This window comes from Catenovulum agarivorans DS-2 (assembly GCF_000568405.1).
In the GTDB taxonomy this organism is placed as follows: Bacteria; Pseudomonadota; Gammaproteobacteria; order Enterobacterales; family Alteromonadaceae; genus Catenovulum; species Catenovulum agarivorans_A.
The window spans coordinates 1-115,343 of sequence record NZ_ARZY01000002.1 but is presented as its reverse complement, the minus strand read 5'-3'; the positions used below and the strand labels follow the sequence as shown (position 1 = coordinate 115,343).

At 40.9% G+C, this 115,343-nt stretch carries 88 protein-coding genes, 1 tRNA gene and 1 pseudogene (1 of these 90 running past the window's edge); 41 read left to right on the top strand and 49 right to left on the bottom strand.

From position 1 onward, the window contains the following. Positions 1-292: the 3' portion of a YqaA family protein gene (locus DS2_RS02080; protein ID WP_035012955.1), read on the top strand. 146 nt of this gene lie to the left of the window's left edge; 292 of the gene's 438 nt are visible here — the last part of the coding sequence; the start codon falls outside the window, past its left edge; the stop codon is at positions 290-292. Positions 293-298: 6 nt separating this feature from the next. On the opposite strand, the gene DS2_RS02075 is transcribed toward DS2_RS02080, so the two are convergent. Then, entirely contained in the window at positions 299-2,260 is a 1,962-nt protein-coding gene (locus DS2_RS02075) for a monovalent cation:proton antiporter family protein (RefSeq protein ID WP_035012954.1), read from the bottom strand. Between the two features lie 242 nt (positions 2,261-2,502). Between DS2_RS02075 and DS2_RS02070 the strand changes: the two genes are divergently transcribed. Together DS2_RS02070 and DS2_RS02065 are read left to right on the top strand one after the other, a co-directional pair. After that, positions 2,503-3,402 carry a GGDEF domain-containing protein gene (locus DS2_RS02070; protein ID WP_051479532.1) on the top strand — a complete coding sequence of 300 codons (900 nt, stop codon included), beginning with the start codon at positions 2,503-2,505 and terminating at the stop codon, positions 3,400-3,402. A gap of 54 nt (positions 3,403-3,456) precedes the next feature. After that, the gene (locus DS2_RS02065) at positions 3,457-3,786 is read left to right on the top strand and encodes a hypothetical protein (protein ID WP_152537524.1); all 330 of its coding nucleotides are present in this window, start codon (positions 3,457-3,459) and stop codon (positions 3,784-3,786) included. Here DS2_RS02065 and syd read toward each other — a convergent pair. Beyond that, positions 3,757-4,278 carry a SecY-interacting protein gene (gene syd, locus DS2_RS02060; RefSeq protein WP_035012951.1) on the bottom strand — a complete coding sequence of 174 codons (522 nt, stop codon included), beginning with the start codon at positions 4,276-4,278 and terminating at the stop codon, positions 3,757-3,759. The two genes, DS2_RS02065 and syd, sit on opposite strands and share 30 nt — an antisense overlap. A 48-nt stretch (positions 4,279-4,326) precedes the next feature. Between syd and queF the strand changes: the two genes are divergently transcribed. The 6 genes from queF to DS2_RS02030 all read left to right on the top strand — a co-directional run bounded on the left by queF (position 4,327) and on the right by DS2_RS02030 (position 11,997). Then, the gene (gene queF, locus DS2_RS02055; protein ID WP_035012950.1) at positions 4,327-5,172 is read left to right on the top strand and encodes an NADPH-dependent 7-cyano-7-deazaguanine reductase QueF; all 846 of its coding nucleotides are present in this window, start codon (positions 4,327-4,329) and stop codon (positions 5,170-5,172) included. Positions 5,173-5,430: 258 nt separating this feature from the next. Beyond that, positions 5,431-6,984: a GGDEF domain-containing protein gene (locus DS2_RS02050; RefSeq protein ID WP_035012949.1), complete on the top strand. Its 1,554-nt coding sequence runs from the start codon at positions 5,431-5,433 to the stop codon at positions 6,982-6,984. Between the two features lie 171 nt (positions 6,985-7,155). Continuing rightward, the gene (ppnN, locus tag DS2_RS02045) at positions 7,156-8,514 is read left to right on the top strand and encodes a nucleotide 5'-monophosphate nucleosidase PpnN (protein ID WP_035012948.1); all 1,359 of its coding nucleotides are present in this window, start codon (positions 7,156-7,158) and stop codon (positions 8,512-8,514) included. A 24-nt stretch (positions 8,515-8,538) separates the two neighbouring features. Further along, entirely contained in the window at positions 8,539-9,237 is a 699-nt protein-coding gene (locus tag DS2_RS02040; RefSeq protein WP_035012947.1) for an SDR family oxidoreductase, read from the top strand. A gap of 77 nt (positions 9,238-9,314) precedes the next feature. Beyond that, a complete protein-coding gene (locus DS2_RS02035; RefSeq protein ID WP_152537523.1) occupies positions 9,315-10,916 on the top strand; it encodes a hypothetical protein in 1,602 nt (533 codons plus the stop codon). 73 nt (positions 10,917-10,989) lie between these two features. Then, the gene (locus DS2_RS02030) at positions 10,990-11,997 is read left to right on the top strand and encodes an isocitrate dehydrogenase (protein WP_035012945.1); all 1,008 of its coding nucleotides are present in this window, start codon (positions 10,990-10,992) and stop codon (positions 11,995-11,997) included. A 55-nt stretch (positions 11,998-12,052) separates the two neighbouring features. Here DS2_RS02030 and DS2_RS02025 read toward each other — a convergent pair whose 3' ends face one another. After that, positions 12,053-12,580, bottom strand: coding sequence for a hypothetical protein (locus DS2_RS02025; protein ID WP_035012943.1), 528 nt, complete (start codon positions 12,578-12,580; stop codon positions 12,053-12,055). 160 nt (positions 12,581-12,740) lie between these two features. Here DS2_RS02025 and DS2_RS02020 point away from each other — a divergent pair, with 160 nt between their 5' ends. From DS2_RS02020 to DS2_RS02010, 3 genes are read left to right on the top strand one after another with little or no spacing between them, the layout of a single operon-like run. Then, the gene (locus DS2_RS02020; protein ID WP_035012942.1) at positions 12,741-14,117 is read left to right on the top strand and encodes a deoxyguanosinetriphosphate triphosphohydrolase family protein; all 1,377 of its coding nucleotides are present in this window, start codon (positions 12,741-12,743) and stop codon (positions 14,115-14,117) included. Further along, entirely contained in the window at positions 14,110-14,895 is a 786-nt protein-coding gene (locus DS2_RS02015) for a hypothetical protein (RefSeq protein WP_035012941.1), read from the top strand. Before DS2_RS02020 ends, DS2_RS02015 begins: the two co-directional genes overlap by 8 nt. Then, on the top strand, positions 14,885-15,310 hold the full coding sequence (locus DS2_RS02010; RefSeq protein WP_035012940.1) for a hypothetical protein: 426 nt from the start codon (positions 14,885-14,887) through the stop codon (positions 15,308-15,310). The genes DS2_RS02015 and DS2_RS02010 overlap by 11 nt, the downstream gene beginning before the upstream one ends. A gap of 5 nt (positions 15,311-15,315) precedes the next feature. Here DS2_RS02010 and DS2_RS02005 read toward each other — a convergent pair whose 3' ends face one another. The 3 genes from DS2_RS02005 to DS2_RS01995 form a co-directional block, all read right to left on the bottom strand. Beyond that, complete coding sequence (locus DS2_RS02005) at positions 15,316-16,335, bottom strand: succinylglutamate desuccinylase/aspartoacylase domain-containing protein (protein WP_035012939.1); 1,020 nt, start codon at positions 16,333-16,335, stop codon at positions 15,316-15,318. Further along, complete coding sequence (locus DS2_RS02000; protein WP_035012938.1) at positions 16,326-17,804, bottom strand: hypothetical protein; 1,479 nt, start codon at positions 17,802-17,804, stop codon at positions 16,326-16,328. The genes DS2_RS02005 and DS2_RS02000 overlap by 10 nt, the downstream gene beginning before the upstream one ends. A gap of 67 nt (positions 17,805-17,871) precedes the next feature. Beyond that, complete coding sequence (locus DS2_RS01995; RefSeq protein WP_035012937.1) at positions 17,872-18,492, bottom strand: MarC family protein; 621 nt, start codon at positions 18,490-18,492, stop codon at positions 17,872-17,874. A gap of 169 nt (positions 18,493-18,661) precedes the next feature. Here DS2_RS01995 and trmB point away from each other — a divergent pair, with 169 nt between their 5' ends. Then, on the top strand, positions 18,662-19,384 hold the full coding sequence (gene trmB / locus DS2_RS01990; protein ID WP_035013038.1) for a tRNA (guanosine(46)-N7)-methyltransferase TrmB: 723 nt from the start codon (positions 18,662-18,664) through the stop codon (positions 19,382-19,384). 10 nt (positions 19,385-19,394) lie between these two features. On the opposite strand, the gene DS2_RS01985 is transcribed toward trmB, so the two are convergent. Both DS2_RS01985 and DS2_RS01980 read right to left on the bottom strand, forming a co-directional pair. Beyond that, the gene (locus DS2_RS01985) at positions 19,395-20,798 is read right to left on the bottom strand and encodes a sugar porter family MFS transporter (protein WP_035012936.1); all 1,404 of its coding nucleotides are present in this window, start codon (positions 20,796-20,798) and stop codon (positions 19,395-19,397) included. Positions 20,799-20,889: 91 nt separating this feature from the next. Continuing rightward, positions 20,890-22,023: an ABC transporter ATP-binding protein gene (locus DS2_RS01980; RefSeq protein WP_035012935.1), complete on the bottom strand. Its 1,134-nt coding sequence runs from the start codon at positions 22,021-22,023 to the stop codon at positions 20,890-20,892. A gap of 245 nt (positions 22,024-22,268) precedes the next feature. Here DS2_RS01980 and DS2_RS01975 point away from each other — a divergent pair, with 245 nt between their 5' ends. After that, positions 22,269-23,126, top strand: a complete 858-nt coding sequence (locus tag DS2_RS01975; protein WP_035012934.1) for a substrate-binding domain-containing protein — start codon at positions 22,269-22,271, stop codon at positions 23,124-23,126. Here the strand turns inward: DS2_RS01975 and DS2_RS01970 are convergent. From DS2_RS01970 to DS2_RS20770, 3 genes and pseudogenes are all read right to left on the bottom strand, one after another. Further along, on the bottom strand, positions 23,123-25,108 hold the full coding sequence (locus DS2_RS01970; protein WP_035012933.1) for a methyl-accepting chemotaxis protein: 1,986 nt from the start codon (positions 25,106-25,108) through the stop codon (positions 23,123-23,125). The genes DS2_RS01975 and DS2_RS01970 overlap by 4 nt on opposite strands. A gap of 5 nt (positions 25,109-25,113) precedes the next feature. Beyond that, a complete protein-coding gene (locus DS2_RS01965) occupies positions 25,114-26,055 on the bottom strand; it encodes an ABC transporter substrate-binding protein (protein WP_051479531.1) in 942 nt (313 codons plus the stop codon). A 223-nt stretch (positions 26,056-26,278) separates the two neighbouring features. After that, positions 26,279-27,400, bottom strand: a pseudogene (locus DS2_RS20770) (sucrose phosphorylase). Positions 27,401-27,822: 422 nt separating this feature from the next. Here DS2_RS20770 and DS2_RS01955 point away from each other — a divergent pair. The 3 genes from DS2_RS01955 to DS2_RS20130 all read left to right on the top strand — a co-directional run bounded on the left by DS2_RS01955 (position 27,823) and on the right by DS2_RS20130 (position 34,939). Continuing rightward, entirely contained in the window at positions 27,823-31,110 is a 3,288-nt protein-coding gene (locus DS2_RS01955; protein ID WP_035012932.1) for a lipoprotein, read from the top strand. A 64-nt stretch (positions 31,111-31,174) separates the two neighbouring features. After that, positions 31,175-34,456, top strand: coding sequence for a lipoprotein (locus DS2_RS01950; RefSeq protein ID WP_035012930.1), 3,282 nt, complete (start codon positions 31,175-31,177; stop codon positions 34,454-34,456). A 312-nt stretch (positions 34,457-34,768) separates the two neighbouring features. After that, positions 34,769-34,939, top strand: coding sequence for a class IIb bacteriocin, lactobin A/cerein 7B family (locus tag DS2_RS20130; RefSeq protein ID WP_081754149.1), 171 nt, complete (start codon positions 34,769-34,771; stop codon positions 34,937-34,939). A 709-nt stretch (positions 34,940-35,648) separates the two neighbouring features. Here the strand turns inward: DS2_RS20130 and DS2_RS01940 are convergent. Together DS2_RS01940 and DS2_RS01935 are read right to left on the bottom strand one after the other, a co-directional pair. Beyond that, positions 35,649-37,706 (bottom strand): glycoside hydrolase family 32 protein, encoded by a 2,058-nt coding sequence (locus tag DS2_RS01940; protein WP_235188521.1) that lies wholly within the window; start codon positions 37,704-37,706, stop codon positions 35,649-35,651. A 105-nt stretch (positions 37,707-37,811) separates the two neighbouring features. Then, positions 37,812-40,658 (bottom strand): lipoprotein, encoded by a 2,847-nt coding sequence (locus tag DS2_RS01935; protein WP_035012927.1) that lies wholly within the window; start codon positions 40,656-40,658, stop codon positions 37,812-37,814. 318 nt (positions 40,659-40,976) lie between these two features. Between DS2_RS01935 and DS2_RS01930 the strand changes: the two genes are divergently transcribed. Further along, complete coding sequence (locus DS2_RS01930; protein WP_051479528.1) at positions 40,977-41,987, top strand: LacI family DNA-binding transcriptional regulator; 1,011 nt, start codon at positions 40,977-40,979, stop codon at positions 41,985-41,987. A gap of 92 nt (positions 41,988-42,079) precedes the next feature. Here DS2_RS01930 and DS2_RS01925 read toward each other — a convergent pair whose 3' ends face one another. Then, positions 42,080-46,882 (bottom strand): GH32 C-terminal domain-containing protein, encoded by a 4,803-nt coding sequence (locus tag DS2_RS01925; protein ID WP_035012926.1) that lies wholly within the window; start codon positions 46,880-46,882, stop codon positions 42,080-42,082. 296 nt (positions 46,883-47,178) lie between these two features. Between DS2_RS01925 and DS2_RS01920 the strand changes: the two genes are divergently transcribed. The 3 genes from DS2_RS01920 (at position 47,179) to DS2_RS01910 (ending at position 53,532) form a co-directional block, all read left to right on the top strand. Next, entirely contained in the window at positions 47,179-51,831 is a 4,653-nt protein-coding gene (locus DS2_RS01920) for a GH32 C-terminal domain-containing protein (protein ID WP_035012924.1), read from the top strand. Positions 51,832-51,992: 161 nt separating this feature from the next. Beyond that, on the top strand, positions 51,993-52,304 hold the full coding sequence (locus DS2_RS01915; protein ID WP_035012923.1) for a helix-turn-helix domain-containing protein: 312 nt from the start codon (positions 51,993-51,995) through the stop codon (positions 52,302-52,304). Then, on the top strand, positions 52,297-53,532 hold the full coding sequence (locus DS2_RS01910; protein WP_035012922.1) for a type II toxin-antitoxin system HipA family toxin: 1,236 nt from the start codon (positions 52,297-52,299) through the stop codon (positions 53,530-53,532). Before DS2_RS01915 ends, DS2_RS01910 begins: the two co-directional genes overlap by 8 nt. Positions 53,533-53,824: 292 nt before the next feature. Here the strand turns inward: DS2_RS01910 and DS2_RS01905 are convergent, their stop codons facing one another. From DS2_RS01905 to DS2_RS01865, 7 genes are all read right to left on the bottom strand, one after another. Beyond that, on the bottom strand, positions 53,825-54,205 hold the full coding sequence (locus tag DS2_RS01905; RefSeq protein WP_035012921.1) for a DUF6559 family protein: 381 nt from the start codon (positions 54,203-54,205) through the stop codon (positions 53,825-53,827). Between the two features lie 759 nt (positions 54,206-54,964). Beyond that, the gene (locus DS2_RS01895; RefSeq protein ID WP_051479527.1) at positions 54,965-56,914 is read right to left on the bottom strand and encodes a hypothetical protein; all 1,950 of its coding nucleotides are present in this window, start codon (positions 56,912-56,914) and stop codon (positions 54,965-54,967) included. Positions 56,915-57,107: 193 nt separating this feature from the next. Further along, positions 57,108-60,152, bottom strand: coding sequence for an FG-GAP-like repeat-containing protein (locus tag DS2_RS19570; protein ID WP_051479526.1), 3,045 nt, complete (start codon positions 60,150-60,152; stop codon positions 57,108-57,110). A gap of 58 nt (positions 60,153-60,210) precedes the next feature. After that, positions 60,211-61,965 carry a RagB/SusD family nutrient uptake outer membrane protein gene (locus DS2_RS01880; RefSeq protein WP_035012919.1) on the bottom strand — a complete coding sequence of 585 codons (1,755 nt, stop codon included), beginning with the start codon at positions 61,963-61,965 and terminating at the stop codon, positions 60,211-60,213. A 46-nt stretch (positions 61,966-62,011) separates the two neighbouring features. Next, entirely contained in the window at positions 62,012-65,005 is a 2,994-nt protein-coding gene (locus DS2_RS01875) for a SusC/RagA family TonB-linked outer membrane protein (RefSeq protein ID WP_051479525.1), read from the bottom strand. A gap of 141 nt (positions 65,006-65,146) precedes the next feature. Next, the gene (locus DS2_RS01870) at positions 65,147-67,237 is read right to left on the bottom strand and encodes a glycoside hydrolase family 32 protein (protein WP_035012918.1); all 2,091 of its coding nucleotides are present in this window, start codon (positions 67,235-67,237) and stop codon (positions 65,147-65,149) included. Positions 67,238-67,358: 121 nt separating this feature from the next. Further along, positions 67,359-68,363 (bottom strand): LacI family DNA-binding transcriptional regulator, encoded by a 1,005-nt coding sequence (locus DS2_RS01865; protein ID WP_035012917.1) that lies wholly within the window; start codon positions 68,361-68,363, stop codon positions 67,359-67,361. 263 nt (positions 68,364-68,626) lie between these two features. Between DS2_RS01865 and DS2_RS01860 the strand changes: the two genes are divergently transcribed. Further along, positions 68,627-69,589, top strand: a complete 963-nt coding sequence (locus DS2_RS01860) for a carbohydrate kinase family protein (protein ID WP_035012916.1) — start codon at positions 68,627-68,629, stop codon at positions 69,587-69,589. Between the two features lie 85 nt (positions 69,590-69,674). Here the strand turns inward: DS2_RS01860 and DS2_RS01855 are convergent, their stop codons facing one another. The 8 genes from DS2_RS01855 to DS2_RS01820 form a co-directional block, all read right to left on the bottom strand. Next, on the bottom strand, positions 69,675-70,403 hold the full coding sequence (locus tag DS2_RS01855; protein ID WP_160168530.1) for a carbohydrate ABC transporter permease: 729 nt from the start codon (positions 70,401-70,403) through the stop codon (positions 69,675-69,677). A 139-nt stretch (positions 70,404-70,542) separates the two neighbouring features. After that, positions 70,543-71,646, bottom strand: a complete 1,104-nt coding sequence (locus tag DS2_RS01850; protein WP_051479524.1) for a carbohydrate ABC transporter permease — start codon at positions 71,644-71,646, stop codon at positions 70,543-70,545. Then, a complete protein-coding gene (locus tag DS2_RS01845; protein WP_152537522.1) occupies positions 71,647-72,903 on the bottom strand; it encodes an extracellular solute-binding protein in 1,257 nt (418 codons plus the stop codon). It abuts the gene before it with no gap. A 184-nt stretch (positions 72,904-73,087) separates the two neighbouring features. Beyond that, on the bottom strand, positions 73,088-74,452 hold the full coding sequence (gene ahcY, locus DS2_RS01840; RefSeq protein ID WP_035012914.1) for an adenosylhomocysteinase: 1,365 nt from the start codon (positions 74,450-74,452) through the stop codon (positions 73,088-73,090). A 51-nt stretch (positions 74,453-74,503) separates the two neighbouring features. Then, a complete protein-coding gene (locus tag DS2_RS01835) occupies positions 74,504-75,505 on the bottom strand; it encodes an adenosine kinase (protein WP_035012913.1) in 1,002 nt (333 codons plus the stop codon). Positions 75,506-75,532: 27 nt separating this feature from the next. Then, positions 75,533-76,510, bottom strand: a complete 978-nt coding sequence (locus tag DS2_RS19565) for a cobalamin biosynthesis protein CobD/CbiB (protein WP_051479522.1) — start codon at positions 76,508-76,510, stop codon at positions 75,533-75,535. After that, positions 76,504-77,196 (bottom strand): 5'-methylthioadenosine/S-adenosylhomocysteine nucleosidase, encoded by a 693-nt coding sequence (mtnN, locus tag DS2_RS01825; RefSeq protein ID WP_035012912.1) that lies wholly within the window; start codon positions 77,194-77,196, stop codon positions 76,504-76,506. Before mtnN ends, DS2_RS19565 begins: the two co-directional genes overlap by 7 nt. Before the next feature lie 62 nt (positions 77,197-77,258). Beyond that, positions 77,259-77,861, bottom strand: coding sequence for a DUF2726 domain-containing protein (locus tag DS2_RS01820; RefSeq protein WP_035012911.1), 603 nt, complete (start codon positions 77,859-77,861; stop codon positions 77,259-77,261). A gap of 156 nt (positions 77,862-78,017) precedes the next feature. Between DS2_RS01820 and DS2_RS01815 the strand changes: the two genes are divergently transcribed. Beyond that, the gene (locus DS2_RS01815) at positions 78,018-78,755 is read left to right on the top strand and encodes a tRNA-uridine aminocarboxypropyltransferase (RefSeq protein ID WP_035012910.1); all 738 of its coding nucleotides are present in this window, start codon (positions 78,018-78,020) and stop codon (positions 78,753-78,755) included. Here the strand turns inward: DS2_RS01815 and DS2_RS01810 are convergent. After that, entirely contained in the window at positions 78,752-80,782 is a 2,031-nt protein-coding gene (locus DS2_RS01810) for a putative bifunctional diguanylate cyclase/phosphodiesterase (RefSeq protein ID WP_051479521.1), read from the bottom strand. The genes DS2_RS01815 and DS2_RS01810 overlap by 4 nt on opposite strands. Before the next feature lie 189 nt (positions 80,783-80,971). Here DS2_RS01810 and DS2_RS01805 point away from each other — a divergent pair, with 189 nt between their 5' ends. From DS2_RS01805 to DS2_RS01780, 6 genes are all read left to right on the top strand, one after another. Further along, positions 80,972-81,673, top strand: coding sequence for a hypothetical protein (locus DS2_RS01805; RefSeq protein ID WP_035012909.1), 702 nt, complete (start codon positions 80,972-80,974; stop codon positions 81,671-81,673). 10 nt (positions 81,674-81,683) lie between these two features. Continuing rightward, positions 81,684-81,959, top strand: coding sequence for a hypothetical protein (locus DS2_RS01800; RefSeq protein WP_035012908.1), 276 nt, complete (start codon positions 81,684-81,686; stop codon positions 81,957-81,959). A 12-nt stretch (positions 81,960-81,971) separates the two neighbouring features. Further along, positions 81,972-82,934 (top strand): hypothetical protein, encoded by a 963-nt coding sequence (locus DS2_RS01795; protein ID WP_035012907.1) that lies wholly within the window; start codon positions 81,972-81,974, stop codon positions 82,932-82,934. Next, complete coding sequence (locus DS2_RS01790; protein ID WP_235188520.1) at positions 82,924-84,333, top strand: phospholipid carrier-dependent glycosyltransferase; 1,410 nt, start codon at positions 82,924-82,926, stop codon at positions 84,331-84,333. Before DS2_RS01795 ends, DS2_RS01790 begins: the two co-directional genes overlap by 11 nt. Before the next feature lie 68 nt (positions 84,334-84,401). Continuing rightward, entirely contained in the window at positions 84,402-85,034 is a 633-nt protein-coding gene (locus DS2_RS01785) for a DoxX family protein (RefSeq protein ID WP_035012906.1), read from the top strand. Next, a complete protein-coding gene (locus DS2_RS01780) occupies positions 85,027-86,772 on the top strand; it encodes a lysophospholipid acyltransferase family protein (protein WP_051479520.1) in 1,746 nt (581 codons plus the stop codon). Before DS2_RS01785 ends, DS2_RS01780 begins: the two co-directional genes overlap by 8 nt. Here the strand turns inward: DS2_RS01780 and DS2_RS19560 are convergent. The 5 genes from DS2_RS19560 to ampD all read right to left on the bottom strand — a co-directional run bounded on the left by DS2_RS19560 (position 86,755) and on the right by ampD (position 90,003). Further along, the gene (locus DS2_RS19560) at positions 86,755-87,504 is read right to left on the bottom strand and encodes an NRDE family protein (RefSeq protein ID WP_081754147.1); all 750 of its coding nucleotides are present in this window, start codon (positions 87,502-87,504) and stop codon (positions 86,755-86,757) included. The two genes, DS2_RS01780 and DS2_RS19560, sit on opposite strands and share 18 nt — an antisense overlap. Further along, positions 87,473-88,003, bottom strand: a complete 531-nt coding sequence (locus DS2_RS20385) for a DinB family protein (RefSeq protein ID WP_035012905.1) — start codon at positions 88,001-88,003, stop codon at positions 87,473-87,475. The genes DS2_RS19560 and DS2_RS20385 overlap by 32 nt, the downstream gene beginning before the upstream one ends. Positions 88,004-88,113: 110 nt before the next feature. Then, positions 88,114-88,581, bottom strand: coding sequence for a transcriptional regulator ArgR (gene argR / locus DS2_RS01765; RefSeq protein ID WP_035013023.1), 468 nt, complete (start codon positions 88,579-88,581; stop codon positions 88,114-88,116). A gap of 13 nt (positions 88,582-88,594) precedes the next feature. Then, a complete protein-coding gene (gene ampE / locus DS2_RS01760; protein ID WP_035012904.1) occupies positions 88,595-89,434 on the bottom strand; it encodes a beta-lactamase regulator AmpE in 840 nt (279 codons plus the stop codon). Then, positions 89,431-90,003, bottom strand: coding sequence for a 1,6-anhydro-N-acetylmuramyl-L-alanine amidase AmpD (gene ampD / locus DS2_RS01755; RefSeq protein ID WP_051479518.1), 573 nt, complete (start codon positions 90,001-90,003; stop codon positions 89,431-89,433). Before ampD ends, ampE begins: the two co-directional genes overlap by 4 nt. Before the next feature lies 1 nt (position 90,004). On the opposite strand from ampD, the gene DS2_RS01750 reads away from it, so the two are divergent. Both DS2_RS01750 and DS2_RS01745 read left to right on the top strand, forming a co-directional pair. Beyond that, positions 90,005-90,523 (top strand): retropepsin-like aspartic protease family protein, encoded by a 519-nt coding sequence (locus DS2_RS01750; RefSeq protein WP_235188519.1) that lies wholly within the window; start codon positions 90,005-90,007, stop codon positions 90,521-90,523. Positions 90,524-90,569: 46 nt separating this feature from the next. Further along, positions 90,570-91,418 (top strand): DNA ligase, encoded by an 849-nt coding sequence (locus DS2_RS01745; protein WP_051479517.1) that lies wholly within the window; start codon positions 90,570-90,572, stop codon positions 91,416-91,418. 35 nt (positions 91,419-91,453) lie between these two features. Here the strand turns inward: DS2_RS01745 and ispB are convergent, their stop codons facing one another. Beyond that, on the bottom strand, positions 91,454-92,425 hold the full coding sequence (gene ispB / locus DS2_RS01740) for an octaprenyl diphosphate synthase (protein WP_035012903.1): 972 nt from the start codon (positions 92,423-92,425) through the stop codon (positions 91,454-91,456). Between the two features lie 250 nt (positions 92,426-92,675). Between ispB and rplU the strand changes: the two genes are divergently transcribed. From rplU to folA, 4 genes are all read left to right on the top strand, one after another. Beyond that, entirely contained in the window at positions 92,676-92,987 is a 312-nt protein-coding gene (gene rplU / locus DS2_RS01735) for a 50S ribosomal protein L21 (protein ID WP_016955498.1), read from the top strand. Positions 92,988-93,004: 17 nt separating this feature from the next. Continuing rightward, a complete protein-coding gene (gene rpmA / locus DS2_RS01730; RefSeq protein WP_035012902.1) occupies positions 93,005-93,262 on the top strand; it encodes a 50S ribosomal protein L27 in 258 nt (85 codons plus the stop codon). A 161-nt stretch (positions 93,263-93,423) separates the two neighbouring features. Beyond that, on the top strand, positions 93,424-94,590 hold the full coding sequence (gene cgtA, locus DS2_RS01725) for an Obg family GTPase CgtA (protein WP_035012900.1): 1,167 nt from the start codon (positions 93,424-93,426) through the stop codon (positions 94,588-94,590). A gap of 11 nt (positions 94,591-94,601) precedes the next feature. Then, entirely contained in the window at positions 94,602-95,102 is a 501-nt protein-coding gene (gene folA / locus DS2_RS01720) for a type 3 dihydrofolate reductase (RefSeq protein ID WP_035012899.1), read from the top strand. 799 nt (positions 95,103-95,901) lie between these two features. Here the strand turns inward: folA and DS2_RS01715 are convergent. The 7 genes from DS2_RS01715 to pspA form a co-directional block, all read right to left on the bottom strand. Beyond that, positions 95,902-96,750, bottom strand: coding sequence for a transporter substrate-binding domain-containing protein (locus DS2_RS01715; protein ID WP_035012898.1), 849 nt, complete (start codon positions 96,748-96,750; stop codon positions 95,902-95,904). A gap of 217 nt (positions 96,751-96,967) precedes the next feature. After that, a tRNA-Ser gene (locus tag DS2_RS01710) sits at positions 96,968-97,058 on the bottom strand. Between the two features lie 120 nt (positions 97,059-97,178). Beyond that, entirely contained in the window at positions 97,179-98,243 is a 1,065-nt protein-coding gene (gene nadA, locus DS2_RS01705) for a quinolinate synthase NadA (RefSeq protein ID WP_035012897.1), read from the bottom strand. 51 nt (positions 98,244-98,294) lie between these two features. Further along, on the bottom strand, positions 98,295-98,636 hold the full coding sequence (locus DS2_RS01700) for a 4a-hydroxytetrahydrobiopterin dehydratase (RefSeq protein WP_035012896.1): 342 nt from the start codon (positions 98,634-98,636) through the stop codon (positions 98,295-98,297). A gap of 32 nt (positions 98,637-98,668) precedes the next feature. Continuing rightward, on the bottom strand, positions 98,669-99,076 hold the full coding sequence (pspC, locus tag DS2_RS01695) for an envelope stress response membrane protein PspC (protein WP_035012895.1): 408 nt from the start codon (positions 99,074-99,076) through the stop codon (positions 98,669-98,671). After that, positions 99,060-99,308, bottom strand: coding sequence for an envelope stress response membrane protein PspB (pspB, locus tag DS2_RS01690; RefSeq protein ID WP_035012894.1), 249 nt, complete (start codon positions 99,306-99,308; stop codon positions 99,060-99,062). Before pspB ends, pspC begins: the two co-directional genes overlap by 17 nt. Before the next feature lie 14 nt (positions 99,309-99,322). Then, complete coding sequence (gene pspA / locus DS2_RS01685; RefSeq protein ID WP_035012893.1) at positions 99,323-99,997, bottom strand: phage shock protein PspA; 675 nt, start codon at positions 99,995-99,997, stop codon at positions 99,323-99,325. 225 nt (positions 99,998-100,222) lie between these two features. Here pspA and pspF point away from each other — a divergent pair, with 225 nt between their 5' ends. The 6 genes from pspF to DS2_RS01655 are packed head-to-tail and all read left to right on the top strand — an operon-like array spanning position 100,223 to position 106,527. Beyond that, positions 100,223-101,242 carry a phage shock protein operon transcriptional activator gene (gene pspF, locus DS2_RS01680; protein WP_035012892.1) on the top strand — a complete coding sequence of 340 codons (1,020 nt, stop codon included), beginning with the start codon at positions 100,223-100,225 and terminating at the stop codon, positions 101,240-101,242. Beyond that, the gene (locus tag DS2_RS01675) at positions 101,232-102,845 is read left to right on the top strand and encodes an ABC transporter substrate-binding protein (RefSeq protein WP_235188518.1); all 1,614 of its coding nucleotides are present in this window, start codon (positions 101,232-101,234) and stop codon (positions 102,843-102,845) included. The genes pspF and DS2_RS01675 overlap by 11 nt, the downstream gene beginning before the upstream one ends. Continuing rightward, on the top strand, positions 102,845-103,870 hold the full coding sequence (locus tag DS2_RS01670; protein ID WP_035012890.1) for an ABC transporter permease: 1,026 nt from the start codon (positions 102,845-102,847) through the stop codon (positions 103,868-103,870). Before DS2_RS01675 ends, DS2_RS01670 begins: the two co-directional genes overlap by 1 nt. Further along, a complete protein-coding gene (locus DS2_RS01665) occupies positions 103,863-104,753 on the top strand; it encodes an ABC transporter permease subunit (RefSeq protein WP_035012889.1) in 891 nt (296 codons plus the stop codon). The genes DS2_RS01670 and DS2_RS01665 overlap by 8 nt, the downstream gene beginning before the upstream one ends. A 1-nt stretch (position 104,754) precedes the next feature. Continuing rightward, a complete protein-coding gene (locus DS2_RS01660; protein ID WP_035012888.1) occupies positions 104,755-105,738 on the top strand; it encodes an oligopeptide/dipeptide ABC transporter ATP-binding protein in 984 nt (327 codons plus the stop codon). 3 nt (positions 105,739-105,741) lie between these two features. Then, positions 105,742-106,527: an ATP-binding cassette domain-containing protein gene (locus DS2_RS01655; RefSeq protein ID WP_035012887.1), complete on the top strand. Its 786-nt coding sequence runs from the start codon at positions 105,742-105,744 to the stop codon at positions 106,525-106,527. A gap of 97 nt (positions 106,528-106,624) precedes the next feature. Here the strand turns inward: DS2_RS01655 and DS2_RS01650 are convergent, their stop codons facing one another. The 6 genes from DS2_RS01650 to tig form a co-directional block, all read right to left on the bottom strand. Next, the gene (locus DS2_RS01650) at positions 106,625-108,514 is read right to left on the bottom strand and encodes a SurA N-terminal domain-containing protein (RefSeq protein ID WP_035012886.1); all 1,890 of its coding nucleotides are present in this window, start codon (positions 108,512-108,514) and stop codon (positions 106,625-106,627) included. Positions 108,515-108,664: 150 nt separating this feature from the next. Further along, positions 108,665-108,940, bottom strand: coding sequence for a nucleoid-associated protein HU-beta (gene hupB / locus DS2_RS01645; protein WP_016955526.1), 276 nt, complete (start codon positions 108,938-108,940; stop codon positions 108,665-108,667). Positions 108,941-109,168: 228 nt separating this feature from the next. Next, positions 109,169-111,520, bottom strand: coding sequence for an endopeptidase La (gene lon, locus DS2_RS01640; RefSeq protein ID WP_035012884.1), 2,352 nt, complete (start codon positions 111,518-111,520; stop codon positions 109,169-109,171). A gap of 221 nt (positions 111,521-111,741) precedes the next feature. Further along, complete coding sequence (clpX, locus tag DS2_RS01635; RefSeq protein WP_035012883.1) at positions 111,742-113,031, bottom strand: ATP-dependent protease ATP-binding subunit ClpX; 1,290 nt, start codon at positions 113,029-113,031, stop codon at positions 111,742-111,744. Positions 113,032-113,077: 46 nt separating this feature from the next. After that, entirely contained in the window at positions 113,078-113,710 is a 633-nt protein-coding gene (gene clpP / locus DS2_RS01630; RefSeq protein ID WP_035012882.1) for an ATP-dependent Clp endopeptidase proteolytic subunit ClpP, read from the bottom strand. Between the two features lie 98 nt (positions 113,711-113,808). After that, positions 113,809-115,107 (bottom strand): trigger factor, encoded by a 1,299-nt coding sequence (gene tig, locus DS2_RS01625; protein WP_035012881.1) that lies wholly within the window; start codon positions 115,105-115,107, stop codon positions 113,809-113,811. Between the last annotated feature and the right edge of the window lie 236 nt (positions 115,108-115,343).

The window sequence follows — 115,343 nt, the reverse complement described above, 5'->3', positions numbered from 1 at the left end:
GGGATCGGTTGTTAATTGGTACCTAGGACGATACTTACTAAAGTTTCAACATAAAAAGTGGTTTTACTTTAAACAATCTCAAATTGATAAATCACAAAAGTGGTTTAACCGCTATGGAAAATGGAGCTTACTATTTGCTTGGTTGCCTGTTGGTGGTGATGTCCTAACTCTGATTGCGGGTATGTTAAGAATTAATTTAGCCACTTTTATTCTATTGGTCGGTGTCGGCAAAACTGTCAGGTATATCAGCGTATTGTACTTTGCCCACCTGGCCCAATATATCCTGGCTTAGCGTATGTTAAGCCCCTTCAAATAAAAACCGTTCTGCGCGCTCAACACGGCGCGGAACACCCAATATAATTAACACATCCTGAGGCTGCAGTTCCATATCAGGTTCAGGGTTATAATATTCTTTGCCATCGCGTCGGAGCGCTGTGACTTCAACCCCTCTTAAAGGCAAATCTAATTCATTCAAATGCAGCCCCACTGCAAAAGCATTATCAGTCAATGTGACCGCATGCAAATACTCAACCTCACGTTCATCTTGTTTATACGAGTCGCCTCGATAAAAACCATGTAATCCATTGTAGTGGTTTTTGCGCTCACGGCGGACACGGCCAAATATGCGTTTTACAGGCACACCCGAATGCAGCATCACATGAGAAACCAACATTAAACTGCCTTCTAACGTTTCTGGGATCACCTCGTCAGCCCCTGCTTCAATTAACGCTTCCAAATTATCATCATTACCTGTTCGAACCAAAATTTTAGCGTTGGCAGCGTATTTTTTAACGAGATCGATAACCGTCAGAGATTTGTTTAAATCATCAAATGCAATAATCACCAGTTTAGCCTTTTCAATGCCAACTGCTTTTAACACCTCTACTTTTCTAGAGTCACCAAAATGTACTGGCTCATAAGCCGCTTTAGCTTCTTGCACGCGCGTTGGGTCTACATCCAACGCAACATATGGGATTGATTCTAACTTTAAAAAACGACTGACTATTTGACCTACGCGGCCAAAACCACAAATCACCACATGCTCCTGCAATTGTTCTGTTTGAGATTCTGTTGCATCTTGCTCTTGCTCTTCAGTTTGTTTAGCTAAAAACTGGGCAAAACGCGAAGAGTGATTAATTAAATAAGGTGTTATCGCCATGCTGATAACACCAACTCCGACCAGCATAGATGCTAAATGTTTACTAATCAGCCCCTGTTCTAATGCTAACGCTGCGATAACAAAGCCAAATTCCCCCATTTGACACAACATAATGCCTGCAGCCCAAGCATCCGCTTTACTTTGTTTGAAACATCTTGCGATCATTTGAATGATCAGCAATTTAATCGCCAATACGATTGCAACAAATAATATTAGCCAATGAAGTGACTGCGCCAATATTGCAATATCAAGCTGCATACCGACACTGATAAAAAACAACCCCATTAAGATGTCACGAAAAGGACGAATGTCCGCTTCCAACTGGTGTTTATACTGACTTTCCCCCAACATCATCCCGGCCAAAAAAGCCCCCAACGCCATGGACAAACCAAACAAGTGCGTAATAGCGCCGGTTAATAGCGCTACTAATATCGTGGTTAATACAAATAGCTCGTCCGAGCGGGCCTGCGCAATTTCGTTAAACAAACGCGGCAACAACCATTTTCCTACAGATATCAACAATACAAAAACCAACGCACCATTGAGCAATGCCATTAGCAAACTAGAAGCTAAGTTAACCTGACTAGCACCCGCGATAATTGGAATAACAATCAACATAGGTACTACAGCTAAATCTTGAAACAATAAGATCGACACCGCCAACTGACCGCGTTTACTTTGTAATTTGCCATTTTCAGTCAATTGCTTTATGACAATCGCGGTGGATGACAATGCCAATGCACACGCAACCACTAAGGCTGACTGCCAGTTGTAACCACTGACAAAGCAAACTAACAAAATAATCAATAAGGTTACGACGACTTGAACAAGCCCTACGCCAAACACCAACTGCCGCATGGCAATGAGCCGCGGGAAAGAAAACTCCAGCCCTAACGAAAACAACAAAAAGACTATGCCCAACTCACCAACAAAACTAATTTCTTTGGCTTCAGACAGAAAATTGAATAGTGACGGTCCAACAATAATGCCCGCGACTAAATAGGCGAGGATTGGCGCAAGCTTTAATCGACGAAAAATCGCGACTAAACCAACTGATATAGCCAACAAAAGTAAAATTTCAGAAAACAGCGTCAATTCCATCGTATGGTTATAATTCTTCAAGGAAATTAAGTTGATGTATTAATAATAGGTGAACATTTTAGCTCTGCAGGGAAATTCGCTAAAAATTACTCGTCAAATTATTGACCACACAAAAAACAAGTAAAAAGACAGCGTCAAAAACGATAGAAAAACCAACTAACCGAATGTTTTTAAATGAATTTTAATTATTGGCACTAAATTAGCAAAGAACTAAACATCAATAGCCAACAAAGAGGTGTACGGTGGACATTTTGCAAAACTATCTGTCATCAGACCAAAACACAATAAACCCTTTGCCGAGCCAGTTTCTAGAATCAGAATCGCACTATGGGATAGGTTCTTTTTCGAACCTGTCAGAGCGTTTGCATGCATCGTTAGATTTGCAGCGCATTGTGCAAGTATTTGCCGATGAAGTGGCAAAATATGTACAAATTTGCGGCGTACGCATACAAACAGAAGCGGTTACTGTTCAAACGGAGCGCTTTGTAGAAGGTATTTTTGAACATATTACTGAGCTGCATATTAACCAAAAGTCAGTGGCTATTTTGACTTATGCGTCGTATCGCGAGTTCGAACATCAAGATTTAAAGCTATTGCAAGGTTTACAGCATAAGTTAACCATGCCTGTATTCAATGGACTACAGTATTATCTATTGCAACAGCAAACCGTTAAAGACCATTTGACTCAACTCGGTAACCGTGCTGGCTTCGATGAACAATTCGACCTAGCCATAGCACGAACGCACAGAGACGGCCAACCTCTCACTTTGCTAGTAATTGATTTAGATAATTTTAAACGCGCTAACGACAGCTTTGGTCATGACATGGGCGATGAAGTGCTAAAAACTTTCGCTAAAATCTTGCGCCGCTGTATTCGCAGAAGCGATTTAGCGTTCAGGTTTGGCGGGGATGAATTTGCAGTGCTGTTAAACAACGCAGAAGAAGATATAGCAATGCGCGTTGCAGCCCGAGTGCAAGCATTAGTTTCGCAAAATGCCCTTATGCATCAATGCCAGGTTTCAGCTTCAATTGGCAGTGCAACTTGGCAACTAGATGAAACTAGCAAACAGCTATTTAGACGCGCCGACAACGCCTTGTATCACGCTAAAGATTGTGGTAAAAACCAGCTCAAGTGTGCGTAGTAGCACACTTAAGCTTTTGGTAAATTAAACTGTAAAATGAGTGTGGTTAAATCAATGTCAAATATTGAGCAAGCAATACAAAGTGCGTTGAATACTATTTGCGAGTTGCACCAGCAAAATAAAAACATCAGTGTTGCCAGTGTTAAAAACCATAACCCACTACCGTTACCTTTGCCCGCAATAACACGCGCGATCACTGCGTTTAAAGAAAACCCACAAAGCTATTTAGACACTTGGCAAGAAAACCATCAATCTGACACTGTGGTGGAAATCCCCCCAGTAAACAACACCAATAAAGCTTTAGAACAACGAGTCAGTCAATTAGAACAGCAAGTTGCCGAACTGCAAAAAGTGTTAGCTCAATTGCAAAATAAAGCTAGCTAAGCTATCCGCTAGCTGGCGTTGCGGGTTGCGACCTACCATTTCTAACATAACCGCACCTGTTTGATTATCGACAGATATAATGTATTGGTCATCGTCTGTAGCCGCTATAAACACAGTGGGTGCTTGTTTCAGCTTTTGCTTCATTAACAAGTGGCCAATAATATTTTCCTGTAAAATCGTAAAGTCTTGTGCATTCCAAGCTTGAATTAAATTCAACTGATTACCGGCAAATTCAGCATCCAAAGTCGGCGCAAAAAAACTACAATAAAAAGCCACCACATCAGGATGCAACTCAAGCGACAAAGCTTGATTTATATTATCTAAGTTAACCGATTGTTCACGTTGTATCGGCTGCCAGCTACATAAGCCTTGCGCTTCATCTACTTTATTCACACAAGGGCTAGTCCATTCACAATCATATTCTACCCATTGCTGGTTATCTTGTTTCAGGGTAAAAAATTGTTTAAGTGCATCGTCAATTTGAACCGACATAAGGTACAATATAGGCCTTTATATAGTCAATAACAGTTATTAAGCCTTATGTCAGAGCAGAACACAAGTGTTTTACCCGAGCTAAAACTAGGAAAAGCAACGGAATATATTGATCGATACGATCCAACACAACTGCAAGCTGTGCCCAGAAAACTGATGCGCGACAAGCTACCAAAAAACACTCAAGCTTTTTTAGGCGTTGATATATGGACAGGCTACGAGATCTCTTGGTTATTGCCATCAGGTAAACCTGTCGTCTACATTGGTGAATTTATTTTTAGTGCAAATTCAAGCAATATCGTTGAATCTAAATCATTCAAATTGTACTTAAATAGCTTTAACCAAAGTAAATTTGATTCAATAGAAGACGTAGTAGAGTTAATGCAAAATGACTTAACACAATGTTGTGGCGCGCCTGTCGAGGTTAAACTATACCCATTAGGCCAATTTGCAAAGCGCCGAGTAACTTACTTTGCTGGTCAGTGTATCGATAATATAGATGTTGAAATCACTCGCTACGATTATGCACCAAATCAATTGCAATTAGCTGATTCACGACAAATAGTTGAAGAAACTTTAGTGTCGCATCTGCTTAAGTCAAACTGCTTGGTAACAGGCCAACCTGACTGGGCAAGTATTGAAATTTATTACCAAGGGCAAGCTTTTGATCACGCGTCAGTATTGAAGTACCTAATTGGTTTTAGAAACCACAATGAATTTCATGAACATTGTGTCGAACGCATATTTCGTGATCTTGAAACGCAATTACGACCAGACAAACTAAGTGTATACGCACGATATACCCGCAGAGGTGGTTTAGATATCAACCCGTTGCGTGTCTCTCATATGAGTTTATTAAAGTCAAAACCTGAGCACAGATTGGTACGCCAGTAGCATTTATGTAAGTTTTATGAAGTTAATCCACTGATTGGACTAGGTTATCCGTTCAGATTATGGTTAAATCGAACAGTTTTATTCGACCTGTCTAAAAAATTACACCGAAGAGCCGTAAAACAGCACAATATCGCTAAGCATTGGCATAGGTATAATTAAATTTTTCGGCTACACTCAGGTAAAGGATGAAATACTGGTCTGTGCCAGAGGTTATGTAGTAGGTTTGTAGCGACCAAGTAGTTGACTGGGATTTATTAAGTGTCTGAAGAGCAATTAGAGTTACTAAAAAAGAAACTTGTCGTTTCAGTTCGTTCTAGGCAAAACTTAGAACGCACATACGAGCAGCAATTTGCAACTTTAACCGGCTTTATTAACCGCCTTTCAAATGTGTGTAAAGGAATTGATGTCGAGTTAGACAACCGCTTGGCCAAGCTGCGCTCGTACTTAGCCAAAAATCCGGACATGCAAAACATCGCGCCATTGTTAACTCACATCGAGCAACTTCTCTCCCAGCACAGTACTCGCTTGGCGCTCAATCTTAAACAAACAACAAGCACGTTAAAAGCCGCGGGCAAACAGCTGCAACAAGTTAAAAATCTCGACCCAGATTTTCGCCGCGAGTTACGTGGCTATATGCAAGCATTGGAAGAGCCCAAAGCGTCAATACTGCATTACCTGCCTTATATAGAGCAGCTCGCCAAGCTATATCATAAATGCTTAGCGATACAAACAGGTAATCAGGCGCCCGAAATAGACACTGAAGCTTTAAAAGGCTTGCAAAGTGATATCAGCGCAGAATTAGTTAACATATTAAGCAATATTGCTTTTTCAGGTGAAAATGCCGAAAAAATAGATGCTATCCGAGAAATTTTATCTGCCTCTGTTACGCCTGAAATCTTAGTAAGCAGTTGTGTAGAAATTATTCGCATCATCATCAAGAGCATTACTGAAGAGCGTCAATCTGCACAAAGCTTTTTATTCAGCTTAAACGACGCGCTAAATTCCGTTCATACCGCAGTGGCGAGTTCTATTAATGGTAGCCAAGAGATAAACGAATCAAAGCAGGCACTAAATGACCGGCTGAAAAAAGATCTTGCTGGCATGTCTGCGGAAATTGAAAAAGCCAAATCACTTGACGTCCTAAAAAAACAAATCAATGGCAGAATTGCCGATATTGTTGATGCACTTACTCAAAAAGAAGAATTAGAGCATCAAGAACATGACTTGCTGATTTCTAGCTTAAGCGAAATGGAAGAGAGATTGTTCGAACTCGAAAAAGAAGCCGAAGAATACAAGAAAAAACTTTCAGAACAAAGATTTAAGTCATTACAAGATGCCTTAACAAAACTGCCAAATCGAGCGTCAATGGACGAGCGCATGGAATTGGAGTATCGCCGATGGATGCGTTATAACCACGACTTATGCATCGCAGTAGCAGATATCGACCATTTTAAGTCAATTAACGATACCTTTGGTCATTCCGTTGGCGACCGAGTGTTACAAATCGTCGCAGCCTGCCTACAAAAAGGCTTACGCGAAACCGACTTTATTGCCAGATACGGTGGTGAAGAGTTTGTCATGTTATTTCCAGAATCGAAATTAAAAGACATAGAAAAACGTCTAAACGACATTCGCATGGAAGTATGCAAGATCCCATTTAAGTTTAAAAACTCAGATCTGGTTGTGACAATTTCCATGGGTCTGACTCAGTTTAAAGCGATAGACCAACCACAAAGCGCTTTTGATAGAGCTGACCAAGCTTTATACGACGCTAAGCAAGGTGGTAGAAACAAGGTCGTGCTTAAAAGATAAGCTATTATTTTCCTTCACTTTTTCGAAATTTAAGTAATACTTATACTCAAGCCTTTATAAAAAGAATGGCTTGAGTATAAAACAGCACTGGCGCTGTTCATACTTCTATCATCCTATTACAGATAATAGAAATATAGCGCCGTTTGTGCGCTCATCATGAAGGAGTGAAGTATGATAGTAGAGATTAATCCACTCGGTAGTATGGATTTGTTGTCACAACTGGAAGTCGACAAACTAAAACAATCTTCCACCAGCGAGTTATATCGTTTATACAGAAATTGCTCACTAGCTGTACTAAATGTAGGTAGTCATACCGACAGCAGCGCTGAAATTTACGACCAATTCCAAGATTTCGACATTGATGTAATTCGCCGTGAGCGTGGTGTTAAGATAAAACTTATTAATCCACCAAGTCATGCGTTTGTTGATGGTGAGCTTATCGTCGGCATAAAAGAATTATTATTTGCGGTATTGCGCGATATTTTATACACAGGGGTGAGACTGCGCGACCTAAGCAAAATAGATTTGCAAGACCCCAGCCATGTAACCCACTATGTTTTTGATATAATGCGTAATGCTGGCGCGATTAAAACCCACACAGACCCAAATATGATTGTCTGCTGGGGTGGCCATTCTATTCGCGAACATGAATATCAATACACCAAAGATGTTGGTTATCAAATGGGATTGCGTGGGTTAAACGTCTGTACAGGCTGCGGACCCGGTGCAATGAAAGGTCCAATGAAAGGTGCAACAATTGGCCATTTAAAACAACGAGTAAACAGTGCTCGTTATTTGGGGTTAACTGAGCCGTCGATTATCGCCGCTGAACCACCTAACCCAATCGTAAATGAGTTGGTGATTTTACCTGATATCGAAAAACGATTAGAGGCTTTTTTGCGCGTGGCTCATGGCGTAGTCATATTCCCTGGTGGTGCAGGCACCGCCGAAGAACTTCTCTACCTGTTAGGCATTATGCTCCATCCGGCAAATAACAAACAATGTTTACCGATTGTGCTCACTGGCCCACGCGAAAGTGCCAATTATTTTGAAGAATTGGACAACTTTATCCGTGCGACACTAGGTGATGAAGCAGCCAACATGTATACCATTATTGTGGATGACCCAACAAAAGTGGCCCAGCATATGAAAGGTTATATGACCGAGGTCAGAAATAATCGTAAACAAAGCGGTGATGCATATCATTTCAACTGGTCACTCAAGATAGATCCAGCTTTTCAGCGTCCATTTATCCCTAATCATCAAAACGTTGCAGAATTGGATTTACATTTTTCACACGAAAAATCTGTGCTAGCGGCCAATTTACGCCGCACATTTTCAGCAATTGTGGCAGGTAATGTAAAAGAAGAAGGTATTCAAGAAATTGCTCGACATGGGCCCTTTCAGATAAATGGCGATAAAAAGTTAATGTTGATGATAGATAAGCTACTGAAAGCCTTTGTCGAACAAGGTAGAATGAAGTTGCCGGGCACTAAATACGAACCCTGCTATCAAATTGTCCAAATATAACGAAAACACTTAGAAAATATTATTATGAAAACCGTCTTAATTACCGGGGCCAATCGAGGAATTGGCCTACAATTTACTAAGCAGTATGCTGAAGCGGGTTATACCGTTTTCGCGACTACTCGCACACCATTAGAATCAGCTGAACTAAACGCCTTAGCGAACAAGCTGGGTAACATTAAAGTATTATCGTTGGATATAACCGACGAAAAACAAATTGCTGGTATCAAAAGTATGTTAAACGGCCAAGCAATTGATATTTTGATTGCCAATGCTGGCTACTATGGGCCAAAAGACGAAACCAGTCAGTTTGGTCAACTTGACCAAGTTGAATGGCTAAAAACTTTGCATATTAACACCATTGCACCGCTTAAATTCGCTGAAGCTTTAATCGATAATTTATTACTCGGCAATGAGCGCAAAATAGCATTTCTAAGCAGTAAAATGGGCAGTATGACTGACAACGGTTCAGGCGGAAGTTACATCTATCGCAGCTCCAAAGCGGCACTAAATGCTGCAACTAAAAGCCTAGCAATAGATCTAGCAGAATACGACGTTAAAGTAGTTGCTTTGCATCCAGGCTGGGTATTGACCGATATGGGTGGCCCTAACGCGCTGATAAACAGTGAAACATCAGTAAAAGGTATGCGCTCGGTAATTAATAAATTAACCGAAAAAACAAGTGGTAGTTTTGTAGCATATGACGGTCAGCCTATACCTTGGTAAACGAGCAAGCGCCTAAATTTGCTGGTCTGATAGCAACACAAGGCCTAATGGCCTTGTGTAAGCAGCACCAGCGCCTAATGCAAGCCATATCGTCTGCCAGTTTAGACCCCAGCCAAGCCAAACAATTGGCGAATAAACTAGCTCAATCTTGGTTAGCACCTGCCATTGCCAATAACCCGTATAAAACTGCTTTTATTACACTGCCAATCGCATTACCTCGATTGCAGAAACGTTATTTGTCCACATGCACATTACTTTTACACTGCGCAGATATTTTTCAACTTCATCCTAAGCTGGTGCATAAGCTACTAATAGCCGCCAGTCTTAGAGATATTGCGCTAACAAAAACACAGAAACAATCAAAACTAGACAACAAAACCTTGATTGCAAGCGCCACAGCATCCGCTAGTCAATTGCAACAGCTTGGGTTTTCGGCTTTAGTGCCCTTGGTTGCCAAGCAGTATCAACTCCCCCCCAATATGTTGTTTAGCCAAACAGTATTTAGTTTGGTATGTAAACTCGTACATCAACAAAATTTGCTGTCTTTGGCCAACTGGCGACACATACTTAAAGCAATCATGACAACTGAGGGACATAAACTGCCAATTTTTTGGTTGGACAAGCTCTACTTGAGTTTAGGGCCAATTCCCCCTGGGAGTTATGTCGCCGACAAGCAACAGAGCTTGTATTGGGTAATGTCAGCTGCGCAGGCAAATGATCATGTGGTTTGCCTTTCTACTTCTGGCATCTGGCAATTAAAATCGACAGAGAATTTAACCATAACCGACAGTGAGAAATACCTAAAACCCCAAGAACTTATATTGTGCTGCCAACACAAAAGCACAGAACTGATTAGGTTAGACCAAACGTCTGAGGTTAACAATTTTAGCTTAACTCAGCTGACTCACCTGCTTGGTCACTTTCATCAACATAAACGCGACCCTGTCAGCTTGTTGAGCGATGATATTACAAACCTGCCGACTGTGCGGCTTGCACTGTGCCGCTATGCGAGCGAGTTAGCCCAAACATCTACACCAATTGAAAAAACCAAACATGCCATTATGATGCTCGGTCTTGGTCGCGTTTATTATTGGTTGATTCGTTATCAAATCGAAACCTACTACCTAAAATACACCTACGATCAACAGAATTTACATTTGCTGTACCTCAAACAGGCTCAATCTGTAGCCGAGCGCTTGGTTCAGACTTTAGGCTTTATTGAAACAGAACAAGCTAAACTTTTGGTTACACTTGCATTTATGCCTTATTTAAATGCGCCCAAAATTCAAACCAAAGTGGTTCGCCCACAGCTAATATCTATCTCACCAGCGCAGATATTTGCGCAAATCAAAACCTATCCGCAAGCATTGATTAAAACCCTCACCGAACAATTGCGCATTGAACATTGGTGTGCAGATGCCTTAGTTGCGTTAAACTCACTGGCTGATTTACCTCGCTTTAATCTTAAAACTCAACAAACCTGCGCTCTACTGATTTGTGCTTGTTCAAGTGTCGGGTTAAGTTACAACCCTGCTGAAATTGGCTCCACGCAACTGCCAACCGAGTTGTCTCACGCTCTATCACTGCTAAAGCTGGACTTCACAAGCCTGCAACAAATTCAGCTAGAAAATAGTCAAGATAATAACTTATACAGCCCGCTCCCTAGGCTTATTCGCTAGAATGAGAAACGACATTGGTTAGAATTAAACCAAAGTTGCCACACATCACGACTACTTCAAGAGGTTTCAACTTATGACAAAACAAAAAATTACAGTCATACCTGGCGACGGCATAGGTCCGAGCATAATTGAATCTGCAGTACAAATTTTAAAGAAATTGGAATGTGGATTTGACTTCGATTACGCTGATGCAGGTTTAACTGCCTACGAAAAAACGGGTGAATTGCTGCCACAGCAAACATTAGACTTGATAGAACAAAACAAAGTCGCCTTAAAAGGCCCTTTAACAACTCCAGTTGGCGAAGGTTTTACTTCTATTAACGTCACCTTGCGTAAAAAATTTGCGCTGTATGCTAATTTACGTCCTGTGCTATCTTTTAAAGGAACCCGTGCAAGGTACGAAAACATCGATATCATTACTATCCGTGAAAACACTCAAGGCATGTATTCAGGGTTAGGGCAAACATTATCTGACGATGGAGCGACAGCTGAGGCAAAAAGCCAAATCACCCGAGAAGGCGCTGAAGCGATAGTTACATTTGCCTATGAGCTTGCGAAAAAAGAAGGCCGTAAAAAAGTAACTGCGGTCCACAAAGCAAATATCCTAAAATCCACTTCAGGCTTATTCTTAAAAGTCGCCCGAGAAGTTGGAGCGCGTTACCCAGACATCGAATCAACAGAAATGATTGTCGATAATACCTGCATGCAATTAGTCATGAATCCTGAACAATTTGATGTGATAGTAACCACTAACCTGTTTGGCGACATCATCTCAGATTTATGTGCAGGTCTAGTCGGTGGTTTAGGTATGGCGCCAGGCGCAAACATTGGTACAGACTGCGCAATTTTTGAGGCTGTACATGGAAGCGCACCCGATATTGCAGGTAAAAACCTTGCTAACCCAACATCAGTCATTTTGGCCTCAGTGCAAATGTTAGAATATCTTGGAATGAAAGATAAAGCAGACAGATTACGCAATGCGGTGCGTGATGTCATTGAAACTGGAGACCGCACTACGCGAGATTTAGGTGGAAGTGCAGGTACTACCGAGTTTACTCAAGCAGTGCTTGAGCGTTTGTAACTGTGACAGCAGTAAAGCTGTGTTTAAGCGCATGCTTTACTGCAATTTTACCAACTCAGAATAAAGTGATATCCGTCTCATCATCTTGTTGTTGATTCTGTTGTGCTTTTTGCTTTTGCATTAATTCGATCGCTTGTTGCACCGAAGCGCCCTGCATAATGTAGTCGTACACTTCCTTTTCATCGACTAAACAATACTGCTCAACTAACTTAGTGCGCAAATTTGACCACGAAGCTGCTTTTTTAATATGCTCTTCCATGGCCAACAGCTCAGCCAGTTCTTCTAAACCACTTGATACATGCGCTAAACGTTGCGATAGCCTATCGTAGAATTGCAATGCGATAATGGCTTTTTTTATTTGCTGATGCATCGCTTCTGTTGCCTGAGCGGCTTCTTCGTGACCCATGCTCGCTTGTATCGCTTCACATTGATTTGCGACCTCGCTGCAAAACTCAATTACTTTACCAATAGACGCATCACCGTCAGACAAACCTAAATGGATTTGCGCAACCGACAAAGACAGCAACCTAGCCGTTTCAGCCCGAAAACAATCAGTCGATAACTCCCTATCAGATTGCTCCATACTATCTCCTTATTATGATGTCACTATACTCGATGAAACATTATCTTACCTGAGTATAGAAGACAGCTGCGCTGCCCGCCAATTAATTTGTGAATGAATAATTCAAGTAGTATGCTAAACCAACAACAAGCAATGAGCGGAAACAACAAAGGGCATTTTCATGTTGAATTGGGAGCAACTTCTAAACGGTCAACGCCGTAAAGATAGACATGGCACAGGCAGTACAGTTTTATCAGCAAATGGACGAGTTGAACTAGAGCGAGATTACGACAGGATCCTTTTTGCAACCCCAACCCGCAGAATGGGCGATAAAACTCAAGTATTTCCACTAGAAAGAAACGACAGTGTACGCAATCGTCTAACCCATTCGCATGAAGTATCTAGCCTTGCTCGAAGCATTGGCATACGCTTGGCATTTGATTTTCGCACAGAGATTTTTGGGGATGACTCAGGCAAAGATATTGAGCGCTGTGTCCCCGCCCTGCTAGCCGCGATTGGCTTAGCACATGATTTAGGCAATCCACCGTTTGGCCACCAAGGTGAAAAAGCCATTCAAAACTGGTTTAAACGCAACGAAGTCAAAGTATTTGGCGAACACAATCATACAGATAGCCAAGATTTTTTGGGCTTTGACGGCAATGCACAAACCTTTCGTTTAGTGACTCGTTTGCAAATACTCAATGATACTTTTGGTTTGAATTTAACCTACGCAACGCTGGCATCAATGCTTAAATACCCAGTTTCAAACCGTCAAGTGCAATCGTTAGGCTGGAAAAAAGCCGGATACTTTCAATCTGAGCAGGCCATTGTTGAAGATGTTTGGCAACAAACAGGATTATCCGAAGGAATACGCCATCCATTTACGTTTGTCATGGAAGCTTGCGATGATATTGCCTATATAGTGTTAGACGCTGAAGACATCGTAAAAAAAGATATTGCGTCGTTTTCAGACATTGTTGACCATTTAAACCATATGAACCCAGATGACGCACTCACTCAAAGTGTTCTAAGTGCTGCCAAAAGTAAAAATAAAGAATTTAAAAATGCTGGTTTAAGCCCTAAAGAACTCAATGATGTATCGATGCAAATGTTTCGAGTATACGCAATTAGCGCTATGGTTAAGGCAATTTTAGATTCCTTAGTCACCGACATTAAACAGATAATGCTTGGTCAAACGCCTGCTGGTTACACCCTATTAGATAGCAGCGAAGCGGCTCAATTTTGTGCTGCCATGCGCAAGTTCGATTATGTACACGGCTACCGCCACAAATCAGTATTAGAACTAGAACTCAGGGGTAACAATTATATATCCAACATTATGGATATGCTGTGGGTGGGTATTAGCCATGAAGGCCAAGATAATCTTTTTGCCCAATACGCTTTTCAGCGAATCTCCGAAAACTATCGGCGTATTTATACTGAATCAGAAATGAGCGACAATTACCGAAAAGCTCAATTGTTAGCTGACGCCGTTTCTGGTATGACCGACAGCTACCTTATTTATCTGCACGACGAGTTAAAAAACCTTCATGGTTAATATTGCGCATAATCAACATATTTTAAAAAAACGTCTACACCGTTTTTTCTATGCTCATAACAATAAAGGCAGACGGCAAGTCCAACAAATTCTTGATAGTTTAAACCAGCTGGGCACTGTCTATTTATTTGGTGGTGCAATTCGAGATATCGCCCTGCAGGGTATTGGTAACTTTTACGGTGACTTAGATTTTGTGGTTGACTGCAATAGTGCAACTCTGAAGCGCATGATGCAAACATATGCCAACAGCATACCGGTGCACTTTAATAAGTTTGGCGGCTATCGGCTAAATTGCCAAAAATGGTATTTAGATGTGTGGCCATTGGCTGACACTTGGGCATTTAAACAGCAGTTAGTGACCTATATGGGTATTGAAAGTTTATTGCAAACCACCATTTTGAACTGGGATGCGATTGTATACAACACACAAACCAAACAAATAATATGTACTGATAACTATTTTGACGCATTAAACACAGGTACACTTGACCTGCAATTGGCTGACAACCCAAACCCTTTAGGCGCATATGTGCGTATTTTACGCTGCATTATTCACAAGCCCGTGCAGAATATTTCAGCGGCCCTGCATAACTATTTAATTGAGCAACATCAGATATTTGATCAAGCACAAGTTATCGCTTATGAGCAGTCACATTATCGCCAATGTTATTTGACCCAGGTTAACTCTAAGCTATATGATGCGTTTTTTTCCGTTCAAGCCTGTGCGCCTGTAATCAATAGCTTGCAACAAAGCAATTTAGATTTATATGAAACTTAGATATATTTTTGCCGTTGGCATACCTGTATTTGTGATACTCACCGCCCTATCATTTTATTTCTATTGGCAAGATAATCACAAAATGTTGGCTGAAGTAGAAACAGCCCAAATAGATGCCGCTATCGCGTTTGCCCGCGAACAAGACCAAATGGCTTGCTTAAACCATGTTATTCAACAAAGCCGCGACTGTCGTGAAGCCCACTGCACAGTTGGGTTAAAAGTGTTTTTAACCCATTGCGTCAAACACGCCACCGCCAGTACTAAATTGTGCGAAGGTGTACCTGACGCACAAGACTATTTTGCCAAAGTCAGTTGGTCTGTGTCTATTTGCCGTAAGGCAAAGGTGCGCAACGGAAATTGCAGCAATATTGTTAACGAAGTACCTGTGTTATGTTCAGCTCGATCGTCTGGATAAACAGGTTAATCTTCACAAAATGCATAAAACAGACAATCATTTAACGCTATTCTATGGTTTGTGGTTGCCATAAATATTCGCAGTTTTTGCCGTGTAAACAACTGCCCATCTTTACAATAAATAATGCTATCGGACTGTACATCACCCGCTTCATTTCTAACGGTAAAAGGTGTACAGCCAATATTCGACCAGCCAATTAAACAGTCTGCACGCGTCACCCCCATATTATGCTGCTCAATATCTGAAACTAAAGTAATATCGGCACTCGGGTCACTTTTATCCGCAAACGATAAGTTGGTTTTCGGGTCAATTTCCAATCGCAACGGATGTTCAACAATATCAACCAGCATGTAATGATGTCCGGCAAATAAGTTATCTGCCATTAAAAACTCGTGGACACCTTGGTAAGCAACTTCATGTGCTTGTTGGTCTTGAGCACCACCACATTCAACAGTCACAATCGGGCAATTAAAATTTTGTTCCATCAATGCCCCTAAATTCAACCTGGTATAAATCATAGTTTGACAGAAGAATGAAGCTAAAGCTTGCACCTGCATATCAATCCGTGTTGCCACACAAAATGAAGGACTCGCGCCTGATGTATTATGCATATCAATAACCGCCTCAGGTTTAACTTCATTGATTGCTTGTAAAATACTGCCAGCCCTTTGATTCACTAAAGCATCACTATTGTCTAAATTGAAACACCTATTTAAGTCGTGCTTATCATCAAAATATCTATTGGAAAAAACAGGAGATTGTTGCGCAGCTTCAACAGATGAAATAATGAATCGAACATTGGTCATAGGTATAACTTTGCTTAGCAAAAATCGATGCAACGCGATAAACCCTGACGGTTCATTTCCATGTACAAGGACACTGACAACTCGAGTGCGGGTATTAATAAGCCCTTGCATATCAATCACGGTTGGCCCATGTAAACTTAACAACCAGTCGGTCGGGTCATCTGGTAAGTGTAAATTTTCTGCATGGGTGTAACGCAACTTTGTTAAGTTTATTGCCATGGTCGCTCCCATAGATGCACAGGTGCACCAGTTAAATTCTGTTGTTGATAACAATTTAACATCAGCTGACATGCTTGATGGCGATCGTGCTGTTGCTCAAAATAATGTAACGCAGCTTTTTGCCAATTTGCGCCTGTCATGTGCTGCTCGACCCGTTGCTGAATAATATTTAGATAATGTTTGGTTTCGGCTTGGCTTACACCTAACAGGGTCAGCCCAAATTTCGCAATTTCTAAGCTATTTAATACCACCTGCTTGATTGGCTGATGGGTGACATGATATTGCTCGACATCAGGCCAATATATTGAAGCATCCAAGCCATATTGTGCCGCTCGGTAAAAATTATTATCAACAATTTCAAAAGGCATGATTGCCGAATACGCTTCCATTTGTTGGCTTAATCCATATGCTAGACCAATAGAATAAGCAGCATTAGCAACCATATCTTCAACACTGGGCCCAGCTGGTAAGGCCCTAAATTCAATACGGACATGGCCTGGCGCATCATTGCAATATACAGGCCTGTGCCAATTCCATACTGTACCCATATGCAAACATAGTTCGGATAGTTCTGGCAACCCCTCTACACTTTGATTTTGTCGATATAAGTTTGGTAACAAAACTGGATATAAAGCCACAGCTTCAGCATACAAGCTCCAAGCGCTTTGTTTTAACCAACCTAATCCCAGATTAACCCGAGCGGGCAATTGACGTGCGACTAAATCTCTAACACGACAATCCAGCACTTGTTTTAGCAAAACAATGCGTGTTTCGTCCCAGACCACTTTGCCTAAAAAAATGGGTGAATTGCCACAAGCCGCAGTGACTAGTGACTGGCTTAACATCGCCGCATTGTAAACATCAACAAATGCCCCAGGTGGAACCATCATATGCACTTGGAAAGAAGTATTTGCGCCTTCAGCTGTTACATCTTCTACTTGCATATGTACCGCTTCTTCACCATCAATATCGATAGCAAAAGGCGCCCCGCGATTGACTTTTAATTGATCGACCAAAATTTGATAACGTTCCAAATCCGTCATATTTTTTTTGGTTAGATCTTGCGGGCGCAAAGTCGGTAAAATACCTATGGCAGTCGCATGTGTTCCCAGCTTGCCACAGCATTGATTCAATTGATTTAATCGCCTATCAAGCTCGAGTGCCATATGACTAAAAGCATGGCCATCTAACGCGACCGGTGGTACATTCAATTCCAAGTTATATTGATTGATTTCGTGTTGGAAAACAGAGTCGTGCAGTGCCGATAAGACTTTTTGATTACTCAACTGACATAAGCCATTATCATCAGTTAAATACAACTCAAGCTCCGCCCCCAGCATAAGCGAAGCTTGACCAAAATTAGGTCGTGACATGATGACTTTTAATTCATCAAGTTGCTGATGCAACCTTTGCTTAAACAGCACAAAGTCTTGCTGGGTAAAGCTTTGTTTATTTATATTTTGTCCCATTCACTTGCGCAACCCAAAATGCTTCGCTTGTTTAATATTTAGCCAAGCTTTGTGGTTTTGCAAGTTTCTAACTATTTATCGAGCTGTAATATTTAAATAACCCCGATAAAACCGCATTCATTGCCACAGCTGACAATATAAGCCCCATCACACGGCTGACAACGCTTGCGCCTGTGTCGCCAATGATTTTGACAATCCGATTCGCAGCCAACATCAGCAGTAAGGTCACCAATAAAATCACCAAAATTAAGCTGGTTGTAATTGTTTGCTCCATTAAAGAGTATCTATGGTTATCGGTAAGCAATACAGCTGCCATCATAGCACCAGGTGAAGCTATTGAAGGGATCGCCAATGGAAAAACCGCAGCATTTGCAGCTTTCTCGACCAAACCAAGTTCTTGCTCTGGTTTGCTATCACCAAAAATCATAGTCAAGGCAAATAAAAACAATACGACACCACCAGCGACTTGGAACGCGGGTAGTGGAATTTCCATAGCATCAAGCAAAATCTCACCAGCGACCACAAAAAAGATTAAAACCAATGCCGCAATAAAAATGGCTTTAAGCGCAACTTTATTTTTTTCTGCTGTGGTTTTTAGCGCTGCGGTTACCGCAATAAACACAGGGATTGTGCCAACAGGGTCGATAACAGCCCATAACAAAACAAATTTATGAATAATGCTATCCATTTAAACTCCATAATTAGCATAAAAAGCAATTTTAAACGTTTAAGCTTGTATTAGCTACCCAGCTTAAAAACAAGTTTTTATTCAGCAAGTGGATAAACTACTTGCACTCGGTTGCAGGATCACAATAATGTGCGTTTTGATATTTCAACCAACAAAAGTTACTAGACAGATGACTAACCAGCCGCAAGACAGACTCGAACAAGCCAAAGAAAAAGGCCGCTTTATTCGTGAAGTAAAAAGCTTTGTAACGCGCCAAGGGCGTTTAACTAAAGGGCAGCAAGCGGCAATAGATGAATACTGGGATCAATATGGTTTAACTCACGAACAAGGTGCGTTTGACTGGCAGCGTATATTTGGCAATAACAACCCGGTAGTATTAGAAATTGGTTTTGGCATGGGCGCTTCTTTGGTTGAAATGGCCAAAAACGCTCCTGAAAAGAACTTTGTTGGTATTGAAGTGCACTTACCAGGAGTTGGCGCTTGTTTAAAAGATGCCACCACAGAAGGTGTTAAAAACTTACGTTTGATTAATCATGACGCAGTCGAAATTTTAAAAGACTGTGTTAGCGATGAATCATTGAGCTGCGTACAACTGTTTTTCCCAGATCCTTGGCATAAAAAACGCCACCACAAACGCCGTATAGTGCAAGCTGAGTTTGCTCAATTGTTAGCACAAAAACTAACAACAGGTGGTGTTTTCCATATGGCGACCGACTGGGAAAATTACGCAGAACATATGTTGGAAGTGATGTCAGCGCAGGCAAACTACAAAAACCAATCACCAAGCGGTGATTATATGCCACGCCCAGAGCATAGACCGCTAACTAAATTTGAACAGCGCGGTCATAGACTTGGACATGGCGTATGGGACTTAATGTTCGAGAAAGTTTAATCGAATCGATTTAGCGCTTTAACTCAAGCGCTAAATCTTCCAACGATTTCCCTTTCGTTTCAGGCATCATAAATTTCACCCAAACTAGCTGCAGCAACATCATAAATGCAAAGAAGTAGAACACGGTAGATGCTTCAAATGCCGCGAGTGCTGTTGGCATTAATAAACTAATTAATGCAGCAAATACCCAATGCGTACCTGAGCCAAGCGCCTGCCCTTTTGCCCGTACCGCATTCGGGAATATTTCTGAAATAAACACCCAAATAACCGCACCTTGCCCAATAGCGTGCGACGCAATAAACATAAAGACAAAAAATACCACAACCGCACCGCCTATATTGTTGGCAAATGCCCAAGCCACTACTGCTAACGAAATAACATAACCGAATGAGCCTATATACATTAAGCTTTTACGCCCTGCTCTATCAATTAACCACAAGCCAGTCATAGTGAATATTAGATTAACTAAACCTATGCCTGCTGATGACAATAACGCACTGCTAGAGTCTAACCCCGCCATAGAAAATACCCGCGGCGCGTAATACAGAATAAAGTTTATGCCTGATAACTGATTAAAAAATGCAATTAAAAAAGCCAACATAATCGGCAATTGGTAAACAGCACTAAATAAACTTTTAGGCTCAGATTGCTTTTCTTCAACTATGTCTTCAACTTCCTGCTCAACATTGTGATGCTCTAATTCAGTTAACGCACTTTTTGCTTTAGCTAAATCAGCTTTAGTAGATTTTGATGCTTTTATCTCGCTGATGATCTGCTCAACATTCTCTTCGCCTATATCATTAAGGATTTTGCGACATTGACTAATATCATCACGATGAATCGCTAACCAACGCGGACTTTCAGGCACTCGGCTAACAAAAAGTAAATATAATACTGCCGGTAAAGTTTCTATACCTAACATCAAACGCCAATCCCAATCGGCTACGCCAGAAATAAAGTAATTCGACAACATAGCAACCAAAATACCGAACACAATTTGGAACTGGTACAAAGCAACTAACTGACCACGGCGTTTAGCCGGTGCAACTTCTGATATATATGCAGGCACAGCTACAGAAGAAATACCCACACCAATACCACCGATAAAACGTAAAAGCGCAAAGGTATAAGGGTCTTGAGCAATTGCCGAACCAAAAGCAGACAAGGCGTACAAAATACCAATAAATATCAGTGTTGCTTTACGACCAAATTTATCACAAGGATAACTGCCAGATAAGGCACCAATCACAGTGCCCCACAGCGCCGAAGAAACAATCAGCAACCCATGCTCCATAGGTGATAAATTCCATAAAATTTGAATCTTCTGTTCGGCACCAGAAATAACCGCAGTGTCAAAACCAAATAAAAATCCGGCTACAGCTACAGTTATCGACCAAAGTAGTAATTTTGGCATATATATACTCTCAATTTGTTAATACTCAAATCATTATAACAACGTTGTCTTATTTAACAAGTTAGATATTTAAAATTAAACTAATGATAACTTAAAGTGAGACCCTATCCCCGGTCACCTTATCAAACACATGACAATATTTAGTTTCTACATACAAATTCCACAGCGCAGGCTGCAACTCTTGCTCATCAAATTGCTTTTGTACTTTTGCAGTAATTTGCGTGTCGGCATAATCAAAGTGCAAAATACATTCGCTGCCTAACTGCTCATAAGAACTTAACTGTGCTTGCAGCTCAATATACTTGTCAGTATTGGTTAATTCAGGATCAAGGCTAAATGCGATATGTTCAGGTCTAAAAGCCAGTTCAATCTGCTGCCCAGCAACTACAGAACAACTGGGTAAAGTGATGTTTTGTTCGCTGCAGCTAAGTGTCGCTGAAATGCTGGAATCAGAGGTCGTAGCAACAATAGCTGCAAGAAAATTAATTTTTGGTTGCCCTAAAAATTGCGCTACAAATTTATTGCAAGGTTTATTGTACAAATCGAGCGGCGAACCAACTTGCTGCAAGTTACATTCATTCGAAGCCGACAAAGGAGCAAACACCGCAATTCTGTCACCCAAAGTCATAGCTTCGTGCTGGTCGTGTGTTACATAAATCATAGTCGTGCCCAATGAGCGATGTAATTGCTTTATCTCTTGCCTAGTTTTGCTTCTAAGCGCCGCATCCAAATTACTCAATGGTTCATCTAACAAAAACAGTTGTGGGCGCTGCACAATACAACGACCAATCGCAACTCTTTGTTGCTGCCCGCCCGATAACTTGTCTGGTTTCTCCGCTAAGATATGCGAAATTTCAAGCTTCTCAGCAGTCTTCTCAACTCTGTGCTTAATTAACTTTTTGTTGATGCCTTTTTGCTTGAGTCCAAACGACAAGTTTTCAAACACAGTCATGTGTGGATAAAGCGCATAGTTTTGAAAAACCATGCCGATTTTACGTTTGGCTGGTACTACTTGGTTCATCAGTATTTCATCAAACCACATTTCACCATCAGTTAGCGGCTCAAGTCCTGCTATTAAACGCAGCAAGGTCGTTTTGCCACAGCCAGAAGGGCCAATAAACACAATCAGTTCACCTGACTTTATTTCTAGATCTATATTTTTTATCGTACACATTTCACCCAAAACATAAGTTTTAGATAAATTTTTTAATGTTAATTTTGTCAAAGTAGAGCCTTAGTTTAACCACCAGATCAAATTAAACGAAAAACAACGTTATTTAAACGTCTTACAAAAATAAAGTCTATCAACTAATATTTTGAATAATGTTTGCTTAAACTAGCACAGGATATCACATGTTTCCTCTACGCTATTTCCAATCAAGAATAGTAGCTTTGGTAAAAAAATTCACTGCTATTATGTTTGCGCTGTTGGGTTTACTGACGTTTTCTCTCCATGGAAAATGCTTGATAATGGTCACAGCAGGTGGAGGTCACACCTTTTGGAACGCAACAACGCTTGGTGCACAAAAAGCAGCTACAGATAATGGATACCAAATTATTTCTAGAGGAACTTACGAGTCCACCACAGCCAGCGCACAACTCTCAATTATAAATTTCTTCCAAAACTATAAGTGTGACGGGTTGATACTCGCGCCAAATGAAAAATCAGTAGTAGACGCACTCGCACTCAACTATGACAAACCTATTATGCTAATTGACCGCAAACCCGAAAACAGCCAGCTACCCGTGGTTAAAACCAATGACTATTTTGCTGGCGAATTAGCGGCTAAACAGCTTATTCAACTCAGTCAAAAAACCATTGATTTAGCGGTTGTGCTTAACAATCAAACCGAAGCGCATTTAAACCAACGTGCGCTTGGTTTTACCAACCTGCTAAAACAAACTTTCAGCCAAGTAAAATTAAAACACCTGCATTCTGGGCGCTCAGTTGGTTCAGCCAGAGAAATGATCTTTCAACAAGAAGAGCTCATTCGCAGCGCTCAAGTGGTTTATGCCACTAACGAACTGGGCAGCCTTGCATTAAATCAGGATTTGGCGGAAATCGAAAACATCAAAATAGGTTTTGATTGCCACCCAGCGCTGATTAAAGCCACAACTGCGAATAAAATGCTTGGTTTTATCAGCCAAAATGCCTTCCAAATTGGTTATGCCAGTGCAGTTAAACTTATCAAAAACATAGAGTCGCAAACACCGCTAACTAGCCTTTACCTCAACTCTATGTTTATCGATTATGCATTTATCCAAAAACTGCCTGAACCCAATTGCAAAAACATCTACCAATATTTAGCCCACACTTCATCAAACTAACGCGTGGTAAATTTTGCCGTTAAACCACGTAACGTATGTGCTCGTTCAACCAGATCTTCAGTTTGTTTTACGTTGTCGTTAAACTCAGCTTTGTTGTCGTTAATTTGCTCAGCCAAATCAACAATATTTTGTGCAATTTCCTGAATTACAGCCCCTTGTTCAGTCGCTGATGTTGAGATAGAAGCACTCATATCTTTAATAATAGAGGCAGCGTCACCGATAGAGCGCATATCTTTCGACAAGTTATTCGCATCACTAATGCGTGCAAGTGTGATCTCCGCACCTGCGTCAACCATGCTTTCAGCATTTTGGCTTTCGCTTTGTAATCTGCTCACAATGCTTTCAATCTCTTCGGTCGATTTTTGCGTGCGCGCGGCAAGCTCTCTAACTTCATCGGCAACCACAGCAAATCCACGACCATTCTCACCCGCTCTCGCCGCTTCTATCGCTGCATTTAACGCAAGTAGATTGGTCTGCTCTGCTACCGCTCGGATAATCGCGACTATGCTGCTAATATCTTCGCTGCTTTGGCGTAGTGAGCGCACAATATTTGAAGCATCTTTCATTTGCGTGCCAAGTTCGGCTAACTTGTCAGCATTCTGTTTTGATAAATCACGGCTCTGCATAATGAGTCTATCAATGTTATCAACTTCTTTTTGCGTATTGATTGTGCGCTCTTCAATATGCACGGCCGAAGTGCCAAGCTCTTGCAACGCAGCAGACAAGGTTTCGATATCACTGCTAATTTTAAATACTCGGTCTAAACTGCGCTGGTTATTGCTAAGCAAATTATCACTGGCAGAATTAACGCTTTGGCTGGTATGAATAACTTCCACCACCAGCGCATTTAAATGTTCGGAAATGCTATTGAGCATTTTACCTATGGTGCCAAACTCATCACTTGACGTTTTTGAGATATTTTCCGTTAAGTCGCCTCTACTGACTTTTTGGCTAAATTTAGTTAAGCGCTTAATTGGACGGCGGATCCCCATCACCATAATAAAACTGATGATTGCAGTAACAATTACCGAGATCACCCCAGCAATAATTAACCATTGCGTAGCCGATGCATTTTGCTGTTTACTTTGTAGCGCATTTTGTGAGGTTTGTTGGTTAATCCAATCGGCAAATTTATCAATCTTGGTTAAATCCATTTGCCAAACTTGACGGTATTGCTCTAGCTGCTCAACTTGTTTATCGCGCGCGGTTAAATAACTCACAGCAATTGGTAACATGCCCTCTTGTGCCAGCAGCGACCTTTCCATTTTATCCACTACCTGTACTAAATCACTTACCGAAAACATTGATTGATAAGCCAAAATTTCTAAGTTGGTTTTCAAGGTTTTCATACTGTCTGAAGCCGTTGGGATAAGTGTTGGGTAAACGTCGGGATCTTTAGTAACCGCAACCATTTCAGTTAAAGCACGAATTCGGTCTAAACCATCTTTAATTGCCATTAACGACGACAACCAAATAAAACTTTGACTGTTTAAATCTTTAAGTTTTAGCTCAACAAGTTCGTTTACTTGTTGCCACTGTTTTAAAAAGTCAGCCTGCTTATTTTGCAGTTGCAAATCTAACGCTAGCGCTTGTCGATTAATTAAAATTAGCGCCTGCTGCGCATTTAAATCAGGCTGAACATCCGTTAGCTGCATATCATTGTTAGCAAACAACAATTCCGCCTTCTTCACCAGTTTGCGCGTTAGCTGCTGCAAATTAGTATCATCTTGTTTGAGCTGTTGTTCTAAACCGTTTTGTTGATGAGTTGAACGAGCCAAATAGTGCTGTAAAACCTTGTTGTCCACCTGCTGAAAGGTTTCACGCATATCAGCCAAATTGAGTAGTAGCTCAGTTGCATGTTCGGAAAATTGATCGAATCGATTACTGATAGTTTGGCTATTTTGTACACCAGCGGCTATCACAACTATGATAACCAAAGCTAAAAAACTAAATACGCTTGAGATTTTAAATTGAAGTGTCATAGTCTTTACTCCGCCCAACCTTTGTACTGCATTACGTTGTTTTTGTTAACCAAACTTGGGTCTATTAAAAACAATTGCTGCGATAGTTTTTGACCTTGTTTTAGTTGATAACCTAACTCAACGGCTTTTTCAGCCATTAAATCAGGGTATTGGGCAGCGGTTGCACTGACCAATGCATTTGAATTTTTTAACGCTTGTTGCATTATCGGCGCACCATCCACTGAAGTAATGACAATATTGCGTTTACCGCGATTCTGCGCTTCTAGCTCGGCACCAATTGCACTTGGGTCATTTATCGCAAATACGCCATTAACATCAGGATAGGTAGCCAAAATTGTTTTCATTGCTTGTTCACCACCGGCTTGACTGCCTTGGCCTTGCGCGTCTACCTGCAACAGCTGAATACCACTAGCTTTGGCAATAGCTTGGTTGCATCCATCTACCCTATCAACTACCGCAGATACATTTGGGCCATTGATAATCGCAATTTTGCCAACACCACCAAGCTGATTAATTAGGTGCGTACAGGCTTGAAATCCCGCTTTGACATTATCGGTTGCTACCGTTGCAACAACGCCAGCAGCTGAAACATCCACTGCAATAACTTGTGTGCCTTGTTTAATCGCTTTTTGAATGTCGGATGCCAAAGCTTGCTGGTCGGCTGCGGTTATCACCACTATATCTGTATTGCGCTCAACCAACTGCGCCAACTGCCAACGTTGTCTATTTAACGAATAGTCACTTGCAACCACCAGAATATTTGCTTTACCGTTAGTAAGTTCGTCTGCCTTACGCTTAGCACCTTTAACTATCTGCAAAAAGAATGGGTTGTTTAAGTCGTTAATAGCCACGCCAACGGTTAAATTAGCCAGAGATTTTTGGCTAAAGGTAAAAATAGCTAAACCAATGACCAATAAAAAATGAATAGTTAACTTTTTATAGCTCATAATCCACCCACCTTAATTCATTTGTTAAAAAAATGTACAGTTAGTATAAACACATAAAACAACGTTGTCACCAGTATTTGTAAATAACTAAGGTAATATTCAAATGTATTACTCTCTCAGACAAAATATCTAACTAAAAATAAGGACTTAATGATGAAAAAATTTTAATGTCGGCTTGACTCATTTAGTGCCAGAATGCATAGCTCTGGCACTGTAATATTTATTAATTTGAGTGATCAGCGAGTAGCATTTGCTGTAAATCAAATACTTCTTCTGTGCCAATATCAGATAAGAAAATCGTAACACTATTGTCAGTTAAGTTAACTGTTAGTTCAGCTTTGGCATGCTCTTTTGTCCAACACATTTGTAGTTTAGATTTATCAGCTTGCATCACAAACCCACGTTAAATGCTTCACTGGTGTTACGAATTTTAATTAACTTAAACAAAGCTTGAGTAATAAACTTGTGGGGTACCAGGTGCAAAAAACCGGATGGCTCTTGCAAGTAAATAATAAAAGTTATTCTGCGCTAGTGCGTCGTAATAAGTACAATTGACTTGGTATAAATCGACATTGCTGGCAGCAGCCCCAGTAGCTAATCGACTTTGACCTTGGCTATTGTTATGGATTTTTTCAACCAAGTGATCAATTTCATTTTCATTAAATAACCCAGCTTTGCCTGCCATAGGGCCAACATCAATAATACCAATGCCGTCATGTGTGTCTAACACTGTAATACAGTTTCTTGGTGAGATTTTTAACCATTTCGCCAACGCAGAAAAATCTTTGCTAAATATGCTGTGCAATACCAAAGGTGGCAACGCAAAGTCATATACGCGGTCTATTTTTGTGCAATATCAATTTGATTTGAGGTAAAAGTAGTCCAAAATTCACAAGTTGTGTCATCTGCCAAAGTATATTCAGTGAAACAACTACCAGGGCATGGACGATATATTTTTGCTCTATCGTCATCCGACAAACCATTTGGAAAAACTTTATCTTTAGTTAAGAACAAATCCCAATATTTTGAATTACGACCATTTTTTAACACATCTTGGAAAGCTTCTGATTGAGCTGGCATATGATTAACCAATTAAATCAGCCATAGTGTCAAAACTGCCACCTATGTTGGCAATGTCATTCCAGTTACCTAAACGACTGTCTACTTGTGTGTGATCAATTGGATCAAAGCCAGCGTCACTACCATCTATTGGATAATCAAATGGTATTAAATGCACGCCGCCAAATAGTGAGTCAAATTTCTTGGATAATAACGAATTTAATCCTTGTCAGTCGCTGCCGGAAAGTCTGTCGGCGTAAGTAATTAGTTGTACATTATTTTTTATAGGGATCTCAGGTTAGTTAAAAACTCTAATTAAAAAACCAACTTTAATCGTTTAAGCAAACTTAAAGTATATTTTTAAAACAAAATCGACACCTGTTTTTTATCTAGATAATTAGACACTTAGTATCTTCTAGATTTAGGCAATAAAACTTAAAGCGTTAAGAGCCTATCAATACTAGTTGCGCAGTACATTTAGCTGTCGCATCAAATATTTAATCTGCTAAATCAAAAATAATTGAATTAATTAAAGAGACAATCATTTTGCCATTGTTAAAAAAATGTTTTTGGTATATATTTTTTGACAACGTTGTAAACAAATGGCTAAAAATAGTAAAGGAGGAAGTACAAAATTAAGCTTTACAAAAAATAAACTATTAATTACGCCTAGATGTAATTGGCACAGATTTAATTAGAGAGTCTAAAATGAAACCAATACACACAAAATATCTAGCGAGAACGGGACTTCTAACGCTATTACTAGCAGGAACACACAGCACTATTGCGGCACCACAACTTACACAACAACCAGAAACAGAGGGCTCTGCGCTCTTTGTAAATAGTAATTCTCCCACACAAAATATTGCCGGATTTGAGTTTTGTTGCGGCCAATACAATACCTACCAAGAACATACATTTACAAACGCAACAGGCGCTTTGTTGTATTTAGATGGCGGCCATTGGAAAGACAGTTTTTCAGGTGTTGTTGGCGATCGTCTATTCACAAGCTTTGGTTCGGGATATTTTTCAGAAGGCGAAAATAGCAGCTACTTTGGTTATGACGCAACCGGTAGTATCGATAGTCCAACATTCACGATCATTAATGATTACATCAATTTTAAAATTGGCGGTGGCAATAACAATTACACAACCGCTAACGCCACAGCCGCTGTATTGCTGGTAAACGGACAAGTTGTACGCCATGCAACCGGGCAAAACCGTGACAATGCAATTGCATGGCACACTTGGGATGTTAGCGACCTGCAAGGCCAAACAGCGTCAATACGTTTAATTGACAATCATTCTGATAATGGTGTCGACAACGCGCTTCCCTATTTACTCGCGGATGAGTTTAGAACTGCAAATCTCGCTGCTGCAATGCCAACCACACAAGATTACGTGCAACCTGAACTCGTGGGCGAACCTTTGTTTATTAATGCCAATAATACAACGCAAGATATTGCTGGGTTTGAGTTTTGCTGTGCAGGTTATGATAGTTTTTCCCAACACAACTTTGACAACGTTGTAAGAAATCTAACTAGCTTAGATGGTGGTCAATGGGCGGCTAACTACAACGGCGCAATTGGTGACAGGGTATTTTCCAGTGCAGGTGATGGTTATCAAGATACCTACGATACCAGTATTGAACCTATAGGCGAGCAAGCCACTGGTAGCCTAGATTCACCAGAATTTGTAATTAACAAATCTTACATTAATTTTTTATTAGGCGGTGGCAACCAACTGTTTGACGCAGCTAACGCAACAGCCGCGCTGTTAATAATAAATAATCAAATTGTTCGTCAGGCCAGTGGCAACAACTCAACAGACTTGAGTTGGCATAGCTGGGATGTTGATGAGTTTATCGGCCAGAGTGCACAAATACGTTTATTAGACTACCACCCTGCCGATAACTCAGACACAGCAACGCCGTATCTACTTGCTGATCAGTTCCGTGCAGCAGATATTCCTGCCACACAAAATATCGCAGGCGAAATTAATTATTCAGCGGCGCCAACAACCAGCTCACCAGCAACAGAAGGTCAAGCAGCCTTTAGTTCAAGTAAATTTCCAACAACACATATTGCAGGTTTTGAGAATTGTTGTTTCAACTACGACACCTATCATGCATTTAACTTTTTAGCTTATGGTGATTTTGTTCGATTTAACGGCGGCCAATGGGCGAGCGGCTTAGCAAACTATGTGGGTGATCGCGTTTTTGCCAGCTACGGCCAAGGTTATGCAAATTATGCCGACACAACCGGCAGTTGGTACGGTTGGGAAGCAACAGGCCGTTTATTGTCGCCTGAATTTACCATCACACAGCCTTACATTAATTTGTTAACCGCAGGTGGCACCAATACCTTTGATAGCGCCAACGCAACTGCAATTGTTTTACGTGTAAACGGCAAAATTGTTCGCCATGCAACCGGCAACGGCTCAGAAACACAACTTGCTTGGACGTCTTGGGATACAAGCTCTTTAGTCGGCCAACAAGCTGTAATTGAAATTATCGACCAACACGACAATACAGTTAGCGATGGCAGCTTACCGTTTATTTTAGTCGATGAAATTCGCCAAGCGGATAATGCTGCAGTAACGCCACTTACCTCATCAATCGTCAGCCAAGTTGACGGCCATAAAGTGGCATTGCAACTCAATATGGGTGATGCAAACCCATATTATGAAAACGGCGAGTTTTATATCTACTACTTGCAAAACTCGGCTTATCACTCTTGGTATTTGTCGAAAACTGATGATTTATTAACAGGCACCTTCTCCGAAGAAATTATCCCAGCATCTGGCGACGTTAATGCACAAGATAGATGGATTGGCTCTGGTAGTGTAATGAAAGACCAAAACGGTCAATATCACTTATTTTATACCGGCCACAATAAAGACCACTATCCGGTTGAGGCTGTGATGCATGCCGTTGCAACTGACAATACCTTGAAAAATTGGCAAACCATTGATGAACACACATTCACAGGTTCAAATGGCTATAGCGATTATGATTTCCGCGACCCATTTGTATTTTGGAATGAAGACGAGCAACGTTATTGGATGCTGATTACTTCACGCTATAACAACCAAGCGGCGATTGGTTTATATACTTCAACCGACTTAGCCAGTTGGACCGCTCAACCACCATTGTATGCTGAAACTTCGACATTAAATTTAGAAGTGCCCGAGTATTTTGAATTTGCCGATACGCCTTTTATTGTTTATTCCGACCAACGCAATGAGTCACCAGTCGTTAAATATTTAATTAAGCAAAATAACCAATGGGTTAAACCAAACTTTGATGCACTCGATGGCCGATATTTTTATGCTGCACGCTCAGCTGGGCCAGAAAATGAGCGCCTATTGTTTGGTTGGGTACCACACACAGACGGCCGCAACGATGGTGCAGCGCCAAGCTGGGGTGGCGATTTACTTGTGCATCAATTGCATAAACACCTAAGTGGTGAACTGGCAGTAAAAATGCCTGATAAAGTAATTAGCCAACTAAACTCAGCTATGCCAATCAGCCCAACTTGGACTCAAGGCAATGTGCAAGTACAAACAAATAGTGCAAGCCTACAAGCCAACAGCGCATTTACTTTGCCAGCAAGCAACCAAGTTAATCGACTACAGTTTAATATTTCGAGTGCATCTGCCAACGCAGTTACCGGTATTCAATTCAGAATGCCTGTAGCTGGCCAAGCAGACAAACTCGCGTATTTAAAACTCGACCCAACGAATGGCAATGCCAAGTTCTATTTTGACGGCGACGAACAAAACAGCACTAACCCAAGCATAGATATTAATTTAGACATGCAATCAGGTGTGCATGTTGATTTGTGGCTAAATCCGCAATCGGGCGTAGGCGCAATCTACCTAAACCACTACCGAGCATTGAGCTTCCGTTTATACGATTTAGCTGAATATCAAATAGGTCTATTTAGCGAAAATAGTGCAACAACAGCTTCAGGCTTAACACGTTATAGCGAATAACCCTTCAAACAGGAATTAGGTGATTTGCACACCTAATTCCTGCAACTACAAACCGGAAATAACCATGATAAAAAACAACACACACTTATTAATGGGCATTCTATTTGGCAGTAGCTTGTATACAAATTTAGCCATTGCTGACGTACCCATAACTGAAAACCCAGAGCAATCGGGCTATAACTTATTTATTAGGCCATCTGCACCTTGGCAAAACATCGCAGGCTTTGAATTTTGTTGCGGGGGATTTAACTCTTACCACCAACATGGTTTTACGCAAGCCAGCGGCGACTTTATTAAACTAGATGGCGGCCAATGGGCGGCTGATATAGTTGGTGTTATTGGTGAGCGCGCTTTTGCCAGTTATGGCGACGGTTTTGACGGCAGTTGGGACAACAGCGCCGAACATATTGGTTGGCACGCCACTGGCTCAATACGAAGCCCAGAATTTAACATAGAGCACGACTATATAAATTTTAAAATAGGAGGTGGCAACAATCGCTTTGACCATATCAATGCCACATCGGTTGTGTTGGTTGTAAATGGTGAATGGGTACGCCATGCCAGCGGGCAAAACATTGCCAATCAACTAAACTGGCAAACTTGGCATGTAAGCGAATTTATTGGCAGTACAGCTTATGTTTTATTTTTAGATATGCACCCGGCAGATGGTTCAGATACTTCCCTCCCCTATTTGTTAGCGGATGAATTTAGAGCCGATGATGTGGCAGCCACCCAACCTTCAATCGCAAATTGGGTTAACCCCGCTTATTCAGGCGTGGCGCTTTTTAGCCCAGACCATTTAGCTGATTTCGAATTTTGTTGCGCAGGTGCTGGCACATACACAGCTCACGGATTCACCAATGCAACTGGCGATTTTAATAAACTAGACGGTGGTTTTTGGGCAGCCGAAATAAACGGCGCAATTGGCCAGCGAGTATTTTCAAGTTACGGCGACGGTGCAATTGACGAACTAGGTAATATCGCCCAACTCGGCGGCGAAGCAACCGGCACAATAGACAGCCCAACATTTACTATTGAGCATAATTTTATTAATTTTTTAGTTGGCGGTGGCAGCAACCGCTTTGACTCGGCCAACGCAACTTCAGTTGTACTAATGGTTGATGGCCAAATAGTGCGACACGCCAGCGGCAATAACCAAACAAATAAACTGAACTGGGCTAGTTGGAATGTTAGCGAGTTTCTGGGTAAAACAGCGCAGCTCAGATTTATAGATTTCCACCCAGATGATAAATCAGACAGTAGTCTACCATTTCTATTAGCAGATCACTTTCGTGCCGCTGATAGCCCAGTTGTTACCCCAATTGCAGACAGTGTGGTTAACCTAGCTGGGGCGCAAATAATTGAATCACCAGAACTTGCTGGCGAAGCGGCCTTTTCGCGTTTAAACCACCCGCTACAACATATTGCAGGTTTTGAATTTTGTTGTGGGGGTTATGATGCTTACCATCAACATAACTTTCGTGCGACTGGTGATTTTATCCGGTTTGACGGTGGACTATGGGCGGCTGACATAACTAACCACCTGGGTGATCGTATTTTTGCCAGTTACGGCCAAGGTTATGCGAACAGTACAGACGCGACTGGCCGTTGGTACGGTGGTGAAGCAACCGGCCAGTTAATTTCGCCTGAATTTACCATCACCCAAGCTTACATTAATTTATTAACAGGCGGCGGCACCAATCAGTTTGACACAGCCAACCCAACTGCAATTGTTTTACGCGTTAACGGCAAAATTGTCCGCCATGCAACTGGCAACGGCTTAGCAACAGAGCTTGCCTGGACGAGTTGGGATACCAGCGGATTAGTCGGCCAACAAGCGGTAATTGAAATTATCGACCAACACGACAATACAGTTAACGATGGCAGTTTGCCGTTTATTTTAGTGGATGAAATTCGCCAAGCAGATAAAGCAGCGGCCACGCCACTTACCTCATCAATTGTCAGCCAAGTTGAAGGCCATAAAGTGCCACTGCAACTGAATATGGGCGATGCAAACCCATATTATGAAAACGGCGAGTTTTATATCTACTACTTACAAAACTCGGGCTATCACTCTTGGTATTTATCTAAAACAGATGATTTATTAGCCGGCACTTTTACTGAAGAAGTGTTAGCCGCATCGGGCGACCATACAGCGCAAGACCAATGGACTGGCTCAGGCAGCGTAATGAAAGACCAAAACGGTCAATATCATTTATTTTATACCGGCCACAATAAAAACCACTTCCCTGTTGAAGCGGTAGTGCATGCTGTTGCCACAGACAATACCTTAAAAAATTGGCAAACCATTGGCCAGCATACTTTTAGCGGTAACAACGGCTATAGCGATTATGATTTTCGTGACCCATTTGTATTTTGGAATGAAGACGAGCAACGCTATTGGATGCTAATTACCACACGCTACAACAACCAAGCGGCTATTGGTTTGTATACATCTACCGACTTAGCCGACTGGACTGCGCAAGCACCGCTATACACAGAAAGCTCACCATTAAATTTAGAAGTGCCTGAGTATTTTAAATTAACCGAAACACCTTTTATTGTGTATTCCGACCAACGCAGCGAATCGCCCGTAGTTAAATATTTAATTAACCAAGATAATCAGTGGATTAAACCAAGTTTTGATGCGCTAGACGGCAGATACTTTTATGCTGCACGCTCAGCTGGGCCAGAAAATGAGCGTTTATTGTTTGGTTGGGTGCCGCACACAGATGGCCGCAACGATGGTGCTGCGCCAAACTGGGGTGGCGATTTACTGATGCACCAATTGCACAAAAAACCAACTGGCGAGTTAGCAGTTAAATTTCCGGAAAAATTAAAACAGCAAATGAGCCAACAAATGCCAGTAGATAACCTACAAGCAAATAAAGGTGTACGCAGTTTTAATAAGGGTCGTTTCGCAAACTCAGCGTTACTTGTGCTGTCGAAAGGACAATTTTTGTTACCTGCAGCCAGCAATAAAAACTTGATTGAACTGTCGGTAGTCAGCAAAAACACCAATGCAAAATTGGCAGTGCTACTAAGCAGCGATAAACACTCTGTTCAGTACAAAATACTGCTTAACAGCGCCCAAAATAAAGCGATGTTGTTGCAAGAGATTAATGGCCAGCAAAATATGATTGCTGAAGTTGCAGTACAACTTGACCCGAAAAAAGATATACAACTACAACTGTATTCTGATCCGCAATCGGGCGTTGGCTCGCTCTATATCAACCACGACAAAGCCCTAAGCTTTAGGTTATACCAACTAAAAGATTACCAAGTTGGCCTTGAAGCAATAAAAGGAATGTTTGAGGTTAAGGATATGACTCGAATTGGTTTGTAGATGAGGTGATAAATAAACTAGGTAGCCGGTTTTGGCTACCTAGTTGAGTTTTGGGGTAACATTTGGACCTATACTAGGATGTCTACTCGTGTATTAATGGTTTTATGTTGAAATTGATGTCTGGATTGGTGCCATATTGCCTTCAAGAAAACAACCTAAGCCACAATCTTACTGACTTAGAGGAGTAAAGTTTAACCCAATAATCGGGTTAGCTACACAAAACTGTACTTTAGATCAGGTAAAATTATAGGTTTATTATCTTAGTATTATAGATGTACCAATAAACACTGATACTGAGAATAGGATATTAATATGCATGAAATTAGAGAGCTGACAGTAGACGAGCTTGAAGCAGTAAATGGAGGAGTCACTCCCACAATATTAGTCTCTGGTGCGATTGGCCTTGCACGACTATATACGACAAACACAGCATTTCGCAACTCGGTCAATAGTGCAGCCAATGGGTTGGTAGTACTGCCTTAGGTGGGTGGGCGTATAATACTACTTCCGATTTTTTAAGCTAAACTAGTAGATACAAGTCTTTGTATGAAAAAAAATAATTCTTTTTATATAGTACTCTGCTTTATTGCTGGTATTTATTTCAAGAGCTTAGGGCTGGATATTTTTAGTACTATAATCCTAGGTGTTTTAACTGTGTTAGGCGTAAAGTCTCTCATAGAAAAACTTACTACCTTCTATAAACAAATTTGTGGTGATTACAAGGACTAGCTACGAGTTACAACCACTGAAACTTTTTGGCTCGATTATTATCCATATCGCGCCAAAAAGTTTTTTGTTTGAGTTGAAGAATCAAATAGGTTTAAGGTATGCTTCGACTAAACCACACCTAGCTTTTAATATTCTAAGGCAATAGCGTTACCATATTGCAACCTAGTTTGCTTAAGGCGCTAGGCCGTTCGCCATTGCTGTTATTTAATCATGCTTTAGAACAACGTACTTTACACCTATTCAATTTAAACCATTAGGAATGCAATTGAACTGTACTAAAGTACAGTTTCTCTCTTTTTATGGCGGTTGTGGGCTTTCGAATGAATTTCCATGTCTAAAAACCAATAATATTTTGAACTTGGCAAGGGTTGCTAGGGATAAGTAATGAACATAGAGTTGAATAAAAAAACCATTCAGCGCAATTATCACAACCGCGCCGAATAGGTATTTTGTTGTAGAGGAACTACCAAATAGACTTTAACTGACTAATTTGCCAGCTTGTTACTAAGCTGCCTTGGTCAGATTGTAATTGAATTTGGCTAAATGGTTTATTTGGAAAAACCAACGAGGTTATGGTTGCTTTGCCGTCATCCACAAATACTTCAATTGAACCAACATCTTGCACTATGCGCACTGAGTATTGTTGTTTAGTTTCAATTGGTGCGGTTTGTACCATAGGAAAGTCTTCATCAAACCTTTGTTGTCCAGCTTGAGTTCTGTCTACCGACATTAATCCTGTTTCCTTATTTAAACGAATAACGGCTTGTTCGTTTAAATTATTGGCTAACACTATAGTGAATTCGCTCGCTAGTTGCATATCTACTTCAAACGAAATATCGGCCAACTCAGTGGTCAGTTTTGCTTTTTTGTCTAAGCTAACTGTTTGTTTTACTGCTAAGTTACTGCCTTTAGACGTGTTTTGTTGCAATGCGTCTAATTCTGCAGTAGGTACTGAGGCTACACGGTAACCTTTGGCTGTTTTATGCAGTTTCAGTTCTCTTGGTACTGTCATTGCACCGCGCCATTGGTCGGTTGGTACTTCGTTGGCGTATGCCCAGTTATTCATCCAGCCAATAAACAAATGGCGGCCATCTTCAATGCCCGACCAAGTTACACCGGCATAATTATCTGCGCCATAATCCAACCATACTGCTGGCTCTATTGCTGATTTTGCAGGCGCGTCGGCAAATGCAATTTGGTCTACTGAAATATGTCCCCAAGGGCCAATTGCGTTGTCGACAATTTCTAAATGCGCTTGTTTACCTTGCCATTTGCTTACGTCCCAACTGGCGATCGACATACTGCCTGAGTTTTTACCTGTAGCTGATGCAACAATTTCATCGTCAACAATTAGGTTCATAGCCGCATCTTTCGGATATTTACCACCCGCTATCACAAAATTAATGTAAGCTTTCTCTATGCTAAATTGTTGGCTAATAAGTTTGCCGCGTGATGCATCGCCAGTATTAAAAGAGTTAGCAAGCTGAGCACCATAACGGCCAATAAATTCGTTTTCTCTTGCGCGAATGGGTGATTGTTTAAACGAGTCACCTTGTTTTTGCCATTTAGCTAAACTGCCTTCAAAGTCTTCGAATATATAATCTTGCGGGAATACAGCTGGGATTTTAGTTACTTCAGCTTTAAACTGCGGATCCATTTTGAAGGTTTTACCGTCAAAGTCGCCAACAAAATATTGTGTGCCCGAGCCACCATTTGGCCCACCAGGGTTTAAGCTGACCAGCAGCACATATTTTTCTTCGCTTGAACCTTCAACCTGCATTTTAATTAAATCTGGGCATTCCCAATAACCGCCGTGCGCGCCATATTCTGCGCCAAAATCACTTAGGTGATGCCAGTCCTTTAAATTGGGTGATGCATAAAAGCCAATGCGGTTTTGCACGGCTAATGCCATTACCCATTGGTTTGACTCGTCATGCCAAAATACTTTTGGATCACGAAAATCGGCAATTTTGCCACCTTCTAATACTGGGTTGCCCGCGTATTTTTGCCAACTGCGGCCATTGTCTAAACTGTAGGCTAATGCTTGTGTTTGCACGTTTTCCGCTCTAGCGGCTTCGGCAACTTTGTCGTGGTAGGTGAATATGGCAACTAACGGTGGGTTTTCTGCTGTGCCTAAACCTGAGGTGTTGTATTTATCCACCACTGCGCTGCCGGAAAATATCCAACCTTTATCATCAGGAAATAACGCAATGGGTAATTCTTGCCAGTGAACTAAATCTTTAGAAACCGCATGACCCCAGTGCATCGGCCCCCACTTTGTGCCATCTGGATAATGCTGAAAAAACAAATGGTATTCACCATTGTGATAAACCATGCCGTTGGGGTCGTTCATCCAACCTTGTTGCGGAGAAAAGTGAAATTGTAATCTATGGTGTTGAAAGTATTCAGGTTTTGATGTGGTTGGTTTAACTGCTTGATTTGCGTGAACCGCCGCAGGCAAGGTGGTTAACCCCGCGGTCATCGACAGTGCAATTAACCAAGTTAATTTTTTAAGCTTCATAACAATACGACTCAATAAATAGGTAAAGAAAGCGGCGCCACCAGACTCAGCACTGACTGGTGACGCCAATTCTGATCATGGGGATCAGAAAACTTTTGCACTAAATTAATGTGAATATCGGTTTAAATCAGTTACGCTAACGGCATCGGCTGTGCTATAAAAACCAATTTGATAGTCTTTAAGTTCGTACAGTCTAAAGCTCAAAGCTCTATAACCGTTTAAGTATAGTGCAGCAACACCGGCTTCAGGGTCGGCAATTAGCTCACAATCAATCCCACTGGCTGCGTCTAACGGCAAACTGACTTTAGGATTAAATTGATTGTTTTCATCCGCATTAAAATAGAATTTTGCCTGATTGTTTGCCGCATCTAATTCAACATACGCACGTTTATCACCACCTTCAGCCAAAGGTTTGACCAGCGCTAAACCAAACTTAGCATCTGCATTCGAGCTTGATAGTTTAAAGCTCCAACGATTTTTAACATCTGAAGCTGCAAGCGTTGTTAAGCTTTGCGCTTGTAAATCAAAACCAGTTGCGGTTGCCGAGGCCGAACCTTCACTAAATACAGAATCTGTTACCATTGTTTTGGCTAAACCTGTACGTAATTTTTCCGGTAGATCAACGGCCAATTCACCGTCTTTTAATTTAACTTGGTGAACCATTAAGTCGCCACCCCAGTCAGGATTTGCACCGTCTTTACGGCCAAAGTTATGCGCTACCCAACCAAATAATAATCGTTCATCTGCATGCCCAGCGGTACGCGCAGCATAATAAGCTCGACCATCTAATGCGCTATTATTTGCCAATACCCAAGCGTCATTTTGTTTGGTTAATACTTTAACTTGGCGTGAATCGTCACGTTGGTCAGAAAAAACAATAAATGGTGTGCCATCTAACTCAAAATAATCAGCCACTTCTAAATTTAGGTTTGAAGTTTCAGTATAAAGTGGCGGCTGCGCACTCCAACTTGTTAAGTTTTCTGATGTATATAAACCAATTGCTGCTTTGTTTTGATAACGCGTGGTGATTAACATCCAATACTTGCTTTCCGCTTCATTCCAAAAAACTAACGGATCTCTAAAATCAAAATCGCTATAACCATCAGAGCCACTAAAAGTATCTGCCGGTATTGGCTGCCAGTTTGTTAAGGTGTTGTCGGTCGCCACAGCATGCATCACAGTTTCAACCGGAGTTAAGTCACGATTGTGACCTGTGTAAAACATATGGTAACTGCCGTCTTGTGCTTTAATTACACTACCTGAACCAATCCACTGATCAGCTTTGCTTGCATCACCCGAAGCTGGCAAAACAGTTTGAGGAAAACTAGAAGTTAATAAATCGGAGGTTTTGGCCATTGCCCAAGAATGGAAACCAAGGTTTTCTAGATAATAAATATAGTATTCACCATTATCATAAAACGGGTTTGGATCGCCCAAATCTAATACTAAGTTTTGATTGTGGCCACTATCACTGGTAACCACTGCAGAAGCAATTGGTTGCGCCGCAGCTCTATCGGCTTGGCGAATTTCATCAACTAAGACAAATGCAAGTGAACCGTCATCTTCGGCAGCATCATGCTGGTCGATTATTTCAATTACAGCTTGTTGGCCATTGAGTGCTGATACGTCCCAGCTGTGCCAATCAACTTTATTCTCTTCGCCATTGCCAGTTGCGTGGCGAACAATTTTTCCGTTTACACGCAATACAACCGCTGTTGCTTTGTCTGATGTATATTGGTTAGTACCGCCACCAATTAAAAAATTAATATAGTTTTTATTAATGACAAACTCAGGCGTGATCACAGAGCCTGTTGCAGCATCACCCAGCCAACCTAAATTGGTTCCATCTGCTTCAAATGCATCTGTTCGGCTAGAAAAAGCACGTTCACCAACATGGTTGGTAACATCTGCAGCCCACCAGCCGCCGTCGAGTTTAATCATATCGCCAGTGGCTCGAAAACTATGGTTTTGATAACTATTAAATTGACCACAACAAAACTCAAAACCCGCGATGTTTTGGTTTACATCCGTTTGGCGAACAAATGCCGCTTCACCTGTTGTTGCCGGTGCACTGGTTAATGTGGCTGAGGTTTTAACTATATTATTGGCCGAAGGTTGCACTGCAGCTTTGTCTGCCGCTCTAAATTCATCCGCTAGAATATACGCTAAACCGGCATCACTTCTATCGTCGGTATGCATATCAACAAATTCAATCCATGCGGTTTTACCTTGGTAGTCAGTAACGTCCCAAGTTTGCCAATCTATTGTATTGTGTTGATTATTACCGCTGGCGGTACGTACCACTTGATTATCAACCATCAGTAATACGCTGGTGGTATTTGCACTGCCATATTGGTTGCTGCCACCACCAACTAAAAAGTTAATGTACTTTTTATCAATGGTAAATTCTGGTGAGCGAATGCTCCCTGTAGCACTTGCGCCTACTTGTGCAGCTGTGGTGTCATCATCGCTGTCGTACCCATCACCGTAGCTAGAAAATACTCTTTCACCTATGTGCCCAGCTACATCTGCGCCCCAAAAACCGCCATCTAATTCAATAAAGTCGCCAGTTGCATTGGTAAATTCGTGTTCTTGATATGTGTCGTAACCACCACAACAAAATTCAAAACCTGCAATGTTTTGGTTCGCATCATTTGCTCGCACAAATAGACTCGCGCCTTCTGTTTCAGGCGTATCTGTTAAAACGATGTCTCCACCGTCACCGCCGTCTCCACCGTCACCGCCGTCTCCGCCATTTCCGTTGTTGTCGCCCGGATTTAATATATCGTCAGCTGTTTGCCCTTCTTCTAAAATAACAACTTCAACATTGTCATTGTTAACACTTTTCTCCCCGGGATCTGTCGTGTCTGTGCTACATGCAGATAAAATAGCGACTCCAGACAATAATGTGCATTGCTGAACTATCTTGTTAAGTTTAAATTTGTTAAGCATTTTACTAGCCTCTTCAATCATTTTTACAACGTTGTCATTCTTGTGGACAACTTTGTTGTGCTATAAGACTTTAAATTAACTCGTTAAACACTCATACAGCTTAGTAAAACTGTACGAATATGCAGAGAAATTTATCTATTTAGTGCAAGTTACTTTTACAACGTTGTCTATTTATAAACTAAATTATCGCCTATATCAAATATAATTTACAAAATGTAGCAATTTTTTAATCATTTTTTGAACAAAACCCAAGTTAATTTTGACAACGTTGCCCATTTTGGGGTTAAATAGGCCATTGTTTTTTCAGAATAATGTCTAATGGTTACGATAAAACAAGTCGCTGAATTGGCAGGTGTATCATTTAAAACTGTAGCTCGAGTTGTTAACAAAGAGCCAGGTGTTAAAGCTAGCAATGTTGAAAAAGTCGAAGATGCTATTGCCAAGCTGGGTTATAGGCCAAATAAAGCAGCCAGTTTAATACGTAAAAAACAAAGTGATATTATCGGTTTTATCTCCGACGAGATCTCCACTACTCCTGCTTCAGTTGCCATTTTAAAAGGTGCACAAGATATGGCTTGGGAGCAAGGTAAAACCCTAATGGTTTTTAACCTAGATCTTAAACACCCAAACAAAGACAAACTGTATGAAGAGTGCCTGCAGCACCGCTCTGAAGGCATCATTTATGGCGCTATGTATCATCAGTCAGTTGAATTTTCTGAATTATTTAAAACCTTACCGACCGTATTAGTGAATTGTGTTAGCGCCCAGAACGACTTTACCTCAATAGTACCAGACGACGAGCTTGCGGGTTATTACGTCACCAAACAACTCTTGTACAAAGGCTATCGCCGTATCGCTTTTTTAAACTTAAATCCTGAAATAATGGCGGCACAACAACGCCAACAAGGTTTTTTAAAAGCCATGCAAGAATATGGTATACCTGAAGAGCAATGGCATATTGATACGATTGAAAAAGTGGTTGAAGGCCGTACCGTCAATATTGCCGGAGAAGTGGCAAAACAAGTAATACAAGAATTCAAACCTGATGCAGTATTATGTGGTAAAGATTTAGCCGCGATAAAAGTCTATCTAGTCTTGGAGCGATTAGGCTTAACCATAGGTAAAGATATTGGGGTCGCTAGCTTTGACAATTGGCACGATATTCCAGAAATATTAGAACCACAACTTTCAACTATGGCACTTCCCTACTACGAAATGGGACGTATGGCAGTTGCCCAAGTGCTGGGTTTGATAACGAATAAAAACAAAGCTCACCAACCGACTCATTACAAAGTGCCTTGCTTGCTGTTTGATCGAGAATCATTTTAAGCATTTTAATTGGGTCAGAATCATATATGAACCAATAAATATAAGGTTCAGCAACTGAGTCACTGCACCTTATTTTGGTTAAGTTAACTTTATTATTTAGCACTACTGCTCAAATGCACGTGGTCAAAACTAACAAACCCACAACCGCCTTGTTCTTCATCAAACACAACCACTTGCACAAATTGGCCAATATAATCTGTTAAATCGATTGTTTGCCAATGTTGGTCACCCAAAATACGCGAGTCAGCACAGGAGTTTGGCGTAAATTGTGTAATGACAGCATCGTTTGCAGGATTAATGACTCTTAAACCAACAGGCGCACTGCCATTGCCACCTGACATTAAAAAGTTTAAGTGTGGGCGAGCTGCATCTATTTTAAATGTTGGAGAAGTTAACGTACCCACTGGCTGGTCACAACCATTCGCATTATTGTTTAACTCACAAGTACTCACCGCATTTGTACCCACTTTTGCTGCATCATTAAAACTGGAAGTGCCAGCCCAAGCAGTATCATCAACTGGGTTTGCAAAATCGCCTGTTGCTGACCAACCATCTGTTAACATTGCAGTAGGGCTGTCAAAACTACCTATCACTTGCGTAAACGAATCGGCATTCACAGTAATATTGGTAAGTGTTTGATCTGGATTTGCTTCAGCGTAATCTGTCGCAGTGAAGTTAAAATCTACATAGTTGGGGTCAACTGCTTGTCCCGAAGTTAAATGAACATGATCAACACTAATAAAACCACAACCACCCGCTTCATTGTCGAACACTTGTACTTTTACTTGTTGGCCGACATACGCCGACAAATCAATGGTTTTCCAATGACTATCGTTTTTGACGTAAGCATCGCCACAAGTACCAGGATTTAACCTTGCGAGTTCAGCATCGGTTGTATCTAACACCCGAATGCCCACATCATTCGTCATTTCGGCGTTACCACCAGAAATTAACATGGCTAGGGTAGATTGTTCTGCGCTTACATCAAATAACGATGAGGTAAGCGTACCCGTACTCGCATCGCACGGATTGCCGTTTAACTCACAAGTCGTCGTGCCACCATTACCTACTCGTGCAGCATCTGCTCTAGCGGTCGTTAAACTATGCCATGCGTCTGCTGATGCCGGATTTGCAAAATCACCGGTTGCAACCCAGCCATCCGTAATCATTGCTTGTGCATCATCAAATGAACCAATGACATTTGAATCAGAATCTTGATATGGCAAACTTACGCCGTATGTTAAGTTGGCACTTTGCTCTGCAGTTAAAGTGACAGTGCCGCCGTCAATCATACTATCGTCTTTGGCTGCATCACTTTGGAATAAATGGTCAAAACTGACAAACCCACAAGCGCCCGACTCTTCATCGTAAAATTGTGCTCGAATATTCGCGCCTTTTAATACGCTGGCTTGTATTACCGTCCAATCGTCATCACCATCAATATTTGCTGGGCCACAACTCGCTGGTGAATAGTTATGTAATAAATTCCCCGCTGTATCTAGCACTCGAATACCAACAGCCTTGCTATTGTTTTCGCCACCGGCGAGCAAGGTATATAAGTTGTCTTTAGTTAAGGTAAATATTGGCGAAGTTAAACGACCTGTGCTTTGGTCACACCCCTTGGCATTACCATTCATTTCACAGGTGCTTACTGCGCCATCACCTATTTGTGCAGAAGCACTATTTATCGTTGTACCACGCCAAGCACCTTCGGTAGCAGGGTTGGCAAAATCACCAGAAGCCGACCAACCTTGTGCAAGCGTAGTTTGTGCGCCATCAAACCTACCGACAACAAGTGAGTTGTTTTGACCATCAGCAGGTAAATTTACGTTGTATATTTTGTTGGCTTTAAACAAAATGGAGGTCGACATCGCAGGTTGACCAAATAATTCAGGGTCAACTTGAGAAAAAGCTTGCGGAGCTATACTAAAGGTGACCAATTGATCTTGGTTTTGATAGCCCTCAGCAGTACCTGAAAGTTGAATATCAACTTGATTGTTAGCGACTCTAGTTAAAGTAAAATCTAGACCAGCTGGTAAGTTTTGTGCTGTCCAATGTGCTTTATCAACAGGGTCTACAAAGGTGTTATTGGTTAAGGCAACTGAAATAACCTGCCCCGCTTCTGAACCTTCACTTATGTTAGCTTGCGTATCTCCACCAATGGTTAACTCGGCAGAGGTGACCGCTTCAACTTCAGCAGTAATAGTTGGGGCCAAACCTTTGACCTCAAGAGGTAGAGGTAAAGATACAAATTGGTCAGACGCCACAGCGAGTTCGATATTAGAAATATTATTATCAAAATCATCGCTAGAGTTGCCAGATAAGGTAATTTCAGCCGTCGCATCATCAATACGATTAATGCTACCTAAGCTCACACCATTTGGTAAGTTTGTCGCTTGCCAGCCGGCAATATTGAGCGTTTGCGCAAAGGTGTTATTGGCAACACTAACGGTAATAATTTCACCATCTTCTTTTCCTTCAACAATACCATCGGCATCAGCTTTCGCAGCAATAAAGGTGCGTTTATTTTGCATGTCAGCCAATTGATACACCTGTATTTGGGTAAATCTGGTATCTGCTGCTTGCGAGTACAGAGCGATATTGTTGCTGTCGTCTTTTGTCGGATATATTCTAAAAGAAAAAGCCGCTTTGTCGTTGATAAAAACATCAACCACAGAACCATCAACAAATATATGGAATTTTTCTGGTTTACCAAAAGCGCTTTCGTCATAGCTACCCGCTTGTTCAGTTAGCTCAAATGCACTGCTAGAAGTTGTTGATTTTGTTTTATCTAATACAATATTTTTGTTGATCGCATCGTAATAAATAACCGTTTTTTCTTGCCCATCAGCAGAAGCAGCAATTACAACACCATACTTGTTCGCTGTGTCGCTAGCATCTAATTCAGCGATAATTTCTACACGACGTCCTTTCGCCTCTAGCAAAGTTTCACCATTCACTATCAAGTTAGATTGCTCGCGGACACTGTTGTTTAAACGTAAATCACTCAACTGCGCTGCAGGCGCTTGTTGAATTGTCGCACCGTCTGCTGCTAACGACCAAACGCGAGGCGCCGAAAAAGTTTGAGTCCAACCAGCCGCTAATTGAGCTTCAGATGAACGTCTTTCGTCGACTATACCAATAGCTGTTAATAAACCATCGGCATTACGCGCAACCGTTGGTGATATATGACCGACAATTAAATCTAAATATTTTGCTTGGGTATCGTCCGGTACAAACTGGCCATTGCTCCAACTACCAATCCAATATAAACCTCTAGGCTTATAACCATTGCCAACCGGATTAACCAACAGCATGTACTTGTCGTCAGAAATTTTTTCAAAAACAGGCATTTCCCATAAAACACTGGCCAACCCGTCTTTAGAACCATCAGGAGCGGTAAGAACTGAAAAATCAGCCATGAAGGAACTGCTTTGCCAGCTGTTAATGTCCGAAATATCAGAGGTAGAAAGATGCAGCAAGGCGCCATGTCCGCTCTTTATTGCGCCAACTATCATGTGCCAGGTATCACCGTCTTTCCATAAATAAGGGTCGCGCATATCGTCAACCCCAGTTCGATCAATAATCGGTCCTAGCTTTGTCCAAGTTTGTAAATCAGCATCCGTGCTCGTTGCGACCGCTACACCTGGGTTAAAAGGCCCTGTATGATTCACATTAGTATAAAACGCATAGGCTGTGTCACCTTCAACAACCACATCACCTGACCATATACCCTTCATATCAAACCCGTTAGTACCGCCCTGCTCTACCTCAGGCCAGAGCGCATCTTGCATATGTGTCCAGTTAACAAAATTATCCGACATCATATGACCCCAATGCATTTGGGTTTTAAACGGGCCGTTAGGAGTACGTTGATAAAACATGTGATATTGGCCATTAAACTCAACTAAACCGTGTGGTTCGTTGGCCCAATTGGCTGGCGGCATCGCATGAAAAATAGGTCTGTTCGGATCATCAATAAAACGGCTCTCAGGTGTTTCCAACGAGATTGTACCTAACGGATGATTGTCATCTTTTATCTGAATATTTGCCGTAAATGCTTCAGCCAATTTGCTGCCTTGGTAAATTTTAACTTCGTCAAACGCGCCGTTTAATCCATTTATCACTGAAAATGGCCCTGAAGATGTGGTTGCATGACTTTTTGCAATTAGCAAACTAGAATCAACGTTGTCAATTTTACCACCAATAGGGTTCGCCTCTGTTGAAGCAACTTCTACACCATTTAAATAAAGTTTGATACTACCGTTAAAACCATCTACCACAGCGGCAACATGGTTCCAGCTATACAGAGGGAAAACTTCTGGTGCTGGTAAGTTATACATAGTGCCATCAATTGACACATTAAATTGCCATTGACCAAATGTATTAATATCTAAACTAAAACCTTTGCCATCTTTCATTTTTGAAATAAACGAGGCTGGCGATAAATTCGCATGGCCGGTTTCGTGATCACTCGGATAACTTTCTAATGCAACCCAAGTCTCTATGGTCATTTCAGATAAATTGGCTAAATCAGGGTTGCCCGTCACCCATGTAGAAAAACCATCAGTGCGTAATGCATTCCCTTGAACACCTAACACTCGTTCTGGTTTTAAAAACGTATTGCTTACACTATAAGCAGCTTGATTAACTTGGTTTATAGCTTCAGAGCTTCCGGTTTGCTCGTCAAAATTTAAATAAACCATTTGTGTTAAAGCGACTGGTTCTTCAGGCGATGGTGATGGTGTCGGCTCTGGGGTTGGGGTTGGTTCTGGTTGACTAATAACCTTTACATCCGACGCGTCGATAGTTGCTTTATTATCGAGTATGCAACCGCTTAATGAACTAGTTGCCAACGCAACTAGGCTTAATTTTAATATATTACTTGTATTCATAAATTTTCCAATAGTGCTGAACAGAAGAAAAAAAACAACGTTGTTAAATATTACACAAACAACAGTAAAATTACAAGATTTTAACTTTAATGCTCGAGCACAGCGTATTATCGAGCCAAAACAGACTCAGAACGAACTGAATATGCAGATGCATAACACTATTTCAGCAGCATCACTGCAGAAAAAGTAAAAAAAATGTGACATTCTGTTGAAAAACACAACAACCACGCCTAGTATAAACAACGTTGTTTTGAATTTAGCAACAAACTAAACCTCAGCACACAAGGGTTCATATAATGAAAATTTTTAATTCAAAACCAGTTTACACGCTACAACTCAATAGCATTAAAGCCTGTTTAGCCGCAAGTTTACTGCTGTCTCAATCTGTGAATGCAGATCCGCTGTTTGCCTTGCTCTATGACGAAGCAAACGGAACGCAAAATACACAAGATGTGATAAACGCAACGACATTCTCGACGCACTACACCAATAACCCACCAGAACGCACACCAGGTATATATGGTAATGCACTGCGTACCGACGGTTATTCAACTTGGATGACAGGCCCATTTAACTTAACTCAAGCAAATGCTTTAACATTTGAAACTTGGGTAGCATTAGAAAGCTATCCTTCTACTCATGAAAATAACCATATCCCTTCTTCGTTATGGCATCAGAAAAGTGGCACAAATGGTTTTAATTTTGGCATTAATACCTACGGAACTTGGTGGTTCACGGTTAATATTAATGGCCAAGAATACAGTGTTACTGCACCAGATACGTTCCCGCTATACGACTGGACACACCTAGCGGCAACCATTGATAACGGCCTGATAAAACTGTTTGTTAACGGGCAAAAAGTCGCGGAACAATTTACTCAAACTGGCGATGCTATTTTAGCGCCAGCTACAGATATGGTGATTGGTCGCAGCTTGACCCCACAAATAGATGGCGTATTTGAAATTAATGCAATTAACGCTGCTTACGATGAAACTAAAATCCACGATGTTGCGATAGCCGAAAGTGCATTTGTTGGTGCGTATGACGCAGGCAAAAATACCCCATGGCAGCCTTCATTAGCCGTACCAGACACTCGTTTTGCCGATGACAATTTAAGACCACGTTACCATGCAATGCCACCAGCCAACTGGACAAATGAGCCGCATGGTTTGGTTGAGTACAATGGTAAATTTCATATGTTTTACCAGCGTACACCTAATGGCCCTTATAAGACCATGATGCACTGGGGTAATATGGCCAGTGATAATTTACTTGTTTGGGAAAATCTAAAAGACGCTTTTTATCCTAGGCAAAACATTGGCGGAGCTAATGGCCTGGGCTCTAAAGGTATTTGGTCAGGCGATGTTGTAGTGGACGACTTTGGTACCGCCCATGCTTTTTATACAACAGTAAATTACAATGGTGATTACAACCCAGGTGTAGCTTGGGCAACCAGTACAGACGCTAAACTAGAAAACTGGACACTGCACGGCGGTATAATCGATAAAAACGATCCAAACCCTGGTGCAATTGCTGATTTTAGAGATCCCTACATTTTTAGAACTGGCAATACTTGGCATATGCTGATTGGCGCGGGTATAGGATCAAGCGGCGCTGTTGAATATTATACAACTGACGATATCACAACAGGTAACTGGCAACGCGCTCCACATAGTTTTTCATCGATACCCTATGGACAAATGGGCATTGGCGCCGGTATATGGGAAATGCCAGTGTTCGAATTTATTGGCAAACACAATGGCGTAGACAAATACGCACTGGTTGTTGCGCCTATCGGCGGTGCAATGAATAAAACAGTTGCCCCCTATGTTAGAAGCGTATATTGGATTGGTACTTGGCAAGAAAACGTTAATGGCAATGCCGGACAATTTGTGCCTGACTTTTCTGCACCGAAAAATTTGGATGTGATCCACGGGCACCTATCGCCTACCCTTGTACGCGATGACCAAGGGCAACTCACCTCAATTGGCATAATTGACGAGCGTACCAACTCACAAATGCAAAATGATTTAGGTTGGGCACATGTATTTAGCTTGCCTAGAGAATGGCGCTTACTTGACGATGGATTAACCATTGGCCAAACACCAGCTGGAAACCTCAAAGACTTACGCATTAATAGCTCATTAATAACTGAAAGCAATATATCAGTTGCAAATGAATACAAACTTGCGGCTAGTGGCAACCAAGTAGAAATGCTCATCGAAGTTGACCCAAACAACACAGCAGATGAATATGGTTTTTATATCAGCACTTCTGCTGATAAATCTGAGTTGACCAAAATTTATTATGATGGCGAAGACATAGTCATAGATAAAACCAAAACCACGCTGACCGCTGGCATGGAAGAAACAGGCATTTATAAAGACAGATACGATGAAATCGCCTTTGGTAAACCGAGTAAGTTTCAAGTGTTTGTTGATCACTCAGCGATTGCCGTGTTTATCAACGACAAAGCTGTATTTGAAAATAGAATATACCCATCAAAAGCCGACAGCGTAGATTTATACCTATATTCAAATGGCGGTACAACTGATTTTAATCAAGTCGATGTTTACCAACTTGGCGACGCCGATGCTACTGAGCATAGCATTATTGAACTGTCATTTGACGGTGAAATACTCGAAGAAGCTGAGAATGGTGAAGTCATTACTGCAACCCTGCAAAACAATCAATTCAAATCAGTATTAGATGTCAACCAATGGACTTTTAGTGGCTTACCAGTTGGTGTGAGCATTGGCAGCATATCACGCGTCTCTGATACCCAAGTGGATATAACACTATCGGGCAATACAACAGGCGACTACGACGCCAACATCTTAAACGCCACATTAAGCGTAAATGGTAATCAGCTAGTCAACAGCCAACTGCCAGAAGTGGTGAATGCCAACGGTGTTGAATTTACCGCTAGCATAGAGCCGGTGACACAAATATCTTTAAGTTACGACGGCCAAATAACGGAAGGAAGTGAAGATGGTGAAGTAATTACCGTTTCTTTGGTAAATAATAGCTTTGATACATTTAATGCAGCTGACTGGACAATCTCCAACCTGCCTGCGGGTGTGGGTTACCAAATAACCATTCAAGACAGCCAAACAGCGGTAATTACACTAACTGGTAACGCATCAGATTACGATGTTGATATCAATGATTTAACGGTCGATATTGACCCTTCAGCATTTTTATACACTGATCCTGAACTGTTCGGTTCGTCCGTACACACCAGCAGCGGTGTTGAATTTAGCGCAACCAATGGTGTATTAAATTACGACTTTGAAACAGGCTATTTAACCAATTGGTGCGTAGTACAAGGTGACGCCTTTAAAGATGAAGATGTTTCAACAGCAACCCACTGGTTTGCAGGACAATTTAATTTACATGGTTTTTATCACCTTTGGAGCTTTTTCGATGGTGGCGATAGTGACACAGGAGAAATGCGTACCGGTAATTTTGTCTTGGAAGGTGATGGCCAAATAAAATTTCTAATATCCGGCGGGCGCGATTTAACTAACTTATATCTGACACTCGTTGATGCGAATACCGATACCGAACTTTTATGGGCGACAGGTGCCGACAGAGAAACCTATGAAGAAAAAATTATGGATGCTTCTGCTTATATCGGCCAATCGGTTTATTTAAAACTAGTCGATAACAGCACAGGTGGTTGGGGTCATATCAACCTTGACTATGTTCGCGTGCCAGTAGCTGATAGCTTGTCTGGTCAATTCCCTTCTGCTGGGCCAGGTAATCCACCCACCAGTATCAGCTTAAACGGCGGGGCACAGTCTTTAACCACGGGTGAGTCATTAAGTCTTACTGCAACGGTATCGCCAACAAACACTTGTGATGCAAGCGTTAATTGGTCATCAAGCGCACCCCACGTTGTAAGTGTAAATAAAAACGGTGTTATTACCGCTTTAAGCGCTGGTACTGCAACCATTACCGCAAGTACTTTCGATGGTGCACTGACTGATTCAATTTTGGTCACTTCTTCAGCCTCTACTGCACCAACAGAGCTAGTACTAGATTTTGAAACAGGTGACTTAAGCGGTTGGACAACCACAGGTTTAGCATTTTCAGCTGCAGATATATCTACGGCAACAACCTATTGGGGTACAGAGCAATTTAACCACCAAGGAACATATCATATGTGGTCGTTCCAAGATGGCGGTGACAGCCAAACCGGTAGCATGCGCACCAATGATTTTGTCTTAGGTGGTGACGGTCAAGTTAAGTTCAAAGTTGGCGGTGGCGATAACATCAACAACTTATATGTTGCTTTAGTACGTAGTTCTGACGATGCCATTTTGTACAAAGCAACTGGTAGCAATATGGAAGGTTATATAGAAACTGTATTTGATGCCACAACCTACATAGGCGAAACATTATATTTAGAGGTAGTGGATAATGAAACAGGTGGTTTTGGACATATCAATATTGATGACGTACGCATCCCCTTGTATGTCATACCACAACCTCTAGTATATGACTTTGAAAGTGCTGATTTGTCTGACTGGACAATTACAGGCAATGCTTTTTCTACAGCCGACTTGGCTACAGAAACATGCTATTGGACTGAATGTTATCCATTTAACCACCACGGCAATCAACATTTATGGGGATTTAAAGATGGTGGTGACAGCCAAACTGGCACAATGCAATCTGCAACATTTAAGTTAAGTGGTAACGGGCAAATACCGTTGCTTATTAGTGGTGGTGATTTAGCTAGCCTAACCTATGTCGCTTTAGTTGACGCCTCTAGCGGGCAAGAATTGGTCAAAGTAACAGGCAACAATAGCGAGGCTTACCAGCGAAAAGTAATAGATGGCACTGACTACATAGGCCAGAACCTCTATTTAAAAGTAGTTGATAACGCAACTGGCGGATGGGGTCATCTAAATATTGACCATATATTAGTACCAGTTGAATAGTAACTAAACCTTACCTCACAAGGACGTGAGGTAAATAATCTATCATCATATATCACAAATGCCATTTTGATATATCTTAGCTAATCAAACTTGTACTCTTTTGAACACCATGATATGTTTTTATATATTTTTTTACTAATGATATATTAAAGCACATCAACATGAGCTATATAACAGAGCAAATACTGACAAGCCTTAGAGAAGCCCGCACACGTAAGGGATTTAGCCAGAGAGAGCTGAGCGCTCGTTCTGGAGTACCACAAAGTCATATCTCAAAAATCGAGTCTGGTGGTGTTGACCTAAGAGTTTCCAGTTTAATTGCACTCGCCCGAGTACTCGACCTAGAACTATTTGTCGCACCTAAAAAGTCTGTTCCTGCAATAAAGTCGATTATACGAAGTAGCAAAGGTAATCATGATGACGGTGAGCTACAATCACCAGCGTACAATTTAGATGAAGACAGCGATGACTAACAATGTATCCACGTTAAACGTTTTGCTCTACGGTGAACCTATTGCGACACTGACCAACGTTGGTAATGATAGAACGCTATTTGCCTTTATGGATTCGTATATTAATGACGAATCACGGCCTGTGTTAGGGCTTGGCTTTAAAGATTCGCTTGGTGACTTGCTGACTAATTTCAAACCAACCCAAACTAAGTTAACACCGTTTTTTTCCAATCTACTGCCAGAAGAAACAATGCGCCATTATCTGGCAGAGCGTGCAGGTGTGAATCCAGCGCGGGAATTTTTTCTATTATGGGTGCTAGGACAAGATTTAGCAGGCGCGATAACCGTTGAACCGGCCGATGGTGAAGCGCTGCCGCCTAACGTACATCAAGAAGTTAAAGATGAAACTCAACTCGAAGCACCTATGCGCTTTTCATTGGCAGGTGTACAGTTGAAGTTTTCAGCCGTACAGCATGCCAGTGGTGGTTTAACAATTCCGGCTACCGGTAAAGGTGGCTCATGGATTGTAAAATTGCCATCCTCTCGCTTTGAAGCTGTACCAGAAAATGAGTATTCGATGATGGAATTAGCTCGAATGTTGGGAATGGATGTGCCCGAAACTCAATTATTACCCATCAATCAGATTGCTAATATCCCAGCCGGAATCGGCAAGTTCGGCTCTTATTTTAACAATGCTCAAGCCTTTGCGATTAAGCGTTTTGACCGTGCTAATGATCAAGCAATACACATTGAAGATTTTGCGCAAGTCTTTGGTATATATCCACAAGATAAATACAAAAAAGCCAGTATGCGTAACATCGCTCAAGTTATAGGCATAGAGGGCCAAGAGGAAGATATTGCTGAATTTACTCGCAGGTTGGTATTCAATACGCTCATTGGCAATGCTGACATGCATTTGAAGAATTGGTCTATGATATACAAAGACAAACGCACCGCCTCAATTGCTCCGGCTTATGATTTTGTATCAACCATTCCCTATATTCCCGATGATAATGCCTCGTTAAAAGTTAGCCGCAGCAAAAAATTTAGTGATTTTACGCTTGATGAGTTATCACACTTAGCGGCCAAAGCCATGTTGCCAGAAAAGTTAGTGTTGGATACGGCTAAACAAACAGTGGCGCAGTTTTACGAAGTATGGGCGAAAGAAAAAGCCCATTTACCGCTAACAAAATCTATGATTGAAGCAATTGAAAAACACCTGAGAGGGATACCGCTGCGTAGCGGGTAGCGTTTAGTAATACACTCTACTTCACTGTTGCACACATATGCTTTAGCTAAGTCGTTACTTGCAGGCTCTAAAATTTTCGATAATCTGTCATTCAAACATTTTTCTCTGTAGTACTTTTTATTGAGCAGTTTTCGGATAACAGGAAAACATATAATCGCAACTGCAAATGCAATTAAAACATTTCCACCTGTAGGGTAAGACGTAAAGGCAGCGGCAGCCATCAAGCTTAAAACACGTATTTACTGAATTCTTTGGGCTTCGTAGTTTTACCAAAGTATTAATTTTAATTGGTTTAGTCTCCGCTATCGCTGGTATCAGAATAATTTTCAGACGAAGTGGTACTGGGCTTAAAATTTGTGTCTTGCATACCACTTAACTTAGCAAAGCTTCTTAACGTTTTAGCGGTAAAATCAACATTTTTTTCGAACAATGATTTTGCGATAACTTGACGGAGCTCAACATATCTTTGCTGTGATATATCGATATCACTTTGCTTACAAAACATCACTTGAGAGACTTCGCACATATATCGGTAAAACCACCTCCCCCTTTGTAGGCTGTTATCGACTTGCTTTTTTGTATAAAAATCGTTTTTACCATACGAGCAAGCCAATTTTATCGATAAATCATTCGCTAACTTTCTAATAATCATTTTTTGTATAATGTTTACCATTTGAGCATACCTACACAGTTTTAATCTTAATCACTGACACCAACACTGCTTGGAATGAATTTTTCATACATAAAACAAATTGGAATAAACAATTCACAATTAGAGCAATCTAAATAAACCCTAACATAATAGCTATCACTAACCGATTCTATGGGTAATCGTTTTAACGATACTACATTTTTCCAAGCAATAAACACCGGTCCACAAAATATAAGTGTATAAAAGTAGATATGGATACCTTTTTCATTCAACCAAACTAAACCAAACAAGCTATTTTTGTTAATCCCAATCTGGTTTTCACAGGTATGTCCCTGCCACTTCAACTCAGGAACTCGAGGTCGGTTTTTACGCTTAAATTTAATATAGTCTGTAGTCGTTAACTGTTTAGCTATTAAGTACTGCCTATATGTGTTGTAACAACCCAATAGCACAAAATTAATAAACAACACGATAAGCACATTACTTACGGTATAAGCTCCGTTGCTGAAAATACCTAACAAAATAAACGTACAGAATAATAAAATGAGAAACCTCAAAACTCCGAACCAAAGGGATTTATGCACTATTTATCTCTCCTTATTAAATCGGGGCGAATAATTTTTCTCCGCCAAATAGTGCCTATAGTGGCTATAGTGGCTATAGTGGCTGAATTGTAATGGTCTGTTTAAATAATAAAATGATGTGAATGTATTTTAGTAAAAGCACGAAGTTCCTGATGAACTCCGTGCTGAGATGTGATCCTGCGCCAGCTGAGGTGAACTACTGCGCGAGCTGAGTCGCACTCATATGAATGTGGTCAAATGCTAAGAAACCACAGCCGCCCGATTCATTGTCAAATAACTGAACTTGGACGCTTTGGTCAATATAATCAGACAAATCTAAAGTATGCCAGTTGGTGTCAACTACCCCACCAGCGCCTAACCAAGCTTGGTTACAGGTTTGTGGTTGGGTAACGGCAATTTCTTCACCATTTGCATTTAATACTTTTAAGCCAACTGCTTTGCCTGCATCGCCGCCGCCTAAATTAACGTTTAAATAAGGGCGCTCAGCATTTACCACAAATTGTGGTGAAGTGAGTGTACCAGTGGGAGCGTCACAACCACTCGCGTTGTCATTAATTTCACAAGTAGAACCCGCTGATAAACCTATAACCTGCGCATTTTTTTCACCATTGTCGCCAGAGTGATTATCTGGTAAAAATGTCCAAGCAGATGTGCCCTCAGCCGGAACAAAATCACCCGTTGCCTGCCAACCACTCGCGATCATTGCTGATGGGTTGTCAAAACTGGCTATCACTTGGGTAAAACTATCATCCGCAACTGTGACATTAGCAACACTTTGGTCTGGGTTACTCTCTTTGTAATCATTTGCTGGGCCAGCGGTTGAGCTCATATGTAAATGCTCAAAGGCGACAAAACCGCAGCCAGCTTCTTCATTATCGTAAATTTCTACTCGGACATTTTGACCAATATAATCTGTTAGATCGTGAGATACCCAATTATGATCACCTTTTATAAATGCATCTCCACAGGTGCCCGGATTGTAACTGGCAATTTCACTGCCATCTGCAGCTAATATTTTCATCCCTACATTATTGCTGCCTTCAGGGTTACCACCCGATAGCAAGATATTTAAAATAGGACGCGCTTCGTTCACCAAAAATAGCGGCGATGTGAGTGTACCTGTTGGCGCATCGCAGCCAGCTTCATTTTCGTTGATTTCACAAGTAGATGCCGCGTGCAAACCAACTACACCAGCTACCGGTGTTTCACCTGTCATGTTGTTGTCAGGTAAAAACGCCCAACTAGTCGCACTAGCCGGTGATGCAAACGCACCAGTGGCGCTCCAACCACTGTCTAACATGGCCAATGCATCATCAAAGCTGCCGATAACCTGCTCAAAGGAGTCGTTTGATACACTTACGTTTAGCAAGGTTTGGTCGACATTCGTTTCTGAATAATCGGTTACTAGTGAATCAAACGCACTCATATGCAAATGATCAAAGGCAATAAAACCGCAGCCTGCTTCTTCGTTATCAAACAGCTCAACTTGAACAAATTTTCCAGCATATGCAGTTAGGTCGATAGTTTGCCAATCATCATTTGATTTATTCCAAGCTCCAGCACAATTACCAGGATTTAATCGAGTAATTTCATTGCCACTTTCGTCTAATACTCTCAAACCAACATCATTGCTTCCCTCTGGATTACCGCCAGACATTAGTAGCCTTGCGTAAGGACGAGCAACTTCCACTTTAAAAAATGGTGATAATAAAGTTCCCGTTGGGCCATCACATCCTTGGGCATTTTCATTAATTTCACAGGTTGAAACACCATGCAAACCGACAAATGCGGTTGGCTCTGTTTCGTTAGTTGCTTGGTTATCCGGTAAGAACGCCCAGCTTGCTTCGCTTGACGGATTAGCAAAAGCGCCACTTGCAACCCACCCCGCATCCAATGTAGTAACCGCATTGTCAAAACTACCAATTACTTGAGCAAATGCATCCGGCGCAACACTCACATTGTTCAATGTTTGATTAACATTGCTCTCTTGATAAGACTCTTTTGGTGGTTCCGGTGGATCGGATATCACCACCTCTGAATTACCCGGCTGCACAGATAGTGCAGGCGCATCTTCGATTCCGGTTTTGCAACCAGCAAGCGCAATAGTTAAAGCGGTTAAACCCGCGATAGAACTTAAATTTTTCATTTCTGATCCCCATGAATACAAACATTAACAACGTTGTCTTATGTAAATGTAGAAATTTAAATAATAACTCCGCCGTGTCATGTTCAAATTACTTTGAGTTACAAGGTGCTGCTTGCAACCCAACAAATTAACAACGTTGTTTTAATATATTTAATAACAACCTTATTTGCAACATTTACAACAAATATTTTACCTACGGTTTTGTAATAACAATTACTTGATTTAATGAAACCTGCTGCTTTGATGTTGTACTGCCATCTGGCCATACAATTTCAACGCGCGTTATGCCCTGAGCTTGGCCTAATCCAAAATAAACAAGCGTTGGGTTATTCGACATATAGTTAGAGTTTAACGTTAGCCATTTTGTTTGGCTGCCAACATCTGTAACCACTGTCACTTTTGCGCCTATCGCATTGCGATTAGTCCCTGACTGCTTAAGTTGAACGGTTAAATAATTACCTTGATTATTGTTCCTATACAACTGAGGTGCTTTACCGTTGTGGGCAATTAGGATGTCTTGGTCACCATCGTTATCAAAATCAAAACAACTTATCCCGCGGCCTTGCCCCGTATGTGATATGCCCCACTCAACCGACTCTTCGGTAAAAGTGCCATTTTGTTGATTGATGTATAAAAGGCTTGGATCTGTAAAAAATTGGCTAACTTCAGATTCACTGGCAATGCGTCCATCTGTCATGCCATTGGTATGGAAAATATCCTCCCAGCCATCTTGGTTGAAGTCTGCAAAACAAGCGCCCCAACCCCAATAACCAAAGCGCACGCCAGCCTTGTCGGTTGTATCCACCCAAGTGCCGTTATCATTACGATATAATCGATTGCCTGACTCGCCACCGTCATATGCTTTATGTTCCGATGGGTTCCATATTGACGAAACAAACCAGTCTAAATCACCGTCATTGTCGTAATCACCTAATGCACTGCCCATACCGTTTTCATCGGTTATACTTGCTGGGGTCGCATCAATAAAACCCGCGTCACCGGTATTTTTTAGCACTTGTGAAGTTCCAAAATCTGCCGCAATAAGTATGTCCAGTAGGCCGTCTTGATCGTAATCGTAAAATGCTGGGGTAAATTGCATATCTATATCACCATAAAGCTGTGAGCTGCGTGGTGCCGGCAATAGATGGCTTACGTCGGTAAAAACGCCATTGTCATTTCGCCACAAATTCTCTCGGCTCACTGGTTTAATTCGCCCTGTATTCCAATGAGTTACGTAGAGGTCTAAATCACCATCAGCATCATAATCACCTGCGGCAATTGAGTGCGAAAACCGACTAAAACTCAAACCTTTTTTACTACTGTCTTCAACAAAACCATTTCCAGCTTGATTGATAAATACTTGCAAATAACCCATGCTGATATCGTCATTAAGCACAATTAAATCAGGCCAAGTATCAGCATTTAAATCGATAAATATCGAACTAAATTGGATACCTTTCAAACTGCTTAACTGTGTTGATGTAATTTCTTGGTAGACCCCTTGGTTATTTCTAAATAGCTTGCCTGGTTGATTGCCATGGCTCACAAATATATCTAACCAACCATCTTGATCGATATCGGCAACACTGACCCCACCAGCAATGGTATGCATTTCATCGGTAAATTCAGCAGCGGCTAAATTATAATCGAACCCTGTTAATGAACTTACATGAGTAAATGCCGTCGTCTCGTCAACAACTTGGCCTTGCTGTCCGCCGTTGTTGGTAGCTGGCTGCCATGTACTTATCTGTTCATCAAAAGTAGCAAACTGTGCGGGCAATATTGCGAGTGCTTCGGCCGAATTTGAGCCTGTTTCAACCCAAGGTTGCAAACACGCAGCATCTTTAGTGCATGGGTCTGTTAATGTGGTTAAAAAAGCAACCAAATCATTGATATTGTTTTGACCAAATACAGATGTTGCCAATAAATCTCTATCTTCAGAGGTTTGCCATATTTCAAATGCGCGGCTGCTGCGCTCTTGATTGCGCTGTGCGTCTACCGGCAAATGGGCAAATTGTGGATTGTCAGTTAACGAATAATCGAATTCAACGAGTGCAGATTCAACACCCACATGATGTTTTACCATTTGCGCTAAGGTTAAATACGCGCCCGAGTGCCCGTAAGGTGCTGTCACCTCTATGTTCAATAAACTGGGTGTACGGAAACTATATTTGTCTTGCTGCAACGAGGTGACCAGTGCACGACCCGTGTCAAAAGCAGCGGTATTTTTACCTCGGCCAATTTGCGGCACCGCAATATTGTGAAATTGATTATCGGTAAAACCAGCTCCGCTATGGCAAACATTACAACCATAACCACCTTGCCCAAGCGGTTTGTAAAACAATAATGCACCTTTTTTGGCTGATTCAGAAATAGCAGATGTGTCGCCCGCTAAATAATCAAACCAAGGGGCGTTGATAAAAACTTGCGATTTTTGATAGTGGGCTAAAGCTTTAGCTATGTTATCAACTGTCAGCAAATCAGCTGCATTTTCATCGCTGCCATCTGCAAATGCGGCGGTAAAAAGATCTAACCAAGCTTGTTTCTGTTTAAGCTTTTCAACTAATAATTGACGTTTTTCGGTGTTGGATTTACCAGCATCACTGCCATGACCAAACATTTCATTGGTTGATACTATTGGAAATCTCGCTTGGGCTTCAACTAAATCATCACCTACACTTGGGTCTGTTTGTTTTGCCACACTATCAGGTGTTTTTATCCCGTTAGTTAAGCGCTCAATTCTGCCATCCCAAAACATATGCTCTGTGTATACGTGCAAGTTAAAGGTGGTTTGGGCGTTACGTGGAACATTTGGCCCACCATCGGCTAACGGATCTTTAACTCGTTCTCCGTCGTGTGTACGACCTGGTCCTATCACTTTAATATCAAGCGCATCTACACCAACAGGCAACGACAATGCATCTCCACCACCTAACTGTGGATGATGACAAGATACACAAGCTACATCGTCTTGCATGCTTAGATCTGTGCTAAAGAACAAAGCTTTGCCTAACTCAAAAATTGCACCTTGTGCGGCTAAATTATGTTGAGGTTTGACTGTATTAGCATCAAAAGTTGCAAGTGCAGCCAAATTTGCAATTTCATCATCTATAGTTTGTTCAGTTTGTGGTTGTTCGTGGGTTGGCGTGTCAGTGTTGACATTGGTAGCATCAGAATTTGAGCCGCCGCCGCAAGCTACAACAATAGGCAAGAACAAAACAAAATATAAATAACGCATATCGACCTCTAAAAAAGCAGAGTGTTACTGCACTGGGCAGCAACACTCTCAAAACAGATTAATAACCTGGGTTTTGCACGTATTCTTTACCGTTACGGCTTAATACGATTTGCTCTAACGGAATAGGTAAATATTCATGTTTACCTGGGCTAAACTCTGCACCGGCTAGATATACTTTGCGCTCACGCTCAGTTGGAAAATAACTGTTGTTTAGCCAAGAGGCTGCAATTCCCCAGCGCACTAAGTCAAAGAATCTATGCCCTTCTAAACCAAGCTCTAAACGACGTTCCCAACGTAACGCTTTACGCGCTTCGTCTTGGTCAACAAATGCTTGGCTATACTCTTCAACTTTGTAGTTACTTTGCACGCCAGCAGCGACCAATTTGTCAGTACTGTTTTTCGCACGCGCACGCAATTGATTAATCAATTCTCGTGCTTTTTCTAAATTGTCATTACCGCCAATTTCAATCAAAGCTTCTGCTTGCATCAACAATACATCTGAATAACGTAAAATCGGTGTATTCATTGAAGTTAAAGTAAATGGTTTAACGTCGTTATTACCGTTTTTCATTAAACAATTACACGAAGGCAGTTCTAACTCTTTTATCGAGGTGTGTGAACCATATTGGTCAGCTTTACGCGCCCAGTCAGCCCCTTTATGAACAACATTTGAGTCATATTTAACAGGCTTATCTTCCATCGCGACCGTATGGTCTAAACGAGGGTCAACTGGATCAGCATATACGTATATGCTGTCGTTATAGCTGTCAAACAAAGGTAAACCAGTCGTCGCATCTGTTTTAAACGCGTTAACAAAGTTATCCGTCGGCACATGGAAACCACAACAACCATAAAAACCATCAATTTCAGCTTGTGGACCATTTAACGCAAAAGCAAACGCGCCTTTACCATCTTGCGAACCATCTTGTTGAGAACGTTGAATAGAAAAGACAGACTCTTTACTATTTTCGAATTCGTACAAAAAGTTATTCGCGTAATCTTCATTTAATGCATATTCACCCGATGAAATAATGCTTTCGGTTAAGCTCACAACGTCTGCCAATTCACTTTGGTTAATACTGGTAACTTGATGATTTTCATCTTGGACATAAGCTTTAAACAATAATGCTTTTGCCTGGAAAGCTTGCGCTGAGTATTTATTCGCACGACCAACATCTGCTTGCACCGCAGGAAGATTATTTGCAGCAAATGCAAACTCATCAACAATAAACTGCCAAGTTTCTTGGTCTGTCATATCTCTATTACCGATTTGTGCTACCTCTGCAGGCAAAGCATCAGCTGGTACAATCGGGATATGTTTATAATGAATTTTCAGCCAAAAGTAGAAAATACCACGGACAAATCTCAATTCAGCTTCTTTTGCTGGTTCATCTACATCCGCCGCTTGCATGGCTGATAACGCTGCATTTGCGCGCGACACTGCTGCGTACCAACGCACCCATTGATTATTGTTGATATCAATAAAGTCTCGCGGCAATTGAGATAAATCAGGTTTTAAACCGGTAAATACCGACAGTTCATGACCCCATTGCACATCATCAATACCATCACCACCTTTATGAGCATCACCCGCACGCAAGTTACCGGTTAACCAAAATGAATGTGGGATTGAATAGTGATCATTGCCTAAAAATGCATAGGCCGCGATAACCAAACGATCAATGTTGTCTTCTTCTGTTACTGCGTCTGGGCCTAAAACTGCTTTTGGTTCTGGTTCATCTAAATCTGCACCACATGCAGCTAACAAACCGGCCAATACTGACGCACTGATAAGTTTCTTTAAGTTTTTCATAATCTTCTCTCTAAATACTGTTCCTGAGTTATTACACGTGGTTGAATTAGAAACCGACATCAATACCAAATGTGATAGTTCTTGGTACTGGGAAAGTTGCATCTGGTGTTTCGGGATCTTGGCTAATTGTGCCGTCCGGAGTGAAAGTTAATAAATTAGATGCAGACAAGTAGACACGTAAATGGCTAATGCCTAAATCACGCACTGTTTTGTCGTCAGGTTTGTATCCAAGGGTAATATTACGAAGTTTCAAATAAGACGCATCTTCATAATAGAATGTCGAATTGCGGCCTTCACCATTGGTGTCTTGTAATGACAAGGCTGGAATATCTGAATTTGAATTTTCTGGTGTCCAAGCTGATAACACACGATCACCAAAGTTGCTGGTGGTACCGACTGATACTAAGTCTGTGAAGTTGCGCCAGCCATTACGAATTTGACCGCCTTCGATGCCTTGCCAGAACATGCTGAAATCCCAGTTTTCATATTCTAGATTGATACCAAAACCATATTCATAGTCTGGATCCATTTCTGCAAAGAAAGTTTGGTCTTTATCGTCAATTACACCATCTTGATTTAAATCTGCGTAACGAATACGCCCTGGTGCCGCGCCTGTTTGGTCTGCATGAGCGGCAACGTCTTCATCACTTTGAAATAAACCATCAGCGACATAACCATAGTTAGCGTTAACTGAGTGACCCAAAATAGTGATGTCGTCACCATTACCACCAAAGCTATTTTTAACATTGTCTGGTAAGTCGGTTACTTCATTGTCACCGGCAAAAATATTAGCAAAAACATCAAATTTAATTTCACCTATGCCGTCTATTTCAATGTAATCATCATAACCGATTGTGAACTCCCAACCTTTGTTGGTTACTGTGCCACCATTAACGATTTGTTGAGCGCCCTCACCCAATGTCGCTAGAGGTTCAGTGAGGGTTAAAATGTCACTGGTTTCTTTGTCAAAAATATCCAAGGTACCGTAAATGGTGCCGTAATAAAGGCTAAAGTCGATACCAAAGTTAACCATTTCTGACGTTTCCCATTTTAGATCTGGGTTGGCTGTTTGGGTACGTACAAAACCAGATGGTAATACACCTTGGTCGTTACCGCCGATATCGTAAGCTGTGCCATTATCTTGCTCAGTGGTGAACACTGATGGTGTTGAATACAAGGTTTGATAGGTGAACGAAGTTGCACGAGTATCTATTTCTTGATTACCTGTACGACCCCAACTTGCACGTAGTTTTAAGGTTGATAGCAATGGTACATCAAAGAAATCTTCGTTGCTGATAACCCAACCAGCTGAAAATGCGGGGAAATTACCATATTGATTGTTTTCACCAAAACGTGAAGAACCATCGCGACGAATCGTACCTGACAATAGGTATTTATCATCGTAGTTATAGTCTACTTTGGCAAAGTATGAGTTCAGTGACCACTCATCGCCACCACCCGATGCGACACCACCACCTGTTGCGGCATCTAAAAAGGCATAATCTCGATCTTCAATTAGTAGCCCCGTAGAAGATACAAAAAATCCTTCACGTTCGAATTCGATAGACTCTGTACCGGCAAGCACGGTTAAGTTATGTTTGCTATCGAAAGTGGTTTTGTATTCGGCTGTATTTGACCAAACGGTTGTTTGCTCCCAATTCTGTTGGGTTGTTATACGTTCTTCGTTGTATAAGTTACCTTCAGAGACTGTTGGGAATAGTCGGCGGTAATAGAACTGGCCATAATCTAACCCGAAGTTCGAACGTAATGTTAGCCCGTCTAAAGGTTTTAGCTCAGCATAAACATTACCCATAAGGCGATTGTAACGGCTGTCGTTACCCTTGTTTCCTTCAATAAGTGAAACTGGATTTCGTCTGTCGTTAATACCCGAGCGTGGGCCGCCAAAGTCACTACCGTCATCGTTGTACACTGGAACAATAGATTGTTGCTCGATCGCTAAGCTAACAATGTTGCCAGCATCTCGATTATTTTGGTTTTCAACTTGGTGTGTAACCGTTAAGTTTTCGCCAACCGCAAAAATATCATCAATGATTTCGTAACGAGAATTCGCTCTAAATGAAATACGTTCAAACTTAGAGCCTTTTACCACACCTTCTGCATCAAAATATCCAAGTGAGATATAACCGTGCCCTCGGTCTGAACCACCTGATGCTGATATATGAAAATCACGAATTTTAGATGTTTGAATGACTTCGTTAAACCAATCAGTACCCGGTACCGCTGGTGTAGTATTCCCTTCTTGGTCAAGCGAATTAGGTAAAATAATTTTATTTAATTGTGGACTTGTGTAGTCACCGTTCCAATCATATTGATATAAAGGACTCGCTGAATTTGGATCACTGCCGTCGTTGACCGCGGCTTGCCAAATTACCTGAGCACGCTGCTTTGTATTTAGTGGATTTAAATCGTACTTGAATTCTTGGGTTGATTGGCTGTAAGAAACATCAAGCTTGATATCTTCAGACGCACCGTTTTTAGTGGTAATGACAATGACACCGTTGCCAGAACGCGCACCATAAATACTTGCAGCAGATGCGTCTTTTAACACTTGCACCGACGCAAAATCTCGTGAGTTAAGTTCATGCATACCTAACTTTGTTGGAATACCGTCAACAATGTATAGCGGGTCGTTATTGCCCAAACGACCGATACCTTGACCACGAATGCGAATTGAAGCACCGGAGCCTGGATTACCGTCTGTTCTGATTGATAAACCCGGAATTTTACCTTGCAGGTTTTTCATAATATTGCCCGCGGGTAAATCTTCTAGATCACCTAATTCAACAACAGATACAGCCCCGGTTAAGTCTTCTTTTCTTTGAGTACTGTAACCTGTCACTATGATAGTTTCTTCAACTTCACAGCCATTTACACCTAACTCAATTTGTTCTGTAGTACATTCTTCTTGTGCACTTTCTTGAGCCGTATAGCCGACTGTTGGTAACATTAACAGCAACGAGCCACATAGTTGTGGAATCGCACTTTTGCTACTGAACGGATTTAACTTGAACATTTTCATGTTTGTGTGTCCCCATGTTTATAGGTTATTAAGCAACAACAAATTACAACGTTGTTTAAATTTTCTAAATTTATCCAACATAAATGCGTCCTTGCTAAAGTTAGAAATCTGTAGGTAGGCATCCTAGCCTGCCTAAACTTGTTATTTCCAAATAGACTGCAGTTGGTGTAAAGACCACTGTGTCAATTTGATTTCTTGCTCGGCATTTACTGTTACTTGCTTATAATCTTGATTAGGAAAGACTAGTGCAGTCATAACAATTTCGCCATTATTTACGAATATTTCTGTAGACGACGCATCCTGATACAGCCTAATTTGATACTGTTGAGCTGAACCGTCCAACGGAGCGATTTGCTCGCTAGCAAATGAGCCATGGAAACGAGATTTACCTGACTGCGTTCTGTCTAATACCAATTGATTATTGCTGCGATCAAATTTGATCGATACTTTTTCGCCAACTGCATTTTCTACATCAATACTGAAGTGCTTAGCCGATTGCGCATCGACTGTGGCATTTAACTCGAATTGCGCACTCGATATATTCGCCAAAGCACTCAGGTTAGTACCACCGTATACCAACGTATCTTGCTCGATAAAAGATTTCGTGCGTAATTTATCAAGCTCATCAATCGGTACTGAGCGCATTCGGTAACCTGCTTCAGCTTTATACAGTTGCAACTCTCGTGGAATAGTCATAGCACTGCGCCATCTATCAGTTGGTGTATTGTTGGCGTACAACCAATTACTCATCCAACCAATAAATAAGAAACGTCCGTCATCTTCAGGCACATTTGCCCATGTAACGCCGGCATAATTATCGGTGCCATAATCTAGCCACACTGCTGGTTCAATATCTGGATGGGCTGCTTTGTCTGCGAACACAATATGATCAACATTGATATGACCCCAGCCGCCCGACACACGATCGACAATTTCAATTTGTGCTTGTTGACCAACCAAGTCGGAAACATCCCAACTAGCAATTTCTAAACGCTCATTGTTTGGCCCAGTTGCCGTACGTACCACCTTACCGTTGACCAATAAATTAACCGCGGTTTTGCCAGGGTGCATGCCACCACCAACATAAAAGTTGATAAATGGCTGCTCTACAGTGAAGGTTTTTGAAGTCATAGTCCCTGTTGCAGCGTCACCTTTATAAAATGAGTTAACTAACCTTTTACCAATATAATTGGATACGCCACCTTGGTTAGGATAATTACCTGCAACTGGCCCACCAGAAAACGCAGTGCCGGATAAAGTCCATTCAGAAAAATCCGTTTCAAAGTCAGCAAACACTAAACCGTCTGGAAATTGCGATGGTATTTTGCTCACATCTTGCTTAAATTTGTCATCCAAAGTGAACTTATTGCCGTCAAAATCGCCAACAAAATACTGTGTAGCCGAACCTCCATTTGGTCCACCTGGGTTAATGCTAACTAACAATACGTATTTTTCTTCGTCGCTTCCTGCAACTGGCATTTTGATTAGATCTGGGCATTCCCAAACACCACCATGGGTACCGGCATCAATGCCAAAATCACTTTCAAACTTCCATTCTTTTAAATTTGGTGAAGAGTAAAAACTAATATGATCATCAACCGCTAAAGTCATAATCCACTTGTTTTCTGGTTCATACCAAGCAACTTTAGGATCACGAAAATCTGGAATATCTGGGCCAATTAACACTGGATTATCTGCATAAGGTGTCCAGCTTCGACCATCATCCAAGCTATATGCAATACCTTGGGTTTGGAAATTTTTACTGCCAGTCAGACGTTCTGCTTCATTGTGATAAGTATAAATCGCAATTAACGGTGGATTGTCTGTAGTACCTAAGCCAGAGGTGTTGTTAACATCTGCCACTGCGCTACCAGAAAATATCCAACCGTGCTGGTCTGGATAAAGTGCTATTGGTAGTTCTTGCCAATGAACTAAGTCTTTTGATACAGCGTGCCCCCAATGCATAGGTCCCCAAACAGTTGCGTCGGGATAATATTGAAAAAATAAATGATATTCACCATTGTGGTAAACCATACCATTTGGATCATTCATCCAATTCGCTTGAGGGGTAAAGTGGAATTGCGGTCGATGATGATCTTGATAATGAAAAGTGTTGGCAGCTTCCACTTGATTGTCTCCTGATACTTTCGGCGATTGAGACATTGAGTCTAAATTGCTTTGGCTACATGCTGCTAATATACCCGCAGCTATCAATGGGTAAACGAATTTCATATTTATATACCAGTTCCAATGAATTTAACAACGTTGTCTACAATATAAATCAAAAACAACGTTGTTTGCAACAAATTTACAAAAATAAAACAAAGTATAGATGAAAATAACTAAAGCTAGCTTAGAAAGATTCTCTCGACGAAAGCTGGCACTTAACACGCTCTGTCGCAAGTGACGTTTGTTTACCCGATATAAGATTGACCAGTCGAGTAACTGATGCCCTGCCCATTTGGTAATATGGCAAGGCAACTGAAGATAACGACGGCACTAATATTTGCGGGATACAATCCCAATCGTCAAAACTAGCTACCCCTATATCTTGACCGACTCGTAATCCACGTCTTTCTAAGACAAAATATAAGCTCAGTGCAACTAAGTCTTTGCCGCACAAAATAGCGTCCGGTTTAAAGTCGGTAATAACTCTATCAGCCACTTCTCGCGTTATATCTATTGTGCGCCCTTCAACTACCTTCTCGACCGATTCAACTATATATTGGTCTTCGTCAACACTGAACTCTTTTAATGCAGTTAAAAAACCAGCTAACCTAAGTTTGGCAGCAACAATTTCAGGATTTAAATTAAGAAATGCAATGCGTTTATAACCTTTGTTCAGTAATTGTAAGGTTACGTCATAAGCTGCTTGCTCATCATCTGGAATAATTGCGGCTCGCTGTTGGTTTGGATCGAAACAATTGACCATAACCAGTGGCTGCTGATCAAATTGAATCGGCAAATTAACCGGTTGGTGGTACATGGCACCATAAACAACCCCTTCAGCTCTATGTTGTCGGCATTGCTCTAATAAGTTGCTTGCAGAAGGTTTTTTCGGATCTATATTAAACACCATCAATGTTTTACCAAGCTCCCACGCTCTATCCTGAGCGCCACGCAAAATATCAACCGAAGCTGGTGTTGTAGATATTTCATCCGAGATAAAACCAATGACATCTGAATTTTTTTTGCGCACCATTCTAGCGGCTAAGTTTGGTTGATAACCAAGTTCTTCAATTGCAGCAAGTATTTTTACTCGATTTTCTTCCTTAACAGTCGGGTCATTATTCACCACTCTGGATACGGTTTTAAATGAGACTCCAGCCCGCTTTGCTACCTGCTTAATTGTTACCATGGATACATTTCACTTATTCAGAATATTGTTATTGTATGCTTAAACAACGTTATTATCTAACAAAACCCTAATAATTCTCAAGCAACTAGGCCTTGTTTATAAACGTTAATTCATCTTCAGATTAAACCGCAGCTACAACGAGTGGAAAAAGTTGTTAACTAGAGCAATGCATAAAATCCCCAAAATAAAATCTACAACACCATTTGACAACGTTGTTTTTATAAATATAATTTAACAAAAATTAAGCAAGCTAAGGCAATAGTATGAAAAAAGTTGTTTGTATAGGCGAAATGTTAATCGACTTCGTTAGCACTGACATAGGTACAAATTTGGTAGAGGCTGAACAATTTTTGAAAAAGCCCGGTGGCGCGCCTGCAAATGTAGCGGCTTGTGTCGCTAAATTAGGTGGTATTTCTTACTTTGCTGGAGCCGTCGGCAATGATCCTTTCGGTACAAGCTTAATTAATGAGCTAATCGATTTTAATGTAAATATTGAGTACGTACATAAAGTTACTACCCCGACAACTTTGGCTTTTATATCATTAGCTCAAAATGGTGAACGTGATTTTGTTTTTAATCGTGGCGCAGATGCTGAATTTACATTACCGCACAATCAAACAAGCTTATTATTAGAAAACAGTATCTTGCACTTGGGCTCAGCGACAGCATTACTCGGAAGCCATCTATTTGAAAGCTATTTAACCGCAGCAAAATATGCTCACGATAATAAACACTTTATTTGTTTTGACCCTAACTATCGTGAAGATTTGTGGAACGACAATTTAGATGTATTTATTCAACGCTCCATGCAACTTATCGAAATGGCCAATTTTGTGAAGGTTAGTGAAGAGGAGTTGGCTTTACTAACGGAAGAACAGGACCTAGCCAAAGGTTGTGATTATCTGCATACCAAAGGCGTTAATTACATAACAGTGACCATTGGCAGCAGGGGCTGTTTCTTATCAACTCCAACGGAGAAAAGCATTATTCCTGCATACGAAATCACGCCAGTAGATACCACAGGCGCAGGCGATTCGTTTATCGGCGCTGTGTTATATCAATTATCACAAGCAAACTTGTCAGAATTAACCTATGCAGAGCTTGCAGGCTATGTGCAACTTGGCAACAAAGTTAGTGGAGTGGTCTGCGAATACTTAGGACCAATGACGGGTTTAACCGATTTTGCTTCAATTCAAAAATTAGATAAAGCGTTGAAAGCAGCTTAAGCACGCTCCCACGTGTTGGTTACCATGTGTGACCTTTGGCCGCCTTAACCTCATGGCGGCTTTTTTTAGCATAACATAGCCTAGCCTATCGCTTCACGCCAGTTTTCAAACCATCAACCAAATATTTGTGCAACGCAAAAAACACAATTAACACAGGTAAGGTCGTCATACTTGCATAGGCCATTACTGCCCCCCAATCGACACTATGACTAAAAAATTGCTGCATTCCCGGCATTAATGGCCTGACATCTTGCGCATTTGCGACCAAAACAGGTAACAAATAAGCATTCCAACTGCGTAAAAAAGTTAAAATAGCAACAGCGGCAATAACGGGTTTAGCCATCGGCATAACAATAGTAAAGAAAATTTTCCAAATACTTGCTCCATCGATCAAAGCAGCTTCTTCATAATCTTTCGGAATGTTTTTAAAGTATTGATAAAACAAAAAGATAAAAAACGGATTGGCTAGTTCAGGGATAATTTGTACATGTAAACTGTTAAACCACGAATAAACCAATGACCAACTACCGTTTTGGTATTCTATCCAAGGCAATTGAGTAACAATAAAAACTAACGGTAACACTACTGCTTCAAATGGAACTATCAGTAAAGCTAATAACAACACTAATATGCCCTGTTTTCCAACCCACGGAAACCTCAGTAACGAATATGCAGCCATGGAATTAACTAATGTACCTAAGACGACTGACACTAAGGTAATGACAATTGAGTTTGTCAGATAGTTTAAAAACGGTGTATGCTCAATGACCTTTTGATAATTTTGAAAGCCGACCCCTTCGGTCAAGTCAAACATTGAGAGAAAACCTGCGTCAGCAAATATTTGATTCTCGTTTTTGAACGAAGCAACAAACACAAATATGATCGGAAGAACAAACAACACACCTGTCAATGCTAGAGCAACTCTATAAATGTATCGCGGCAACATTCGCTGTTTATTTCTCATAACCTAATAATTTCTTCTGTATTAATGACAAAGTCAATATCACAACAAAATACAAGATACAAACAGTCGAACCATATGCAATCTGTTGCTGTCGAAAACCTTTTTCTATTGCATAAAATAATACTGTCGATGTCGAATCTTGCGGCCCTCCCTGAGTTAGCACATCGACCTGAACAAATAGAGCGAACGCAAAAATAGTTGTTGATAGCACGACAAAAATCAACGTGTGCCGTAATCCAGGTAAAGTAATATGAAGAAACTGCGACCATCGTGACGCGCCATCTAGGCTAGCAGCTTCATACAAAGAATTAGGTATAGCCTGTAAGCCAGCAAGCAATATCAGCATTTGCACGCCAACTCCTTGCCAAGCTGACATAGCGGCTATTGCAAATAGGCTCCAAGCAGGATCGTTTAACCAGTCTATTGCATCATAAAGCGGCCACAGACTCGCTATCACTTGGTTTATCAGACCTTCTTGTTGGTGGAGCATCAATGACCACACAACACACACCACTACCATAGAGGTGACCACGGGCGTAAAAAACAACAGTTTAATAATCCCCGAACCTATAAAATTTCGCCGCAACGCCAAGGCTAACGCCAGCGCCAGAAGCACTTGTATTGGAACAACCATAAGCACAAATTTGCATGTATTTAAAAATGAACGAATAAACAATACATCTCTTGCCACTATTACCCATGATTTATCCCATACTGTAAATCGGCTTAGTTCTGAGTACCCTAACAACTCTGCATTGTTGCGAACCAAATTTCTTAATTTACTGTAACGTTTATCTTTATAAACAAACTCGTCGGCTTCACTTCCGCTTTCCCGATTAAAACGGTTCACCTCAATAATTTGTAGCCCTAATAATTTTTTATAATTTTCTAAACCAACAAAGCGAGCCGAATTAGGCGATATCAACCTTTCATCGGTTAAAGAGACTCCAACTGAAACAACTAAAGGTATACACAAAAATACAAACAATAGAAAAAGTGCGGGCACCAACATTAATCCTGCTGTTAACTTGTCCTGCTGGATGCTGTTGTAGTTGAATTGATGTTCTGCGTCCTTCGGTAGCTTTATCGGCATTTACTGGTAACCACGGTTGTCCAAAATATTTAACTCGATTTCATCAACGGCTCTATCCAACGACTCTGTCACGCTGGCACCTTGTGCTATGCGCCTCACTGCTTGTGAAAATATAGCAGAAATAGCGGGATAGGCTGGCGTCGCAGGACGCAACACAACATTGCGCTCGGACGTTAGATATAGCTTTCGCAATGCACCGCTTTCGCGATAAAGTTCCAGTTGATTAGCAGCCTCTGCGGATGTTGGAATAAACCCACTACCTCGATTAAAAAAAGCTATCTCTTCATTTGTCATCAAGTACGCAATAAATTTTGATGCTTGTTTAGGCTTTGTACAATTGCGAGTAATTGTATAGTGCCAACTTCCACCACCAATATAAGCACCATTGCCAAAGTCGACAGGCGGCAAAATAAGTAGATCATCCCCTATCGCTTTCTGATATCGATCAACCATCCAGCTACCCGTGTAATGAATTGCCAACAAACCTTTTTCAAATTGGCCATGCTCCAAACTAGTATATTGAATGAAACCTTCCCGCAACATTTTTTGTAGCCATAACCCCCACGTAACCGCTCCTTCGCTGTTTAAATATCCTTCAGCTATTTGATATTCAACTCGGTCAACAAAGTCACCACCTGCACTATACAACATAGGCAAAAAACCATATGCGGGCCATTCACCAACTCCAAGTAAATTCAAATCGAAGATGTATTTATACAGCCCCTGCTGCTGAATTTGATCTAGCAAAACATTAAATTCTTCAACTGACCATGGGTGTTCCAAAGTTGGAATACGTACGTTCAACTCTTGTAACAACGAACGTCGCGTAAAGAGCGCTAATGCGATATCAAATGGCCCTAATGAATAAACTTTATTTTGGTAAATTCCGATCCCATTTGAATTTACATGCTCAAAGTCATCCTGCGAGAGTAAATTGTGAGAATACTCTTCATCAACATACAGAGGCTGAATCAATCCAGCCCAAGCATAATTTGCAACATTTGGTTGATCAACGGCTAATATGCATGGTAAATCACGAGCTAACGCGCCACCAATTACACTGTCAGCATATGTACCATGAGGAATGGCTTCTATTGAAACCTTGGCTTCAGGATGAACTCGATTGTACCGTTTCACTTGCTGGGCAAATGTCCTCATTTCATCGTCATCCGACAAAGTACGCCATAACTGTATCGTTTCAGATCTAGCCTGAGTACAAAAGAGCAAAAGCACAACTAAACAAACTTTACGCAACATAACCAACACATTTTATAAGCAACTAACTAATAATCGCACGCACTTTTGATTCTGTCATGTTTTTAGCGCAAAAAAGACATAAATTAACAACGTTGCTTATTTTTCTTGTACTAATTCGCATATATGAAAAAACCCCGTAGTGATTACACTAACGGGGTTTTAATTTTGCAACAAGTAGTAACTTTTAGTATCTATAAGTCTCAGGCTTGAATGGCCCTTCAACTTCTACACCAATATATTCAGCTTGTTTTTCCGTTAGTTGAGTAACAACACCGCCAAAACCTTTAACCATGTATGAAGCAACTTCTTCGTCTAATTGTTTTGGTAATACTTCAACGGTAATTTTGTCAGCTTTTTCGGCTGCTGGTAAATCAGCAAACTTAGCTGCATATAAATGAATTTGTGCTAATACTTGGTTAGCAAAAGAACCATCCATAATACGTGATGGGTGACCAGTCGCGTTACCTAAGTTAACCAAACGGCCTTCAGATAATAAAATCAAGAAGTCTGTTGCATCGTCACTACGATACACTTGATGCACTTGTGGTTTAACTTCTTCCCAACGCCAGTTTTCACGCATAAATGCAGTATCAATTTCATTATCGAAGTGACCGATATTACAAACTACCGCACCCGGCTTTAATGCTTGTAATACGTTTTTATCACATACATTAAAGTTACCAGTAGTCGTTACAATTAGGTCAGTTTTTGCAAGTAATGCAGAGTTGATGTCTTCTAGCTTGCCAGTGTTAATACCGTCGTTGTAAGTAGATACAACCTCGTAGCCGTCCATACATGCTTGCATCGCACAAATTGGGTCCACTTCGGTTACCGATACAATCATGCCTTCTTGACGTAAGCTTTGCGCTGAGCCTTTACCCACATCACCATAACCAATCACTAAGGCTTTTTTGCCTGATAATAAGTGGTCAGTACCGCGTTTAATTGCGTCATTTAAACTATGACGACAGCCATATTTATTGTCATTCTTAGACTTAGTGACCGAGTCATTTACATTGATGGCTGGTACTTTTAATTCGCCTTTGGCTAACATTTCTTGCAAACGATGCACGCCAGTGGTGGTTTCTTCGGTAATACCGTGAATACGCTCTAACAACTGAGGATATTTTTGGTGAAGAATTTCAGTTAAATCGCCGCCATCGTCTAAAACCATGTTTGCGTCCCACGGCTGACCATCTTTATTAATGGTTTGCTCGATACACCAAACGTATTCTTCTTCAGTTTCGCCTTTCCACGCAAACACAGGAACACCAGCAGCAGCAATTGCAGCAGCAGCGTGATCTTGAGTAGAAAAGATATTACAAGATGACCAACGCACTTCAGCGCCTAACTCAACTAATGTTTCAATTAACACACCCGTTTGAATGGTCATGTGAATACAACCTAAGATTTTTGCACCTTTTAATGGTTGTTCTGCTTTATATTTTTCACGAATCGCCATAAGTGCTGGCATTTCGCTTTCTGCGATAGATAATTCTTTACGGCCCCAATCGGCAAGGCTGATATCGGCGACTTTATAGTCTGTCATTCTGGACTCCGTTATTACGATTAATTTGTTTCAATAACTATTGGGCTAATTCTAGCCTTGATATTGAGTTAATAAAGTTTGTTGCTGTTCTTTACTGATGCGTGGGCCAAAGCTTTGCACTACTTCAGAAGCTGCAGCACAAGCGAATTGAGCCGCTTTAGCAGTGTCCCAGCCATTACATATTGCATATAAAAAAGCACCCGCAAACATATCGCCAGCACCATTGGTATCAACAGGTTTAACTTGTGGTGCTGCTACTTTTACTTCACCCTCAGCAGTAAATACGCTAGCACCGTCTGCACCGCGAGTTACCGCAACTTGTTTAGCGCGAGTTAACAATACTTTGGCTGCATCGGCTAAGTTATCTGTATCTGCAAATGTTAATGCCTCTTCCTCATTACAGAATAATAAGTCGATTGGATCACTACCCAACAACTCATCTATACCTTCTTTAAAATACTTAACCATAGCTGGATCTGAGAAAGTCATCGCAATTTTATTGCCGTTGGTTTTGGCTTGTGATTTTGCTTTTAAGATGGCCTGGCGCGCATTGTCAGAAGTAACCAAATAACCTTCAATATACAAATACTCTGCTTCGGCTAATTCTTCGATAAATAACTCTTTTTCAGAAAAATCAGCGGTGATGCCCAAAAATGTGTTCATGGTACGCTCAGCATCGTCGGTGACCATAACCATACATTTACCCGTTTGACCATGTAGGTCTAACTCTGAAACACGAATCGATACACCCGCTTGTTGCAAGTTTTCACCATAAAATTGACCACTTTCGTCATCACCAACTTTACAAGACAAAAATGCGCTACCACCAAATTGGCACAAACCAACTAAAGAGTTAGCAGCAGAACCACCGCCTGCACGCTTGAGCAAACTAAATTCTTGATTTAATTTATCTAATAAAACCTGATGGGCTTGCTCGTCTAATAAGGTCATTAAACCCTTTTCAATATTTTGACGTGCTAAAAATTCGTCCGTTACTTCAAACTCGAGGTCAACCAGTGCGTTACCGAGTCCGTAAACATTGTACTTGGCCATGAAGATTCCGATTATTGCTAATATAATTTAGGCTGAGATCATAATGACAACGAGACTAATTACAATCACTATCCACCAAATCATCGCAGTTTCTTTGATAATTCGCCGACAATGTTGGATATCGGCTGCCTCTGGCGGTGGAAAGTCGCCTATTCGAGGGCGATTTATCTTGTGCTCACCATAAAAAACAGGCCCTGCAAGTTGGCGTTTAAGACTTAAAGACATGGCGTAGAATAAACAAAAGCTGCCGCAGTGATATTGTTTATCAAACTGGCGCAGTGTTTTGCCCATTTTAAACAAAGATTTGAATGGTGCTCGGAATAATAAAATTGACCATGCGAATAAACGCACGGGCAGATAACTAATCAAAGTAAAAACAAAGTTGATGCTTTTACTAAAATGCTTAAACGCAGGCAGCTTAATATTCCAGCTTTGCTGCAGTACAGCCAACAGACGATAAAACAACACAAACAACGGTCCTAGCAATAAATACCAGAACACGATAGCAAAATATTGATACGCACTGTGCAGCAGCATGGATTCAATACTGGCTTTGGCGATGCCCATAGGCGACAACTTGCTAACATCACGTAAAACAGTATCACTTAACCTATCACGTGCCAGCAGTTTCTGCTGTTTGTCTAACGCATCTTTAACTTTTAGCTGAGCTTTCCAATTGGTTTGATCGGTTAAGCACAGCCATAAAATAAGCCAGTCGACAAATAGAGGAAACTCCACCAATGGAATAAACAGCCATACTATCAACAACAAAGGGGCGATGGCGCTCATTAGCCCGAGTAAACCTGAAATAACCAACTGGCTTGAATTGCGATTGGGATCGGGATTAACTTTTTCGCCCAGTCTAAATGTCACCAATGCAAAAAAGAAGATTGGGTGGTATTTCACCGAAACAGGCAAAACCCGAGCTGTAATAGCCGCCAGCGCTAAAACCAAAACTTGATAGCTATATGCGGTAAACTCAGGCAAAGCCACTGTGTCTAACATAAGCGAATAAAGTCACAAACAAGCTGAGATGAGTGTTTAGCGGCTTGCTGCAAAAAAGTTTCAAAACTTTGGTGAGAGGACTTACCTGCAATATCCGATAAAGCCCGTACCACTACAAATGGAGTATTAAATTGCGCGCAAACCTGTGCGATTGCAGCCGCTTCCATTTCAACCGCGATCATGTTGGGGAAGTTTTCTCGAGCAAGGGCAACTTTTTCAGGACATGCCATAAAACTGTCACCGGAGCATATGAGTCCGACTTTAGCTTGCAGATCATGCTGAAGGGCTGCTGCGGCTTGCGCGCGCTCAACCAGCGTCGGCTCAGAAACGAAAGCGGCGGGAAAACCATATCCCTGCCCAATCTCAAAACCAAATGCGGTTAGATCAACATCGTGATGACGCACTTCATTCGAAATAACCAAATCACCCACATCTAAATCAGCGGCAAAACCACCGGCTGAGCCTGTATTCAAAACAACATCAGGTTTGTGATTATCTAACAACATGGTTGTCGACATCGCCGCAGCTGTTTTACCGACGCCACTTTGCACCAACACCACATTTTTATTGGCCAAAATACCTGAATAAATGGTGCAAGGACCATGCTGCTCTGCAATCTTGTTTTCCATCTGCGCAAGCAAGATCGCAACTTCTTGTGCCATCGCACCAATAATACCAATTTTCATATAACTTATTTATGCCAACAGAAATTGAGCGCAGCATAGCATATATGCTGCAAAGACAATAACTAAGCCACAGCTTGAGAAGAATCAACCTCTGCAGAGAGTTTTGCCATTAAGGGTTTAACTGGACGAGTCGGCCCTTTTGGTACTACAGGACGGACGTTAAGAGGCATTAATTTACCTTTGCCTATTTTAGCCGACAAACACTCTCGGATTTCGGATGCTTTGTAGCCAGGTTTTATTTTTATTCTAACGTGCGGAATACCGACTGTTTCTAACGCACCTCGCACAAACCAATCTGGTTTTGCTTTGTAACCTTGTTTCGATTCAGTGTTTACCAAATCTATCGCAGCAACAGGTTCAAAGCTTTTGCGGTCTAATAAGACAAAATCTAACTGTTTATTCGACGCTTTAGTTTTGGCTATTTGTACCGCTCTGGGTTTTAAATTGCCTTGTGGTTGTAGCAAGTCATTCAGTTTAACTCGACTAATTACCCGAAACTGATCACCAACAGCTTGTTCTAATTTAAGCATAAATGCGACTTCGGGTTGAGAATACAACACGGTACGTTTTTGAAAAGGAAAAGGCGCCCCCGTTTGGGTAAAATGAATAGCTGCACCTGCAATAATGACCAAAACCATCATTAAAACAATTATCAATAGATCCATACACCACTCCTAAACAACAAAATTTTGACGTTTTAACTAAAAAGTTTCTATTACAAGAGAGGTTTAGCAAAGCATGTACCAAGTATGATAAAAAACGCTGCACAATAGCTTATTTTTGCCTAGAATAGCGTTTTCGCAGTAAACATAGAAAGATTCGTGAATTTTTTCCAATTTCGTCAGCAACGTTTAAGTAAAGCAACTAAAGCCTTCAATGCCAGAGGGGTGACGGTAAAGCGCTGTCAACAATGCCAGTTGCCAACATATGCTTGTATATGTAGCTGGCAGCCTAAAGTTACTTGCGCGGTAGATATAGTGCTGATAATGCACACAGACGAAATACTCAAACCAAGCAACACAGGCCATCTAATCAGCGATGTTTTTACAGACAAATGTTTTTTGTTTGAATGGTCACGCACTGAGCCTGCTCACGACTTGCTAAAGCTGCTAAATGATCCACAAAGGCATTGTGTAATATTGTTTCCCCCACCAACCGACGATAAAAGGAAACCCGCAAGACCAATTCACATTGCGCCCAATCCACCCACAAGCTCGACCGATAAAAATTTAACCCTAGTGGTGTTAGATGGTACCTGGCGACAATGCAAAAGAATGTTTAATCAAAGCAAGTGGTTATACCACCTCCCCTGCATAGATTTAAATGTCAGTCAGCAAGCGCAGTATAAATTAAGAAAATCTACCGAAGCCCATCAACTTGCTACAGCTGAAGCGGCCGCTTTAGCACTCGCTCAATGGCATCAGCTTGAGGCTGCGCAAATTTTGCAAGCCTATTTCGAGTTATTTAACCTTCACTATGCCGCAAGCAAACTAAACGTTAAGCCAACGATAGGTCCAACACACCATTTTTTACAACAATTGTTAGAACACTCAGGTTAGATAAAACTCACATTATCCTGAACTTTTTGGCTTGCAACCAATTGACAAAATTCATCAATCGGCAATGGCTTGCTAATTAAATACCCTTGGCCATATTGGCAACCTAAGTTAGCCAATAAATCTTGCTGTTGCACGGTTTCAATCCCTTCTGCAACTACAGTCATATCTAACCCTTTAGCCATACTGATAATTGAACTTACGAGCGCGACATCAGCAGAGTCTTGCTCGATATCTCGAACAAACAGGCGATCAACTTTAATTTTAGAGATAAATTCTCGATAACTCTTAACATAGCTTAAAGCTGAATACCCAGTACCAAAATCATCAATTGCTATTTTAACCCCGAGCTTTTCCAGCTCTTCCAACAGCAAGTTGATATTGGTATTGCCCGACTCATTAATCATAGAGCGTTCTGTTACTTCTATCTCAAGACGGTTTTCTGTCAGAGGGTAGCGAGTCAACACATTGTCTAGATAATCCACAAGGTCTGGTTGCTCAAAATCAAGCGGGCAGAAATTCACTGTGCCAAACAGTCTAGTATTTTGGCCTTGCAGTTTATGTAGCTTCTTGACTGTTTCGGTTAAAACAAACCTGTCTATTTCAACAACATCGCCCGTTTCTTCAGCCAATGCAATAAAGATATCCGGCCGAACCGCCCCGTATTCAGGATGGAACCATCGGCACAATGCTTCAAAGCCAACAATACTGCCATCTTCAATCGCAAAAATAGGCTGAAAATAGACTTGTACCTCATTGTTTTCAAGCGCAGTTTTAAGTGCAGTTTTCAGCCGAGACTTAATCATCAAGTCTTCAAACATTTCAGCAGAAAAGGTTTTAAACTGACTCTTGCCCGCATTTTTTGCTTGGAACATTGCTGTATCAGCATTAGCTATCAGGTTAGTTGCTGTGTCGGCGTCTTCAGGGTACATTGCAATGCCTATGCTGCAGCTTAAGATTAATTTGTCGCTGGCAACACCATAAGGTTCTTTGATTTTTTTCAGAATACTTTCAGCAAAAACACTCAGCTCTGCACTTTCTAAATCAACCACTACCATGAATTCGTCACCACCAATTCTGGCCAAAAAGCCATCATGCGGTTTAACCAGTTGTTGAATACGTGCAGAAACAATTCTTAAAATTTCATCACCAACTAAATGGTGATGAGTGTCATTGATATCTTTAAAGCCATCAAGGTCAACAAACATCAAGGCAAAGCGACCTGAAAATCCAACTTGCTTAATTTTTTCTTCCAATAATTGCAACCCATAACGACGATTAGCAATGCCGGTTAAATCATCGTGGTTTGCTTGATAAGTTAGATGTTTTTCATATTGCTGTTTAGCCGATAGATAGTCACGTGTGTCGTGCCTTAACCGATTAAAACTGGTGACGATTTGATTTAATTCGTCATCAATATACGGTGCCCTATCTAACTCTATTTCACTTTTAAGAGAATCATCCAATTTAAAAGAGCGCATATGATTGACGATATTGGATAAATGCCGCGATAGCATAAAGCCAATGAGTCGAATCGAAATAAATGCAACTAAAATGGCAGAAACCACATACACCAAAATTACATAAATCACTGAGTCTTTGACATAACGATTGATTGCTTGCTGATCCAACCAGATGTATATGGTGCCAACTTTTTCGTTTTGGTGAATTAGTGCCTTGGTAAACTCTGGTTGACCAATTTTCATTCCATACAGATAGTGTTCACCAGTTTCACTAATAACCTCTGCTGCAGCAATATATTGGGTTTGGCTCAAACCTGATGCCATATATTGAACTGTTTCTTCTTTGAAGCTCCACAAAGCTTCTGACAAACTGTCACTGATGAGCTCGATATTCTTTTGAATGTCAGCTTTAATTTGATCGGATACTTTATAAAATTGCACAGCCGAAAATAAAGACACAATCAGCAAGGTGGCACATAAGCTTGACAAGATAAGCGCCAACACCACACGTGCTTTTAAGGAGTGAAGAGAAAATTGTTTTAATAGCCGGTAAATGGCTGCGTACATATTTAAACCTATATGGAAAACAAACTTATGCGATAGCACAACAGCTGTAACTAAATAGTAGTCAAAATGTAACTAATAAGCGAGCTTTTAACTTCGATTAAATTGTTAAATTGTGCATCTATTGATTTTTGTGATTTAATCCCCATTTTATTTAATCCTTTCAGTATTGAGGTTATTGGTTTCACTACAATGAACGTTAGCGCACTTACCAGCTTAATCGCATTAATAACTACTTTAATCGGTTATTTTTTCTCGCTTCCTTTGGTACTGACAATGGGTCTATTTGCCTTGTCTGGGGCATGTACCAACTGGTTGGCAATTCACATGTTGTTTGAAAAAGTCCCAGGTTTATACGGCTCTGGCGTCATTGAAGCCAAGTTTGAAAACTTTAAAGTCGCGATAAAAGATCTGATGATGACCGAGTTTTTTAGCGATGAAAATATCGATAAATTTTTATCTGATAATTTAGGACAGGCTCGCCACTTCGACTTTGCCCCAGTAATTGAAAATATAGATTTTGACCCAGCATATGAGTCTTTGGTGGATACCGTGCTTAATTCGCAATTTGGTGACATGCTGAAACTGGCTGGTGGTCGAGCATTGATAGATCCATTAAAAGAGCCCTACATAGATAAACTCAAACAAAAACTCATAGATATAACTCAAACCAACCAGTTTGACGAGTTACTGAAACAAAGTATTGAACAACCAAATATCATGGCCGAAATGCGTGAAAAGGTCAGCCAAATCATAGACGCTAGATTAAATGAATTGACAGCTAAGGCCGTCAAAGAGATAGTGCATAAAATGATAAACGAGCACTTAGGCTGGTTGGTCATTTGGGGTGGGATCTTTGGTGGTCTGTTTGGCCTAGTCGCTCATTTAGTATAAGGTAAGCTATATGAAACATATACTTCGTAAGGTTTTTGCCCCCTTGCTCAATATTTTTGAACAAGGCGACGAAAATTATGCCTATAAACCGCTTAATCGGACTATATTATTAGTCGTAGGTGTTTTATTCGCCATTTTAGCATCTGCTGTCACTTGGTTGAGTCCGCAAGATGAACTTGGTTTTCTAATTCCGTTAATTGTATTTGGTGGTGCCAGCCTAGTCTGTTTAGTGGTTGGTTTGTTAGGTTCGGACAAAGCAGTTGCAAAAATTTGGGGCGGAAAATAACAAGGAGTCCAATTGCGGCACTGGCTTTTACTATTTCAGATTTTTCTGTTTGCGCTCGGTTTGGCTGTTATTACCGGGCTATTCTATTTGTTGTGGCCAGTCCCCTCAGCGCCTATAGCTCAGCAGCAAACTATTGATGCGTTGCATACAGACACCTCTCCTTCTATTGCAATAGAACCAAACCAACCAGAAGAAATCCCCAAACAACCGTCTATTGCAGCTCAAACCGAGCAACCACAAATTGCACAACAATCAGCACCGACTAGGGTTAAAATCAAACATTACCCCACAACATCTGCGTTAGAAAGCAATATTGCAAACATTGATCTAGACCAATTTAAGCAAGAAGTTTCTCTAGACATGTATTTAAGCTATTTATTAGCGTTAGAGAAGTGCATGCCTTTTCACCGATACGCTAACATTGACGGTACGATCAATATTTCGCCTCAAAGGTTAAAAAACACCTTAAATCAACATGCTAGCCAAGGCGTGCCCGACCATATCAGTCAATCTCTGGTTGAAAAGATTAATCGGTGCAATGGGGTAAAGCTCAGTTATATTAAACGTTTATATCAAGAGGTAACTTATGTTGCCAACCAAGGCAATATCCAAGCAATGATGATGTTGTCGCACCTACCGGATATGGCACTGGCAGGCTCGAACAACGCTGAAAAAGCACAGCGAATCGACTACTATCACAAACAAATGATGTGGCTAGAACAAGCTCGCCAACATGGTAGCTTAAATGCACTATTTAATTTAGCGGTACGTTATCACCATGGTGTGTCACCCGATCCTGTCAGTGCCGCGGCCTATTATCAGGTGCTACAACATTATTTGCCTGATTATCAATATGAAGATACAGTAGCAGACTTAACGGACTCAATGAAAACTTGGCAAAAAGCAGAAGTTGAACAGATGACTGATCTCCTTATCGCGGAAATGGACAGGCTACCTAATTTATATGACTGGTAAAATACTGCTTGAATTTCAAACAAAAATGGCTCCAACACGCTATATCTTGCTCTATGTTGGCATTGCTATAGCGGCTCTGGCGGTTCGGTTTTATCAATTAGGGGACATCAACAAACCCGTTTTTGATGAAATTTATTTTCCGAAATTTGCCTATCACTACATCCAACAACAACCTTTTTTTCATTCCCACCCGCCCCTTGCTAAGTACACAATGCAAGGAGCTATAGCGCTATATCATGCGCTGCCTTGGGTTAATGAGCCTGCTTTGGGCACAGTTGACTTTAGCCAGCTCAACCCGGTCAGTTATCGCTGGGGTAATGCAACGCTTGGCTTTTTCGCCGCGATATTTTTTGCTTATTCAGCTTGGAGATTAACAAAAAGTCACTTATTTACTGTGATTGTCTTTGCTTTTGTAGGCTTAGACGGCGCGCTGATTGTTTCTTCTCGATTTGGTTTAAGCAATGTACACATTCAATTTTGGGGTGGTTTATCTGTCTTCCTTGCTTTACTGACAGTGCAAACGCGAAATTGGCTCTACCCCTTGCTGTTAGGTATCTCTCTCGGTTGTGTTGCATGTATAAAGTGGAGTGGCTTAAGTTACTGGGCGATGAGCATCGCACTGTGTAGCTTAATTTATTTAGTTAAATTACTCCAAGTTAATTTAGCCTCGAATAGCTGGCTGAAGTCGGGACTGATCATTTCTAGCCCGATGCGTAAATCGCTGTTACCTTATTTATTCTGTTTAACCTTAATTCCCGCGCTAACCTATAGTGTTTTATGGTTGCCTGACCTTCAGCTCAATACTAAATTCGACTTCGTACAAACCCACCAACAATTTTTTAGTTATCACAACAATCGAGTCGCAGAAGATGCTCATCCGTATTGCTCTAAATGGTATAGCTGGCCGTTAATGCAACGTCCAATTAGCTACCATTTTGAAAAGTTACCAATAAACGAACAAGCACAAGCTTGTTATAAGAATGTCCACTCCTTTGCCAATCCTCTATTGTATTGGTGGTCTAGTTTCGCAGTATTATTCATGTGTTTTTATACTGTGTATAAAATTAGATTCGACATAAAACATCGCATTTTAACCAATGAGTTAGTGACCTGTGGCGTGATTTTATTGGGCTATTTTGCCAATTGGCTCCCTTGGGCATTGGTCAGTCGATGTACGTTTTTATATCACTATCAATCAGCCGCTATTTTTAGTTTTATGAGCTTAGCTTATTTACTCTGCCTGCTGCATAAAACTAATTTGCGTCTAACACGTGTACTGTTTGTTATTATTCTCGTCAGTATATTTTTAAGTTTTGTCTACTGGTTACCTTTTCAATTGGGGATACCGTTAGAAAAAAGCGCGTTTTATCAAAGAATGTGGTTTAACAGTTGGATATAAACTGAAATAAAAAAGCTCCCAAGTCTGTCTACATATGCAAGCAAGACTTTAAAGAGCTGAGAACACTAATGAAGCAACACCTATGCAAACTTATTCAACTTTACCAATGTAGTCTGTGCAAACTACAATATGCAGATGGCATTGCGCCATTGCTGCTAAGGCTGTACTTAGCGCCAGTCATGATTCAAGCAGGTTGGACTAAATATCAAAGTTTTGACAATATTGTTCAATGGTTTGGCGACGCAGAATGGGGGCTTGGTTTACCTTTACCAGGGTTAATGGCTTTTCTGGCAACCAGCGCAGAGCTAGTCGGTGGCATACTATTATTATTTGGCGCACTCACGCGTTTAATTAGCATTCCTCTAATGATCACTATGATAATTGCGATGGCAACTGTTCACTGGCAACATGGATGGTTAGCGATAGCAGACAGCAGCAGTTGGTTGGCCGATGGTACTTTATTACTGAACGAGTCGATCATTCAATCACAAGAAAAGCTCACTGCGGCAAAAAGTTTACTACAAACCCATGGCCACTACGATTGGTTAACCAGCAGTGGCAATTTTGTTATCTTAAACAACGGAATTGAATTTGCCGCGACCTATTTTATTATGTTGCTTGTACTATTATTTACTGGCGGTGGTCGCTATACCAGTTTCGACTATTGGGTTAAACACCTAGCCATCAACAAACATGAATGATTCAACAGAACAATTATCAATTGGGCAATTTTTTGCTTCTGCACAAGGTAGAAGCAAAAAGCTCTTAATTCAATTGCTCGACAAACTACTCGGCATTAAAAAGCTCAATCAACTATATCAACAGCACGGCTTTGCCCAGCTATCTGGCCCTGATTTTTTACAAGCCTTTGTGGAGCTATTTAAGCTTAAAATCAGCGATAATTTTGGTGAAAACGTACGCGAACTGACAAACGGTAATCGACCGCTGATTATCGTTGCCAACCACCCGCTAGGTGGTGTTGACGGCGTTGTTTTGCTCAAGCAACTCCTGCAATATTCAGCCAATGTAAAAGTTCTTGCGAATGTTGGCTTATCGCTGTTTAAACCGCTCCATCAATACTTTATCTTTACCAACCCATTGAAAGCAGGCGCTCGAGGAAACGTTACTTCGTTGAGACAATGCGAACAACATTTAGTCAAACATGGTATTTTGGTGGTCTTCCCCGCGGGTCGAGTTAGCTACTATCAAGCAGACAAGACTGGCATTTATGATCACCCATGGAACCGCAGTTTTGTGAAGCTTGCGCAAAAACACAATGCCGATATATTACCTGTGCATATTCAGGCAAGTAATCGTAAAAGATTTTATTTTTTTGGTAGAGTTTATTTTCGTTTTCGCTTACTTATGTTAGTTAGAGAAATGCTCGCGTCAAAGGACAAACAAATAACAATGACAATTGGAAATCAGCTTGATGTCGCCAACTTACCTAGCTCAAATCTAGATCAGCAAAGTGCACTGATAAAGTTGTTGACCTACCTTCAACCTCATATTGGCCAACAAACTTGGCCACAGCAGGCCCAAGCAGAACAACAAGCTTTAGCACCAGCGAGTGATGGTGACACTATGGCAAGTGAAGTGGCGACAATTGCCAAACACCAAGTTTTGCTTAGTTACAAAAACTGGTTAGTTTTACATGCACATGGCGGACAAATCCCAACATGTGTTGCAGAAATTCGTCGCTTACGGGAGAAAACATTTCGAGATTGGCAAGAAGGCAGTGGCCAACCCGAAGATGGTGATGATTTTGACTTTAGTTACCAACATTTGTTTATTTTTGACCAACAAAAACAGCAAATTATTGGAGCTTATAGAATGGGCCAAACCGACCGAGTTTCCCCAACTTACCTAACACAGATGTTTGATTTTTCGACAACCTTTGTTGGAAAACAGTCACCTTGTTTAGAAATGGGTCGCTCGTTTATCGTCTCCGAATATCAACGCAGTCATCATGCATTATTATTACTTTTTAAAGGGATAGGTCGTTTTGTTTGCAAATATCCACAATACCAAACCTTATACGGCACAGTCTCTTTGAGCCGGTGTTACAGTCCATTAAGCGTATATTTAATCGAGCAGTTTTTAGTAAAACAACCAGATAATTCAGCCCTCGCCAAATCTAAGTTTACTCACCCACAATTACCTTTGCTAACAGCTTTTATTGAGCAATATAAGCCAGATATAGCCACCTTAGATTGGCTTATTCAACAAATTGAGCCTGACAAGAAAGGTTTGCCAGTATTGGTAAAACAATACCACCAACTTGGCGCTCAGTTCATCTCGTTGGCGATCGACAGTCAATTTGCCCAAACACCTGGACTGCTGCTAAAAGTCCACTTGCCAGCTACTGAGCAAAAGTGGTTAAAACTTTACTTGGGTCAAGGATGGCAAAATTACCTCAACTCAGCGGTTAATGATTAATCTCGCGGTTGGTTTGCTGTATTGGGCCTGGCATGGTGAAGTGTTCCAGTATTTCATTTGTTGAACAGTTGTACTCGATGTCACCTCAGTGATACTGACACTTTTGGCATCGGCTCTGTGCATACATACACTTGTGTGACTTTTGCTTGGCTGATGGCTTGTGTGAAACTGCCATAAATAATCATTGCTCTGTTGCCGACTAAATTGACTAAAAACGGCTTGGCGGTGGCTTAATACCTTTGTAAAAGCTTTACCTGATGAGGTAAACATATTGGGCAGTTGTTGTGCTGTTACTTGTATGCCATCCCATTGCCAATAAATAGGCTGCCAGTTTTGCGGTGTTAACACCTTTGGAAAATAACACAGGGTAAACGGCGAAAATTTATATTTACCGCAATAATCTTGCAGCCTCGGCAAACTCATATCTGTTTGTGCTGATAAACACGCCAAGATAATTTGCCCTCTGCTTAACAACTTCTGTTTGCGAGCAGACGTTGCTGAATAACCCAATTCCGCAGCTTGGTTTTTCTGATACAAATTGAGCAAACACCAAGTTTCTCCATTTTGGTTGGTTGCAATCCAGGTCCCCTGCCCTTGTGGGTCAATTGGATAAATTGCTTGGCGTACTTCGTCAAATATGGGTAACTCAGCCAACTCGCGTGTACGTTGTTCGTCCCGAGTGAATAAAAGCCGGTAGCCGCTAAGGGTTTGTTGCCAGGTCAGTGTGCACATTGCAAGATTTTAGCGATTGAATGGTTGAAGGCGCGTACCCTAAATATTCGATATGGTGAATTGCATGATCTGGCTGACATTGATTTTTGATCAGCGCTAAATGATGAATTGCATGGCTTGTAACAAACAATAACTCTCGGTGCAGGTTGGTGGCAATAAATGGCTGCCCAGCCAATAATGCTTGAGTCTCCGGGATAAGCCGAAAATTCGGTTTATCTGCAAGTGTAAGCATCAGGTGATTCAATGCAGCGGGCAGTTGGTTAAATTGAGCGGATGCGTATAGACGGTCACATTCCAACTGACTGCCTCTACTACGCTGACTATAGTCTGCAACGCCTGTATCAACAACGGCAATTAATGCATTAAAATGATCGTATATATGCCGTATATGTGCACCTATACTCGAGTGGTTGTGAGCAGAGTAAACATACTCTTCATCGGTTAAACAGTGCAATACCGACACAATTTGTTGGATGACGCTGCGACAATATTCAAGCATATTATTATCCTTTGATAACGTTCGAATAATAGACCGCGACAATTGAATTAAACTTTCACCTGCCTATGAATTTGTAACCGTAAGCATCCTTTACCAGCAATGCTAAAGCACTATACCGTTTCAAAGAAGTGTTCGATTTGCTCACAGGTATTTTCAATCACCGAAGTATCAACAGGTGCAATAAAAATCGTATCGTCACCCGCAATTGTGCCCAGAACACCGTGCGACTTATTCAAAGAATCTAACATACGTGCAATCAGCTGCGCTGCTCCTGGGGTCGTTCTCACAATAATCATCGCTTGGTTGTGGCTAACCTCTAGCACCAACTGTTTAAGCGGGCTGTCTGTTGTCGGCACCCCCAATTCAGGCGGTAAACAATACACCATCTCTTGCAATGCATTGCGGGTGCGCACTGCACCAAAGCGGCTTAACAGCCGTGAAACTTTAGACTGACTGATATTGTCAAATCCTTCGGCTTTGAGCGCTTCAACAATATCAGCTTGAGAAGAAAAACTTTGTTCTCTTAATAAAGTTTTAAATGCTTTTAATAAAGCGTCTTGTTTTTCTGTTTGGTTCAAACGACAACTACCTTTAAATAACACCAGACAATGTCAGTACAGCTATCACACTGAGCTGAAATAAAAATGCACGCTTAGCCAATTTTAACATCACACAAGGTTCAGTTAAGTGATCATCTTCAGGTGAATAAACATCCTCTGCGGCTTTAGCAATACGCGCTAAATAACCTCGAGCAGACTCCTTACACTGAGCAACGCCTGACATCCAAACTGGCAACGCCTTTGAGAAGTGGCCAACAAACAATATCGCAAAACCAGATATTCGCACTGGCAGCCAAACTAAAATAGCCAACAAACGTTCACTTGCTTCTTTTAACCATGCAAAATTTTCTTCTGTTGCTGACACTTTAGCTAAATTTCGAGCAAATACATATAACAAGGCACCTGGTGCGCCTAATGCAACAAACCAAAAAATAACACTAAAGTAATGTCTAAAGTTAATCCAAACTAAAGTTTGTCCTAAGGTTTCACTTTTACTTTCTTCGGTAACCTGCTGGCCTAGTTGCAACGAGTATTCATAACATGCTTGTTGGTCACCTCTGCAGGCGGCCTCCAAATATTGTCGGTAACAACGCCTATGTTGTGGACAACCATAACAGACGAATAAAATGAAACAATTTAATACCAGTGATAAAATGCCATCACCCAATAGCGACAGTAAAACGCTAACCAGTAAGCACGGAATAGCGAGCCAGATTAGGATGAACACTTCAGCCGACATCGATTCTGACTGTGTGAAATTTTGGCTAAATTTTTCTTTATACCAATTAAAATAATGTCGGTAGTGGAATTGCTCCTCCACTCTAACCAAACGTTCCAACACGACTACAATAATGATACTTAACAATGTCATAATAGTTCCTTGGCCAATTGTTGTTTGTAGTGACCCCAATTAAAACCTATACCTGGATCAGTTTTTCGGCCAGGTGCGATATCACTATGACCGACGATTCGTTCGGGGGTTATTTTAGGATATAACCGCATGATTTGTCCTGTAGTTTTTACCAATGCTTGGTATTGGAGTTGGGTAAACTCAGATTTATCCGTGCCTTCTAACTCTATGCCAATTGAAAAATCATTACAATTGCTACGCCCATCAAATTTGGAAACTCCAGCATGCCATGCCCTTAAGTCCATTGGGACAAATTGTATAATCTCACCATTTCGCTTAATGAAAAAATGTGCCGAGACTTCCAATCCGACTAGGTCGGCAAAACTAGCATGTTGATTACAATCCAAACATCCCAGAAACAGATCTTCAATATAGGGCAATCCATATTCGCCTTCGGGCAACGAAATACAATGAATAACCAATAAATCGATATCAATATTATCAGGCCGAGTATTAAAAAATTTTGAAGGTTTAAAAACGGCGTCAGTTAAAATATCATGTCTGTCAGACGAAGATTGAGGTTGAGTCATAGTGGAACCAGATTTAAATCAAAAAACCGGCAAATGGATGAACTATGCCGCATGGATCATTGCATTCTTTTTATTAACCTATTGGTTTGAAGGCTATTTAAACAAAAAAGAAAACCCGAATCAAAACCCTTCAAGTCATTATACCGGACAAGGTGCCGTAGAAGTTGAGCTCATTCGCAATCGACATGGCCATTATGTGACCAATGGCAGAATAAATGGCCAAACTGTCACCTTTTTACTGGATACAGGCGCAACGCATGTCTCTATTCCTGAGCACATTGCTCGCGACCTCAACCTAAACTATGGCAACAGCTTTCCCGTTGGCACGGCGAATGGTACGGTCACCGTGTATAGTACAGTAATAGATCGTTTAGAGATTGCCGATATTACTTTGTATAATGTTAAGGCAAATATTAATCCCCACATGCACCAAGATTCGATTTTACTTGGGATGAGCGCATTAAAACGTATTGAGTTTAGCCAAAGAGGCAATGTATTAACTTTGCGCCAATACAAATAACTAACCAAACCATTAACTATTAACTATTTTGAACATGGAGTGTTCTATGCAAATCCCGACTATTTTTTCTGCATTTGTTACTAAATTCATGCTGCTGGTTCTTTTTAGCAGCCGCGGCTTCGCAGAGCCTATCGATCTAATGCTAGCAGAAAAATATTCGCAACAAATAAATGTTGCAGACTACCTAGTCAGCGAAAAATATGATGGGGTGCGAGCGTATTGGGACGGTAAAAAATTATGGACTCGCCAAGGCAATCAAATTATCCCCCCAAAATATTTTGTAAAACATTTGCCCGATTTTCCATTAGATGGGGAGTTATGGTTAGCACGTGAGCAATTTGCTCGGTTGCTTTCCATCATTCATGATCCACAAGATAACCGCTGGGCCGAAGTTAAATTTATGGTTTTTGATTTTCCTCAACTTAACCTGCCTTTTTCTGCCCGCTACCAGCGCATGACTGAATTTGCAAAACAACACAGCACACACAGTCCCATCACCATTGTTAAACAGTTTACTGTTGCTAACCACCAGCAACTGCAAAATCTATTGGATCAATATGTTCAACAGGGAGCAGAAGGCCTAATGCTGCATAAAGCTTCTTCTTTCTATCAAGGTAAGCGCAGTGACGATTTAATAAAGGTCAAACGATTTGAAGATGCCGAAGCTACCGTAGTCGGCCATATTCAAGGTAAAGGGCGCTTTAGCAATGTGGTTGGTGCACTGGTGGTTGAAGACCTGAAAACAGGCAAACGTTTCAAAATAGGCAGTGGGTTATCTTACGCTGAGCGAAAAAACCCACCCAAAATAGGGAGTATAATTACCTACAAATACACTGGTTTTACTAAAAATGGACTACCTAGATTTGCAGTTTTTTTGCGAATTCGTCGCCACTAAAACACAATCGCCATATTCAAGCGGGTTAACTAAACTTAATTAGCCCGCCTTACCGACAACCAGGCTAATGATTCTAACGCCTGTTTATATGGTGAATCAGCCAATACAGCTAACGCATCAACAGCCATTTGCGCATGTTTTTCAGCTTGCTGATAGGTATAGTCTAACGACTCAGTTTGTTTGATAATGGATAATACCGCGTCCAAATGGGCTAACCCATCCCCGTGCTCTATCACATTTTTGATTAACTCAGCATCTTTTGCTTCCGCATGCTGCATTGAATGGATAAGTGGTAATGTCGGTTTCCCTTCTGCCAAATCATCACCTACATTTTTACCTAAGCTTTCAGATTCACCAGCATAGTCCAACCAATCATCCATTAGCTGAAACGCTGTTCCCAAATAACAGCCATAATCTGCCAGAGCTTGCTCAGTTTTTTCATCTTGTTGGGTCAATACAGCCGCTAAGCGCGTTGCTGCTTCAAATAACTTGGCGGTTTTACAATAAATAACTTCCATATAAGAAGCTTCAGTTGTACTCGGGTCATTACAATTCATTAATTGCATAACCTCGCCTTCTGCAATTACATTAGTTGCATCCGACAAAATCTGCATCACCTTCATTTCATTCAACGACACCATCATTTGAAATGAACGTGTATATAAGAAGTCACCAACCAAAACTGATGCAGAATTACCAAACAGAGCATTTGCGGTGTCGCGGCCACGCCGCTTATCTGATTCGTCGACAACATCATCATGTAATAAAGTAGCGGTATGAATAAATTCGATAATCGCTGCTAAGGTAATATGACTGTCGTTAGTCGAGGATAGCGCCCGTGCAGCCAGAGTTGTAATAAGCGGCCGAATACGTTTACCACCACTGTTAACGATATAAAAACCTAACTGTTGAATTAAAGCGACATCGCTTTGGAGTTGGTCGGCAATGACTTTATTTACCGCCAACATATCTTCATTGGCTAACTGCTTAATCTGTTCTAGCTGCATTGATAAAAACTAAACTGTCTGGTTCGAGTGAAAATTTGCGCTAAGTTTACACTTTTTTTTTGATAAAATATGCCCTTTAATCAGGGTATTTACCCAACATAAGTAATTTTAATCTACCGTGGTGGAATAAATAGCGAATTAAACTTATTTTAGGCTTGCGATCTTAAAAGCTTTGCCTTAGAATTCGCGCCCTGTTTTGAAGATTTGTACGTTAGTTTAGCTAACGTCTATATAGTGAGCGGAGTAGAATATGTACGCGGTTTTCCAAAGTGGTGGTAAACAACACCGTGTAACTGAGGGCCAAACCGTTCGCCTAGAGAAAGTTGAATTAGAAGCTGGTTCTTCTATTGAATTTGACAATGTATTGTTAATCTCTAATGGCGAAGACATCAAAATTGGCGCACCTTATGTAAATGGCGGTAAAGTGACTGCAGAAGTTGTAGGTCACGGTCGTGGTGAGAAAGTAACGATTGTTAAATTCAGACGTCGTAAGCATTCTCGCAAGCAAGCTGGTCATCGTCAGTGGTACACTGAAGTTAAGATCACTGGCATTAACGCTTAATTTAGGAGACTGAATCAATGGCACATAAAAAGGCTGCAGGTAGTACGCGTAACGGACGTGATTCAGAAAGTAAACGCTTAGGTGTTAAGCGTTACGGTGGTGAATCTGTACTAGCGGGTAACATCCTTGTTCGTCAACGTGGTACTAAGTTCCACGCGGGTAACAATGTTGGTATTGGTCGTGACCACACTTTATTTGCTTTATCTGATGGTAAAGTAAAATTTGAAGTTAAAGGTCCTCAAAATCGTAAATTTGTAAGCATCGAAGCTGCTTAAGACCAAACCGATTTGAATATGTAAAAACCCCGCTCTGGCGGGGTTTTTTGTTTTATTTCCGCAAGTTTATTCCAATCTCAACTAAACTAAATGTATAAAGCAGGCAGCGTGAAGAGATTTGAATAAGCTGGCGTTTGAAGGTATATACCAAGAGGTAACCAATGAATTTTGTCGATGAAGTTGAAATAAAAGTAGATGCTGGTGATGGCGGTAATGGCTGTGTCAGCTTTCGTCGTGAAAAATACATTCCTAATGGTGGCCCGGACGGCGGTGACGGCGGCGATGGAGGCGATGTTTATCTAATTGCCGACGAAGGCCTCAACACCCTAATAGACTATCGTTTTGAACGTTTTCATGCAGCCGAACGCGGCGAAAACGGTAAAAGTAAAAACTGTACAGGTCGTCGTGGTCAAGACAAATACTTAAAAGTGCCTGTCGGTACGCGCGCCACAGACGCAGAAACGGGTGAGGTTATTGGTGAAGTATTGCACCATGAACAAAAATTAATGGTTGCTAAAGGTGGGTTCCACGGCTTAGGTAATACCCGCTTTAAAAGCAGTGTAAACCGAGCACCTAGACAAAAAACACCAGGTACACCTGGTGAAGTTCGTCAACTAAAACTTGAGCTCATGTTGCTAGCAGATGTTGGCTTATTAGGTATGCCAAATGCCGGTAAATCAACCTTTATTAGCGCAGTTTCTGCCGCCAAACCGAAAATTGCAAACTACCCTTTCACCACATTAGTGCCAAATTTAGGTGTTGTACGTCAAGGTGTTGGCAACAGCTTTGTTGTGGCAGATATTCCGGGTTTGATTGAAGGAGCATCAGAAGGTGCAGGGCTTGGTATTCGATTCTTAAAACATTTAGAACGTTGCCGCGTGTTATTACATATTGTGGATATTGAACCTTTTGACGGATCAGATCCAATTGAAGATGCAGTAACCATAGTTGATGAGCTCTCAAAATATAGCCCTGAATTAGCTGAAAAACCACGCTGGTTAGTTTTCAATAAAATAGACCTAATGCTAGAAGAAGATGCCAAAGCCAAAATGGATGAAATTGTTGCAGCATTAGATTGGCAAGGTCCAATTTACTCAATGTCTGCTGCAGAACGCAATGGCACCCAAGAATTAGTAAATACATTGGGAGACTGGTTATTAGAACACCCACTGCCTAGCTTGGAAGAACAAAAAACTGAAGAGCAAGTTGAATTTAAATGGCAGAACTACCATGACAGTGTAATGGAATCTGAAGATTGGGACGATGATGATTGGGATGACGATTGGGACGATGACGAAGATGGCCCAGAAGTCATCTACCAAAAATAATGAGGATTTGCATGATAATCTCAATGATCGCAGCAATGACACCAGAGCGAGCGATAGGCAAAGACAATAAATTGCTTTGGCATTTGCCTAATGACTTAAAGTTTTTCAAACAAAATACTTTAGGCAAGCCTGTTATTATGGGCAGAAAAACTTTTGATTCAATCGGTCGACCTTTACCTGGTCGACTAAATATTGTGATCAGCCGTCAACAACAAAGTCCCCACCCAGATGTCTTATTAGCATCGTCTGTTGAACATGCTTTAGAACTTGCCAAGCAGCATGTTGCTACAGCTGAAGAGATTGTTGTGATTGGTGGAGGTCACATTTACCAAAGCATGTTGCCACATGCAAATAAACTGTACATCACAATGGTTGAAACAAGCGTTGATGCAGATACCTATTTTCCTCAAATAGATAGCAACGAGTGGCAACTCGTTGAACAGGAAGCTGGTATAGTTGACGATAAAAACGCACTAGCTCATACATTTTATACTTATACGCGCAGCAAATAGCTGCGTATAAGTATAAATATCAATTTAGCACTTTCCCTGTAAGACATTTCTCACAACAACCTTAAGACTTATCCCTACTTTATGTCTCTTTAGAGACAGAAAACCCCCTAACGAACTGATTTATATACCTTTTTATAAAAATCATTCTAATTAAAATTAAATGAACAAAATAAATTTTTGGAAAGTGCATTCCAGACCATCAGTCAACTAAGTAATATAACACTCGTTGCTTAGGAAAACGGACGCACCCAAAGTTCAGAGCGACATGGAAAAAACAGGAAATGGAATAAATGGAATAAATGGATATATTAGTTTTCTAGGATGGAAAAAGTGTAAATGGCATTACACTATTGGAATTGGAAAACAAGGTGTATGGACACTGCGATACTCAGGATGGTATTGATGTTATGTAGGAATGGATGGATAACGGAGTGGACAACCAGGAAGGTATGGAATTTAAGGATGCAGGGACAATATAGCTTAGGATAGCACCAAGGATACACTTAGGACTAAGGATTATTGGAAGTAGGACGAAAAGGACCAACAGCTAAGGAATTGGCTAGCATGGAGCAGATGGCAGTGACGCTAAGGAAAAAGGGATAGCTCAGGATGAGGTTTTAAGGATCTATAGGGTGGAATCCCGCTGGATGCAAAATACAAAAAGAATAATTAATTTGGGACACACCGAAAGGTGCTTTTAGGGATACACACGACAGGCAAGTCTTCATCAAGGTTAGATGATATGTCTTTGGGTGGCGACTGAGGTCGCCACCATTCACTCTTCCAATCTCACAATTTATTATTCAATCTTAAACCACAGCTTTTCATTATCGTAAGGCGTTAGGGGTGGCATATTTGGATTATCAATTCTAAATACTGTGCGGTTAGCTAATTGAGCATTTTCCAATGCTTGTGCAACCATAGGGTTTTGATAAAAGAACTTATCAAATGAACCATCATCGATCATTTCCATCAAGCCTGTTTCTATCGTTTGCGCCAACTTGGCGTTGTCTTTTGCGACAAAGAAGTAAGCCGCAAGTGGATAAACCAACAATAAATTCTTTTCTACTGTTAAATTCAACTCTGAGTGTTTTGATACTTCAGCAAAAGGTTCATGCACTCCCCGTGGAAAAGCGTCAAAACGACCGCCTTCAAGCATATAAAATAATCCATCGTATTTCATCGCTGTGACCACGTCTAAACCTGCAGATTCAAGTACCTGGGTATCAGCCCATTGGCGACCCTGCCCTACTTTAAACTGTCTTAGTGCTGATAACGAATCTATACCATTGAACCTTTGTTGTTCACCCTTTCTGATAATAAATAACCTGTGTCCCAACAACCCTTTAAACAAAGGAACACGAATCGGCTCCATTAGTTGTTCATATTTATTATTAGTTCCACCCCACATAACATCCATTTCTCCCGACTGAATGTAGTTAACCATCTGCCCTTCATTGAGGTCGACCGGCGAGGTATTAATTATATACTGATTGTTTGGGTCGCGAGAAAGCGCCTCTTTTAATAACTGCAATTGATAGATATTATTAATCGACTCTGAATTATTAACATTCAAAGTCACCTGAGCAGCCGAGACGGGTAAACTAATACCAATACAGCACGCTAGGCTAATCATTAGGTTCTTCATATTTTACCTTCCATTTGTGTATGTGTTGAAGCCAGCTATAGCTTAAATATTATTTTTATTATGTTTTTGGGTGAATGTGGGAAACAAACGTTGACAGCCATCCACCATCAATGGATATTAACAAATTCTTAATAAAATAAAATATCAAATGGCGTAACAAACACGGAAAAACGATAAAATGAGACTAAAACGGGCTGGAATGGTCAAAAAGAAGAAATGGCGGTGAGGGAGGGATTTGAACCCTCGATACGCGATTAACGTATACACGAGTTCCAGTCGTGCGCTTTCAGCCGCTCAGCCACCTCACCGCATAGAGCTTTTACAAAGCGGGCTGAATAATAGGGAAATCAGCCCAGATTAGCAAGCATTGTTTGTTAAATTGCAACTAAATGGCGATTAAAACACCAATGTAACTTTAATTAGGTGAATTAGGCGTTGCCTTTTACTTTCATTTTTAATTCAGCTGCAAAATTTAACATCCGATCCAATGGAAGTAGAGCTCGCTCACGCAAACTATCATCAACAAAAATTTCATGCTCTGATAAGTCGTCTGCAACTAATGCGTTTTCTATGGCCACAAGCCCATTCATCGCCATCCACGGGCAATGCGCACAACTGCGACATGTTGCACCATTACCACCAGTTGGTGCTTCAATAAATGTTTTGTGTGGCGCCAATTGCTGCATTTTATAAAAAATACCTTTGTCGGTCGCTACAATAAACATATCGTTTTCAAGTGTTTGACTTGCTTTAATCAATTGGCTGGTTGAGCCTACTGCATCTGCTAATTCAATAACAGAAGCTGGCGATTCCGGATGAACCAACACTGCAGCTTGTGGATACATAGATTTAAGCTCACGCAAATGTTTCGCTTTGAACTCGTCATGGACGATACAAGCGCCATTCCATTTAAGCATTTCAGCACCAGTTTGTTGCTCTATGTACGAACCTAAATGCTTGTCTGGGCCCCATATAATTTTGTGCCCTTCTGCATCTAAGTGCTCAACAATTTCCAATGCGATAGATGAAGTTACCACCCAGTCAGCTCGCGCTTTTACAGCTGCCGAAGTATTGGCATAAACAACAACTGTATGGTCTGGATGCGCATCACAAAACTCGGTAAATTCTTTTTCTGGACAACCTAAATCTAACGAGCAGGTTGCTTCTAGTGTTGGCATAAACACGCGTTTTTCTGGTGATAATATTTTTGCGGTTTCACCCATAAATTTAACACCCGCGACAATCAGTGTTTTTGCTGGGTGGTCGCGCCCAAAACGCGCCATTTCTAGAGAGTCTGATACACATCCGCCTGTTTCTTCAGCCAAGGCTTGAATTTCAGGATCTGTATAATAATGCGCAACCAAAACAGCATCTTTTTCAGCTAGAAGCTTTTTAATACGCTCTTTGTATTGCGCTTTGTCTTCAGTAGATAAAGGTTCAGGTTTCGCAGGGAAACTAAATTCATAACCTGCGTTAAGTTCAATTTGCGACATATAACTTAAAATTTTTGAGTTAAAACTGCCGCAGATTATACGCTATTTGCTTTAGCTTGGGTATAAGCTATCTGTTTTAGCTGCGCAAATAAAATCGTTTTTATGTAAACCACCGATTTTATGGGTCCACCAACTAACGGTCACCTGCCCCCACTCAGTTAAAATGGCAGGGTGATGCGCTAAAGATTCCGCAAGCTCCCCTACTTGATTCGTAAAAGCTAATGCATCAACAAAATTATTAAACTTATATACCTTCACAAGGCGTTTAATATTATCGACTGATTGAATTTGCCAATCTGTTAACTGCGTCATCCAGCTTGCAGTTTCTTCAGCTGTCGCGAGTGGTGCATCTACTCTACACGCCTCGCACGTTTGATTTGATAAAATTTCCATAACATCCTTCATATATTAGAAAGTTTAACCAATTATAGCTTATTTATTTCTTTTTCAACTCGGTAGCGCTCACTTGTTGCATAGACCTCTAAGTTGCGCACTCTGAGCTCCAATCGTTCGAATACTTCGGCCAAATCAGACAAAACCACTTTAGGTGGACTTCCTGCTTGCCATACGTTTTGTTTGATATCAAAATGATAATTGTCGCGTGTATTTGTTTCATACACGCGTGCTGGCTTTACTTTGTCATTTCTCTCAAGTATTAGCCATGCAGCTATGTAAACAAACAAAATAAAACTAAATGAAAAAATAAGTGCACCTACGGTAACTAGGCGTACAACCCAAGTTTCAAGTGAAAAATAGTTGGCAATGCCTGCACATACCCCTGCAATTCTGCCGTTGTGCACATCTCGGGTCAGTTTTTTATTTGTTGCTGTCATTTGTTTGCCTCCAGTTTGGTGACTCTATATCTAATAAATTTTCTAACACCTCTATTCGATCTGCCATACGTTCGGCCTTTTTTGATAATTCGATCAGCTGATTCTGCTCTGCTTCGGTCAGCCCCTGATTTAACTGTTTTTTGCTTCGGTAGCTCAAAATTAACCAAATTGGTGCGACAAATATCAAAAATATGATAATGGGTGCAACCAACAATCCGACTAAGGCCGTCATAGATAAACCTCCTGCTATTTATCTTGTGTATTATCCGATTTAACTTTTGCTTTTAGCTTAGCTAATTCTTCATCCAATCCATCTTTGGCAACTAAATCTTCAAACTCAGCGTTAAGATTTTTACTTGCGATATCATAACTATCTGCTTCAGCCTCAATGTCACCTATTTTGCGCTCGTAAGCATCGAATCTATCAAGCGAGTTTCTAACTTTATCCGCATCAAGCTGGCGTTTTACCGTGACCCGAGCGCTAACAGTTTCATGCTTCATAATCAGTGCTTTTTGTCTGGCTTTTGCATCCGTTAATTTGTCTTGTAACTGCTGAATTTCAGATTGCAGCTTGTCGAGCTGTTCGTCCAACAAATTCACTTCTGAAGTCATCATTGCTTCTTGATCAGAAATTCGCTTTTTTTCAAGCAAAGCGGCTCTGGCGAGATCTTCCCTGTCTTTACTAATCGCTAATTCAGCTTTTTCTTGCCAATCTTGCTGTTGTTGCTGCAAGCGCTGTAATCTACGAACTAAATCTTTTTTGTCCGCCAACACTTTGGCTGAGTTTGAACGAACTTCAACTAACGTATCTTCCATTTCCTGAATGATTAATCTGACCATTTTGGCAGGATCTTCGGCTTTATCTAACAAAGCATTGATATTGGAATTAACGATATCGGCAAATCTTGAAAAAATACCCATATTAAACCTCTCTAAATATTAACTGTATCCGATAAAATTAGTGACTTATCCCTCTATTGGCACCCCTACCAAAACTTCACGTCCTGTGAAAGTTGTAGTGATCTAAACAATCTTTGTGCCAACTAGGTAATATACTGATTTATATATCTTTATTTAAATCTAGCAATTTGTTCACTTTCGGAACATAATCAAATACACCAATAGTTGACAAAATAGACCAATATCATGGATAAAGTTCAGCAAAACCTCATTGGCCAATCGAATGCTTTTCTCAGCATGATTGAACAAATTTCACAACTGGCCCCATTGAATAAGCCCGTACTGGTTATTGGTGAGCGCGGCACGGGTAAAGAGCTGGTTGCTGAACGACTACACTACTTGTCTTCCAGATGGGATGGGGAGTTTTTAAAACTCAATTGTGCAGCCATCAACGAAAATCTATTGGAAAGTGAATTATTTGGCCACGAGTCTGGTGCATTTACTGGTGCCAACAAAAAACATGCAGGACGATTTGAGCGAGCACACTGTGGTAGTCTTTTTCTTGATGAATTAGCAAACTCATCATTAATGGTACAAGAAAAATTACTTAGAGTTATCGAATACGGTGAGTTCGAGCGCGTCGGAGGCAGTCAAACTTATAAAACAGATGTTAGATTAATTGCCGCAACCAATGAAGATTTACCCACACTGGCCGAAGAAGGCCGTTTTAGAGCTGATTTGTTAGACAGGTTGGCTTTTGATGTGATTACTATCCCACCACTTAGACAACGAACAGAAGATATTTTGCTATTGGCCGAACATTTTGCCGTCAATATGGCGCGTGAATTGTCGCATTCGCACTTCCCAGGTTTTAGCAAAGCTGCACAAATATCGCTACTCGATTACCCCTGGCCAGGCAATATTCGAGAATTAAAAAATGTTATTGAACGCAGTGTTTATCGCAACAACTCTTTTGCTAAGCCATTGGACTATATAGTTTTTGATCCTTTTCAATCTCCTTTTCGACCAACTCCAGCCTCGAAGCAAGTTAAACAGAGCGCTCTTGCAGCTAAACCCACAGCAGATTTTCCACTTAACTTTAAAGACAAAACTGCAGAATACGAAATATATCTGATAAAATCAGCTTTACGAGAAGCACGATTTAACCAAAGAAAAGCAGCTGACTTACTTGAAGTAAGCTACCACCAACTGCGCGGGTACTTAAAAAAATATCAATTATTGGAAACACTGCGAAATGATGAATAATTTAACCAAGGTTTGGTTAAGTACGGGCATAATAATATGGCTGTGTGCGGCCTGTGAGCAAATTAAAGATAAACGTCTAAAAAATGGCCTGATATATTGCTCCGAGGGTAACCCGGAAAGTTTCAATCCTCAAACAACGACTTCACGAATTACCCTAGATGCCAGTGCTCATCAACTCTATGATCGTCTAATCGAAAAATCAGATTCCTCCGACCAATTGGTCGCCAGTTTGGCTGAAAGTTGGGATATCAGTGACGATGGCAAAACCATTGACATGTACCTAAGAAAAGGGGTTAAGTTTCACAAAACACGTTATTTTATTCCCAGTCGCGAGTTTAATGCCGAAGATGTCATTTTTACCTTCAATCGTTGGCGGCTGAATACACATCCTTTTTATGCCAGCGCTGATAGTTACCCACACATGCAAAGTTACCAACTTGAGTTGCTGATTGATGATATTCAACAGGTTTCGAGCCACCACGTAAGATTCAAGTTATCCTCTGAAAATCATGACTTTTTAACTCAATTAACCACAGATTATATGGTGATATTGTCGGCTGAATATGGCGCCAAATTAGCATTGCAAGAAGCACAGTCACAGCTAGATAATTACCCAATCGGCACCGGCCCTTTTTATTTAGAAGACTTTGTTAAAGACGAATATATTCGCTACAAAGCACATGAAAATTATTGGCAAGGCAAAACCAAAATTGATCAGCTGGTTTTTGATATCACCCCACAAAGCTCTAACCGATTAGCCAAATTAATCACTGGCGAATGTGATGTGGTTGCCCACCCCGTCGCCAGCGAGATGGAAGTGTTACAAGACAGACCAGGCATTAGTTTGCAATCTAAAAATGCGGACAATATTGCATTCTGGGCATTCAATACGTTAAAACCACCGTTTAATAGAAGCGAAATCAGACGTGCTTTAGCAAAAGCAATAGACAGACAAACGATTTACAAAACAATCTATTACGGTATGGCTTTTCCAGCTAATTCGTTATTGCCTCCAAGCTCTTGGGCTTACAACAACAATTTGCCCACTATCACATACAACCCAGAACAAGCAAAAAAAGAATTACAAGCGGCTGGTATTGAACCAGGTTTCAAAATGCAAATTTGGAGTGCGCAAATTGAGCGTGAGTACAACCCAAACTCGCTTAAAATGGCTGAACTGATCAAAGCAAACCTTGCTAAGGTAGGAATTGTGGTGGAAATTGTCGAGTTTGAGTGGAGTACGCTCCGAAAAAAGCTGCTCGACTATTCATACGATTCTGTATTGCTCGGCTGGACACCTGACATGCAAGGCCCTGATAATTATTTTATTCCAACATTGAGTTGCCCTGCAGCCGTCATTGGTAATAACCGCGCGGCTTGGTGTAACCCATATTTTGACAATCTGTTGCACAACGCCGCCGCATCAACAGACTTGAAACAACAAAAAGATCATTACATGCAAGCTCAAAGCCTGTTACTGCAAGAAATGCCAGTGGTGCCAATAGCACACTCTCTAAGCTTTTTGGCAAAACAGCATAATGTCGTTAAAGTTAAGTTCCAACCATTTTCCGCCATATCGTTTAAACACGCGGAGAAGTTTTAATGCTAGTTTATTTAATAAAACGAGTTAACCTACTGGTCACGACGCTTTTTCTACTGAGCTTAATGTCTTTTTCGTTAGGCCATCTTTTCCCAGGTGATTCAGTGATTAATTTTACTGGCCAACAAAGTTTAACCTACGAAGAATATGCACAATTGCGCCAAGACTTAGCGCTAGATGAATCGTACTTTATGCAATATGTCGTGTATTTAGAACGAGTATTTGCGGGTGACTTTGGTTTATCATTTAGCTCACAAAGCGAGGTTCTGCGAGACTTTATGCGTGTATTCCCTGCGTCAGCTGAACTCAGCTTTTATGCGTTGTTAGTCACATGTTTAATTGGGATTCCTTTGGGCTTATGGGCTGGGATAAAACGCAATACATTGGTGGACAAAGTAATATTTTCTATTTCTGCAATTGCCAACTCTATCCCAATTTTCTGGTTAGGCTTGCTTTTTATCCTATTATTTTCTTTAAACTTAGCTTGGTTACCAATTTCTGGGCGACTTAACCTGTTATACGACATACCCTATGAGACAGGCATTTTATTAGTTGATATTGCCCTGAGTGACTTTGACAACAAGTGGCCAATATACCACGATGCATTGCGACACTTAATTTTGCCAACGCTAACTTTGGCGACCTTGCCGACTACTTTATTAATAGGCATGATGAGGTCAAATGTTATCAGCGTTATGAACAGTCAGTATATTAAAGCGGCAAGAACTAAAGGACTTTCTTTGTATCAAATCATCCGCCGACATGTATTGCGCAATGCATTATTGCCCATTATTCCGCAATTTGGTTTGCTGTTTAATACTTTGATGACAAGCACTATGATTACCGAGATCATTTTTTCGTGGCCTGGTATCGGGCACTGGTTACTGGAAGCAATTTATCAACGTGACTATCCTGTTATTCAAGCATCATTGTTACTGGTCAGTTCATTTATGATTTTTATCAATGTCCTTTCCGATGTCTGCCACACCATGGTCAACCCACTGGTAAGGAAAGAAATTAATGGCTAGTCCAGATATATATAATGAAGCGACGCATCCTGGCCCGTATATGCTGGCTTGGAACAAATTTAAGTCCGACCATGTTTCGTGGATTAGCTTTTGTATTGTGCTATTTTTCGTGGCTATGGCTTTGTTTGCGCCATTGATAACGCCCTATCATCCGTTAGCACAACACCCGCAAGATGTATTATTGCCACCATCATGGAGTAGTGCTGGTGATGTGCGCTTTATCTTAGGAACAGATGATTTAGGCCGTGATGTTTTCTCGCGACTGGTCTATGGTTGCCAAATTACCTTTGGTTTAAGCTTATTAACTGCACTTGCCGCTATGTTAGTTGGAACCGCTTTGGGGGCACTTGCAGGCATGAGTAAAGGTATTCGCGCCAGTGTTTTTAACCATTTATTAGATACCATCTTATCTATTCCTTCTTTGCTGCTCGCCATTGTGATTGTGGCAATATTAGGGCCAGGATTGCCAAATACAATTTGGGCAATTTTTCTTGTATTAATCCCGTTGTTTGTCCATCGAACCCGTCAAGCTATCCAAACAGAGCTTAAAAAAGAATATGTCACAGCTGCACGCTTAGATGGTGCGAACAATTGGCAGATACTCTTTCGCTCTATTTTTCCTAACATTGTCGAAAGTATTATTTTGCAATATACCTTAGCCGTTTCCGCAGCGATGTTAGATATTGCGGCTTTAGGCTTTTTAGGTTTGGGGGCGCAACAAGGTTCGCCTGAGTGGGGCGCTATGTTAGTTGCCAGCATAGATCTTATTTATCGTGCATCTTGGTTGACTACATTGCCTGGCATTACCATGTTTTTGTGCTTATTATCGGTAAATGCCGTTGGTCATGGCTTGCGCAACGCTTTAAAACAAAGGAGCGAATAAGATGTTACTCGATGTGAGAAACTTAACTGTAACGCTCAAAACCGACAACACAGAAGTCAACGCGATAGACAAAATGAGTTTATCTATGCGTGATGGAACCATTCATGGCTTGGTTGGTGAATCTGGGTCGGGAAAATCATTATTTGCGCGAGCTCTCACCGCCACCCTTTCTGAAAAATGGCAAGTTAAAGCAGATAGAATGTTCTGGCGTGGGCAAGATTTATTAAAACTTTCTGCCGAACAACGCGACCAAATTATTCATCAAGACATTGCGATGATATTCCAAGAGCCCGGGCATTGTTTAGATCCAACGGCAACTATAGGCGAACAGCTTAGTGAAGTGGTTCCTGAAAGCGAATGCAAAGGCTCATTCTGGCAAAGGCGCAGTTTACGCACTGAATATATTCACCAATTGCTTAAACGTGTTGGCATCAAGCGCTATCAGCAATGCTTTAAAAGCTATCCGCACGAATTGTCCGAAGGTTTATGTCAAAAAGTCATGATTGCCATGGCCATCTCGCGTAACCCTAAATTATTGGTTGCCGATGAACCAACAGATGCAATGGAAAGTACAACCAAGATACAGATTTTGCGCTTGTTGCACAAACTAAACGAGAGAAAAGATATGTCCGTGCTATTGATCACACACGACTTAGATGCGGTCACTCAGTTTGCTGACGACATTACAATTTTGTACAGCGGCCAGAGTGTTGAATCAGCATCTACCAAAGACTTGATCCGCCGGCCTTTTCATCCATACACAGAAGTATTATTTAACACTGTACCGCGTTTAGGTGACAACTTAACACCAAAATCAAGGTTACAAGCTTTACCCGGCTCAACACCACCATTGCAACATTTACCTATTGGTTGCAGACTAGGCCCAAGGTGCTTACGAGCACAAAAGGAATGTGTTGTAACCCCCAAAAGTACTAAATACAAAGGCCATGTATTTAGTTGCCACTATCCTATTAATATCGAGTAAGTCATGTCTGTTTTATTGGAAGTTAACGACCTGTGTAAAACCTACCATAAGCGCGTGCTGCCGTGGAAATCGACAATGACCACAGCACTAGAAAAAGTCAGCTTCTCGTTAAATGCGTTTGAAACACTAGCTATAGTTGGCGAAACTGGCTCGGGCAAGTCAACCTTGGCAAAACTGCTAACAGGCGTAGAGCAACCCACCTCAGGTGAAATTATTTTAAATGGTAAAGTATTGCAAGATAACGATAATACGACACGTTGTCAGCATATACGCATGATTTACCAAGATCCTGCCACTTCACTTAACCCTAGTATTTCGATTGGGCAAATCCTTGAGGAGCCACTCAAATTAAACACCCAGTTAAATAGTGAAGAACGACAAGCAAAGATTAAAAAAACACTAAATCGAGTGGGTTTGTTGGCTGATTACATATGGCACTACCCGCATATGTTGTCTAGTGGTCAAAAGCAACGTATTGCATTAGCTAGAGCTTTGATTTTAGATCCTAAGATCATAGTCGCAGACAAACCTTTTGCCGCGATGGATCCTTCTACTCGGATCCAAATGGTAAACTTGTTTTTAGACTTACAACAAACATTTGGCCTATCTTATGTTTTTGTTTCTCATAATTTAAACATGGTCAGACATATCAGTGATAAGGTTTTTGTCATGAACGAGGGCAAAGTTGTTGAACGTGGCAGTACATCAGATGTGTTTGCAAACCCTCGCCACGTAGTCACGAAAAAATTGCTGTATTCACAACAAATGTTGCTAAGTAGAAATCACTAGTTTACCGAGGTAATCGCTTAATTTTCGATTGAATTACATACAAAAAAGCCATTCATGTAATCTGAATGGCTTTTTATCGACTAACTAATTTTATTAGCTAGTTGGCTGTTTGATAAGTCACTATGTCAGCGTTTTCTCGCAATGCACTAATCAAAGCTTGATAGTTATAATCGGTAATAGCCGACTCTAAACGCTCTGCTGTCGCTTGGTCTGCATCGGCAACTTCAGCTTGCTTAACATCGTTTACTTTAACAATGGCAAAGCTGCTTGGGTTAAGCTCCACCCATGCTGCAGAAATTTCAGTATCAGTAGGCTTTTTCATTTCAAACGCTTTACGCACAATGGCTCTGGCGACTTCAGAACCAAAACGTGCGACATCTTGCTCTGCAGTAAATGCTAAAGATTTATCCGCCAATGATGTGCTTACGTCTTGACCGGCAGCTAAATCAGCTGTTTGCTGTTCAACCCAATCTTGTGCAAGCTGACGCGCTTTTGTTGCTGCTACAGCATCTTCAACTTGGGCTTTAACTTCATCCAGTGACTGAGTTCGTGCTTCTTGATATTCATTAACACGCAACACCACTAAGTGTTCGCCTGTAACTTCAACTAAAGCACTGTTGTAGCCAGCATTTAATACATCGTCTTCTTTTGCCGCTTCAATTAATTTTGCTTCGGTGAATGGGAAGTTTGTACTTGAAACGGGTTGTAAACCTGTTTGTTTAACAGTTAAGTCCGTCACTTCAGCCGCATCTTGTAAGCTAGTTGGAACTTCGAATGCAGTGTCCGCCAATAATTGTTGTTTTTCGAGGAAAATATCACGAGCTTTATCTTGCTGTAATTGTGCAACGATATCTTGCTCAACTTCAGCCAATGGGCGCACGGTTTCTTCTTCGATATCGGTTAATTTAATAATGTGGTAACCGAAGCTAGATTCAACGACTTCAGATACATCACCAATATTCTCTAGTGAGAATGCTGCTTCTTCAAAAGCTGGGTCCATTACACCTTTACCGAAAAAGTCCAAATCGCCACCATTTTGCCCAGAAAAGGTATCGGCAGAATGAGTTGTTGCTAACTCCGCGAAGTCTTCGCCAGCTTCAATTTTTGCTAGCAACTCTTGCGCTTTTTGCTGCGCGTCATCGGTTGAGTTGTCAATCAAGATATGAGATGCACGGCGACGTTCTGCTTTAACATATTGCGCTTGGCTTGCTTTATAATGCTGGCTAACTTCCTCTTGTGAAACTTCGATCCCCTTAGCAACATCGTCTAATTTTAACTCTATGTAGGCGATATCAAATTTTTCTTCCGTTTCGTATTGTTCTATATTGGCTTCGTAATGACTCACGATATCAGCTTCAGAGATTTCAACCGCATCTGTAAACAACTCAACTGGCACTTCTACGTATTCAATATCACGCTTTTGTAACTGAAGTTGTTGAAAGTACTTAACTTCGTCTTCTAATACAAAATCTGTGTCTGTTAAAGCGGATACCACTGCACGACGAGTCATATCTTCACGCAACATTTCTTTGAATCTGGTTGGGGTATAACCAGCACGTGTTAACAGTTGCAGATATCTGTCATTATTAAACTTACCATCGACTTGAAACTCTGGCATTTCAAAAATAGCCTTCTTAATTTCTTCGTCACTAGTACGAATAGATAGTCGATTTGCTAGGTCATTGACAAGTTGTTCAGAGATCAGACGATCTAGAATACCCTGTTTAAAATTGGCTAAATAGGCTGGATCAGACGCGATTTGCGAAAACATCTCGCCAAATTGAGCTTCCATTCGAGCTCGCTCATTTTCGTAGGCACGCTCTAATTCGCTTACATTGATTGCAAGTCCATTAACTTCGGCAGCTTTAGGTTCACTACCTGAATTGATATAGGAACCAACCCCGGCTAACGCAAAACTAAATATCACCAGGCCTAAAATAATCTTGGCAACGGGCCCTTGGCTACCTTCACGGATTTTTTCTAACATGCTGGATCTCTTTATAAGTTAAGTACTAACTGTTTCAAGAACTTAATATGAGTGGATAAATACAATAATTATTTATTAATTTTTATAAACAAAGAAGGCTTCGATATACTCGAAGCCTGTCTATTTATTAATCTTACAAAGCGTTGCTATTTATTGGTTAACAGCGTCTTTTAAAGCTTTTCCTGGCTTAAATGCCGGAATTTTAGCTGCTGCAATTTCAATTGTTTCACCCGATTGTGGGTTACGCCCAGTACGAGCCGCACGCTCGCGCACAGAGAAAGTACCGAAGCCAACTAAAGCTACTTGATCACCTTCTTGTAAAGCGCCAGAAACTGCATCAATAAAAGAATCTAATGCACGGCCAGCAGAAGCTTTAGAAATATCAGCGCCAGCTGCGATTTTGTCGATAAGTTGAGACTTGTTCAAGATTTCATCCCCTTAGATTGTTATTATTCCGCCACTTCAGCGAGCTTCTACCCTACTGCGGCTCAAATTAGACACAAAGTTATAGCAGGCTTAGACATTTGAATCAAGTATGTAAACCTAACTTTACCACTTTTTTAACATGTTGCTGCAGCCCCCATATAACAAGGGCTACAAAAACCATAAGGCTACCATAAAAAATACAAATAAGAAGCCCTAACTGGTGCAAATTTAACTATTTACGACTTCAAACCCTTCAGGTGGATGCTCCAAAGCAATTTTTAGTACTTCATCAATCCACTTAACAGGGTGAATTTCTAGGTCACCAATGACATTGGCCGGTATTTCTTTTAGGTCTCTCTCATTATCTTTAGGGATAACAACGGTTTTAATACCACCACGATGAGCCGCAAGTAGCTTCTCTTTTAAACCACCAATCGCAAGCACTTCACCACGTAGAGTTATTTCTCCTGTCATCGCGACATCACATCGAACTGGATTACCTGTTAAGCTTGAAACCAACGCTGTGCACATTGCAATACCCGCACTTGGACCATCTTTAGGCGTTGCGCCTTCTGGTACATGCACGTGAATGTCGCGCTTTTCGTAAAAGTCTTCAGCAATGCGTAACTTACTTGCTCGAGCACGTACAACCGACATCGCAGCTTGAATTGACTCTTGCATCACATCACCTAACGAACCAGTAGAGGTCATTTTCCCCTTACCAGAAACAGAAGTTGTTTCGATTGTTAGTAAGTCACCACCAACCTCAGTCCAAGCAAGCCCCGTCACTTGACCAATTTGGTTTTCACTATCGGCCTTACCGTAATCAAACCGTTGAACACCTAAGAAGTCATTCAAGTTTTCTTGGTTAATGACTACATGTTTGACACTTTTATCCATGAGAATTTCTTTGACAGCTTTGCGGCATAGTTTAGAAATTTCACGCTCTAAACTACGAACACCAGCTTCACGAGTGTAGTAGCGGATAATGCCAAGTATCGCAGACTCTTCAATGGCTATTTCGTTTGCTTTTAATCCATTTCGTTCTATCTGCTTCGGAATAAGGTGGCGCTGTGCGATATTCAGTTTTTCATCTTCTGTATATCCAGATAAGCGAATCACTTCCATACGGTCTAACAATGGCCCTGGAATACGCATGCTATTAGAAGTGGCAACAAACATGACATCTGACAGGTCGTAATCAACTTCTAAATAGTGATCAGCAAAAGTGCTGTTTTGTTCTGGATCTAATACTTCTAATAAGGCCGAAGCTGGATCACCACGCATATCAGATGACATTTTGTCTATTTCATCTAATAAAAATAGTGGATTCTTTACCCCAACCTTGGTCATATTTTGAATTAACTTGCCTGGCATTGAACCAATGTAGGTACGACGATGGCCTCTAATTTCAGCTTCATCTCGAACACCACCTAAAGCCATACGCACATATTTACGCCCAGTCGCTTTAGCAATAGATTGACCTAATGATGTTTTACCAACCCCTGGAGGACCCACTAAACATAAAATGGGTCCTTTAACTTTATTGGTACGCTGTTGTACCGCTAAATATTCAATAATACGCTCTTTAACCTTATCTAAACCATAGTGGTCGGTATCAAGAATTTTTTGCGCTGCAGGTAAATTCTTTTTAACTTTTGAACGTTTCTTCCATGGCACTGACGATATTGCATCGATATAACTGCGCACCACGGTCGCTTCTGCAGACATTGGTGACATCATTTTTAGTTTTTGCAGCTCTGCGAGCGCTTTTTCTTCAGCCTCTTTAGGCATCTGTGCATCTTTAATTTTGTTCTGTAAGGTTTCAAATTCATCAGGCGCATCATCTAACTCACCTAATTCTTTTTGAATCGCCTTCATTTGCTCGTTTAAATAATATTCGCGTTGGCTTTTTTCCATCTGCTTTTTAACTCGGCCGCGAATTTTCTTTTCAACTTGCAACAAATCAATTTCGCTTTCCATAAGCGCCATAAGAAACTCTAGACGCTCTGTTACGTCAACAATTTCTAATACAGTTTGCTTGTCATCTAATTTGAGAGGCATATGTGCAGCCATAGTGTCGGCTAAACGCGCAGGCTCTTCGATACCATTAAGTGAAGTCAGTACTTCTGGTGGTATTTTTTTATTCAGCTTTACGTAACCTTCAAATTGGCTAACAGCAGAACGTATTAGTACTTCTTGCTCTCGCTCGTCTACATCAGGCGAGTCAACCAAACCAATTTGTGCAAAGAAATAATCTTCAGTACTCAAATATTTATGGATTTTGCCCCTTTGATTACCTTCAACCAATACCTTAACCGTGCCATCAGGTAATTTTAATAACTGTAAAATGGTAGCGACTGTACCGATCTGATAAATGTCGTCGGTACTCGGCTCATCAACAGAAGCATCTTTCTGCGCAACCAAAAATATTTGCTTGTCGTTTTCCATTGCAGCTTCAAGGCAACGAATAGATTTTTCACGACCGACGAACAATGGAATAACCATATGTGGGTATACAACCACGTCACGGAGAGCTAAAACAGGTATATCCGCTAAACCAGATGATTCTATTGTCATTTTATTATTTCTCTTTCCTAGGAAGGTGATAACTGTTTATATGGGGTTCAATATAGCGAGTTCAAGCGATTAATCCAATCTCTGACCGAGAAAAACTTGTGTAAAAGTAAGGATTAAAGCGAATAGATTATTTTATATACCACAATGAACAATATATAAACAGTTTGGCGATTACATGAGTTGATAAACAAAAGGCTGGAAAACCAGCCTTTTTATAACGTTTATTCTGAGACAGCTTGTTTACCAGTATTTTCGTAAATCAGAATTGGATCTGATTCACCACTGATGACGGTTTCATCAACCACAACTTTTGATACATCTTCAAGCGATGGTAACTGATACATGGTATCTAACAGCACATTTTCTAAAATAGACCTAAGGCCTCGAGCACCGGTTTTTCGTATCATAGCCTTTTTAGCGATCGCACGTAATGCATCATCTCTAAACTCAAGCTCTACACCTTCCATCTCGAACAATGCAGAGTATTGTTTGGTCAATGCATTTTTTGGCTCGTTAAGGATCTGAATCAAGGCTGCTTCATCTAATTCAGATAAAGTTGCAACAACAGGCAAACGACCAATGAACTCTGGAATCAAGCCATATTTAACCAGGTCTTCTGGTTGAACATCAGAGAATTTTTCTGACAAGCTCTTCTCTTCGTCCTTTGATTTAACTGCTGCACCAAAACCAATACCTGTGCCTTTAGCCGTACGCTGTTCGATCACCTTCTCTAAACCGGCAAATGCACCACCACAAATGAACAATATTTTTGAAGTATCAACTTGCAAAAATTCTTGCTGCGGATGCTTACGACCACCTTGAGGCGGGACAGAGGCAACTGTACCTTCAATTAGCTTCAACAATGCTTGCTGAACACCTTCACCCGAAACGTCGCGAGTGATAGATGGGTTGTCTGACTTGCGCGAAATTTTGTCGATTTCATCGATATAAACAATACCACGCTGCGCCAATTCGACATCATAGTCACATTTTTGCAATAGCTTTTGGATGATGTTTTCTACATCTTCACCCACATAACCCGCTTCAGTTAGCGTAGTTGCATCAGCCATGGTGAATGGTACATCTAAAAAACGCGCTAAAGTTTCAGCTAATAATGTTTTACCACTACCAGTTGGACCAATTAACAATATGTTACTCTTGCCTAACTCAACTGCAGTTTTGGCTTTTTCACTATTTTTTAAACGCTTGTAGTGATTATAAACGGCAACTGACAATACTTTTTTTGCCAATTGCTGGTCAATTACGTAATCGTCCAAATGCTTATGAATCTCTACTGGCGTTGGTAATTTTTCACTAGTCGAACGCGCTTCTGGTGCTATTTCCTTGATCTCTTCGCGAATAATGTCATTACATAACTCGACGCATTCATCACAAATGAACACTGAAGGCCCAGCAATTAGCTTTCGTACTTCATGCTGACTTTTACCACAGAATGAACAGTGCAACAGTTTGTTGTCTCCTGACCCATCACCTTTGCGGGAATCTGTCATTTATTTACCTCTATTCTATCTATTCGCGTATCTAATCTATTAGACCTTATTTTAGCTCAGTTTGTTCGCGACGGTCTAATATACTATCAATTAAACCATAATCGAGTGCTTGTTGAGCTGTCATAAAGTTGTCTCGGTCTGTGTCTTGCGAAACTTTTTCTAAATCTTGACCAGTATGTTCTGACATCAAGCGATTCAATTTTTCTTTAATCGCAAGAATTTCTTTAGCATGAATTTCGAAGTCGGACGCTTGACCTTGGAAACCACCTAAAGGTTGATGGATCATCACCCGTGAATTTGGTAAACAATGACGCTTACCTTTCGCTCCACCAGACAATAAAAATGCGCCCATACTAGCGGCTTGGCCAATACATACAGTTGAAACATCCGGTTTGATAAACTTCATAGTATCGTATATTGCCATACCTGCAGTTACAGAACCACCTGGAGAATTTATATATATATGAATGTCTTTATCTGGGTTTTCTGATTCTAAGAATAACAGCTGAGCAACGATCAAGTTTGCCATGTGATCTTCTACTTGGCCAACTAAAAATATTACACGCTCTTTTAATAAACGTGAATAAATATCAAATGAACGCTCGCCTTTGGCAGTTTGCTCGATCACCATTGGTACTAAAGCATTGACCGGATCGAAATTTGTATTGTTTGTATTCATGAATTCCTTAGCTCTAAAAATAAAAATGGCCTGAACGAATCTCATCCAAGCCATTTAAACAAGGCGAACCCTGCTAAGTCAAATAGAAAAATGAATAATTAAGCTTGTTTATTCATAATTTCGTCAAAAGACTTAGCTACAGTCTCTACTTGCGCTTGTTCTAGGATAAAATCAATTGCTTGATCTTCCATTACAACGTTTTGAATGTTCGATAACATTTCTTTGTTGTTGTAATAATAATCAACAACTTCTTGCGGCGCTTCATAAGCAGACGCTAAAGTTTCAATTGTTTCTTTTACGCGGTCTTCATCAACTTTGATTTCATTACTACGAACTAGTTCAGATAATAATAAACCAGTTTTTACGCGACGCTCTGCTTGGTCTTTAAATAATTCCGCAGGTAATTCTGGAACATTTTGGTTATTACCACCAAAACGCTGTACAGCTTGTTGACGCAATGCGTTAATTTCTTGCTCAACTAATGCTTGAGGCACTTCAAAAGAAACAGCATCTAACAATGCTGAAATTGTGCTTTCTTTTGCTTGAGCTTTCAATGTTTGCTCAAGTTCGCGCTTCATGTTTTGGCGAACTTCAGTTTTAAGCGCTTCTAAGCCACCTTCTTCGATACCGAATAATTTACAAAATTCATCATCTAACTCTGGTAGTTTACGCTCTTCAACTTTGTTTACTTTGATTTTAAATACAGCAGGTTTACCTTTTAGGTTTTCTGCGTGGTATTCCTCTGGGAACGTAACATCAATTGACTTTTCGTCGCCAGCAGATAAACCAATGATTCCTTCTTCAAAACCAGGGATCATACGACCAGAGCCTAATTCAATGTCAAAGCCTTCAGCTTTGCCACCTTCAAACACTTCACCGTCTACTGTACCTTCAAAATCTAGGTTTACGCGGTCACCTTCGGCAGCTGCACGCTCAACAGTTTCAAACTTTGAGTGTTGCTTGCGTAGGGTTTCTAACATGTTTTCTAAGTCAGCATCAGTCACTTCTGCCGTTGCTTTTTCTACTTTAAGTGAATCTAACCCTTCAACTTTTACTTCTGGGTAAACTTCAAACACAGCAGTAAAGCTAAAGTCTTCGCCTTCATTCATTGATTGTTCTTGAATTGAAGGTGTACCAGCTGGATTTAATTTTTCTTGAATAACAGCTTGGTAGAAGTTTTGTTGGATAACTTCTTGAGCAACTTCTTGACGTACAGCAGCACCGAAACGCTTTTTAATTACGCTAACAGGCACTTTACCAGGACGGAAACCGTCGATGCGCTGAGTTTTTGCCAAACCTTGTAGTCGGCTCTTTACTGCAGACTCAACTTTGTCTGCAGGAACAGTAATGGTTACGCGGCGTTCTAAGCCTTGTGTTGTTTCAACAGAAACTTGCATTGCTATACCTCAAAATTATGAGCGAATGGCTCTTTTTCCTTTGGGACCAATTTATAATTGATAAGCCCTGAATCTACATAAACCTGCTGGATTTTATTATCACCAAGCACGATTTCTATGAACATTAAAAAAATGACGCAGCATTATAGCGATCACTTAAGCAGGAGTCGAGAGCGAATATGATTTAAGTCTAAAAAATTAAAATGAAAGTGGTCGGTGATGCAAGATTCGAACTT

Coding starts and splice junctions, on each gene's coding strand:
- DS2_RS01880 (WP_035012919.1), bottom strand. CDS start 61,965: ATGAAAAACTTAAAGAAACTTATCAGTGCGTCAGTATTGGCCGGTTTG.
- DS2_RS01700 (WP_035012896.1), bottom strand. CDS start 98,636: ATGGAAATTTTATCAAATCAAACGTGCGAGGCGTGTAGAGTAGATGCA.
- DS2_RS01910 (WP_035012922.1), top strand. CDS start 52,297: ATGACTAACAATGTATCCACGTTAAACGTTTTGCTCTACGGTGAACCT.
- DS2_RS01845 (WP_152537522.1), bottom strand. CDS start 72,903: ATGTTGCGTAAAGTTTGTTTAGTTGTGCTTTTGCTCTTTTGTACTCAG.
- DS2_RS01970 (WP_035012933.1), bottom strand. CDS start 25,108: ATGACACTTCAATTTAAAATCTCAAGCGTATTTAGTTTTTTAGCTTTG.
- DS2_RS02015 (WP_035012941.1), top strand. CDS start 14,110: ATGGTTAATATTGCGCATAATCAACATATTTTAAAAAAACGTCTACAC.
- DS2_RS01865 (WP_035012917.1), bottom strand. CDS start 68,363: ATGGTAACAATTAAGCAGGTAGCAAAGCGGGCTGGAGTCTCATTTAAA.
- rpmA (WP_035012902.1), top strand. CDS start 93,005: ATGGCACATAAAAAGGCTGCAGGTAGTACGCGTAACGGACGTGATTCA.
- DS2_RS20385 (WP_035012905.1), bottom strand. CDS start 88,003: ATGCTTGAATATTGTCGCAGCGTCATCCAACAAATTGTGTCGGTATTG.
- DS2_RS02005 (WP_035012939.1), bottom strand. CDS start 16,335: ATGGCAATAAACTTAACAAAGTTGCGTTACACCCATGCAGAAAATTTA.
- DS2_RS01895 (WP_051479527.1), bottom strand. CDS start 56,914: ATGAAAAATTTAAGTTCTATCGCGGGTTTAACCGCTTTAACTATTGCG.
- DS2_RS01675 (WP_235188518.1), top strand. CDS start 101,232: ATGATGAATAATTTAACCAAGGTTTGGTTAAGTACGGGCATAATAATA.
- ampD (WP_051479518.1), bottom strand. CDS start 90,003: ATGACTCAACCTCAATCTTCGTCTGACAGACATGATATTTTAACTGAC.
- trmB (WP_035013038.1), top strand. CDS start 18,662: ATGACTAACCAGCCGCAAGACAGACTCGAACAAGCCAAAGAAAAAGGC.
- DS2_RS01810 (WP_051479521.1), bottom strand. CDS start 80,782: ATGTACGCAGCCATTTACCGGCTATTAAAACAATTTTCTCTTCACTCC.
- ispB (WP_035012903.1), bottom strand. CDS start 92,425: ATGCAGCTAGAACAGATTAAGCAGTTAGCCAATGAAGATATGTTGGCG.
- DS2_RS01985 (WP_035012936.1), bottom strand. CDS start 20,798: ATGCCAAAATTACTACTTTGGTCGATAACTGTAGCTGTAGCCGGATTT.
- DS2_RS02010 (WP_035012940.1), top strand. CDS start 14,885: ATGAAACTTAGATATATTTTTGCCGTTGGCATACCTGTATTTGTGATA.
- DS2_RS02065 (WP_152537524.1), top strand. CDS start 3,457: ATGTCAAATATTGAGCAAGCAATACAAAGTGCGTTGAATACTATTTGC.
- DS2_RS02075 (WP_035012954.1), bottom strand. CDS start 2,260: ATGGAATTGACGCTGTTTTCTGAAATTTTACTTTTGTTGGCTATATCA.
- ahcY (WP_035012914.1), bottom strand. CDS start 74,452: ATGACAGACTATAAAGTCGCCGATATCAGCCTTGCCGATTGGGGCCGT.
- DS2_RS19570 (WP_051479526.1), bottom strand. CDS start 60,152: ATGCGTTATTTATATTTTGTTTTGTTCTTGCCTATTGTTGTAGCTTGC.
- DS2_RS01780 (WP_051479520.1), top strand. CDS start 85,027: ATGAATGATTCAACAGAACAATTATCAATTGGGCAATTTTTTGCTTCT.
- DS2_RS01745 (WP_051479517.1), top strand. CDS start 90,570: ATGCAAATCCCGACTATTTTTTCTGCATTTGTTACTAAATTCATGCTG.
- pspA (WP_035012893.1), bottom strand. CDS start 99,997: ATGGGTATTTTTTCAAGATTTGCCGATATCGTTAATTCCAATATCAAT.
- DS2_RS01650 (WP_035012886.1), bottom strand. CDS start 108,514: ATGTTAGAAAAAATCCGTGAAGGTAGCCAAGGGCCCGTTGCCAAGATT.
- DS2_RS01925 (WP_035012926.1), bottom strand. CDS start 46,882: ATGAATACAAGTAATATATTAAAATTAAGCCTAGTTGCGTTGGCAACT.
- DS2_RS01920 (WP_035012924.1), top strand. CDS start 47,179: ATGAAAATTTTTAATTCAAAACCAGTTTACACGCTACAACTCAATAGC.
- pspF (WP_035012892.1), top strand. CDS start 100,223: ATGGATAAAGTTCAGCAAAACCTCATTGGCCAATCGAATGCTTTTCTC.
- DS2_RS01950 (WP_035012930.1), top strand. CDS start 31,175: ATGATAAAAAACAACACACACTTATTAATGGGCATTCTATTTGGCAGT.
- ampE (WP_035012904.1), bottom strand. CDS start 89,434: ATGACATTGTTAAGTATCATTATTGTAGTCGTGTTGGAACGTTTGGTT.
- DS2_RS01935 (WP_035012927.1), bottom strand. CDS start 40,658: ATGCTTAACAAATTTAAACTTAACAAGATAGTTCAGCAATGCACATTA.
- DS2_RS01875 (WP_051479525.1), bottom strand. CDS start 65,005: ATGAAAATGTTCAAGTTAAATCCGTTCAGTAGCAAAAGTGCGATTCCA.
- DS2_RS01915 (WP_035012923.1), top strand. CDS start 51,993: ATGAGCTATATAACAGAGCAAATACTGACAAGCCTTAGAGAAGCCCGC.
- DS2_RS02000 (WP_035012938.1), bottom strand. CDS start 17,804: ATGGGACAAAATATAAATAAACAAAGCTTTACCCAGCAAGACTTTGTG.
- cgtA (WP_035012900.1), top strand. CDS start 93,424: ATGAATTTTGTCGATGAAGTTGAAATAAAAGTAGATGCTGGTGATGGC.
- clpP (WP_035012882.1), bottom strand. CDS start 113,710: ATGAATACAAACAATACAAATTTCGATCCGGTCAATGCTTTAGTACCA.
- DS2_RS01930 (WP_051479528.1), top strand. CDS start 40,977: ATGGTTACGATAAAACAAGTCGCTGAATTGGCAGGTGTATCATTTAAA.
- pspB (WP_035012894.1), bottom strand. CDS start 99,308: ATGACGGCCTTAGTCGGATTGTTGGTTGCACCCATTATCATATTTTTG.
- DS2_RS01905 (WP_035012921.1), bottom strand. CDS start 54,205: ATGGTAAACATTATACAAAAAATGATTATTAGAAAGTTAGCGAATGAT.
- ppnN (WP_035012948.1), top strand. CDS start 7,156: ATGATAGTAGAGATTAATCCACTCGGTAGTATGGATTTGTTGTCACAA.
- DS2_RS01820 (WP_035012911.1), bottom strand. CDS start 77,861: ATGGATCTATTGATAATTGTTTTAATGATGGTTTTGGTCATTATTGCA.
- DS2_RS01860 (WP_035012916.1), top strand. CDS start 68,627: ATGAAAAAAGTTGTTTGTATAGGCGAAATGTTAATCGACTTCGTTAGC.
- DS2_RS20130 (WP_081754149.1), top strand. CDS start 34,769: ATGCATGAAATTAGAGAGCTGACAGTAGACGAGCTTGAAGCAGTAAAT.
- nadA (WP_035012897.1), bottom strand. CDS start 98,243: ATGTCGCAAATTGAACTTAACGCAGGTTATGAATTTAGTTTCCCTGCG.
- DS2_RS01955 (WP_035012932.1), top strand. CDS start 27,823: ATGAAACCAATACACACAAAATATCTAGCGAGAACGGGACTTCTAACG.
- DS2_RS01855 (WP_160168530.1), bottom strand. CDS start 70,403: ATGTTTGACTTGACCGAAGGGGTCGGCTTTCAAAATTATCAAAAGGTC.
- DS2_RS01975 (WP_035012934.1), top strand. CDS start 22,269: ATGGTCACAGCAGGTGGAGGTCACACCTTTTGGAACGCAACAACGCTT.
- DS2_RS02030 (WP_035012945.1), top strand. CDS start 10,990: ATGACAAAACAAAAAATTACAGTCATACCTGGCGACGGCATAGGTCCG.
- rplU (WP_016955498.1), top strand. CDS start 92,676: ATGTACGCGGTTTTCCAAAGTGGTGGTAAACAACACCGTGTAACTGAG.
- DS2_RS01940 (WP_235188521.1), bottom strand. CDS start 37,706: ATGAAGCTTAAAAAATTAACTTGGTTAATTGCACTGTCGATGACCGCG.
- queF (WP_035012950.1), top strand. CDS start 4,327: ATGTCAGAGCAGAACACAAGTGTTTTACCCGAGCTAAAACTAGGAAAA.
- DS2_RS01670 (WP_035012890.1), top strand. CDS start 102,845: ATGCTAGTTTATTTAATAAAACGAGTTAACCTACTGGTCACGACGCTT.
- DS2_RS01715 (WP_035012898.1), bottom strand. CDS start 96,750: ATGAAGAACCTAATGATTAGCCTAGCGTGCTGTATTGGTATTAGTTTA.
- syd (WP_035012951.1), bottom strand. CDS start 4,278: ATGTCGGTTCAAATTGACGATGCACTTAAACAATTTTTTACCCTGAAA.
- DS2_RS19565 (WP_051479522.1), bottom strand. CDS start 76,510: ATGTTAGACACAGTGGCTTTGCCTGAGTTTACCGCATATAGCTATCAA.
- DS2_RS01870 (WP_035012918.1), bottom strand. CDS start 67,237: ATGAAATTCGTTTACCCATTGATAGCTGCGGGTATATTAGCAGCATGT.
- DS2_RS01800 (WP_035012908.1), top strand. CDS start 81,684: ATGAAACATATACTTCGTAAGGTTTTTGCCCCCTTGCTCAATATTTTT.
- DS2_RS01655 (WP_035012887.1), top strand. CDS start 105,742: ATGTCTGTTTTATTGGAAGTTAACGACCTGTGTAAAACCTACCATAAG.
- DS2_RS01835 (WP_035012913.1), bottom strand. CDS start 75,505: ATGGCCAAGTACAATGTTTACGGACTCGGTAACGCACTGGTTGACCTC.
- pspC (WP_035012895.1), bottom strand. CDS start 99,076: ATGACAGCAACAAATAAAAAACTGACCCGAGATGTGCACAACGGCAGA.
- DS2_RS02040 (WP_035012947.1), top strand. CDS start 8,539: ATGAAAACCGTCTTAATTACCGGGGCCAATCGAGGAATTGGCCTACAA.
- DS2_RS01785 (WP_035012906.1), top strand. CDS start 84,402: ATGAAGCAACACCTATGCAAACTTATTCAACTTTACCAATGTAGTCTG.
- mtnN (WP_035012912.1), bottom strand. CDS start 77,196: ATGAAAATTGGTATTATTGGTGCGATGGCACAAGAAGTTGCGATCTTG.
- clpX (WP_035012883.1), bottom strand. CDS start 113,031: ATGACAGATTCCCGCAAAGGTGATGGGTCAGGAGACAACAAACTGTTG.
- DS2_RS01850 (WP_051479524.1), bottom strand. CDS start 71,646: ATGCCGATAAAGCTACCGAAGGACGCAGAACATCAATTCAACTACAAC.
- folA (WP_035012899.1), top strand. CDS start 94,602: ATGATAATCTCAATGATCGCAGCAATGACACCAGAGCGAGCGATAGGC.
- DS2_RS01805 (WP_035012909.1), top strand. CDS start 80,972: ATGAACGTTAGCGCACTTACCAGCTTAATCGCATTAATAACTACTTTA.
- DS2_RS02035 (WP_152537523.1), top strand. CDS start 9,315: ATGCAAGCCATATCGTCTGCCAGTTTAGACCCCAGCCAAGCCAAACAA.
- lon (WP_035012884.1), bottom strand. CDS start 111,520: ATGACAATAGAATCATCTGGTTTAGCGGATATACCTGTTTTAGCTCTC.
- DS2_RS01665 (WP_035012889.1), top strand. CDS start 103,863: ATGGCTAGTCCAGATATATATAATGAAGCGACGCATCCTGGCCCGTAT.
- DS2_RS02020 (WP_035012942.1), top strand. CDS start 12,741: ATGTTGAATTGGGAGCAACTTCTAAACGGTCAACGCCGTAAAGATAGA.
- DS2_RS01790 (WP_235188520.1), top strand. CDS start 82,924: ATGACTGGTAAAATACTGCTTGAATTTCAAACAAAAATGGCTCCAACA.
- DS2_RS01995 (WP_035012937.1), bottom strand. CDS start 18,492: ATGGATAGCATTATTCATAAATTTGTTTTGTTATGGGCTGTTATCGAC.
- DS2_RS19560 (WP_081754147.1), bottom strand. CDS start 87,504: ATGTGCACACTGACCTGGCAACAAACCCTTAGCGGCTACCGGCTTTTA.
- DS2_RS01965 (WP_051479531.1), bottom strand. CDS start 26,055: ATGAGCTATAAAAAGTTAACTATTCATTTTTTATTGGTCATTGGTTTA.
- DS2_RS01660 (WP_035012888.1), top strand. CDS start 104,755: ATGTTACTCGATGTGAGAAACTTAACTGTAACGCTCAAAACCGACAAC.
- tig (WP_035012881.1), bottom strand. CDS start 115,107: ATGCAAGTTTCTGTTGAAACAACACAAGGCTTAGAACGCCGCGTAACC.
- DS2_RS02025 (WP_035012943.1), bottom strand. CDS start 12,580: ATGGAGCAATCTGATAGGGAGTTATCGACTGATTGTTTTCGGGCTGAA.